Source organism: Paenibacillus sp. SAF-068 (assembly GCF_051967555.1).
Lineage (GTDB): Bacteria > Bacillota > Bacilli > Paenibacillales > Paenibacillaceae > Paenibacillus.
The window spans coordinates 536,804-652,146 of sequence record NZ_JBQCJX010000001.1; the positions used below are offsets into that span (position 1 = coordinate 536,804).

Genomic DNA, 115,343 nt, shown 5'->3' on the forward strand with positions numbered 1-115,343 from the left:
TAATACTACAGACTGTTGAGCCACCTGTTCCAGCTCGTTCAGAATCTGCAACCGCCCAGCGGGGGTCCAGCATAACCGTTGCCAATTCGAGATATCATGAACGTTACCATGCAATACGGCGGGGGATCGATTCCATGATGCTGTTTGCTTCATGCGTCGGAACACCTTTTCACTGGCAGGCTGAAGCGAAGCGCGATGGATCAACAGATAATCCGTGTCGAGCACGGGCACACTGTCTGCTACATATTCATTTCTGGAACTTTCGGGAGATACAAGCTGAGCAGGCTGGAGTCCCAATTCAGAATACAGGAAATGATTTAATGGATGCTCGCCAGTCCCCTGTAAACGGATGAACTGATTCGTAATCTCCATCAGAGCCAACCGTTTTTGTCCGAAATAAGGTTGTAGGTTTAGGCATGCTTCAAGCTGGCGGAACGCGAATTCTTTGAGATTCAGTAACGCTTGCTTCTCGCGTCCAACCAGTTCGGCTATGCGAATATGGTTTGCTTTCCAGTCAACAGTGGATTCCAATATGATAGTGGGTGCAATACCTTTCAGGCGATCATAATAGGGCTTATGGTATAAATCACCGATGATTAGGTCTGGTTTCGCCTGCCGAAGTTGATCCAATTGTCTGGTTAATCGACGCTCTTGTTCATATTCATCCATTTCCGGGTCAAGAACTCCTTCCAGCACAGCTACCGGGCGTAGTCCAAGCGAAGCCAGGTTGTCATGGAATCCCGTGATGGATGCCGTAGCTACGCGAAGTTGATCTCTTTTCATATATACGCTTGGAGCAATCCCCAAGGTTTGTTTGAATTTGCGGCTAAAATAATACTCGTTACCATACCCGACAGATATCGCGACGTCTTTAAGAACACAGTTTTCTTCTGTTAGCTGTTTTTTGGCTTCGGCTATGCGTAAGCGATTCAGGTAATCGGTTGGCGACATGCCTTTGGCCTTCTTAAAACTGCGTGAATAGGAGCTGGGTGTGAGTCCAGCGATCTTGGCAAGCTGATCCATGCTGATTCCTTCGCTCATGTAGCGACGCATGTACATGATGCTGCGTTCCAAGGCAGGGTCCACTTTCTCATGATTGGCTTCCAGCCGGTTCTCCGAGAGAAACTGCAGCAGTTCATGCAGCTGGCTATGTATGCTTATAAAGTGATCCGGTTGAAGACCGCGGTAGGTTTCATACAGCTGTTCCAATCGTGATGCAGCCTGTTGTTCGTGACGAACCAGTAATCTGCCTGTCTGCCAATCCAGCGGGAAGGCGGGTGAAGAAGTCATTTTCCATTCACCGCGCACTTGCTGTAAACGAACCGTATCCATGCTTAGCAATATACATTCGGTCACATTCGAGCGAGCAGCGGCCTCGATGGTTGTACCTGGCTTCAATACAAACAAGCTGCCAGCTTGTGCCGTATAGACTGTATCGTTCAGGACCAGAATACCGTCTCCTTGCAAAATAAGACAGAGCATGGGCCGGGATACCATCTTGCCGTGCACACGGAAATTCTCCCCACGACGCACACGGCACATGGAGGAGAGGAGCGGTAGAGATGAGGTTTCAGCAATGAAGGGAAACTGTTCAGTCATACGGACCATCCTTATGTCTTATTTTCTTAATGATAACAATTATCATTCTCATATGGAAGATGTTTTTGAAAATAGTTTTTGACAACCAAAAAAGACTACCAAGAGCCGTTATGGCTGCAAGGTAATCCTTTTGTTATGGACAAGTCCGCTTTAATGGGCCACATGCTTTGAATCAGCAAAATATGTTAGTAAGGTGTCACCAATAGAATATTGTCGAGGAAAACGTCACTCATTACTTTTTTCCCTGTTCCACCCGTCTGCACATGATACAAGCGATATTGATCTTTGGCATTGATATAGAACAGGCCAGCAACATCATCTCTGATATGGAATGCATCCCATTCGTCACTGGTAAGTTTGGTTACCTTGAGTGCTGTGTTGACTGAATAGAGACCGTTGTTGCCTGAGATATATGCAGCCGTAGGTGTACCATTGGTGAGTTGATTCGCAACATACGTTACATTGTTCAGGTTCAAGTTGGCGGACTTGGTTACTTTGTTGCCGGAGACCGTTTTGGCATAAGCCTTCTTGTCTGCATCAATAAGGACAACCTTGTCTGTACCTAGAGCACTTACTTCTCGAACGCTTTTGTTATGAAGCTGAAGCGTTTTGGCTGATGTTGTCAACGCAAACGCTTTGCCTTTGGCGTAATTGTAATCCTTGTTGCTGTCGAGCTCAATTCCTTTGTTATACACGTAAAGATTGTTACCCCAACCACCGGAATATACAGCATTCACGTCCAGTTTGGTTTTTGGATTAACCGCAGTTGCCTTGCCCGTGTTGTAATTCACCTTATACATAACAACAGCATTGGTGGAGTAGTACTGCTCGTATGGGTCTGTATTGACCATGAGTTGCAGTTCGTTTTTGGCTTGATTCGTAAAATAACGACTTTCCACTGCCCCTGCGGCAATCCGCTGCACAGCTCCAGAACCGTTGGATGTTTTGGACACGATCCAGGTGTTCCCATTAACCAGTGCGTTATAGTAAACCCGCCCTTTGGCTACCACGAGAAAAGGAAAATCAGTATCGGCCTTGTCCGCAATCTTGGTAACAGCTGAAGCATCACTGTTGCCATTAGCGCGATAAATGGTGCCTGTAGCATCCAGATAATAGATAAATCCGTTATCCGTATAATAGCTGAGTACATCTGTTGCAAATGTCTCTGCTTCATCGCTGGACCCGTCATTCGGAACCCGAAGTAACGTTGTGGAAGAAGCAGTCTGGGTGTAGTAGACATAAGAGCCTGCCGCGAGCAAGTCCACGCCTTGGAAATCAATTAATACTTCTGTTGTATTGCTGCCATCCGCGGATACTTTGTACAACACGCCGTCAGACTCATAATACACAGTGGATTGGCTTAGTGAAGCTGCCTGCACTGCGTTTCCGCCTCCGAACGTCACTGCTGCAATTAATGTAATGAGCAGTAATGTACAGATGGTGCGTTGTACGTATGTATACCCTGTTTTCATTCTTTCATCGTCCCCTTCGTTCGTGTATGTATGTCGTTATTTCCTTATGTTATATCGGTAAACTATGGAAGATATGTTAGGTCTCATACATGAAAAAAACCAGAGAATGAAATTGAATTTCATGCATATTCCAACCTGAAATCAAATTGCGCATGATGCTGCCAATCCCGTCTCATAGCATTCTCCGCCCGACATGATCGTGATAACATTACACTCAACCAGAGCAGAGGAGTGAGCGATCATGATATTGAATATGGCGATCATCGGATTTGGGAACGCAGTGGTGAATTATCATTTGCCGTATCTGGACAAGAAAGAAAACATCAAGGTGAAGACGATATACCGCCGGGAGGAAGATCGGGTTGGCGATACAGAGCGTGAATTACTCTATCCCGAGATTACCTTTTCGACGAATATCGAAGACCTATTGCAAGATGATGAGATTGAATTGATTGTTGTAGCCACCCATGTGGATAGCCATGTAGAGTACGCTATGCTGGCATTGGAACACGGGAAACATGTACTGGTGGAGAAACCTTTTGCCTCCACTTCTGCGGAGGCCAAAGAAATCTTTGAACTGGCCAAACGTAAAAATCTCATCGCCATGGCGAATCAAAATCGCAGATATGATGGGGACTTCCTGACCTTGAAAAAAGTGATCGAGAGCGGAAAACTGGGGAATATAGTTGAGATCCAGTCCCATTATGATTATTTTCATCCACAGTATGCCAGAAGCGGATTTGGATTGCTGCATGGTTTGGCCGTGCATACCATCGATCAATTAATCTCTATATATGGCATAGCTGATCGAATTGGTTACGATGTTCGGAGTTTGATCGCGCCCGGTGAATCCGATGATTATATCGATATTGATTTTCGTTATGGACGAATGAAGGCTACGATCAAGTGCAGCCTGCTTGTGAAGATTGAGCATCCAAAATTCATTATACACGGGGATCGGGGAAGCTTCGTTAAACATAGCAGCGGACATCAAACGAAAAATGAAGACGGACGAACCAGGGTATCCATTGAAGCTGAATCAGAGGATAACTGGGGTACGATTAGTTATGTGGACGATGAGGGAACATCACATACGGAGAAAATTCCTTCCGAAGCAACGGACTATGGCATTTTATATGATCGACTCCTACATGCCATACGGTATAACGATGATAAACCGGTCAAAGATGAAGAGGTTTTATATGTATTGGATATTTTACATGACGGAATAGAGGCGGCGAAAATAGCTGACTGATACACAACCAACGACAGGAGCGAAACCATATGATGAACATAGCAACGATTGGTACAGGGTCCATTGTAGATGCCATTTTAGCCGCGATCAATGAACTGGAAGATGTAACTTGTACAGCAATGTACTCCCGGAAGAGAGAAACAGCACAGGAGCTTGCAGGCAAATATGGAGTAAGTACAATCTATACGGATCTGGAATCCGTATTCTCAGATGAGAAAGTAGATCTTATATATATTGCTTCACCGAATAGCATGCATTACGAACAGGCCTATCAGGCACTTCAACATGGCAAACATGTCGTCTGTGAAAAACCGTTCACCTCCACACTTCAGGAAGCAGAAACGCTGATTGCACTTGCAAAAGAAAAAAATCTGTTGCTTTTCGAAGCCATTTCCAATATTCATTTGCCCAATACCAAAGTCATACAGGAGCAACTACCGAAGCTTGGTCCGATCAAACTCATCCAGTGTAACTACAGTCAATACTCGCGCAAATACAATGATCTGCTCGCAGGACAGACACCGAATGTATTCAATCCACAATTCTCTGGCGGAGCATTAATGGATATCAATATTTATAATCTTCATCTCGTCATGAATCTGTTCGGCAGTCCGGACACCGTATCATATACAGCGAACCAGCATGCTAACGGGATTGATACGTCAGGCGTTGTTGTTCTTCAATATCCGGAGTTTATTGCGGAATGTGTTGGTGCCAAAGACTCGAACAGCATGAACGTTGTGCTCATTCAGGGAGAGAACGGTTATCTTCAGGTCGTTGGGGGAGCCAACGGTTGCCGGGAGATCAAGCTTCAGATCGGGAATGAACCTGCTGAGGAGTATAACGCCCAGACTAAGTCTAATTGGCTGTACTATGAGTGGGAAGTGTTCAGGGACATCCATGCAAGTGGGGATTACAAACGATGTTACGAACTGCTCGAACACAGCCAGTCTGTGATGGGTGTACTCATGCGTGCGCGTAAGGATGCAGGGATTGTATTTGCAGCGGATCAGCGTTAATCCTTAATACGTGTCGCTAATACTCCCCATGTATAACATGTCAAAAATGTAGAGTACCGAGACCATCGAAGACATTTTGGATAGCCTTAGTTGCTCATTGTATCCGTATGCCAGTAAGGTTTCATCACAATGTCTGGACAGGGTTGAATGGTTGTTGCCTGTGACCGCGATGACCTTCATCTGTTTGTTGCTCAGCACTTTGGCGGCTTCAATCATCGATTGGTTCTCACCTGTGTGCGAGATAACAAAAGACAGTGTATTGCTATTGGGGTTCATCGTATTCATGTAATGCATGTTGGGACTATTGTGAGCAATCGCAGATATGCCGAGTTCATTCCATTTGGCACAAGCCTGTTGAGCCAGATAATAATTCATGTCACTGCCATAGATATCGATACGTCCGGATGCTTTGACCCAGTTCGCGATTCGGAGCAAAACAGGAGCCTTTAACATCCGGCGCGTATCCTCCAGCGCTTGCTGATAAAGATAAGGAACGGAGTCAATGGCAGCCAGCACATTGCCTTGTTCTGCGAATGGAGAATCCTGCTTCTGCATTGCGGAGGCGGAGGGTAGCTGTTGATATTCAAGAGCAAGCTTTAACTGAAAGTCTGGGTACCCCTTGGTACCCAGCTTTTTGCATAAGCGAACAATGGTGGAGGAGCTTGTATAAGTCTGCTGAGCCAGTTCATGGGCTGTAGAATCAAATACAACTTCGGGATTATTCAGGATATAGTCCACAATATGCTTCTCCTGTGCCGTTAATTGTGAAGCATATTTTAATTTTTGAAGTAGTTTGGATTCCATGCGGTTGTTCCATTCCTCTCTATAATCATCCCAGAGCATCAATCTCCAAATATCATAACCTGCGTTTTTATATTTCTCAATCTGCACATCTCAGATCTGACTTTCTGCCAGTTGTTGACGACTGTTCCACAGAGTAACCAGACGAAGAAGAACCAAGCTAATTAGCAAGAGCACAGCTCCTATCATGAGTAACATCCAGGGGCCGATCAGCAGCATGCCACTGGCTTGACCCGCGACCAAGGCGATCAGGGGAAGGACAATGAGTCCGCCCAATTGATAGGCTTCCTGGAACCCACGTACCTTGGCCGAGATCAGTACGTTTAACAAAATGACCATAAGACTGCAAACGGGAACGACCCACAGGACAAGTATGATCCAGTTCAGATTGGGAAACATCAACGTTCCAAACATGGGGTACATCAGAATGTTGGCTAGGATTCCGTAGATCAGGAATGTAGTCCAGGATAATAGAATGGACGGGATCAGGGCAGCCAATACTTTGCTTCTAAAAAGAGTGTCCATGCTGATCGGTGTGAACAACAAACCTTCCAGCGTCTTGCGTTCCTTCTCACCAGCGAAACTATTAGCCGTCAGAATACTGGAGGCCATCACCGGAATGATGAGGAACAGGGGCGCGAACATATACATAGCTAAATAATAGACAATCCGATGATTATCTGAAGGCATGGAAGCAAGCTGAGGAATCTGTCCGCCATGGGTTAACGTATCCAATGATTCGAGCAGAAAGCTGATGTTGCCCAGAGAACGAAGTTCTAATCTGGAGGCCGCCCACAGGAGGGCAGAAGGCATGATGATTCCGATAATCAGGGGAACGATTAACATGGGCAACCAGAGCTGAACGCTGTCTGTGACGGAACGAATATCTTTACGTACAAGTGCACGTATGGCTCGGCGGTTATTCATGGTGGTGTGCCTCCCTTATGGCAAAATAGATACTTTCCAGATCACTGCCCGTGATGCGGGCCTGATAGACTTGACCATGTTTCGTTAATTGTCTTAACAGCAGCGGAATTTCTTCACGAGATGTAAGCTGAAACGTCGCTTTATATGCCGAGATCGTCTCGGGCGTAAAGTCGGTAGCCGTGTGCCATCCATGGGGCATATCGGCTTCTACTTCGAGCTTCGGTGTGGACAGGTATCGGCTAACGATTTCTTGCTCCGTACCTTCCTCAACGATGTGACCTTTTTCCATGAAAATATAATGATCACAGACAGCTGAGAGTTGGGACAGCACGTGGGAAGAGACCAGAATCGTCATCTTTTCTTCCTGATTTAATTGACGGATCATACGCAGCACCATCTGAATTCCATCTGGATCCAGGCCATTGGTGGGCTCATCCAGAAACAGGATGGAAGGACGGTGCAGGAGTACTCGTGCAAGGCCCAGGCGTTTCTTCATGCCTGTGCTATAGGTACCGACTTTTCGATGCTGATAATCCTGCAACTCGAACAACGCTACAAGCTCGTCAATTCGTTTCTCGGCATGTTTCAGACCAAAAACATCTGCGAAGAAAGTCAGATTGTCGCGCCCACTCCTATTTTCATATAATCCACTTTGTTCGGTAAGGGTCCCACACATGGCCAGTACTTTTTCCGTCTCAAGAGCCGCATCCAATCCGTTAATGGTTACCTGTCCACCGGAAGCGCCCAAGACCCCATTCATAATGCGGATCAGTGTAGTTTTGCCCGAACCGTTGGGGCCAATTAACCCGGTGACGCTGCCTTGTTTAACTGTGAAGCTGACATCATGCAGTGCTTGATGCACCTTGAATTGCTTGGATATGTTGCGTGCTTCGATCATATATAATCACCGTCCGATCTGAGTTTGGAGATAATACGTGTCGTAGGATGATATCGTTCAAATGGACGACAAAAAAGTTCTATTCCTCCTTCAATAGTCCCGAATGCAGGGTGCATATTTACCCTGAAGTCTGTCTGAAATCGGGTCTCAGGTTTGTTTTCACTGTGGCTTGTAACATGTATCCTTATTTTAGGGTAGAACATCCGTTTCATTGCTATTCATAATGTGGTAATGAAAGATAAGGCCATACGTCTCATGAATGCCTGAAATATTCATCTAACGCCGGTCTTGGTAATACAGGGCCGGTTTGACGTGATGTTTTGGCGTACCTGCAGAGGAAACGTCTGTTTTTTATTGATTACATAATGAATTCGTCTAACACATCCATACGAATACATTGTATGGGGACATATTGTGTTTGGGCATAGAGGAAGGTGAGTGAGAAGTCATGACTGCATCCAATGAATATCGTTTTCAAGTGAACCTGAGCGGGATGATCCAGATTTTATCCAACCATCTATATAGTAGTCCTAAGGTGTTCTTGCGTGAACTCATGCAAAATGCAACAGATGCGATCACGGCACGCAAGGAAGTGGATCCGGGATATCAGGGAGAAGCACGAATCGAGCTGACAGGAACCGGTGATCAATTGACGATGATGGTGGAGGACAACGGAGTTGGTTTGACCGAAGCGGACATCCATGAGTTTCTGGCGATGATTGGACAATCCTCGAAACGGGGACAACAGGCACTGCTGGATGGCGAGACATCGTTTATTGGGCGTTTCGGTATTGGTCTGCTCAGCTGTTTCATGGTAAGTCATGAGATCGTTATGCTGACTCAATCGATTAAGGGTGGTCCCTCGATGGAGTGGAGAGGTAAGCCGGATGGTACATATACGATTAGACAGTTGGACACACAGTTGTCTCCCGGAACGAAAGTATATCTGCGTTGTACGCCGGATGCAGCACATTATTTTGAAGCGGAGTATGTAAAAGAAGCTTTATTTTACTACGGCGCTTTGCTTCCTTATCCGGTCACGTTGATACATGATGGGATGCAGTCTGTTGTCAATCAGGATTCTCCGATCTGGCTTACACGCCCGGAGCTTGCCCGTTCTTGCCGAGCGGAAGTGCTTGCTTTTGGTGAACGTCTGCTTGGGGAGAAGTTCCAGGATTTCATCACGCTGACAACGGCCTCCGGTCGTACGGGAGGCATTGCTTATGTGCTGCCACATGCGGTGAACCTGAATGCCAAGCGTTCTCACCGGGTGTACCTGAAGCGAATGCTGATCTCGGAGAAAGCCGAGAACATTTTGCCGGAGTGGGCTTTCTTCGTGAAGTGCCTGATCTGGACCGATGAGCTTCAACCGACGGCGTCAAGAGAACATTTCTATGAAAATGAAAAGCTGGAAGAGGTACGCTCCGAGCTCGGAGACGCTCTGCGTATGGGGCTGGCTGACATGGCTGAGAATCAGATCGAACGTCTGCAGAAGCTGATTCGCCTGCATGCCCTTTCGATGAAGGCGCTTGCCGTTCAGGATCAGGCGTTCTACGCGATGATTCACCGCTGGCTGCCTTTTGAGACGACGAGAGGACACCGGGAACTGGGTGAACTGATTGATGAAGGGGATACGCTGTATTACACCGGCTCCATTGATGAATACCGCCAGATTCACCATGTGGCTTCAGCACAGTCCATGCTGGTCGTAAACGCAGGTTATATCTACGATAAAGAACTGATGGCGATGCTGCCTGTCATATTGAACAATGTACAGACCGAGCGAATTGAGCCAGATGAAGTATCCATGACATTCACGGATGTTGCACCGGCTGAACGTAACCAGTACTATGATGCGCTGCGTTTGGCAGATTCGGCATTACAACGTTTCCGTTGCCGGGCAGAGGTCAAAGGATTCAAGCCATCGGATCTGCCGGTGTTGTTTACCCTTTCGCAGGAGTCATCCACGCTGCGTGCATTGGAAAAAGCCAGCGAAGAAAGTACAGACTTATTCTCCTCTGTCCTCGGTTCATTGTCGGCAGGCATTAATTCGGCAGGGTACTCGACGTTGTATCTGAATGTGAACAATCCCATCATTAAACGGGTGTTGACTTCGCCAGATAATCAGATGACACCAATTGCTATTGAAATGCTGTATGTTAACGCACTGATGATGGGGCATTACGCGATGAATAAACAGGAACTTGAAGTGTTGAACCAGGGAATTGTACGGTTTATTGATTGGGGTTTACGCGCAAATATGAATCATGAGGGAGATGCCTGATGAAGACAGAGATGGGTTTTGAAGATTTGATGGAAGAGGCCTATCAACTGCCTAATGGTCCTGCAAAGCTAGGTTTTTTGGAGGAAGCAGCACGGGTAGCTGATGTTAATGGTATGGTTGAGGAGGCATACGAAGCACGCTCAGAGATTGTGGATGTAGCCACCTTCTGTGGATATCCGATGAAAGCTTTGATCGCTTTTTCCTGGCAACTTGGCAAGTTCGATCAGCAGCCAGAGCTGTATGATGAAGAAACGTTATTGTGGTCTTATAAATGGATTCTTGGCAAAATGCCCGATTTCCCTGAAATCTCACGCGAGAAGATTATGGAGCTGTTGGAGGACTTCGGAGCACGGTTCAAGTCTTATGGTTACAGTGAGCGCTCTTACTGGTACTATCGTTTCCGTATCTTTATGGATTTCGGAGAGCTGGAGGAATCAGGACGCAGCTATGACAAGTTCAGAACATTAGACCGCGACTTCATGAGTGACTGCGAGGCGTGTGAGCAGGATGAGATTATGCGTTATTTTATGTTAAAAGGAGACGATGAGAAGGTACTGGAAGCTGCCAAGCCTATTCTCAAAGGACGCATGAGCTGTGCTGAGATTCCGCATCTAACATTGTCGGAAATTCTGATGCCGCTATATCGTCTGGGGCGGACGGAGGAAGCCGATAAATATCAGGTCAAGGGATACCGCTTGATCAAGGGTGAGAACGATTTTGTGCAGAGTTTTTCAGAGCAGATGGAGTATCTCACGCTTACGAATCCGGCCAAAGGCATTGATGTCCTCGAAGAAACACTGGTGCTCGCAGCCGATCATGAAGATGCATATGCCAAAATGTTGTATTATGCAAAGGCAGCCCCGTTATTGCGGCGCTGGGCGGAAGAGAAAGAGTCGGAAGGGTATCGCTTGCGTCTGCCAGCTTCCTTCCCGTATGAGGGAGAGCCGGGCGATTTGCTCAAGCTCGCAGATTACTTTGAGGAATATGCTCAGACTACCGCGGCGAAGTTTGATCAGCGTAACGGAAACACACATGTATCCTCGTTGATCGGATAGAGACGGCTATAATCCCGTAACATGTAACAGATAGCTATAATAACTTGATCAAAATAAAGAAAAAGGCTTGTTCGAGAAGGAGAGCGTACCCTTCCGAACAAGCCTGTTTTTCTTGCAATATGCATGATATGTCTAATCGGTATAAGAGTTTTTTATTGTGCTGATGCTGCAGAAGGGACCATCGCTGGTGATGGAACAGGTGCAGTTTCTGATGGCTCTTCTGCAGGCTCGGCTCCTTTAGCAGGTTCGGCTTGCTGCTGCTGAGCCGCCATCAATTCAGCGGCAATTTGATCTGTCGGCTGTGTAAGCAGCGCATACATGATCGCCGCCTCTTCCTGACGAATTAGAGGTTTGCGGGAAAGGAAATCAACGGATCCATCTTCCAATACCTTCACCTCAGGTCCATGAATACCCAGCGTATACATCATCTGAATGGCTGGCACAGCCCATTCATCTGTATGTCCCGCAAGTTTCACATCGGCGAACAGCTCATTGGGATATTGCAATTGCAGAATTCTCCACATCATGACCATGGCTTCCTGTCGGATAATGACTTGATCCGGCTTAAACTGCTGTTCGTCCGTGCCCGTAATCATACCCAATTCATATCCAAGTTGAATATATCCCGCTGACGCATGGTCTGCCCAGTCGGTGCCTGCAGGAGGTGTTGTTTTGCTAGGCTTTAAACCACTCAGCTTAAGGCTGTTCTCAATAAATTCAGCTCGTGTCACCGCCGTTTTCGGTTGGAAAGACGTGCTGGCATCATTCTCATAATATCCAAGAGATTGTATTGCGTAGATGGCTTCAGCATAAGGACTGTTCTCACGAACATCCCGGAAGCCCATAGGCTTTTGCCCTTTTTTCTCATAACCCATCGGGTTGAGGTAAGGTTCTTTCAAATATGTGGTGCCATCTGCATATTCTTTGAATGCTGTGAATTGACCGGTCAATTCATCTTTGAAGAGATTATCTTGCACTTGAATCAGATTGCGTTGGCCCAGGAACACATCGTTAATGCTCAGTTGACCTGGCTTATCGCCGCCACCTTTCAGGGAACTTACAATCGTGCTAAGTCGAAGGTCTGCGTACAATCCGGTAAAGCGTTGCAGCTCAGCTGCGGATTGCGGCGTGTATTCCTTGAACTGCACTGGCTCTGCATATTGCGGGAAGAAATTTTGAATGAATGCCGGGTAGAACAGATTACGAAGTGCTCCATTTTGATTATACGTCAGGAAGACGCCTGTATTTTGCTCGGGAATAAGGAAGAGATAAGAGCTGAATCCAGTCAGGTCGCCTGCTTTCGTAATGATTTTGGAACTACTTCCTGCACCGGGAAGCTGAAAGGCTGCTTCGAATCCATAGGTGGTGTCCGGCAACAATGGATGAATGGAAGAACGGTATTGTTCCATGCTTTTCACCGTGGATTCCTTGAGAACCCGCTCGTTGTCCTTCACACCGTCATTCAGGAAGGCAATCATGAACTTGCCGATGTCCTCTGCGGTAGACAACATGCCACCTTGAGGCATTGGTGTTGGAGAGAGGGTGTACAGATCAAGCGGTTTGTGTGCCGCATCATAGCCTATAGCGAGCTGCTGTTGGAACTTTTCGTCCAGCATGAAGCTGCTGTTGTCCATGCCAAGCGGTTTGAAGATATGTTGTTGCATATAGGATTCAAAGGGCTCGCCGCTTACATTCTCGACAATCATGCCAAGAAGCAAAAACGAGAAGTTATCGTACATATAGGCGCTACCAGGCTCTCGAACGACTGGAGGCATATGTTGCTGTGCGTAATCTTCCATCGCTATGTACTTATCAAAATCAGTATGAATATCTTCCTGCTGGGGATCACGGATCTCAAATCCGGTCGTGTGTGTGAGCAGGTTCTCTACAGTTACGGGTTTGTTAAAGGGATTATCGAATTCGAGCCCTTTCACATAGGTCTGAAAATCAGCTTGCAGATCAACCTTGCCTTGTTCGACCAGCTGCATTACAGCTGCTGACGTGAACGTTTTGGAGACAGAGGCTACACGGAAGGCCGTATTTTTCGGATCGATAGGCGTTTTGTTCTCCTGATCAGCATAGCCGTATCCTTTTTCCGCCAGAACTTTACCATCCTTCACCACAACAACGGAGGCTCCAACATAATGAGCTTTTGCCTCAGCGGAATCGAAGAATGAATCGAGAAATGTCGTAGCCGTTTCGGTTGTCAGCGCTTTCGTCTTTCCTTGTTCGGCAGCTACTGGAGTCGCAGTCTCCGCCTGAACTGCGGGTACCCACAGACTGAGAGACAGAACTACAGCCATGAAAGCTCCTGTTAGGGAGATGAACCTGAAGCGGGTCTTTCGTTTGGATAAATGCATGCAAACACTCCTTTTTATGAAAATATGTACACAATAGTTGCCTGAATCAATTTCATAACTCGCTAAAAGTGGATTTTTTGCACAAGCAGCTAAAGGTATTATGAAATTGATTCATTTACCCATGTATTACTGGTTACTCACACGATAGGTTTCACGATAATAGATTCCGATATTGGCAATCCAGATCACAGCGAGCAACACGATTGGAAATGGAGCGAAGGTGAATAGAACCGAATACAGCATCATGGAGACCATTCCAACACCAAGAAGTACATTCATCATCTGAAAAGAACGGTAGGCTGCGCGATACACGACCCATTTCTCACCTTCATCCAGTTTCTCGAAGTGATCCTTCTTCATGTTGCGTGAGTTCAGATCCAGTGCACGATCCGGGAAATAGCGGTTGTACCGCTTGACGGTCAGCGTTTGCAGCACAACGACAATGATAATTGAGATACATGCAGCAATGAGATTCACGAGGTTAAACAGTTCTGGAAAATTGGTCATATCGCTATGGGAAGCGTACAAGGACAAGGCCAGTGCTGCCCAGGTAAATGCAACAATAACACTGAAGCCGCTGAGTATCATCGCTTTTCCGAGAGAACGCTCCGCGGGTGAAATGAGTGAATCAGATTCTCCATACGTATCTTCTTCCATCGGAGGAAAAGATGGTGTACGTGAGAGGCTGAATATGTTCCACAACACCATAACCACCAACGAAGCAGCCAGCACACCAAATAAAAGATCATAGTCATAATACACGGATAGCGTCCAGTTTAGGTCAGAGGGGACTTTTGAGATCCCACTGGCTCCGATAAAACCGACTGCTGCGCCACCTGCGGCATACAGAGGAAGACGCAATCGCTTCTTAATGGATGAGGATGATGAATGTTTCAATCTAATCTCCACCTTTCAATTCAAAGATTTTTTCGACGGGTTCACGAAAGACATGGGCTATTTTTAATGCCAGGACGACCGATGGAGAATAATCTCCCCGTTCAATCAGGGCAATGGTTTGGCGGGATGCGCCGATGAGTTTGGCTAGTTCCGCTTGAGACAGTCGGTCTCTGGCTCGTAACTCCCGAACGTGATTGTGCAATTCTTCCACTTGCTCACCTCCATGAATCTAATGTACATGATATCTTACTTAATGTAAACTATAATATACAAAATGTTAATGATAATTTACTTGTATGCGATGAGGTTGGACATAAAAAGAGAGCCTGCCCAGGCTCCCTTGAATGATTGATTTGTTGCGGAAAAATAATATCAAGATGCCTCTGCACACGTCAGATGTTGATGCTGTTCCTCTGTCTTCCGAAGTACCATTCGGAAAAATATGAGCGCTCCAACCCCCATGAGTACATACAGACCAGCCATTGCATATGACGGCAGAAAGGCTCCCAGGATTAACCCGAGACTGCCGAGGAGTGCAGCCGCGTTATAACTCAACCCGTCAGCAGCCATGTAGGCAGCACGGTCCGAATCGGGAATCATACCCGCGAGCATGACCTGACGAACAGGAGCATACATCAATTCTCCAATGGTCAGTAGTACGGCGGAAGAGATGAGTAACCAGGCCCAGTTGCTAAAAGCGATTACGGTGAAACCTGCGGTATAGAGGAGCATACCGACAGTCATGATAGATCGGGAGGAAAAGCGACCTATCCATCGGGAGAATGGAATGGCAACCAGGGCAACCATTACGGTGTTGATGATCATGATGAGGCTGAACATATGCAGTCCTGAGATGTCTGAGCCGAACAATTGGGCGGAGAATTCACTTTTTAGACGAACCGCAATATATTTATCCAACTGAAATTCCAGGGAGACAGCAAGAACAGTAGCCGTGAAAAATACCATAAAACGTTTGTCTTGAAAGACCGACCAATACGTTTTCAGTATGTTCCTATGGATGGGAGCAAGGGCCTCCATTGGTCTGGTGGATCTACCCGGATCATCGGATGATTTGGCGTGAATTAGTGCACGTTTATCCATTGTTTCACGAATCATAAAGATTAAAATAAACAGGGTAGCTATACTTTCCAAGCAGACCAGACTGAACAATAGAAAACGAAATGAGTCGAAAAATAACCCGCCCATCAGTGCGCCGAAGGTTACAGCAACGTTTGTTGTCCAATATTGCAACCCATATACATAATGACGTTCATGTTCGCTGCTTACATCGACAATCATGGCATTAGCAATTGGCACTGTGATCCCTGAACTGAGACTGCTGAGCAGAAACATAAGACAAGTGACAATAATCGAATCCATCCACGGCGAGTTGGCGATGGCCAAACAAAGTAGAGCCACGACCTGTAGTGTTTGGGCAATCACCATTAATTTCTTCCGTCCAATTCGATCAGACCAGTATCCTGCCCACAATCCCACAATCATGGAAGCCACAAGATTGACCGTCAGTAATACCCCTGCCAAGCCTGCGCCAATCTGAATACTCAGATAGATCGCCATGAATGGAATGATGGATTTCTGGGTCAGATCGGTGAAAAAATCAGTAATGATACGTATTCGGATGTTAGGATGCAAATCAGCGTATTTCATAAGTCGTTCTTCTTCCTTCCCACTGGTCATGTTGATGTTACTGAGTATAATGGAGTAAAACCTGAAGAAAAACTGTAGAAACATCCCGATAGATTTCGTATTTTAACAATCTTGAGAAAGACGCCTAAAAGATAGAAATCAAAATCAACAGAAGCAGAAACAGAAACAGAAACAGAAGAGGGTAGGGCATATATGGATGTATCAGAACATTACATACAACTGAGGTTAAACTTCCCACATGTGCATGATGAACAAGAAGTACATACAACGGTAGGTGAACTCGCCGAATTTTTATGTTGTACCATGCGCAACATGAACCTCATAATGAACAAATTCAAAGAGAATGGATGGGTCGGTTGGAATCCTCAGCGTGGCAGAGGCAAAAAATCGATACTGGTATTTTACATCCCGTTGCTTAAAGTGGCCGGTGAGCGGTTCGATTATTTACTAAGTGGCAACAGGATGGAGGATGCCTATGAACTGGCCGCCGCCTTGCCCATTCCAATGGGTGAACTTCTGATACAGCGAATGCAGACTCAATTCGGCCTGCGTTCGAAAGAAGGGGACAAAGGCCGAGTGGATACCTTGCGAATTCCGCAGAATACGCCTTTTAAGACTCTCGACCCAACGCAGACTGGGATGTGGGGAGAAGTATTCATTATTGCAGAGGTCTTCGATCGTTTGGTTCGTTATAATGCTGAACGCCAAATCTGCGAGCCGAGTCTGGCTATGGCATGGGAGGGTGATGCGGATGGAAGGGAATGGACCTTTTATCTGCACAAAGGCATACCTTTTCATCATGGAAGGACACTGGATGCAGAGGACGTCAAGTTCACCTTCGATCGCATTATCTCTGACAAGAGTAACCCGTGCAGGCCGCTGTTTGGTTCGATTGAGAGCATAGAGGCGTACGACCAGTTGACTGTACGTTTTGTGTTGAATAAGCCAAACTTCATGTTCCCGGATCTAATGAGTAGTATGAGTGCATCGATCCTGCCCAGAGATGTGGAGATGAACCCGCTGCATCCAATTGGAACAGGACCTTATCGATTGACTCGACATGATTCGAAGCTGCTTGTGCTTGATGTGTTCGTTGCCTATTTCAGAGGGCGGGCTTACGTGGATCGCGTTGAAGTGTGGCAGCTCCCTCACTCGGCAAAGGCGGAGTCCATCATCAAGCATGATTTATTTCCGGATGCACAACCTCGTGCTGTACAGCATGAGATGCAGGGCGGTGTGTATATGACGTTTAATATGCAAAAGGAAGGGCCGCAGCATGATGTGAATTTTCGCCGGGCTGTTCAACAGCTCTTGAATGCGCATGAGCTTTCGGAAGCGCTCGGGAGCACGAATACGCAGGCTGCCTATAGTTTGATTCGAGGACGAGTACAGGAGCGGCAACAACCGGAGGATCCGGATCAAGGCGAGCCATGGAAACAACATCCGGAACAATCGGATGGTTCTGGCGTATCTGTACCTGTACTTTCCGTGGAGACCTCATTGGCGCAGGCCGCTGCATTATTACGTCGTAGCTCATACCAAGGGCAGAGTTTGAGTGTGTGGGTGGAAGAAGGAGAGCGGATGGAGGCAGATATGGTCTGGTTTGCAGAGAGATGTAGACAGATTGGCCTGCATATCAACATTATGCCAGGAGATCCGGTCCATGCAGTCTATCAAGACGAATTAGAGGACGGGTTCGGGGATTGTGATCTCATCTATACAGGAGAGGTCTTCAATGATCATGTCATGTTAAGTCTCGTGACGATGTATACCTTCCAGAACACGTTATTCCTTATCGCCATGAATGATTACTGGAGACATGAACTGGAGCAGGAATGCGGACGAGTAGTCATGATTCAGGAACCTGCGGAGCGGATGGATAGATTGATTCAGCTGGAAAATCGACTGATTCGGGAAGCGTTGCTCCTGCCAACCTACAGCTTCAAGGAAGAACATGCTCATCATGATTCATTGCGAGATTATCGTGTTGCGGGGTATGGTCTGCCTGATCTGCGAAGATTGTGGGTGAAGAAAAGGCCAGGTGCCGAGAACAAGGATGCAAGTTATCCGGTGTATATTCCGCTGTGGTAGGTAATGACGGCTACCACAGCAGGAAGGTATCAGACCTTCACCAGGTTCATTTACGAAATTCTGGTGAATTCAATAGGCTTCGTACCCGGCTCAAGGAGAAGAGGAATGGATATGGATTGGGAGTTATGTTCTTGGTCCACGGTGAATGTAAACGTGATTTGTAGTCCAAATGTAATTAATTCGACAGAGAACGTATCATTTCCAGTGTATGCCATAGGCATTTCGATGGCGTTAAATGTTGCTCGCAACCCGTCCGCTGTTTCCTGAATAGACATCTCGCCATAACCAGGATGCGTGTAAATACCCGCATAAGCGGTGTAAGGACGATCACAAGGCATGATGTGAGGTTCCTCCATTTTTTCCTCAACGGCAGTGTCTGGTTGAATGGATTCTTCCAAAGAATTCTCCGAATTAGCCTCCGTTTCTGCTGTTTCTTTCCCCATTAATTTTCTCAATTTGGAACTCCAATTGACGGGCTCCAATCCAAGAACTTGGTCCATGATATGAAAAGCAACCGTATATGGAATCATACTTCCGTTGGTATTGCTCAGAACCACGATTCCAATCTGCTCCTCTGGCAAAAAGGCAACTTGTGATGCAAAACCGTCGATAGCCCCGCCATGATGAATCATGGCATGTCCACGATAAGGCTCAATCATCCAACCCAGACCATATGTACTCACAGGCAGTTCTTGGCTTATGAAAGGGGAATCACTGGGCATCTGGGGACTGTGCATAATTTTCATCTGTTCCTTAGATATCAGCGATGTTCCTTTCCATTGACCTTGATGCAACTGGAATTGAAGCCAGGCAATCATATCGACCAGATTACTGTTGATGGAACCAGCAGGTCCTACGGCATCAATATCTCGGAAAGGTATTCTCGCATTCTGACCATCCTTCTCCATATAAGGGTAAGCATAGTCAGCCTGAAGTTGCATTTCTTCAACAGAGAACAGACTTGAGTTCATACCCAGTGGATTAAATAAGGAATTTTGAACCATCTGCTCCCATGAAGTTTTATTGAGTTGTCCAACAAGGTAACCGGCGGTCATGTACATCAGATTTTGATACTGCCATTTGTTACGAAAATCTTGATTTGGCTCCAGATATTGTAATGTACGAACAAGTTCTTCTCTTGTTCGGGGGGAGTTGTACCATACCAACTCATGTCTTGGAAGACCGGAACGATGACACAGCATGTCGCGAATAGTTAGACGATCTGTTGCTACCGGATCGAACATCTTGAAGTCTTTCATATACGACTTCACAGGGTTGTCCCAGTCCAGTATTCCCTGATCAACAAGCAGAGCAGCGGTTGCAGCGGTAAAGGCTTTGGTGCTTGAACCGATGGCAAACAATGTATTAGGGGTAACTTCAAGTTTGGATTCGAGGTCCCGATAACCGTAGCCTTTTTGCCAGATGACTTCATCCTTATGAATCACAGCGACCGCTGTGCCGACACCGTTCCATAGTTGAAGCTGCTCAGTGATGAATTCATCCAGTCCTTCCAGTGATGTACGAAGCTTGGTTGTTGTCATACCTTTCCCTCCCCATATTCAATAAACCGAATAATGTCCTACAATTCACTATGCCTTTTCTGGATAAAGTTAACATCCTTCCCGAGACTGATTTTGCGTTTCAATGCCTCGTATTAACGGATTTCACCGATTGCTTGTCAAACTAGTCCGCATATATCGAACAAGTCCCTCATAACATGTACTAATCAAGTAGGGGTTCTGCTGCAAGCACAATCCTGAAGTGAAAACATGTGCTAAAGGGGATGATGTCATGCGCCGAATATCATGGATGCTTGCCATGGTATTGGTCTTATCGGCCTTACTTGCCGCCTGCGGGAAGAAGGATGCGGCAGCTGTGGTCAAAGATCTGAACGAAGTCGTAGGAGAGATGGAAAGTTACCAGGGGGCAGGCGTGATGACGCTGCATACCGGAGATGCGCCGCAGCAGTACAAGGTCGAGGTATGGCATCAGAAGCCTTCCTATTATCGTATTGCGTTAACGAATGCCAAAAAGGATGTAACACAGATTGTCCTGCGTAACGATGAAGGCGTGTTTGTTTTGACACCGAGCCAGAACAAAAGCTTCCGTTTTCAGAGCAATTGGCCGGATAATCAAGGTCAGGTGTATCTCTATGAAACTTTGATTCGGAGCATTACGGGAGATACAACCCGTCAGTTTGCGGATGAGAAGGAGAGCTATGTATTTGATGTAGCTGCCAATTATAATACACATGCACTCGTCAGACAGAAGATCTGGCTGAACAAATCGGATTACGCACCTAAACAAGTTGAGGTATCCGACTCCAATGCCAATGTTGTGGTCGATGTGAAATTTGACTCCTTCAAATTCGGAACTGAATTTGAGAAAGATGCCTTTGACATGCAACGTAACATGACAGCAGCTTCAGAAGAAGGCGGCAAAACAGGAACGGACTCTGGTGTGACTCCTGTGGAGCAAGCGGGCAATGAGGGCGGTAAAGAACCTGCCAATCCTCAGACTGCGCCTGAACCTGATGGAGCTGTCACTGATGGACAGACAGGTGTAGGTAGTGACGCAGAGCAGCAAGGGGCAGAAGGTGCTGCCACAGGTCAGGAAGGCGAAGAGCCAACAATTGCAGAACCGGAAGGTCCAGACAGCTTTGGCGTAATTCAGCCGACTTATGCGCCGGAAGGCGTGCAGCTTAAGGATGATCAGATTCTGGAAGAGGCAGGAGACTACTCGGTTATGCTTCGTTATGAAGGAACCTATAATTACACGATCTTCGAAGCCAGACCGCAGGATCGAGCTGTATCGCTGGCTCCATCCAGTGTAGTGGATCTCGGATTCACACTGGGGATGATCAGCGGAGATGCATTGAAGACTCTGACATGGATGACAGATGGGATCGAATATCGAATCACCAGTGCAGACCTGCCTCAGAACGAAATGGTACGTATTGCAACATCGATGCAGGAAGAGTCAGGTAAATGATTTTTGAACCAATGAACGAATAGTCGCATAAACATAAGGAATGCTAAGAAGCATCGGAGACCCATTCTCCGGTGCTTTGTTTTGCTGAAAGACATGTGTTCATATGGAATGGATTTCTTACTCGATACACCCAATAATGCAAAACGCGCTTCTATGCAGGAGGAACCGGGTAAATAATCGATATAAGCAGATCGTTGCTGGGGTGAAAAGTAACATATGGCCCTGCTCATCTCGCTTATTGGTCTTCTTCTATGTTCGCATTAGTTCCTCAAACGGCGCACCTTACATCTGTTTTTGAATGCGGAACTTCGGTTCATTTGACAGTCACATGCTGGAGCATTACGATGGAGTCTGACGTGAGCCGGATTAAGATGACTAGAGAAGGTGACTTAACGTGCAAGGACAATATCGGCCGACCCAGGCGGACATCAATTTGGATCATTTATGTACTAACGTAGAAGCTTTCCGCGAGGCATTGCCTCAGGGGATGAAATTCCTCGCTTGTGTGAAGGCCAATGCCTATGGACATGGAGCGGTGGAGACGGCCAGAGAACTGGAACGAGTGGGTGTGGATTACTTAAGTGTTGCTTTTCTTGACGAAGCGCTGGAACTGCGACAACATGGAATTACGATTCCTATTCTGGTATTGGGTTATACCCCGCCTGAAGGGATTGCTGTTGCTTGGAAACATGATGTGACCGTCACGTTGTTCAGCAGGGAAGTGCTTGACGCCATTCGACATCTGGATGCGAGCACATTCGCTAACCAATTGAAGGTTCATATTAAAATCGACAGCGGCATGGGCCGATTAGGTCTGTTGCCTGGCGATGAGGCATTGGCTTTCATTCAGGAAGTCGCTTTGCTCAATCAGGTGATGCTTGAAGGCATGTTTACCCATTTTGCCAGAGCGGATGAAGAAGACAAAACCTATACACTGGAGCAGTATCGACGGTTCCAGGGCGTGGTTCAAGCGCTCAGGGATCAGGGATGTTCCATCCCGATTATACATACGGCGAACAGCGCCGCTGCCATTGATACACCGGAATTGTCCTATGATATGGTACGTGTGGGAATAAGCCTGTACGGACTGTATCCTTCGGCTGAGGTGAATCATCAGGTGGTGAAGCTGTCCCCGGTATTGACGCTGAAGACGAAAGCGGTTCTGGTCAAAACACTGCTACCCCATTGGGGGATCAGTTACGGAACCCGTTATTTTACGCAAGGGCATGAACGAATAGCGACCCTGCCGATTGGCTATGCAGACGGATTCTCCAGAATGCTGACAGGTAAAGCACAAGTGCTTGTACGCGGCCGCCGCGTTCCTGTCGTCGGTACAATCTGTATGGATCAGTGTATGGTGTCGTTACAATCTTTCGCAGAAGAAGCGGAAGAAATTCAAGTCGGCGAAGAGGTTGTCCTCATCGGTCATCAGTCTGGCGGCGTAATAACCGCAGACGAGGTGGCATCCCAGCTTGGTACGATTGCTTATGAAGTGATCTGCATGATGGCGCACCGCATTCCACGGGTATATACCCGCGGGGCAGCAGTAGTCGCCAGAATCAATCCACTTTTGACATCCTGAGAGGTAAACTGGACGTCATTACCATTAAACTTTTTTTCAGAACAGAAGGAAAACTGTCGGAGCATCTCGAATGTTGTATGACAGTAAGGATTTAATTCCTGAATTGAGATGTTTGGTCTGTACGAATATTGTTCCCCATGTTTATAATGGAGTACAGCATACTTGATATACTCGGGGCATATATATTCCTTTGTATAAAAGTTCTGGAAAAACGTAATACTGGTTCACAATGGCGAAAGGTTTGTGGGGGTGGAAGAAAGGTGGCCAACTTGCAGAACACCAAGCGGATCATGATCAGTTTACCTGATTATCTTTTGCAGGAAGTGGATGGCATCGTAGCGCTGGAGAATTCCAACCGCAGCGAATTGATTAGGCAGGCTATGAAGCTGTATTTAACGGAGCGTAAGAAACGTTACATCCGTGAAACGATGCAGCGAGGGTACATGGAGATGGCAAAAATAAATCTGACCATGGCATCCGAAGCCTTTCATGCGGAGGAAGATGCGGACAGCACTCTGGACCGCTTAGTTAGCGGGGTGTAGACATTGATCGTAAAACGTGGTGACGTTTTTTTTGCGGATCTTTCTCCCGTTGTCGGTTCCGAGCAAGGTGGAGTCAGGCCGGTTCTGGTGATCCAGAATGATATCGGCAACCGGTTCAGTCCAACTTGTATTGTGGCGGCGATCACCGCCCAGATCCAGAAGGCAAAGCTGCCAACGCATGTTGAAATTGATGCAGCGGCACACGGCTTTGACCGGGACTCGGTTATTTTGCTCGAACAAATACGGACGATTGATAAGCAGAGGCTGACTGACAAGATTACACATCTGGACGAGGAGACCATGAAATTGGTCAACGAAGCCTTGCAGATCAGCCTTGGTTTAATCGATTTTTAAGGCAGTTACCAGCGTCTTGTACGCTACCCTGCCGTCCGTTGGCAATGGATGTTTCCTGAAAGGGAACACACTGAATTCAGACTGTAACCAAAAGAGCGTATGACATCCTTCGGGCTGTTATGCGCTCTTTTGATTAAAGCTTGATGAAAGCGTAGAACATTGGCGATCTTTTCGCTATAATGAAACCTGAGAAACCGTTTACCCGAAAGACCTATATATAGAGGTGGAGGAGACATATGAGCATTTACATCAATCAAGAGAAACTTCAGTTTCATTTACAGACCCGTGAGGCCAGTTACGTATTTCAGGTACTGCCTTCAGGATATTTGGTGCATTTGTATTATGGCAAAAAATTACGCGACACCGATCTGAGCTGGTTGCATGTACGAACAGAACGAGCATCCTTTAGCCCTAACCCGGTGCCAGAGGATCGTACGATCTCATTCGATACGTTGCCAGTGGAATTGCCAGTGTACGGCACAAGTGATTTCCGTAATCCGGCAATCCAACTGGAACTTGAGAATGGCTCAACTGTTTCGGAGTTTACGTATACAGGCCATCGACTGGTCAAAGGAAAAGCGGCGCTTACCGGACTGCCAGCAACATACGTTGAGTCCGATGACGAAGCAGAGACGCTGGTTATTGAGCTGGAAGACCGTGTCGCTGGTATCAAAATCGAGCTTTCCTATACAGCCTTTACGGCATTTAATGCGATTACACGTTCCATGCGTATCGTCAATGAGAGCGCTACCGCTGTGAATGTGGTGCGTGCGCTCAGTTCTTCTGTTGATTTCCCGCATGCGGATTATGAATTGTTGCAATTGTCAGGAGCTTGGACACGGGAACGGGATATCGTTCGCAGACCGCTTGCTTCAGGCTTGCAAGGCATCGAGAGCCGTCGTGGTTCAAGCAGTCACCAGCAGAATCCATTTATTGCGCTGATGACACCAGGTACGGACGAAGATCAGGGTGAAGTCTACGGATTCAGTCTTGTCTATAGTGGCAGCTTCACCGCACAGGCTGAAGTGGATCAGTTCCATACCACTCGTGTATCACTCGGAATCAATCCGTTCGAGTTCGGCTGGAAGCTTGAGCCACAGGAAGCGTTCCAGACACCTGAGACCGTTATGGTGTATTCCGCTGCAGGTCTGGACGGCATGTCACAGTCCTACCACGAGTTGTATCGGGAGCGTCTGGCACGCGGCAAATTCCGCAATGCAGAGCGTCCGGTGTTGGTCAATAACTGGGAAGCAACTTACTTTGGTTTCAACGCAGACAAGATTGAACAGATCGCTCGCGCCGGACAGAAGCTGGGTATTGAGCTGTTTGTTCTGGATGATGGCTGGTTTGGACACCGGGACAGTGACAATTCCTCGTTGGGCGACTGGATTGTGGATAAGAACAAATTGCCACAGGGTCTGGATGATCTGGCTAACCGCGTAACAAGTCTGGACATGCAGTTCGGATTGTGGTTTGAGCCTGAGATGATCTCACCAGATAGTGAGTTATATCGTGCGCATCCGGACTGGTGTCTGCATGTACCTGACCGTCGCCGGACAGAAGGACGTCAACAATTGGTACTCGATTTCTCTCGTCAGGATGTACGCGATGAGATCGTGCGCATGTTAACAGACGTACTGGGTTCTGCACCAATTACTTATGTGAAATGGGATATGAACCGAAATATGACGGAAGTGGGTTCCGCATTGCTACCGGCAGACAGACAACGTGAGACTGCGCACCGTTACATGTTGGGGTTGTATGACGTAATGGAGCGAGTCACTTCGGCGTTCCCGAATATTCTGTTCGAGAGTTGTTCAGGTGGTGGTGGCCGCTTCGATCCAGGTATGCTGTATTACATGCCACAGACGTGGACAAGTGATAACACAGATGCGATATCCCGTCTGCGGATTCAGTATGGTACCAGTCTTGTGTACCCGGTGAGCTCCATGGGATCACATATCTCAGCGGTACCGAATCATCAGGTGAACCGGATCACTTCTCTTGAGATTCGGGGACATGTTGCAATGTCGGGAAACTTCGGGTATGAGCTGGATCTGACGAAATTCACGGAGGAAGAGAACGACATCGTGAAAGCTCAGGTTGAGCTGTACAAGGAGATTCGTGGAACGGTTCAATATGGAACATTCCGTCGCTTGCTTAGTCCGTTTGAAGGTAATGAGACAGCGTGGATGTTCATTGCACCAGACGGAAGCGAAGCTGTTGTATTCTACTTCCGTGTGCTCTCTGAGCCTAATGCGCCACTTCAGCGCCTGAAGCTGAAAGGATTGGACCCGAATGCGGATTATCGTCTGAAAGGCGGATCAGAGACCTTTACCGGCGATGCCCTCATGTATGGCGGTATCTCGGTAGGCAGCGCATCAGGAGACTATCTGAGCGAACTGTTCCGCTTTGAACGCGTCTAGACTGCAAGTGCATATAGAGTTTTCAAAAAAGGAGGACCGAGGAGCGTCGTGATGACGTTTTTCGGTCTTTTTTTGCCGTAATGGGGAAGGCTGGAGGATGACATCATTCTGTCAGAACTTGTATGGTTGCGGATTGATGGAAATCTAGGCGTGATTTTGTGATAATATAGGGTAGAGTGGAAAAAACAAATGGTTCAACTATACTGTAATTACAGCAGCAAAGCTGCCCTGAAATGATTGTAACGAACGATTCAGATTCAGGAAGGAAAGAGGGATTTATTTGTCTGAACAGGAAACGGTTCTGGAACCCAATGAAGAAACAATAAAGGCAGAACGCCATGAACGAATCATCAAACAGGTAGCCAAGGAACTGTCACTGTCCTTGAAGCAGGTCCGCACAACGTCGGAGCTTCTGGACGAAGGCAATACGATTCCGTTTATCGCCCGCTACCGTAAAGAAATGACTGGAGAGCTGGATGAGAACCAGCTGCGATCGATTGAAGAACGCATTGTTTATCTGCGCAATCTTGAGGATCGCAAATTGGAAGTCATCCGTATTATAGAGGAACAGGGCAAACTGACCGGAGAGCTAAAAAACTCCATTACCCAGGCTGTGAAGCTGCAGGAAGTCGAAGACTTGTACCGTCCATTCCGTCAGAAGCGGAAAACGCGTGCGAGCGTGGCTAAGGAAAAAGGTCTTGAACCCCTTGCTGTATGGATCTGGGGTCAACCGAAGCAAGGCGATGCATTCCAGGAAGCTGCGAAATATATCAATGCTGAACTGGGTGTAGAAGATGCGGAGTCGGCTCTTCAGGGAGCCAAAGACATTCTCGCTGAGAATATCGCAGATGATGCTGCCATTCGTGCCTGGATTCGTCGGTACACCTTGGATCACGGGATGTTGACTTCAGAAGCGAAGGATGCTCAAGAGGAGTCCGTGTACGAGAATTATTATGATTACCGCGAACTGGCCAAAAAGATGCCACCACACCGTATTCTCGCGATTAATCGCGGCGAACGGGAGAGTATTCTGAAAGTTGGCCTGGACGTACAGGCAGAACCGGCCCATCGTCATATGGAAGGACAGATCATTCGTGGTGCTTCTGCCGTGCAGGATATCCTGCGTGATGTGATTGAAGATGCATACAAGCGGCTTATTGCGCCTTCCATTGAGCGTGAAGTTCGTGGAGAACTCACGGAAAAAGGTGAGAACCAGGCCATATCGGTATTCTCTGCCAATCTGCGTAATCTGTTGCTGCAACCGCCGATTCATGGCAAACGTGTGCTGGGTGTCGATCCTGCCTATCGTACCGGTTGTAAACTGGCTGTTGTAGATGATACGGGCAAGCTATTGGAAGTGGCGGTGACCTACCCAACGCCACCTCACAACAAGAAGCGTGAAGCTGCTGAAGTATTCCACCGCATGATCAAGCAATATGATATCGGACTGATCGTTATCGGTAATGGTACCGGATCGCGTGAAACAGAGCAGTTTGTTGCCGAGATCATTCAGGAGAACGGTGATGAAAGTCTGGTGTATCTCATTGTAAATGAAGCAGGCGCAAGTGTATATTCTGCATCCAAACTGGCCCAGGAAGAGTTCCCGGATCTGGATGTTGCAGAGCGCAGCGCAGCTTCCATTGCACGCCGTGTACAAGACCCGCTTGCCGAGTTGGTTAAGATTGATCCAAAAGCCATTGGCGTAGGTCAATATCAGCATGACGTTTCCCAGAAAATTCTGGAGGAAAGCCTGAAGGCTGTCGTGGAATCCGCAGTTAACCATGTAGGTGTGGACGTGAATACGGCTTCACCTTCGTTGCTGTCATATGTTGCCGGAGTTAACGCTACGATTGCCAAAAACATTGTGAAGTACCGCGAAGAGAATGGCCGGTTTACGAACCGCCGTCAGCTTCAGAAGGTGCCACGTCTGGGTGCCAAAACCTATGAGCAGTGCGTAGGCTTTATGCGTATTGGTGAGGGTGAGAATCCATTGGATCGTACACCGATTCACCCGGAGTCCTACAAGGTTGTGGATCAACTCTTCAAGGAACTTCAGGTAGCAATGGACAAGCTGGGTAGCAAGGAACTGTCGGTGTTACTGTCCGAGCAACAGCCAGAGCAATTGGCTGTGAAACTGGACGTGGGTGTGCCTACTTTACGTGACATTCTGGACAGCTTGCAGCGTCCGGGGCGTGATCCACGTGAAGAGATGCCATTGCCAATCTTCCGTACGGATGTATTGAAAATTGAGGATCTGGTCGAAGGCATGGAGCTTCAAGGTACAGTTCGTAACGTTATCGATTTTGGTGCCTTTGTTGATATTGGAATTAAGAGTGATGGGCTTGTCCATATCTCACAGCTCAGCAACGGATATGTTAAACACCCGATGGATGTTGTATCTGTCGGGGATAATGTAACGGTCTGGGTTATGAATGTGGATACCAAAAAAGGCCGTGTCGGCCTTACGATGAAGAAACCTGCTTCTGCGCAACAGTCTTCTTAAATAGTAGGATTGGAGAACAGCCTTCCCTGACCAGGAAGGCTGTTTGTTGTCGACAGTAATAGTCCCGTTGTCCGTTCTAATTCCTCTAGTAAGTACGGTGGGCAATATGTGCATTTTCTTAAAGTACGTGTTCAAAAGGCCATCCTTCGTAATCCAATGCAGACTTCTACGAACAACCTCTTAAAGTTCGTTCTCCGCGCTGCGTGGTGTGCCATTTGCTGGTTTGTTGCGATAAAAGAACCAGCATTCATTCAGCAACTTGATTTGCCGGCTGTCCTTTTTGTGAAATGCACGCATCAGTTGATTGCAAAGCCATTGAGGCAAGGGTATCTCCTCCTCTTGCATAATTCATCTGTACGTTAGCATATGTGGCAATAGCCTGGACTGTGCGGGATAAGTGGAAGCCTCCGGCAAATCAATGTCTCGTTGACTCAAAAAAAGCACAAATCCCTATTCAGGGAGATGTGCTTTTCGTTCTCATCATATTAAAATAATACCTGTGGTGAATTAGAGAGTTTCCATTTCTTCTTCATACCATTGTTCCAATTGGGCCTGAAGAGCCCGGATTTCGGTAAGCAGAGAAATCAAAGGATACTGGCTTTCACGTAATGTCGCAAAAGATTCTTCAAGTGCATTGATATAATCAAGGCCGCCAATGATAGTAAGATTTTCGTTCAGGAGATCGAGGCTGTCACATTCGGCGATCGCCCAAGGCAGGACAGGGACATCTGCTGCCGTGAGTTTATCAATTTCCTTGTGCAGGCGCAAGTTAAGCGCACTGAGTTGATAGGCGTAATCCGCCGGCATTTCCACGAACTGCAATTGGTGTTCCTGCTGCAGGATGACATAGCGCATTGTAGGCATAACGAGTAATAATCTCCCCTCATACATTCTACTTGACAGTGTAGCCTACGAAACGGTTAGAATTCAAGTATTATGCCGGAAAAACAATGCTCCGAGGGGGTCTAAGGAGAGGATACCGATGGAAAATGAGGAATTGCAACAATGGATTGAACAGGTATCACTGGATCATTTCGGAGTACCGTTCACCCATGAAGCGTTGTTTAACAGTCGCCTGACCACTACGGGTGGGCGTTATATGCTCAAAAGTCACCGGATTGAAATCAATCCGCATCAACTCGAAGCCTATGGGCGAGATGAGGTCGAAAAGATCATCAAGCATGAGTTATGTCACTATCATCTGCATATTCGTGGGCGAGGCTATCAGCATCGTGACCCGGAATTCAAGGCTTTATTGCAGAAAGTGGGCGGCTCACGGTTCTGCCAATCGCTTCCTGACGGCAAAGGCAGAAAGCCGCTGCCGTATCGTTACAAGCTGGTGTGCAAGAGCTGTGGTACGGAATATTTGCGCAAGCGGAAAATAGATCCGAAGCGTTACCGCTGTGGTCGTTGTGCGGGAAAACTGGGTCTTCAGAATATCTGATGTACAGATTGTTCACTACGCGGAAGAAAGAGATGAAAGGCATGTTGACTTGGATTATTAATCATGATAAATTAATCTTATTCAAGTTAATTTTCCCTGATAGCTCAGTTGGTAGAGCACTCGACTGTTAATCGAGTTGTCACAGGTTCGAGCCCTGTTCGGGGAGCCATTTCTTGGAGAGATACCCAAGTGGCTATAAGGGGACCCTCTGCTAAGGGGTTAGACTGCGTAAGCGGTGCGAGGGTTCGAATCCCTCTCTCTCCGTTCTGAATTAAACTTCTCTGCAAAGGGATGAGAACCCTAAAGGTTCGTCGGAGCATAAGCTTCGTTAGCAATACTCCAGTCTCGAACGAAGTGAGAGTACCCCTCTTTCTCCGTTCCGATTGACAAAAAATCCTCTTCACATTTGACCGGTTAACGGTCAGTGTGAAGGGGATTTTTTGCGTTCTGATCTTTGGTTTATATATCGACTACATTTCGGCCTAAAGTGAAATGTTCAACACCTCGTATAGGCCTTTCTTGCCTGCTTCTGTTACTTCAACAGAGCGGCCCCCTGTCTTTTGACGAATCCAGTCCAGTTCCGATAGTCGATGTCTAAGTTGTTCCCCAAGCATGCCTGAGAGATGATGACGTCGCTCGCTCCAATCCAGACATTTACGAGCGATAGCCCGGCGTGATTCCCGCTTCACGTGAAGTTCAATCCCAAACGTGGTAAACCACTGCACTCCTTGCTCCGTAACTTGATAATCCTTATGATGTGCTTCTTCGGGCTCTGCAAGATAACCCTTCTGTACTAAGGCTTCACAGAGCGAGATTCCCAATTTCCCGGCCAGATGACCATAACAGGTCCGTGCATAACTCAGTTGTTGAAGCTGATCGGATTGTTTCAGAGAGCGGATCTGTACAGGCGGGGCGATACTGGCCATCGTTTCAATCAGATTAGCAATTTCTTTGTTTGCAAGACGGTAGTATCGGTGGCGGCCTTGCTGTTCAACTTCCAGTAATCCCCCCTCTACGAGTTTGGCTAGATGGCTGCTTGCCGTCTGGGGCGTGACGCCTGCCATATGAGCGAGCTCTCCTGCGGGCAACGCCCGGCCATCCAGTAAGGATGACAGAAAAATGGAGCGACTTGGATCGGCGATTAACGACGCAATAACAGTAATATTCGGATATACATTCATACTTCGATCATATCTGAACTATTACTGTATTACAATTCTGTTGTATCGTCCCATACGGGATTGATTGAGCTTATAAATGAATGGATTGGAACAGGAGAGATACAGGATGAAAAAGATAACGAAGCAGAATCTTACTACAGAGCGATCGTCCAAGGGGCCAGAAATGAATAAACATGAAACGATGAATCCGAGTATTTTATATTATGGTACGCCCGTATTGCTGCTAAGCACATTAAATGAGGATGGCTCAACCAACCTGTCACCATTATCCTCATCTTGGGCGCTGGGGGATTGTCTGGTTCTCGGTCTCGGCACACAGGGCAAAGCCTATGAAAATCTGAGTCGGCACCCGGAGTGTGTGATTAATTTACCAGATGCGACCATGTGGAGACAGGTTGAGGCATTAGGGCGTTATACGGGAGTCACCCCGGTTCCTGAGGAGAAAAGGCAGATGGGTTATGAATATTGTTATGATAAATTCACTGCAGCTGGACTGACATCCGAATGCTCGGTTCAGGTGGCACCAGATAAAATAGTTGAATGTCCGCTTCAGATTGAAGCGGCTGTTCAACAGATACGTATTCCGGAACACACACCGTTCATGGCGATTGTGGAAGTGAAAGCGTTGAAGGTGCACGCGCACACCAGACTAATAGCTGGACCGAACAAGATTAATCCAGAAGAATGGCATCCACTGATATATAATTTCAGACTTTATTACGGATTGGGAGAAAGACAGGGGAGCAATTTTCGGTCAGAGAATTGACCAGAGTGGAAGTTCAACTTATATAGTCAGGGAAAGATTGGGTAATAGTAAAGATACAAATGTAAGCATATACATAGTGAAAGAGGTGATGTGCATGGAAGTGGAATACTTGATGCGTGTCCTCATAGCTGGAATATGTGGTGTCCTGATCGGATATGAGCGCAAGAACCGAATGAAAGAAGCGGGCATCCGTACTCATTTTGTGGTTGCTGTCGGCGCTGCCCTGATGATGATTGTGTCGAAGTACGGATTCCAGGATCAGGCTGGCTGGGCCAATCTGTCTCTGGATCCGTCAAGGATCGCTGCACAAGTCGTTAGCGGTGTGGGTTTCATTGGAGCGGGCATGATCTTCACACAGCGGCACACGGTCAGGGGATTGACCACAGCGGCAGGCATATGGGCTACAGCAGGCATGGGGCTTGCTGTGGGTTCCGGTCTGTATTGGACAGGTGCAGGCGTGACACTGCTTATTGTCGTGGCACAGATGTTACTGCATAGACCCACACGCTGGCTGATATCCGCCCGAACAGAGACGTTAACCCTCCATCTGCAAAAGGAGGGAGAGGCCCTGAAGCGTGTTCTGGCACTGCTGGGACAGGAGAAGATATCGGTCATCGGATTTAAGACAGAACAGCAAACAAGCACAGACTACGTAGAAGAGACGGTGCTTGAGTTCACGTTGCAACTGCCGGGTTCATACCGGGGCGAGCAACTGATTATTTTGTTACAGGACGTGCCTCACGTTCGATCTGCTGAGTTAAAATGAAGAACACTAAACCTGCATGGATCCATAAGCGACCATGCAGGTTTAGTGTTTAATTCAATATGGGGTCGATTACTGACCTTCTCCGACAATCGTTTCTGGGCGGGACACTGGTTTGCCTTCAAGCAGGCACTCAATGGCATGGGCGACACCGTGCTCTACATTGGTCAGCGTTATGGCTTTGGCCAGTGCCTGGATTTCGGGTTCACCATTACCCATGGCAATGCCGAGTCCTGCCATTTGTAACATGGAGACATCGTTGAAGTTATCTCCGATCGCTACTGTATCTTCCATGGAGATGTTCAGGTGAGCCGCCAGTTTGGTGAGGGCATTTCCTTTGGATACGTCCGGGTGCTGCATTTCGAAGTTGTGCTCAAAGGATACTACCATTGCGACATCGGATCGGGAAGCGAAGTATTCTCGCCCCGTCTTTACTTTGTCCGGATTCATGGAGAAGGCCATAATATTATAGATATAGGCTTCTGCCGGAATTTCGAGGTGGCTGTTAACACGGTGGTAGTCTTTTTTGTCGTAGTGTTTCTTAATGCCCCGAATCATGCGTTCAATGTCCTCACCAGGGTTCGAACCAAGAACACGTTCCATCTCGGCGAGCAAGGTCTCATGACTGCTACGCGGGGCATAGATGCCTTGCTGCGTGGAAGCCTCATAATAGAAATCGTGCTCTTCCAGCCACTGCATGACAGAAGCTGCTGTGTCACGCTCAAGTGGAAGGTGGAATAGACGTTCACCGTCGGCATCATGAATCGTCGCTCCGTTGGAGCCGATAATCGGGGTTTTGATTCCGCCTTCGCGGCTGATGGTCACCACATCGGAATAGACGCGCCCTGTAGCAATGGTAACTTTCATTCCGGATTGTTGGGCCTTTTGGATGGCTGCGGCATTCTCCGGGCTAATCTGGCTGTCTCTATTCAACAAAGTTCCATCTAAATCTGTGGCAAATAATTTCATATATTTACAACTCCTTATCATCTGTAGGTTCAGGAATGAGAATCTCGACCTGTTGTTCGGCTAGAAAAGCAAGCCATTCTTTGGTTGGCCATTGATCCGTAATCAATACATCCACCAATGACCAGTCGGCAAAACGATAACCATAACGTCTATCAAACTTGGATTGATCTGCAAGAATAACAACTTTCTTGGCAGCTTTCATCATTTGGTGTTTTATTTTGCCTTCCTCTTCGGAAGCGCTGAAGCCGTCCATGGTGATACCGCCAATTCCGATAAAGGCTTTATCTACATAATAGTGGGAGAGGGTCTCGATCACAGAGGTACCGTAGACATAACGTTGTTCCTTATCGACTTTGCCCCCGAGTAAACGAATCTGGACTGCCGTGTGATTGGAGAGAAGATCAGCGGAATGAATCGAATTCGTAATGACGGTACAGGATTTGCCGTTTAAGTTCTCGGCACAGGCCTGCACAGTTGTGGAAGAGTCCAGAATAATAATCTCGCCTTGTCTTACAATGGCTGCAGCGAGCTTGCCGATGGCTCTTTTTTCCTCAGAAACATCGAGTAAACGGTCTTTGTAGGATCTGAATTCTTGCGGAGGAGGGGGGAGAATTGCGCCGCCACGTGTTCGAATAATGGCATCCTGTTCCTCAAGCTTGATCAGATCCCTGCGTGCAGTATCCCGTGATACATCAAACAAGGCGACAATATCATCTGCTGAGATGCGATTGTGTTTCCGTAGATGTTCAACAATGAGCTGCATTCGTTCTTCTTGAAACAAACATGTCACCTCCGGGTGTATGGATGACCGTACTTATACTGATACTTTAATTATAAGTATTCTTAATGTGATTTGCAATAATATAAGTGAACGTAAGTTTTTGTAAGTGTTTTAATGAATGGCTTACAATATTCCTGCACAGTGATGATATTGGTATGAATGGATGGAGTGAATGACGGGGCTCTGAGGAGTGATATGCAAGTAGTATGCAACGGACAAGAAAGGCTTGAAAAATAAATTTCAAAAAAAGTATTGCAAGTTCGAATTGTCCTGTGGTATACTCATTCTTGTCGCCAAGAAAGACAACTTGTTATTAAGGCCCGTTGGTCAAGGGGTTAAGACACCTCCCTTTCACGGAGGTAACAGGGGTTCGAATCCCCTACGGGTCATATCTTCACCACCTCATGAGATTTATATTTTCGATGAGAAATCCTCAAAGTCATTGCTCTTATGAACAAGAATGAAGCATGGCACATCCGGTGAAGTTTACAGCAAGAGCCATTAGCTCAGTTGGTAGAGCACCTGACTTTTAATCAGGGTGTCGAAGGTTCGAGCCCTTCATGGCTCACCATTTTTACAATTGAATATGCGGTCGTGGTGGAATGGCAGACACGCTATCTTGAGGGGGTAGTGGGTGTATACCCGTGGAGGTTCGAGTCCTCTCGACCGCATCACAGCAACAACGTTATAAGATAGACTTCCATGGTCATTCATGGGAGTCTATCTTTGTGTTATACGATATATCTCATCCTGCTCCAGGCATATAAAGGCTGAGCCTTCAGGAATAATGTGGTATAATTTAAGCAGATGAGTTGATTATTACGGTTGGAAGGCGGTTCTTGTATGCAGTCGATCTATGAGCGAATTGAACACCTGATTGCCGAACGAGGAATGACCAAGAAGGCTTTCTGCCAACAGCTGAAGATTAGCACAGGCAATCTGGGTGATTGGAAACGTGGCAAGTCTATTCCGAGTACGAATAAATTAATTGAGATTGCTTCGTTTTTTGATGTGAGCCTTGACTGGCTCATGATTGGTCGTCCATCGAAGGAAGCGATGGTTCGGGAAAAACGGGAGGATTATTTTTTTGACGTTTTGCGGCAATTGAATTGCCAGGAAAGTGAATTATCGACTGTGGAACAGTCTTTTATCAGCGAATATATTGAGTTCACCCGTTACCGCAAATCCAAGGAAAGCAAAGATGCAGGCGACTATCGTTATAAGTCTGAGAACAGATCAGAGAGTAACTCTGAAGAGAACGAAGCGTAAGTGATATGAGCAGCATCCATGGACTGAATGTACAAAACCTCTGGACTAATCCGAACATACTCGGAGACAGTTCAGAGGTTTTTTTGTTAGTTTATGCTCTATATCTTTATTTACGAAAAATAAGAGTTTCTTTGCCCAGCAGTTGGGGGCGGAGTGTGTTCCAAATCTGAAGGCACTGTTCTTGAAGTTCCCAAGCCGCCAGGCCAAGCAGTCGAACACCGATCCCCCCGGTTGCCAGCAAACTCGCACCTGCCAGCATTCGTCCATCGGGTGGCAGTGCGGATCTGACTACTTCCAACTCGGCAGTACCCAGACCCGGGGCAATCATCCACAACGCAGCGGTATGCGTATAGTGAAGGAGGGATGCTGAGTGTGTGGGATCATCGGTTTTTGGTTCAAGTCCGAATCGATCCCAGACAGCCAGTTGCTCACCTTGCCATATCTCCGTCAAGCTTCGGTAACGCTCGAATTGGAAAGCTTCTCCCCGATGAATCCGTCCGGCAGACCAGATGTCTGCATAGGCCAGAATCGCCTGGTCTTCCAGTTCAAAGGTTACAGCGAGTGAAGAAGAACTACCTTTGAAGGGAATGACGCATTCAGGAAAGTATTCCAGCGTGGCTCCTTTTCCCAACTGAAAATGATGATTGACGGATGAAGGAAGCGATGGTGTGGGATGAAGCCTTGTAGCTGACGTACTGCTTAGCATGACATGGGTTCCTTCGCCCAATACCCACTCGGAATGATAGTGATCCCCGTTAAGGACTCCGGGAGAGACGTCTGACGTGTAAATGCATAATTCGCTTCCGCCTCCGGGAGGTCGAAAGGATCGGCTGAACCGAAGCGGTGCGCTGTAATAACGATCGGTCATGACCGTCCGCTCTCCTTGAAAGGAGAAGGTGGCCCGAAGCTCGCTGCGGCGCGTGACGGGTTCACCTGGACTTTCGTTCCGAATGATCTCTGTTCCCATCGGGACAGAAGATGAATTAATGCGAGTGAGTGCCATGTTCATGGCTGTGTGAATGCAGATGTGCAGCGGAAGCGTCGTCATCCATATATTGATGTTCGAGCCAGTGGACAATCTCGGATACACCTTCACCGCTCATTAGATTAGACATGACATAAGGGCGGCCTTCGCGGACCCGCTCGGTATCATTTTTCATCACTTCCAGGCTTGCTCCAACATAAGGGGCGAGGTCGGTTTTGTTGATTAACAGCAGGTCTGAACGCGTGATGCCAGGACCGCCTTTACGCGGGAGTTTCTCTCCTTGGGCAACGTCGATAATGTAGATGAAGACGTCAGCGAGTTCCGGACTGAAGGCAGCAGAGAGATTGTCGCCGCCGCTCTCGATGAAGATCAGTTGAAGATCAGGGAAGCGTTCAATCAACTCGTCAACGGCTTCAAAATTCATGGAGGCATCCTCGCGAATAGCGGTATGCGGGCATCCGCCTGTCTCTACACCGATAATGCGCTCTGGTGCCAGGGCATTCTGGCGCAGCAAAATCTCGGCATCTTCCTTGGTATAAATGTCATTGGTGATGACAGCAAGGCTATAACGTGTACGCAGTGCCTTGGACAACTTCTCCACAAGGGCTGTTTTACCTGAACCTACCGGTCCGCCAATTCCAATTCGCATCGGACGACTCCGATCAAATGCCTTACGTTCCCACTCCGGATGATGCGTATGATTAGCTCCTCCACACATAACAATTCCTCCTAGTTAGATAAAAGTTGTAGTTAAGACATAAACAACCGCGCGGGTAAGGTTTCATGCCGCATGGCGTAGATTTCCTGGGCGATTCCGAAGCTGTGCATATCTACCGGGTCATTTTCCCGAATGAGTGCCCATTCCGCTTCAATATCATCGAGCAGCTTCTGAATCAGCATCTGCGCTTCGGTTTGTCCGATGGGCAACAGGCGAAGTGCGCTGTTCACATAAGCGTTAACCGAGGTATATAGATGCCCGGTAACGGCTTCATCCAATCCAATCTCCAATTGATAGTTGATATAACCGTGTATGGTCGTGATGCCGCAATACGCGCCGTATTCCCGTATAGCTTCATCGATCAGGGCAAAGTCCATCCACGGATAGAGTGACCGGGCGAGCTTGAGCAGTCGCTTTCCCATCTTGTGCCCGCTTTCCCTCATTTCCCGAGGGGAACGCTGGGCGTGGACACGTTTGTCATACAGGGCAAGTAGAGCGGCATCTTGTTGTTGTATCGCCTGGTAGACACCTTTGATGGCAAGGCCGTCTATTCGCACTAGACTGGAATGAAGCTGGCTGCGAATAAACTGTTTAAGCTGGGCGGTATTCCGCACGGTGCCATCATGCGTGTAAGCTTCCAGACCGAAGGAATGGGAGAAACCACCAATGGGCAGGGCTGAATCCAGCAGTTGAACGTAACGAAGCAGCTTTGTGCCACTATTCATCATGGGGTGCCCCCTTGTCAGCTAATCGGGATTCATATCAGAACATAAAGTACCGCTGTGCCATAGGCAACTCGTCTGCGGGTTCGCAGGTGAGAAGCTCGCCGTCAGCTCGTACCTCATAGGTTTCGGGATCGACTTCAATAACGGGGGTGACATCGTTATGAATCATGTCTTTTTTAGTAACCGAGCGGCAGCCTTTGACGGGTTCAACTCGTTTCTTCAGGCCCAATGTCTCTTTGATTCCTGCCTCTGCTGCGGCTTGGGAGACAAAGGTGATCGAACCGCTGGCAAGGGCACTGCCATAAGCTCCGAACATGGGTCTGCCGAATACGGGTTGAGGTGTCGGGATAGACGCATTGGGATCACCCATCTGGGCGAAAGTAATCATGCCACCCTTGATGACAATCTCCGGTTTGACACCGAAGTAGGCAGGGTTCCATATGATTAGATCGGCCAGCTTTCCGACTTCCACCGAACCGACAAGGTGTCCGATTCCGTGTGCGATAGCAGGGTTGATGGTGTATTTGGCGACATATCTTTTGATCCGATCATTATCGGAGGGAGAACCCGGGTTGAGTTCGAGTTTGCCGCGCTGTTTTTTCATTTTGTCGGCAGTTTGCCAGGTGCGGATGATGACTTCGCCCACTCGGCCCATGGCCTGTGAATCTGAACTGATAATGCTGAACACGCCAAGATCATGCAAAATGTCTTCGGCGGCAATCGTTTCGGGACGAATCCGCGAATCGGCAAAAGCGACGTCTTCCGGGATGGATGGGTCCAGGTGATGACACACCATCAACATATCAAGGTGCTCTTCTACGGTGTTGCGTGTGTACGGTCGTGTAGGGTTGGTGGATGACGGGATAACGTAGGACTCCCCAGCGGCCCGGATAATATCCGGTGCGTGTCCGCCGCCAGCGCCTTCCGTGTGGTACGTGTGGATTGTCCGTCCGTTGATTGCAGCCAGGGTATTTTCGAGAAAACCGGTTTCGTTCAGTGTATCGGTGTGGATAGCGACTTGAACATCATGTTCCCCGGCGGCAGTCAGGCAGGTATCGATAGCGCTTGGCGTAGTTCCCCAATCCTCATGCAGTTTCAGGCCGATTACACCCGCTTCAATCTGTTCGATTAAAGGTGCGGTGCTGGAGCTGTTGCCTTTACCGAGGTAACCGATGTTCATGGGAAAAGCCTCTGCGGACTCCAGCATTCGGTGGATATGCCAGGCTCCTGGTGTGCAGGTGGTGGCTTTGGTTCCTGTTGCTGGTCCTGTTCCACCGCCGATCATGGTCGTTACTCCAGAGGATAATGCGGTCTGAATCTGCTGTGGACAGATGAAATGAATATGGGTATCGATGCCGCCGGCGGTTACAATCATGCCTTCACCAGCGATGATTTCGGTGGAAGCACCGATGACCAGTGCGGGGTGAACACCATCCATTGTATCCGGGTTGCCGGATTTGCCAATGGCGCTGATATGCCCATCCCGAATGCCGATATCCGCTTTTACAATGCCCCAATGATCGATAATGATGGCGTTGGTGATAACAGTATCGGGAGTGCCGTCACTTCGCAGAGCGGAGGTGGATTGGCCCATTCCGTCGCGGATAACCTTGCCGCCCCCGAACTTGCTCTCATCGCCATAGACGGCATAATCATGTTCAATCTCTGCCCATAGTTCGGTATCCGCAAGTCTTACGGCATCACCAGTGGTGGGTCCGAACATTGACGCGTATTGTTCACGGCTCATTCGTTTCATGAAGGTTCACCTCCATCTTGTATGGGAGGGGAGAACGTCTTCAGGAATGCTTCCAGTTTTTGTGGATCAGGGGCCTGATCCGCAGAGCCTTCGGTTAATCCGTTGAACCCGTGTATCTGGCGTTTGCCGCCAAAGGTCGTAAGTTCGACCGGTTTCTCTTCACCGGGTTCGAAACGGACTGCGGTGCCTGCCGGGATATGCAGGCGATGTCCAAAAGCGGAAGCGCGATCGAAGTCCAGTGCTGCATTAACTTCATAAAAGTGAACGTGAGAGCCGATCTGGACGGGGCGGTCGCCGCGATTAAGGACAATCAGGCGCAAGGTTGGACGATCCGGATGACAGATGATATCGTCATCTGGTTTCAAGCGATATTCACCAGGAATCATGGCTTCTCCTGCCTTTCTCAGCGTATAGGTTCATGTACGGTAACCAGTTTGGTACCGTCAGGAAATGTGGCTTCTACCTGTACTTCAGGGATCATATCGGGAATACCATCCATACAGTCTTCGCGTGTCAGGATGGTGCCTCCGTATCTCATTAATTCGGCAACACTCATGCCATCCCGTGCCCGCTCCATGAGTTCGGAGGTCAACAGGGCTATGGCTTCGGGAACATTTAACTTGAGCCCGCGTGCTCTTCGTTCACGGGCGAGGTTAGCGGCCACGGTAATCAGGAGTTTTTCCTTTTCCTGCTCAGTCCAGTGCAAGGCAATCCGACCTTTCGCTTATAGAGTCTGATATATTCGTGGAACATATTGTATGTTAAATATACTCACACAGGGTGAACCCTTTGTCAATAAGCTTCAAAGCTTATTAGCAGCATGCATGAAACGAGTAGGCATAAAATAAAATTATGTAAGCTATATTGACATGAAGAGTGTAAGACTCCATAATTTGGATCAACGAACATTTCGGGTGTAAATGACCTTAATGTTCGGCAATAGACTAAAAAAAGGGAGTGTAGGCTATTGAAGAAGAGGACGGTCAAGTTATGGAGCATTTTGCTGGGTGCGGTCATGGTAATGACAGGATGTGTGGAGGGCACTGCTCCACCTGAAGTCTCAGGTTCGGGTGGTACAGGAGAGCCGGCTGCATCCGGTGATACGATTAAAGTGGGCATTCTTCACTCCCTCAGCGGAACGATGGCAATCAGTGAGGTATCTGTTAAAGATGCCGAGATGCTTGCTATTGAAGAGATTAACGCCGCGGGTGGAGTTTTGGGTAAGCAGATCGAGCCGGTAATTGAGGATGGTGCTTCGGATTGGCCTACTTTTGCGGAGAAGGCTGGAAAGCTGCTGCAACAAGATAAGGTCGCTGCTGTATTTGGCGGTTGGACCTCTGCAAGTCGGAAGGCTATGCTCCCGGTGTTCGAACAGAACAAAGGTCTATTGTTTTACCCGGTGCAATATGAAGGATTGGAATCGTCGCCAAATATTTTTTATACAGGAGCAACAACGAATCAGCAGATCGTTCCATCCGTAACCTGGTTACTGGAGAACAGGGGCAAGACGTTTTATCTGCTCGGTTCAGATTATGTTTTTCCAAAAACGGCCAATCAGGTCATTAAGGCACAACTCGCAGCAGAAGGCGGCGAAGTGGTGGGTGAGGAATATACACCGTTGGGACATACCGATTACAGTACCATCATTAGCAAAATCAAGGCTGCGAAGCCGGATATTGTATACAATACACTGAACGGAGACAGCAATGTGGCCTTCTTCAAACAATTGAAGGATGCCGGAATTTCTTCGGATCAGATGACAACCCTCTCGGTAAGTGTGGCGGAGGAAGAGATCCGTGGTATTGGCGCAGACGTATTGAAGGGGCATCTCGCTTCGTGGAATTATTATCAGACAACGGATACACCTGAAAATGCAACATTTGTAGCCAAGTACAAGGAAAAATACGGTGCTGATCGAGTGACAGCAGATCCGATTGAAGCGGGATATGTGGCGGTTTATCTCTGGAAGGCGGCGGTGGAAAAAGCAGGATCAACCGACGTAGAGAAGGTGAAGGCAGCTGCGAAGGGTCTGGAGTTTGATGCACCGGAAGGTAAAGTAACCGTGGATGGAGAGAATCAGCATATCTACAAAACCGTACGGATCGGTGAGGTACAGGAAGATGGGCAGTTCAAGGAATTGTGGAATTCTGGTGCGCCTGTCAAACCGGACCCTTATCTGAAAACGTATGAATGGGGAGCTTCTCTTAGCGCTAAATAACATAGAAACCTCGTAATAAATAAAGGTAACTTGCTTCAAAGCAGCCGATTCATAGACGAGGGTGTGACAACACATCCTCTCACCGTATCGCGGTAAAGCGTTACCGTTATGCAAAACGTGAGAGTGGTGCGAATTGAAGTGATGTGAACTATCGAGAGTCACGTATGGAGGAGGGGATAACGATGGATATGTTTATCCTGCAGATGTTCAATGGTCTGAGTATCAGTTCAATTTTGTTGTTGATTGCACTTGGTCTGGCGGTAACGTTTGGGCTGATGAATGTGATCAATATGGCTCACGGTGAACTGATTATGATCGGTGCATATGCAACGTATGTAACACAAAATCTGTTCATGTCCTATGCTCCAGCGGCGTGGTTTGGTGCCTACTTTGTTGTTGCTTTGCCGATTGCGTTCATCGTAGCTGCTCTGATTGGCTGGTTGCTCGAAGTGGTGCTGATCAGGCATCTATATGGCAGGCCGCTGGATAGTCTGCTCGCGACCTGGGGTGTAGGGATGATGCTGCAACAACTGGCCCGTACAATATTCGGTGCACCAAATGTGGGGGTATCCAGTCCGGCTTGGCTCAATGGAGGGTTGGCGATCTCGGAGGGCATTATATTTCCGTACAAGCGAATTTTCATTATCGCACTGGTTGCGGTTGTGCTGCTGTGTATGTATCTCTATATCTATCGAACATCTTCCGGAAGACGAATGAGGGCTGTGATGCAGAACCGAAGTATGGCGGGGTGTCTTGGGATTTCGACCCGACGGGTGGATGGCATGACCTTTGCCATTGGTTCGGGCATCGCCGGAATTGCTGGTTGTGCGTTAACACTTATCGGTCCAATTGGTCCTTCCCTTGGTACCTATTATATTGTGGATGCGTTCATGGTCGTTGTTCTGGGTGGGGTGGGGAAATTGGTTGGAACCGTGTGCGGTGCGCTGGGGATCGGCATGTTCAACACATTGTTCGAAACATATACCTCGGCCTCGATTGGCAAGGTGCTTGTGTTTGTATGTATCGTTGCTTTTCTGCAATGGAAACCACGCGGCTTGGTCGCGATGCGCACACGGAGTCTCGATTAACGTGAAGAAGGGGGTTAGTTCATGTCGGCATTACTCAAAACTGGCAGTCTGAAAATGAGGATTATCTGGGCGGTTGTACTGATCATGATGTGTCTTGCTCCGCTGATCTCCACGGAGTTTCGTCTGAGCCTGTTAGCCAAGTTTTTGGCACTGGCGATCCTGGCCATCGGTCTCGATCTGATCTGGGGGTATGGGGGTGTGTTGAGTCTTGGGCATGGGGTATTCTTTGGTCTGGGTGGGTACGCGATGGCGATGTATCTGAAGCTTCAGGCCAGTGGAGCAACACTTCCTGACTTCATGGGATGGAGTGGTCTCAGTGGTCTGCCGTGGTTCTGGGAACCATTTCGCTCTTTCCCCGTGGCGCTGATATTGGGGATAGCCCTTCCGGCATTACTCGCCTTTGCCCTGGGGTGGTTTACGTTCCGTAACCGGATCACCGGTGTTTATTTTACCATCCTGACTCAGGCTTTGGTTCTCATCACAGTGACGTTATTTGTTGGCAAACAGGAATGGACGGGTGGAACGAATGGCATTACCGGATATAATTCAATCTTTGGTTTTACACTTCATTCCGCTGGAACAACCATTGTTCTCTACTATATAACGCTTGCTGTTCTGGTGATCGCGTATGTGCTCTGTCGTCGAATGGTGAACAGTCGTTTCGGTCAGGTGCTCGAAGCGGCGCGTGATGGAGAGAATCGGGTGCGATTCCTCGGATATGATCCGGCAGGATACAAAACGCTGGCTTTTGCCTTTTCCGGTGCACTTGCAGGCATCGCGGGCATGCTGTTTGTTCTTCAGGTAGGCATTATCTCGCCATCCATGATGGGCATTGTTCCTTCCATTGAGATGGTCCTCTGGGTTGCACTGGGTGGTCGCGGTACGCTTATTGGAGCGGTTATCGGAGCGGTGGTGCTGAATGCAGCCAAAACAGGCATCAGCGAAGCTTACCCTGAAGGATGGCTGTTTGTCATTGGTGGGCTCTTTGTAACGGTCGTCTTGTTCATGCCTAACGGAATTGTGGGTGTGTATCGTCATGTTGTTCGCTTGCTGAAACGGAGAGGAGAAAGTGCACATGTCCAAGTCACTCGGGAAAAACCTGAAGTCTACTGAGGATTCAGCGGTTCTGATCGCCGAGGATATTACGGTGGCATTTGGCGGGTTCGTTGCGGTCAAAGGAATGAATCTGAAGCTGCATGAGCATGATCTGCATTTTCTGATTGGACCGAATGGTGCAGGGAAAACCACGATGCTGGATGTGATATGTGGTAAAACCAAACCCATGTCCGGCTCGGTGAAAATAGCGGATGGCACGGAATTGACGCGACTGAGAGAACACCAGATTGTTCGCAAAGGTGTAGGACGCAAATTCCAGGCGCCATCGATCTTCGCAGGTCTGACGGTGCAGGAGAATCTGACACTGGCGGCAGAGACTCGCCGTTCTCCTTTGCAAGCCATCGGTATTCGTCGATATGGGAAAATGAGTGCTGCCATGGAGCGTGTTACCCTCCAGATTGGTCTGCAAGATCGCGTCTATGCTCGTGCAGGGGCGTTATCACATGGGGAGAAGCAGTGGCTTGAGATTGGCATGTTGCTTCTGCAAGAGCCGCGTTTGTTGTTACTGGACGAACCAGCCGCAGGCATGACGGATGAAGAAACACACAAGACCGGGCGACTTCTGCAAGAGATTGCGTGTGAACGCTCGGTTGTGGTGGTGGAGCATGATATGGAGTTTGTACGAGAGTTCGCAGCCAAGGTAACAGTAATGCATGAAGGGAAACTGCTGAAGGAAGGTACGATGGCGGAGGTACAGGCAGACCCGAAAGTGGCTGAAGTGTATCTGGGTAAAAGGAGGGATGACCATGCTGTCGCTGCAACGAATTGAATCCGGCTACGGGGAAAGCAATGTGCTACGTGGAGTGAACCTGGACGTAAAGCCTGGACAGGTGGTGTGCCTAATGGGCCGTAACGGTGTAGGTAAAACAACATTGATGAAAACATTAATGGGCCTGCTCAAAACACGTAAAGGCAGTATTCAGTGGCAACATCAGGAGTTATCTACCTTGGACACAGCCAAGCGGGCAAGAGCAGGGATTGGTTATGTACCGCAGGGGCGGGAGATTTTTCCGCAGCTTACGGTGAAAGAAAACTTGTTGCTTGGCCTGGAGACAAGTGCGCCGGGGGTAAAGGTGTTCCCAGAGGATGTGCTGGCGATGTTTCCAGTGCTTGCTACGATGTATGGACGGCAGGGCGGGGATCTGAGTGGTGGGCAGCAGCAACAGTTGGCATTCGCTCGTGCGTTGGCTTCACGTCCCGGGTTGTTATTACTTGATGAGCCGACAGAAGGCATTCAGCCTTCTATCGTGGAGGATATTCGGCAGGTTATTTTGCAGCTCAAGGCAAAGGGAGACCTCTCGGTTCTGTTGGTAGAGCAAAGTATTGATTTCGTGCGAAGTGCCGCAGATTATATCTATATTATGGACAAAGGAACGATCACCTTGCATGGGACACCGCAAGAACTGGATATGTCGCAGTTTGAACATCATCTGTCTGTGTGATTCCTGTTAGCGTGTGGAGTATAAAGAAAGGTTTCAGGAACGCTTGTCCAGAATATTTGAGTATTTCGGGTATAACCGCCGGATGCATTCCGGGCAGATGTCATGGGTAAATTCGGCGTGGGTATGCTTCTCCAGATAACTCTCAACGGAGTTCCAATGTTCCTTTTCGTCCTTGATTTGTTTGCAGACAGCGCAAATAGGCAGGAGTCCGCGCAATGTGCGCACGTCAGACAGGGCCTTTTTTAATTGGCGTTCTGTCTTTTTCTGTTCGGTAATATCCATGTGTGCAATCAGAGCGAGATCGATATCCAAAATTGAATTCGCATGAGACAGAGGGGTGAGTTCCACGCGAAACCACCGCTCTTCGTTGCATGCCGCATGCACGCAGATGTCATATGTATGATTTCGATGAAAAGGTACTCCGCGTTCTTTCAAATTCTGTGCGACAAGTGCCGTGTGTGCGTTCTTGCTTCGTATTGCCCAGGCTTCCGTCAGATGCAGGTAATGTGTATGATTACTGCTCGCTTCCGGGTTGAGTAATGATTGGCCGAGTCCCTGTTGCCATGCGCGGTTACAACTGTGGATAACCCAATGGTGATCAACGATGATGAGTTGGTGACGAATGGACTGGAACGATAGCCTCTCCAGATCGGATGTAACATGTCTCATGGATGGGGCCCTCCTTGGCAGAAATTTTATCTCAGTTCATCTGGAATATCCAAAATGTCAGCAACCAGGTGTCTGAATCGGGTGGCTTTACGCGTGCCGTGAATGAGATTGGATAAACGGTAGGGTGGGATGCCATGCTGTTCGCAAAAGGTCTTCTGGTCCACTTGAAGTTCGGTTAGCCGTCGTTTGATGGCCCATCCGAACGGGGTCACTGGTTTTTTCTTGTTCTTGTTCAAAAGGGTTCACCCCTGGTTAGAATGTAGTATTCAGTCGCCATTTCTTCGTGTAAAATATATAGAGATGCGAGCTGTGTATTTTATTATATACGTAAATCCGTCATCTAACAATTAAAAAAGACGGAAAAAAGTGTATTTTGTGATGTTAAATGGCGTAAATACGTTAAATAAACAAATAAAACGACAAAAAACACGACGGCAAGGAGGTTGCCGCGTGTTTTTGTGTTTGTCTGAATGAAGGGGAGAAGGAAGAGGATTAGGCTCTGTAGGCATGAAGTCCAGCTCCAAGCATATGGAAACTGGGGAAAAATGATTTCATGGACATCGAGGTTGGTTGTACCAGTCCATCCGCAGCCGAGGCGCATACGGTATTCCATTCATTCTCCAGATCTGAGGCCAGGCGTACCATCAGATCTTTGGTTATATCGTTGTTCAGGGGAATGACTTTGGAGGCTTCGGTTATGCAGGCATTCATGGCTGAATGCAGGTAACCAAGGACCGCTTCCTCGACCGGGATGTCGAGGTGATGGTTAATCCAGGCGTGAACAGTGGAGAGGCAGCCAACCGAATCATATTTGGCGAAGATCTGTTCGAGCTGGCTGAAATCAATCCAGGGGTGCAGAGCGCGTGCCAGTCTGATCAATCGTTTTCCCATGGCGGCAGCTTGTTCTCTGAGATCTCCAGGAGTTCGCTGAACGTGGACCAGTTTATCGATCAGAGCTATCCGCCATGTATCCTTGTGATCTGCTGCGGTATAGATGCCTTTGATGGCCATGCCTTCAAGACGAACAATGCTGGGATGCAACTGACAACGCATGAATGATTCGAGATCTTCAGCATTACGAATGGTACCCTCCCTGATATGGATATCCATGCCGAAGGAATGGGTAAACCCTCCAACCTGAATAGAGGAATCAAGCAGTTTGACATAATCGAGCAGCTTATTCCCACGGTTCACAATCATTCGCCTCCTGTGTTCGTTAAATGTCATTTTAAATGACATTTATATTCCTTTTTGTTAACTTTATGTTTGAAAATCCGAATTATATGATAGTTATCATCCCATAAATGTCCGCTTTTTGTCAATAGTATCTGTTGAATTTAATGAATAGATTCTGATATTTAATATTTATGTCATTTTATATAACCTATTGTGTTATTTGTGTGGCGAAGTGCAGGGAGGACTATATATAAGGAAGGACTACATATTAATGAATCAACAAGATCGGCTCTAGCCGGAAAAGAGGGGATCAAATCTAAGGATATGCAGTTCATGGATAAACATGACGAGAATATGCGTTTTTTGAGGAAAATGCCTGGCTGAAAAAGAAGGTTTAAAAAATACTTTACTTTTATTTCTGAACCCGGTATAATCAATTCTGTTGCCGATTATTTACGACATGCGGTCGTGGTGGAATGGCAGACACGCTATCTTGAGGGGGTAGTGGGCGTATGCCCGTGGAGGTTCGAGTCCTCTCGACCGCATCATATGAACGATGAAGAAGAAGCTTTCCTTTAATGGAGAGCTTCTTTTTTTGTGTCTTTTCGAACAGTCGGGTATCCAGGGGTGAGAAAAAAGGCCATCCATTCCCGGGGGTAATGGTGCTCTACCTTCCGGCACGGGTGGCCAATGTACTATTTTTGCAGCAAATTCTTGATATCTTCTTCAATCTTGTCAGGTGTTGTTTTCGGAGCATAACGCTTAATTACCTGTCCGTTCTGATCCACAAGGAATTTGGTGAAATTCCATTTGATTGCTTTGGAGCCAAGCAGGCCTGGTGCTTCTTTGCTAAGGTGCTGGAAGAGAGGGTGAGCGCTTGAGCCATTCACATCAATTTTCTCAAACATCGGGAAGCTTACGCCATAATTCATCTGACAGAACTCGGCGATATCGTCGGAAGAACCTTTTTCCTGTGCAAATTGGTTGCTTGGAAAACCAAGGACTTCAAACGGGGCATCTTGGAACTTGTCTTGCAGTTCTTGCAGACCTTTGAACTGAGGGGTAAGTCCGCATGAGCTTGCGGTATTTACAATCAGTAACACTTTATCACGGTAGTCGGACATTTCAACTTCTTGGCCCCGAAGGGTATTGACTTTGTATTCGTAAACTGTCATCTAATCGCCTCCATGATATCATCTGATACCTCTTATTATATTGGATGCAATTAAATAATGCAAAACTAATATGGTGTTAAAAGAACCAAAACGGGCAAGTTGTGCAGAATACGTGAATGAAATGCGAAGTGACTTTCGTCAGAGTGAGAATTAGATAGCCTTGAAGAGATGGATAGAGTATAACCATGTTGTAAGCGTTATTATGGATCGGTATTGGCGAAAATCTGTCGATTCGGTGATCTGTACGGACTTTACACCGTCATGGTACGGGTGTATGATTCATAACGTAATTTCAATTTAAACTAAATTGTACCTGAAAAACGAAACAAACGATAATATCGCTCGATCTGATCTTAAGATATACGAACGATGTTTTAATCGCTGAGTTTCCATTCAGTCATGAGTGGGAAACGGGGGAACCAACAGAATGCGCTGTCCAGGACAGTAGGCATTCATGGGGTGAATTTTCCGGTGACAGCCGGAAATAGGGCGACTCTCGCGCCCGAATCCGTCAGCTAACCTCGTAAGCGTTAAAGGGAGAGGCAACAAGCCGTACGCTGGTTCATGGTGTTTTCGCCATGGATTCTTTAAGAAGCGTTCGGGAGGCCTTGGTCCCCCACGCTTCTTTTTTGTTGTCTTTTCACGCCAAGGGAGGAACGAATGATGGATACTGAGATGATCTTAGTGACTGCTCCAAATGAAGCAGGACGCAAATTTATCAAATTGCTGATGTACAAAAAAATGCCGTTTGCCGTTCTAACCAACAGTGCAGGGGAAGAGCGCAGACTCCGTAGAATCGGGGTAGAGCATGTCATTCGCATGAATACGGCTGCAGCTCAAAAATGGTTTTTGCCGCAGGGCAGCGTGGGCAACGTGTTTATTTTTGAGAACAGCCTGAACCTGACTTGCCGTTATTTACAGATCTGCCGTTCATGGACATCGAAATCCCTGTGCGTCATTACGGAACAGAGTCATCCAAAGGGCATCTATCGGGGCATGGGCGCAGACCGGATTGTATATTCACTCAATGGGGAAGTCGGCTTTCTCCTCAATGGTTAATGCCATAGCTTGTGATTGCTCAGGTGTAAGGTGCCTGTTATAATTGAATGTATCGATAAACGGAAATTTGAGGAGACTCATGCAAGATGGTGAGTCTTCTTTTTTATGCTTACAAGGAGGAATTGGCGTGCCGGATGTAGGTGGATTAAAGTGGTTGTTTTTTGATGTTGGAGATACGCTGGTGGATGAATGGGAGCCGGTTGATGATATTATCGGACAGTTCGTCCGCGAAGCCTGTGCTTTGGGGTATCCGGTAAAGATTGAGGCGGTACGCGAACTGTTCGCGAACTGTTACCAAAGTTATGAGCAATGGCCTATGAGAGTGGCGATTCGCACATTCGTTGACGACGAGGGACACCAGAAACAGATTCAGGACAAGCTGAAGTTTCAAAAAGATCTTGAACGTCCTTTTCCTTCAGCGGATTCCGTTCTCCAGCAGTTGTCACGGTATTATCGCATTGGCATTATTGCCAATCAGAGTCCCGGAACGGAAGAGAGACTGGAGAGTTACGGACTGCGGAAGTATGTTGATGTTCTGGCCTGCTCGGCTGAAGAAGGGGTGTCCAAGCCAGATCCGGAGTTATACGCGGTGGCCCTGAAACAGGCAGGATGTACGCCAGAGGAAGCCGTCATGGTCGGGGATCGGATCGATAACGATATTATACCTGCTCGGAAGCTGGGCATGCGTACGATTCGAATTATGCAAGGTTACGGAAGATTCCAGCCAGACCGATCGGAGGACGAACGTGCGGATTGGACTGTTGATTCATTGGATCAACTCCTGCCGTTACTGGTGCCGAATCAGGATTAGGTGATTATTAATAAAAGAAGGCTGATCAATCTGGTATCGAATACCGGAGTTGATCAGCCTTTTTAGTATTTTATCAATAAGAACGTGATTAGAATAACCGGATCGTTTGAATGATCAGATAGATATTCAGCACCACGATAATCGAGGCAATGACCCATGAAATGATGTTGAGCCACAATTTGTTGGCGAATGCCCCCATGCTTTTTTTGTCACTCGTGAACATCACCAGGGGAATTACCGCAAAAGGCAATTGAAGCGACAGCACAACCTGGCTCAAAATGAGCAGTTCTTCTGTGCCGTGTTCTCCTGCAATCGCTGTGACAATTACCGCCGGGATGATGGCGATCAGACGTGTGACCAGTCGGCGCAGCCAAGCTGGAATTCGAATGTTCAGGAAGCCTTCCATCACAATCTGTCCAGCGAGTGTCCCTGTAAGGGTAGAATTCTGACCTGATGCTAACAACGCCACACCGAACAGGATACTTGCAACCGTTGTACCCAATAGAGGTGTCAGCAGATGGTAGGCATCTGCGATCTCGGCAACCTGTGTCATGCCGGCACTATGGAATACAGCAGCGGATACAATCAGGATGGCCGCATTGATGAACAAGGCGAGTGTCAGCGCGATTGTAGAGTCCATGGTCGAATAACGAATCGCTTCTTTTTTGCCCTGTGGTGTCTGTTCGATCTGACGCGTCTGCACAATGGAAGAATGCAGATACAGATTATGCGGCATCACGGTTGCTCCTATAATACCAATGGCAATATAGAGCATGGCAGGGTTCTGCAGGATCTCCACATTTGGGACAAAACCATGGAGAACACCGCCCATATCCGGTTTTGCCAGGAACAGGTCAATCCCGAAGCAGAGGGCAATGGTCGCCATCAGCACAATAACGAGAGTTTCCAGGGCGCGGAAGCCTTTATTTTGCAGCACCAGAATCAGAAGTACATCAACTGCGGTGATGATAACACCGTACAACATGGGGATGTTGAATAACAGCTTTAACGCGATGGCAGAACCGATGACCTCAGCCAGATCGGTAGCTGCAATGGCAAGTTCGCACAGAATCCATAACATCATGACAACAGGCATGCTGAAGCGTTCACGACAGGCTTGAGCCAGATCCCGTCCAGTGACGATGCCGAGTTTTCCAGCCAACGATTGAAGTACAACGGCCATCAGGTTCGAGAGCAGGATGACGGATAACAAGGTATACCCGAACTGCGAGCCGCCTGCGATATCTGTTGCCCAGTTGCCAGGGTCCATGTAACCTACGGCAACGAGGTATCCTGGGCCAACGAAGGCGAGAAATTTTTTCCACCATGCAGCATTCTGCGGAACTTTCATGGAGCTATGCGCTTCTCCAAGGGAAGGGGCCATGCCTGCAGTAGACAATGATTCTCTTGAAGGAGCGTTGAACGGATTTTTTTTACTCATACGATAATCACCTGACTTTGGAATATTGATGCGGGACAAACCGCGCATGATATATCTAAATTTTTATGTTTATTGTTACATTGTACTCCTTCAATAATTTTTGTCTAGTGCAACTTTTATGTATTAACACAAAATTTCGGTTCTAATTCGTAAAAGCCCCTTCGTATATTACCCAACCTCAGGAAAAATACAGCCATGGTGTTAAAATGCATGAAAATAATAAAGTTGTAAAAGCTGATAAAGATACAACTTGCGTTTCAAAATGAGCCAGAAGTTTAAATTGAAAGCAAGGCAGTTAAAAACTATATGGATAAGGGAGAGATTCTAAATGGAAGCTTTATATACAGCAGTAGCGACAGTTAAAGGTGGACGTACAGGTTCGGTGACTTCTTCGGATGGCGTACTCAAACATGATCTGAAAATGCCCAAAGAGCTTGGTGGTTCCGGTGGTGAAGGTACCAACCCTGAACAGCTCTTCGCCGCTGGATATGGAGCATGTTATGAAAGTGCACTTGCCAATGTAGCACGTAAAGCAGGTGTAAAATTGGAGAATGTGGTCGTTACAAGTAACGTATCCATTGGTAAAGACCCTGCGGATGACGGTTTCCAATTATCTGTTCGCCTGGACGTGAGTATGCCTGGTGTCGATCACAGTCAAGCAGAAGATCTGGCGCGCAAGGCACATGATTTCTGTCCGTATTCCAAAGCGACACGTGGTAACATTGATGTTGTATTGAACGTAGTCTAAGATTCGACTCCCGCAAGTAAAGGGGAACATATAGAGCAGGGGTATTGCTAATACCTGATGTTCGATTACAAAGCCCTGCTGGCAATCGGCAGGGTTTTGTTGTTGATTATAATATAAGGACATGATGCAGGAGATTAGATGCCGGATCGCGTACTATTTTACATACTTGCACTCCCACTTCATGCTACACATTCCATAAAGGGGGAACGAAGATGAGTATTGAAGAGATGATCGAGCGCCGATTTGTATGTACGAAATGCAGGGGCACGGATTGTAACATTAAGGAAATTTCCATGTCAGGAGCTGGCCTGAGCAAGATGTTTGATATACAACATAACCACTACCTGTTCGTGACCTGTGCTTCCTGCGGCTATGTTGAAGTATTTGATCCGGATGTTTTGAAAGGTAAAAAACAAGGGCAGGTAGGGACAATTCTGGATATTCTGTTTGGCGGGTAGACATGCGCGAGTTGACATTGAACTGAATTTTCTTTAATATAACTTAGTACTGAGTAGTGTCATTGCATGAACCAAATTTGAATTAAACAGGTGATATCCATGTCTTATAGACCGCGTATTGCAGATTTAGAATTAGCTTATGGTAACAAGGAAGACGGATTGTACGAATTCAAAATGAATTTGGTAGACGGTACAAAATGCCGTGTATTCTACTCCCGTTCTCCCGAATGGAAGATGACCAATATCAGCCGTCTGCAGAAAACGCCTTGTCCAGTATGTCGCAAAGATTTCATTTGCAAATGTATGGACCAGTGGGCAAGTGACCTGCATCAACAAATGATCGATGACCAATGGATGGAAAAGGCAATTGCTGAGTAATTGTCGGACAAGATACGAGCGTAGGCACAATGCCTGCGCTCTTTTTCTTTTATTTCCCAGTAATCTGTGTTCAAAAAGAGCGATTTTCAGTTTTTTTTGAATGACCTCTAGAAAAAAAATAGAATTAGTGAACAAGATGGCCCAGATTGGGTAAGTTACTCTAACCGCAACAATAGGAGGCAGCCAATATGACAGCAAATCAAACGGATGTGCATCACGGACATCCCATCGTACTGGTGGATGGCGTCTGTCACTTCTGCCAGGGCTTAACCAAATGGATTATCAAGCGTGACCCGGAAGGAAAATATCATTTTGCCTCGCTCCAATCAGATGTAGCCAAGGAACTGCTGGCGAAGGGTAATTTATCGACAGACAGTATGGACACTTTTGTTCTGATTGAAAATGGAAAATACTATACACGTTCAACCGCCGCACTGCGATTGGCTAAAGGTCTGAAGTTTCCTTATCCATTATTATATGTGTTCATTGTTGTACCGAAATTTATTCGTAATGCAGTCTATAACTGGGTTGCTCGCAACCGTTATCGCTGGTTTGGCAAGGATGAAGCATGCATGTTGCCTACACCGGAGATCAAAGATCGATTTTTATGATTAATAACGGAAATAATTGGGTAATGACTACAGATCATATCTATTTTGGGAGGACAATAACTTGAAGAAGTGGACTACATTATTTATCGGGGCATTATTAGCAGTAAGCTTGGCAGCATGCGGTAACGACACAGATAACACGGCAACGCCGCCAGCGACGAACAACGAAACGACCAACGAGGGGAATACACCTGCAGAGCAGCAGACAAAAATCCCTACTCTGGACGAGCTGATTTCCAAAACCAATGCAGCAACGAAAGAAATGAAAAGCTTCACAACTGAAGCAAACATTGATCAGAATCTGAAACTGGATGCTGGTGAACAGTCTCAGGATCAACAGGTTAAAACATCGCTCAAGATGGATATTATCAAAGATCCAATGATGATCTATCAAGAGATGAATATGGAAATGTCGGGACAGGAAGCTCAGAACGTGAAGCAGTATATCACTTCGGATAAAATCTACTCCCAAGTTGGGGATCAATGGGTTGCGATTCCTGAAGCTCAAACTGCTGCATTGATTGAGCAGATGAAAGCAAGCATGAATCCTGAAGGTGAATTAGAGCAATTCAAAAAGATCGAAGAAGATACTGAAGTAACCGAAGAAGGCGACAATTATGTGATTAACGCTGATGTATCCGGTGATAATGTGAAAGAACTGGCCAAAGCCGTAATGGAGCAAAATGGATCGGATGCTCAGATGCAAGCCATGCTTGATCAGATGAATATCACGAGCATGAAGATGAAATACATGATCAACAAAGAAACCTACTTGCCTGCAAGTACAGATGTAGCCATGGTCATGGAGATGGAACAGAATGGACAGAAAATGACGATGGACATGAAGATGAACAGTACATTTTCTAACCACGATCAAGTGGAAGAGATCAAGATTCCACAAGAAGCATTGGATAGCGCTAAATAATCGGGTTATGCCAAGTGATATGTTGAAGATGAACTCAATGCTTTAAGGGAGCATCAGTGCATATCGTTTGCAGCACCTCTGAACTGGATCTGTGTGAGCCTCGAGGCTTAGGAGATCAGAGTCAGGGGTGTTTTCTTTTTTGCGGAGGTTATGGTTAATGTTCAAGATGTTATAGTATAGTCATGTTAATCAGAGAGGGGATACACAAGATGATTGAATACGCACACATCCACCATGTTAGTCTGGCTGTACGTGATCTGGAAATCGCAAAAAAATTCTATTCGGGGTTACTGGGAATGCAGGAGATTGAACGTCCGGCTTTCCGCTCCACAGGTACATGGTATGCCATCGGCAGCCAGCAGCTTCATCTGTTACAGCACCCAGAGGGTCACACGCTGCGTGAAGCTGGGATTGATACAACAGACGGCCACTTTGCAATCTGGGTGACCAGTTATTCTGGGACTATTGCTTGGTTGGAACAGCAGGGAATTGAGTACGAAGCAAGACCCGATAGTGTAGCGGGCTTCGCACAGATTTTTGTACTTGATCCTGACCGTAACATTATTGAGTTTGATTCACCCTATGAATCCTAAGGATGAAGGGTTAGAATAAATCCCTTGCTCCCCCAGAAATTGTATGCTATATTATCCATACATTCATAGCACGTGACGGAAGCACCGTCCATATACTGCATATTCATGCGGTTATTGGACGGTGCTTTTTTGTGCTTTTTGACAGGGAGGGAAGGAAAAATTGATTGTACTGAAGGTTGTTCTGGTGTCAAAGGATAGAGATTATATTAGCGCCTGGCTTGATTATGTACAAGGGAATTCTTCTGGTCTCCATGTGCGGTTCTCGGCTTTCTCCCAAGGGGATTCGTTCAGGGAGCATATGAATGAGCAAGAAGGTCAGGAATTACCGGATCTGGTTATTGCGGAGCCGGAGTTTCTGAATGACTGGCTTAATAACGGGGGAGCAGTATCAGGTATACCTTGGCTAATGCTTAGTGAAGGCATGGAAGAGGTGGAAGAGGCCAAGCGGCTGATGAAATACCAACCCTTGCCTGCTTTGCTGGATGCTGTGATGCATGCTTGCCGGCAGCCACGTCGCAAGAAGATACATCATTCGGGGCAAGAGACACTCTCCATAGGAGTCGTATCCGCTTCGGGTGGAAGTGGCAAAACGGCAGTAGCCCTGCATATGGCAAAGCAATTGGGACTTGCAGGTTATGCTGTTCTCTATCTGAATCTGGAGACGCTGGACAGTACGCTCCCTTTTCTGGAGAAGGGACTAACTAGAAGTGGGCAGCGCCACCCGGATGCGGAAACGGGATTGTCGCGCCTGTTATACGATCTGAAAGTGGGCAGAAAGGAATCCGGTAAGCAGTTACAAGTGCAATCGAAGGGCGTAGATGAATATGTAGTCCGGCATGAAGCCCTGAAATCCGATGTGTTCTGGCCATTATCGAATCGGAAAGAACTGTTGCAAATGACTCGTGAAGATACGTCCAATTTACTTCGTTATTTAATGGATTGCGGACAATATGACGTGCTGATTCTGGATGGGGATTCCGGTTGGGATGGGCGCAGTGAAGGGATGCTGGATGCAGCAGATTCATTTGTCTGGCTGGTTGAGGATGATATATCAGCCATGCATCGATGGGGACAATGGTTACAGCATGCCGAGCGTACGAAGCCAGATCTGTACGAGAGCATGTTGGACCGTTCACACTTTGTGGTTAACAAATATCGGGACAATGTTATCAATGCCCTCCCGCGCCCTGATCTGCATCTGGATGCAGTGTTGCCCTATATCCCTTCCTGGAAACAGCTTAGTCAGGAAGAAGTCATGCTTAGTTCTCCGATTTTCCAACGTGAAGTGAAGAGGTTATGTGCCATGTTGGTACAAGATGGCGAAGAAGAATTGAAGCAGACGGGACGAATTCAGAAGCATGATCGGTGGCCATTATGACGGATTCATCCAATAGAATACTGGATCGTGAAGAACAGTTTCAGATGATGCGCAGGGAAGTCAGGGCCGGGCTCGATTTAACCTCTTCAGCAGGAGATGATGAACTGTGGCAGGGGATAGAACGCAAAGTTCTCACAGACCCGAAGCTGGACGATCTGACCTCAGGAGAGCGTCATACGCTGGTACAGCGATTGTTTGACTCCTTTCGTGGATTGGATATTTTGCAGCCGCTCGTGGATCATCCCGATATTACGGAGATTATGATTAATAGTCACAAGGAGATATTTGTGGAGCAGGCAGGTGAAGTCAGCCGGATCACCCTTGAATTTGAATCCAGAGAACGGCTCGAAGATATAATTCAGATGATTGTGTCTGGTGTGAACCGGATTGTGAATGAGTCTTCTCCAATCGTAGATGCCCGTTTAAAGGATGGTTCACGCGTCAATATCGTGTTGCCTCCTATTGCCTTGAAAGGCCCCACGATGACGATTCGTAAATTCCCCAGTGAACCGATGAAGATGTCTGATCTGATTGAAAAGGGAGCCCTGCATGAAGAAGCGGCAGAATTATTGCAGCAGTTGGTACGGAGCAAATACAACATCTTCATTGGAGGGGGGACCGGATCGGGAAAAACGACCTTTTTAAACGCATTATCCCAGTTTATTCCTGCCGATGAGCGAATTATTACCATTGAGGATTCGGCTGAGTTACAGATTGTTACGGTACCGAATCTGGTATCACTGGAAACGCGAAATGCCAACACCGAAGGCAAGGGGCAGATATCCATTCGGGATCTGATCAAGTCTTCCTTACGGATGCGTCCGAACCGGATTGTGATTGGTGAGGTGAGGGGCGCAGAAGCTTTGGATATGTTGCAGGCCATGAATACAGGTCATGATGGATCTTTATCAACTGGGCATGCGAATACCATCTCGGACATGATTAGCAGATTGGAAACGATGGTACTCAGTGGTGCGGATCTTCCCATTGCGGTTGTAAGGCAGCAGATTAGTTCAGCAATCGATATTTTTGTACATCTGTCCCGGCTACGAGATCGCTCACGGCGGGTGACAGAGATTAGTGAAGTGATTGGCATGCAGAACGGTGAGGTTTTGCTGAATCCACTGTTTCGTTTCCAGGAACAAGAAGAGCGTGAAGGTAAAATTATTGGTGGACTATTACAGGTTGGAAAGTTGATTCAGGTGGATAAAATTTGGATGGCTGGGCTTGGGGAATGGCTGGATGGATACATAGAACAATATAGTGTTGAACCAGATTCATCAGATAACAACGTGAATTAAAGTCATTGGAAGGTGATTACTGTTGGGTGAAGCCAGACAGATGTTGACGGATTACACCGTATATACGCTTTCCCGAAGACAACGAATAGTCTGTATGCTGATTAGCGGTCTGCTGTTTTTTGGCATCGGAATTCTGTTCTACCATCACTGGTTGGCTGGAGCAATACTGGCTGTGGGTTGTATATGGGTACCAAAACATTGGACTAAAGTGCTGCTGGAAAGAAAAAGAATGACACTCAGTTTACATTTTAAGCAAGCGTTATATGCATTATCTTCGGCACTTGCCGCAGGCAAATCGGTGGAAAATGGATTCAAGGAGTCCGTGGAGGATCTACGGATGTTGAACCCGGAAGCGGATACCGATCTGATTCGTGAGTTCACGATATTGCGGACACGGATGGAGTATGGACAACCGATTGAAGAAGCACTACAGGATTTCTCGGATCGGGCGCAGATTGAGGATATTACGAATTTTGCAGATGTGTTCATTACGTGCAAACGAACTGGCGGGGATCTGGTTGAAGTCGTGCGCCGCACCTCGGCTGTTATAGGGGAAAAGCTGGATATTCAGCAGGATATTATGGTCGCAGTGGCACAGAAAAAATTTGAATCCAAAGTCATGTTTGCCGCTCCTTTTATTTTTCTGATTTTTCTGAATTTGACCGCCAAGGACTTTATGGAGCCGTTATATAGCGGGATGGGTTACTTCATCTCTACCGGTGCCTTGGCAGTACTCGCCTGCTGTTATCTGTGGATTAATCGCATTATGGATATCAAAGTATAAGGAGCTGAAACGATGCTGCTTCCCGTTATAGTCGCAGGGATGCTCGGAGCGGGATGGCTGGTGCTGGATCGAACCCGGGGACAGACCTACCGGCATCTGCGCAAGCTGGATATGGAAGGATTGCGACTGAAGAAGTTGCATGGTCCCTTCCTGTTTATATTGGATAAGTTCGAGATTGGACGCAGATTGCCTGTGCTCATGTTTCGGATGCAACATGCCATTCAGAAAATGTATGGCATACAGCACAGTGGGGAGAAAACGATGCTCTATTGCGCTGAAATGTTAACCTACACGTGGCTTATGTTACTGGCAGGTTGTCTGTTAACACTTGTTGGAGATATGGGCATCGGAGGTATGGTGGGTGGACTCGCGTTAGGGATAGCTTTACCTTTTGCACTCTATAAAGACCTCAATACCAAGGTTCAGCGGAGAGATCAGGACATCCTTATGGAGCTGCCTGAGCTATTGAACCGAATCGTTCTATTAGTGGGCGCTGGGGAGACCGTTCAGCGTGCCATCGTTCACTGTGTCACAAGCCAGGGGGGACGAGATCATCCGCTGTACAACGAACTCAGAAAGACTGTGGGAGATTGGAATAATGGGTACTCGTTTCAACAATCATTTGAACAGTTCAGTCGCCGCTGCGGTGTACAGGAAGTCACGATTTTTACAACAACGGTGCTGCTGAATTTCCGGCGTGGGGGAGGTGACTTTGTATTGGCGCTGCGGGATCTGTCACATGTGTTGTGGGAGAAACGCAAAGCTGTCAGTCGGGCGAAGGGAGAACAGGCTTCTTCCAAACTGGTGTTTCCGATGGTACTTATCTTTTTTACGATTGTGGTTATGATCGGTGCACCTGCTTTTATGATGATGAATATGTAGGAGGAATTGGGATGATGGAAGTATTGAAGAACAAGGTCAACGCATTTTGGAAGGAAGAGGACGGACTCGGCACGTTGGAGCTGATTCTGATCATCGGGGTTATTATCATTATTGCTTTGATTTTTAAAGACCAAATTAAAAAATTGGTAGAAAGACTGTTAACTAATGTGAGTAATAAAAGTAATGAATTCTTCGAATAACAAGTTCAAAAAGGAAGAGGGGAGCTTCACCGTTGAAGCCTCCCTGGTCTTCCCTGTTGTGCTGTTTATTCTTGTGTTATTGCTCTTTTTCACCATGTACATGTATCAAAAAACATTCCTGAATCAACATGCCTATGCAGCTTCTGAGCGTGCAGCTTATAGCTGGGACAACAGTCACAAACAGGCGATGACAGGTGAGTTTGTCGCTGGAGAACATGACAATCTGTACTGGAGACTGACGGATGATCGGATGCTTGGAGCGCTGTTTGGCTGGGCGGGGGCGGACAATCAGGTTAGCGCATCAATACCTGCTGGTGAAGGCGGAAGTCTCTCGGAACAGAAATTAGCACAAGCAGTTCAACATATGCCTTCAGCCATGAAAGGAACAATTGAGTATCAGAATTCTCTGATTCAGCGGAAAGTAACAACCAAGCTGGACCAGGTAATTTCTTTACCTCTTCCTTCTTTTTTGTTCGATTCAGGTAACCGTGTTCTCACTCAAGGATCATCCGCAGTTGTTGAACCGGTGGAATTCATTCGAACGGTAGACTTGGTCCGTTATTACGCAGCCAAGTTTAAAGGCAAGGGTGGTGCGGCGACCAGTACAGCGGCAGAGGCTGGACAGGTTGTGCAGCACTTTGGCAAAAGCAAAAAGTGAGAAAAGGAGGAGGGCGGAGCTGTTTAGAAAAAAAGACGGTGAGTTGGGAGCCGTAACCCTTTTTTTAATATTAATATTGGCCGGAGTTTATATGTTTGTCGCTATATTCATTGATTATGCTCGTATTGCTGCCTTTAAGGTGCAGACCGAACGAATGACTCATGCTGCGATGCGATCGGTCATGTCAGCCTATGACACCTCACTACGGGAGTATGGTTTATTCGGGTATGGTGACAGCAGTGGGGATGCGATTATGGCGAAAGTACTGAATGATAGTGTGAAGCCTTCATCCGTAAGAGATGGATTCCCCATTCTGGATATCCAGTGGGATACAACTTCGCTGAGCATGGAGCGTGAACTGGGCAGATACGATATATTTAATCGCCAGATTCAGGAGGATATGAAGTATCGGGCTCCGGTTGATTTTACCCTTGAAGTGATCAATCGGTTCAAACCGATGTCGGATGAGATGAAGGAAGCTGCCCACACAGTAGACTTGCTGAAGAAATTACAAAAGTTATATGACAAACGTGAAGAGTTGTTGGATGAGGCCATTGCCAATCAGACGGAATCTGCGGAGAAGCTGAAGAGTTTACCGAAGTTAATCATGGATCCGCCTTCACAGGCCATCTACGATGAGATGCTGGAAGATACACCGGAGACAGCTGCGGAAGTGGCGGCACGTTATACAGATTATCTGAACAAGCAAAGGGCAGATGAGGGACTGCCGTTCAGAGAGCAACAATACATATTGGAACTGGCTCGTTATCGGACGGGTGTTGGGAATGTGGTGACAGGCATCAGCATGATCATACAGCCCGCTTTACAGGCCCATCAAACGAAGCTGGAGGAAGCACAGTCCAAGATCGAGGAAGCACGCATGATCAATGAGGAAATGAAACGTGTGATCGCGGAGGGGGAGAACCGTTCGGAGAATGCCAGTTACGACAACGTGAGCAACTCGAATTTGCCTGGAACAAGTCCTGCATCAACAGGATCAGGAACTGAAGCCAAAAGTACACGTTCTCTTGCTTCGGAGCTTGTGAGGGCAGATAGCCTGTTTGACCAGTTGAAGGCACGAGTGCTTTCCCAGAATTCAGACTTCTCTAACGTTAGAAGAGACAACATGGAATTGAATACACTGCTTCGCAGCGTCACGGGTATGAGTAGTGTTCCGATTAAACCTGCGATCAGACAGGCAAGTCAGGTAACGGAACGATATATGGACATCTATGTGCGCAGCGGTCCTGCCAACCTCATCCAACAGAGTAAGCAACAGCTGGAGAGTGGTCGCGGTTCGGATGCCCAGCGCAAAGCAAATGACAAAGAATCCAAAGGAAAACTAAAAGAAGTTAAACGAATCTTGTCGCAGATTGAGAATGGAAGTTCAGGTGCCATGGACGCTTTCAAACAGCTGGAGGAGTATTACAACGCTAACATTGCGTTTAACGAGGCTAGTCGTGAGGAAGCCAAAAAAGCAGAAATCGCTGGTGATCCCTATGATTCTGGTGGCGAAGCCATGAAGGGAATGGACAGTTTGTTTGGCGGGATGTCAGGTCTGCTGGATAGCCTAGGTGACGAATTGTTCCAGAATGAATACGCTCTAGCCTATTTCAATTCCATGGATTTTGGTCAGCTATTAACCTGGACTGAAGGTGGTGGAGATGCTGGTGATGTTTTCAAACTGGAGAATCAGGAACTGGAGTATATCGTTTACGGGTTTCATAATCCTTCGGGTAACATCGCTGCGGCATATGCGGAAATCTTCGGGATGCGCCTAGCTATTCGAACCGCAGAAGGATTAATTGAGCATAGCAAGCTGGGGAATCCTCTTTTGGTTTTATCAGCAGCCATCTTATACGGGATTACAAACGCCATTGCGGATATGGTGAAACTGGCAAAAGAGGGCAGTGTGGAACTGTCCAAATATATCAAAGTCAAATTGACGTACAGGGACCATCTTCGATTGTTCCTCTTGATGCACAGCAATAATGAACGCAAAATGTCCAGAATGCTGGCGTTAATTCGATTGAATACGGGTGTGAACCCAGATGAGAAACAGACGTACGCTTCGGGTAACATGCGCAGCAGCATCAAGCTGTGGTTTTTGCCAGGGGTGGTTAGAAGCATCGGTGCAGTTATGGGGAGTGCGGACCAGGTTGAAGATGGGCGATATTTCATTGAGCGGAAGGCGGATTATTCCTATTAAATGATCAGGATCGTTTCGGTGGAGGGATTATGGATAAGCAGCAACAATATGAAAAAGAAAGCGCACAATTACAGATTCGTTTAACCAGAATAATCAGATTGCAACGTCTGAAGTCTCTGAATAAGCGGATATGTTCTCCGAAAAAGGAACAGGGCAGCATGGTTCTGGAAGCATCACTGGTCTTACCTGTTTTTCTGTTCTTTATCATGTTTCTCATCTTCATTGTGCAAATGACTCTAATCTCCACAGCGCTACAGAGCACGGCAGGGGAAGCGGTGAAGCAATTATCAACGAAAATATATCCCGTTTCCCTTGCTTTCACACCTTCTGATTCTGCCGGAGGTGAAGGCTCTGGAGGAGGGTGGAAGATACCGGAGTTGTCTCTGACGGAATGGGTAGAAGGTTATGCTTCTTCTCTGCCCGAGCCATTAAGTGATTGGGTACGTTCAGCAGCGGCCAGTGGTGAACAACCACTACAGGAGATCAAGACATCCGTCTTGGAAACCGCGCTTGATCCCACGGTAAAACCGCTGATTCAACCATTTATCGAGCCAACTCTGCTGAATATGGAGCGTGTTCATGTAAATGGTATATCAATACCTGATCTCAAGAACAAAACAAATCCATATTTCCGACTTGAACTTAGTTATGAATTGCCGGTAAAAGTTCCATTTCTCAGTAAACCGCTTCGGATACAGGCTGCTGCGGCAGAGCGGGTATGGATTGGAGATACCGGAGAAGGATCAGACGGCAGCGCAGGAGACGGGGGGACTGCGGGTTCTGCAACGGTACTGTCGAAGCCCGACCCGGCTTACATAGGCAACAATGCAACGATCAAGGTCAAGGTAGAGCCAGGAGCCACCGCCAACTTAACGATATTTTACAAGTCAGGTGAAAGTTCTGCGAAGCATATCGGATGGGCCACCGCAGATGAGAATGGAATAATTGAATGGACCTGGTTTGTTGGCACTCGGACAACAGAAGGGACATGGAGTTTTGTAGTCGAGACAGGGGACGGTACCAAGACAGAGACTACGTTTAACGTGGCTTCCAGAAAATAAGGAAGGGGATGATAGAGTGGAGTGGTTCTACATTGCCTGTGGCATATACATTATTGCAGCTTTTATTACTGACATTCGATCCATGAAAATTCCAAATCGATTGACTTTACCCGTGACTATTGCTGGTGTACTGGCCCATATCATATGGGGAGGTTGGGATGGTTTCTTGTTCTCGGCCGCTGGATTTGCAGCAGGTTTTGGTATTTTGTTTCTGATGTATGCGATTGGCGCAGTAGGGGCAGGAGATGTGAAATTATTTGGTGGGATTGGCGCATGGACGGGATTTGCTTTTGGCATTCATGTGATTATTTACTCCGTTTTGTATGCAGGAGCTATCGGTTTATTGATACTTCTATTTCGCAAGGACTCAGCGAAACGGATTCGAGGCATAGCAGGAAATCTTGCGGGATTCTTCATGTTGGGTTCCCTCAAGTTGCTGAACACAGATAAGACATTGAAGTTTCCATTTATGCTGGCCGTATTGCCCGGGTACATCACAGTGCTTATTTCAGGACTTTTCCACTAAGTGAAGGAGTAAGGAAATCTGGGGATAACAGCGATCGGAAGGTTGTTCCGTCATCGTAGTGCCCAGTGTAACTTTCTTTAGTTGACCTATATAACATGGAAAGAGAGGATTGGCATGTATGGATTAACGAGAGATTTTATTCGTAACGGCGGAGCGTTTATGGTTTTGGAGAAAGAGGACGGCTTGCGAATGGAAGAATTGAGCCGTGTACAAATGGGGATGTTGTCCTCCAATCAGATTCCGCGACTCCTTCCTGTTCATATTCGGGAGGTAGATCGAAATGTGACTTTGCAGTACGACATATCAGGGTACAAGATGTTATCCCAGGTGTTAAAGTCATGCAAAATCAAGTTGCGTGTTCTGTATGATCTGTTGTTCCAGCTAGCCGATGCCTTCACGGAATGCCGACAATATATGCTGGAGCCTCGTAAATTATTGATCCAGGAGGAGTACTTGTTCATCAACGGTTCATTCGAACAAGGTGAGCTTGGGATGGTCTATGTACCGATCATGGATACGGTTGAAGTTGATCCAACGCCTCAGCAATTCCGTGAGCTGGTAATTAGGCTGATGGCCCATGTACAGGAACTGCAGGGAGAAGGCATTCAGCGTGTTCTACAGTTGTGTGACAACGAACACTGGGATATCAGACAGTTGCGAGAACTCCTGCTGGAATTATACGCAGACGAACAAGACAGTGGAGGTGGCGCAGCATTTCTCTCGTCCAGAACTTCGGAAACACGCGATGAGTCAAGAGGTAATCTGCATTCGTCGATTGCTGAGCCGGATAGCAGACAAGCTACTCGTAATTCTCGGCCATATCAACCGAGAGTTCTTGTTCCAAACGCTGCTGCGGAGCCTGGGCTAAATTTTCGTCAGACGCAGAAAACAAGTGAATCCGTAGTAGAAGACATTCCAGTGAGGTCTCGCTTTTCAGGCAAGCATTCACCTGAGCAATCTTCATTAGAAAGCTCAAACAGCATGGATAAGAGACGAAGTACCCCGTATGATTCTGATTCGATAGAGCCTGTTGATATGGAAGTAGAGGAAAAGCCCGGAACTTCCAAAGTAACCTATATCATACTGGGCTGCATGGTTGCCATGGCATTGGTATGGAGATTTATTTACATGGAGCAACCGGGACAGACGCAGATGATTCTGTGCATGGTACTAAGCCTTGGCCTTCTTGGTATAGCAGGATGGACGTGGAAGCGAAGGGGAAATCCTCAGGATGAACCAGAGAACAAGCGGTCTTTTTCATTTAATTTCGTTAAGAATAAAGGGAAGCAAACGGAAGATGAAGAGGAACAATTTCAGGAAAGCTGGCGCTGGAATATTGCTGATAGGAAAGAGGAACGTGTAAAACAAGCGACGGAATCAGTTTTAGAAGGAAGTGCTCATTCCCATTATCAACCTATGCATATGACTCCTGAACCTTTTGAACCACCGTTCGCACAGCACCATGTGGAAACGAAAGCTTCAACTTCAGAGCTAATCCCACATGATACAGTTCCGGAAGCAACCGTGAACTTGCAGAACCTGGCTAAAAGTAACTTTACAGGGGAAGGCCCAGGAATGGCGTTTTATTATCTTGAACGAAAATCTGGCAGTGGTGGCCAAAATGAACGGATGGATGTGCAAGGAGCATCTTTTGTCATCGGAAGATCAGCAGACATGGTTCAGTGGGTGGACACAGCAACCGGGGTGTCCCGTGCTCATGTGGAATTGAGCCGGAACAAATCGGGCTATGTCATTAAGGATCTGGGTTCCGTCAATGGAACCATTCTTCAGGGCAATATTCTTGCTCCGTATAAGGAGTATCCATTGGCCGATGGAGACACATTTACACTTGCGGAATCAGTCTATACTTATCGGTCGATTGGATAAGCCATGGCACATTCTCGTGATTCAATTAGTCAGATAAGCCGCGGTGCTTCAGATCCTCCAGGGCCTGGGTTAAGGTAGGGAAGGTGAATTGGAATCCGTGGTCGAGAGCTTTTTGCGGAATGACTCTTTGTCCTTGCAGCAGAACAACGGATAGTTCACCAACCAAGGTTTTAATTAAGAAACCGGGTACGGGGAACCAGTGAGGGCGATGATACACTTTGCCGACGGTACGGCCGAATTCATCATTGGTGACAGGGTTCGGTGAGGACGCATTGACCGGACCTGATACTTGTTTATTTTGGATGCTAAAATCAATAAGTCTTACAATATCCATAATGTGAATCCAGCTAGTCCATTGCTTGCCACTGCCAATTTTGCCGCCAACACCCAACATATAAGGGAGTTTCATCAATGGAAAAGCCCCTCTTTTATGTCCAAGAACCAAACTCACCCGGACTTTAACGAGTCGTACATTTTTGATTGCGTCTGCAGCAACCTCCCATTGCTCCGAGACCCGGGACGGAAAATTCATTGATTTTTGCGGACTGCTCTCGTCAAAGGTTTCGTTAGGGGAGGTTCCATAGATGGCCATTGCAGAAGCCTGAACAACCACTTCCGGCTTTTGTTCCAGGGATTCTACCAATCGGGCTACCCGTGCTACGGTCGTTACTCTGGATTCAACAATCTCCAGTTTCGCCTTGGTTGTCCAACGTTGATTCAGCGTTTCTCCGGCAAGGTTAACGAGAGCATCCATACCTTCCAGCAAGTGAGGTTGGTCTTCGACTTGTTCCCACGATATATATGTAAGATTTTTACTTGGATTATGCAAGTCAGGCAGTTTTCGTGTAATGACTTTCACATGGTGCCCGGCTTGCAGCCAGTAATCTACAAGTGCTCCTCCCACAAATCCGGTACCTCCGCAAATGGCAATTCTCATATCCAACATCCTCTCTGTTTTTTCACTGCCTGATATACACCCGTGAATCGACAAACAGCCCCGGACGGTAAGCAATGCCTGCTGGGAACGACTTACCTGACGGAGCCTATGTGTAAATTAACCAAATCTATATAGGGCTTAACTCATCTTTGCATTTTATTTAATCAAATGTTGATAAGGGGAATAATCGATTTTGTTTTTCTCCAAGAATTTTACCAAAAACTTATTATCTCGCTTCGGTGTGGCAATAATGTATCCTTTAATGCAATGATCTCTCGATACTTCCGTGGCGTTGTCTTCAACTGCAATTTTACCGATCTCTGCAGCAATGGAATGTTTGGCGATGTCACGAAATGGCCCAGGTACAGGTTCTACAAGTTGATCCAAAAAAGCTTTGGCTTCATCCGTCCACAAGTGACGGCTGGCTTCTACCCAATAATTCTGCCAATCCAGTTTGGACTTACCGTCTGCTTTGGGGAGCACTTTCAAAAACTTGCGCATCATAAAAAATCCACCAATACACATGCTGCCAAGCAATACAAAAGTCCAGAATGCGATCGTATTCATAAACCAATTGCTGGGGGAACTGCTGGTTAGTATCATCGCGTAGGAGTCGAAAATCATTGCGGAGTCACCTCGGTTCATTGATTTTCACGGAAAGACGGATTCCGCCTACCCATGTACCACATCATTAGCTGTCAAAAATAGCCTCTATCCCGAATTATAGCGCATTTCTAGATTTATTTCGATAATCGCGTTAGAATAAGGGATAATTCAGATTAAGGGGGATCAATAATGCTGAAAATCGGCTCCCACGTGTCCTTTTCGGACAAGGGATTATTGAGTGCAACGAAGGAAGCGTCCTCGTACGGTTCCAGTTCGTTTATGATATATACGGGTGCACCGCAGAATACACGTCGCAAGCCAATTGAATCCATGTATATTGAAGAAGGCAAGCTTGCCATGCAAGAGGGTGGGATGGAAGATATCGTTGTCCATGCACCGTACATCATCAATCTTGGCTCATACAAAGACAACACGTATAGACTTGCTGTAGATTTCCTACAGGAAGAGATCCGTCGTACACATGCGATTGGTGTCAAAAACATCGTATTACATCCTGGTGCATTTACAGACAAAGATGCCCACTATGGGATCGGACGGATCGCAGAAGGACTGAATGAAGTGCTGGAAGGTGTGAAAGAGACAGATGTGAACATCGCTCTGGAGACCATGGCTGGCAAAGGTACGGAAATGGGTCGCAGTTTCGAAGAGATCGCCCAGATTATTGAGAAAGTAACGTATAACGAGCGCCTGACTGTGTGTATGGATACGTGCCACATTCATGATGCCGGATACGATATCGTTAATGATTTTGACGGTGTACTGGAACAATTCGATCGCACGGTGGGACTTGACCGCATTGCCGTAATGCATATTAATGATAGTAAGAATGCTGTGGGTGCGCACAAGGACCGTCATACACCAATTGGTTCTGGCTGGATTGGGTTTGAGGCGATTAACCGAATCGTTAACCATGAGAAGCTTCAAGGACGTCCATTTATTCTGGAGACACCTTGGATTGGCAAAGAGGCCAAGACACAGCGTCCAATGTATGAGGTGGAGATTGCCCTGCTTCGTGGGGATGTTGCGGGTCGATTTGGCCAGGAATTCCTGACAGAAGTGGAGCAGCTGCAACACTTTTTCAAAGGTAAAGAGATTGAGTCCCGTTCATACATTCTGGATGTGTGGACATTGCTCAAAAATGATGCCAAAGCCAAAAAGGCAGATCCGCGCGAACCGCTGGAACGCCTCTATGACATGGTGACTGAAGCGGCTTTGTTCCCGCATTTGAATGAAGAACAACTGAATCATCGCTTGATTGCATGGCTTGCGGGTTAACCCCGCAGGTCATGGCTTATATTGAAGGAGGAAGAATAACCCGATGGAGATCCACGCTAAACAAGTACGTCCTGATTCTAAAAACCGCGCCGATCGTGCGCGCATGCTCATTTCCTGTCCGGATGGTCCAGGAATTGTAGCTGCAGTATCTCATTTCCTGCACCAGCATGGTGCAAATATTGTTCAGTCGGACCAGTACACCATGGACCCTGCTGGCGGTATGTTCTTTATGCGGATTGAGTTTGATCTTCCGCAATTGCTTCACAACCTGCCGAAACTGGAAGCAGACTTTGCAGAAGTGGCAAGCCGTTTTCAAATGGAATGGACGCTATCTGCGGTTAGCCGCAAGAAGAAACTGGCTATCTTTGTATCCAAAGAAGATCACTGTCTGGTTGAATTGTTGTGGCAATGGCAGGCAGGCGACCTCGATGCTGATATTGCGCTAGTCGTCAGCAACCACTTAGACATGAAGGACTATGTAGAATCATTTGGCATTCCATATCATCATATTCCGGTTACAGCAGATACCAAAAAAGAAGCAGAACAGCGTCAACTGGACGTCATCGGCAACGATGTGGATGTGATCATTCTGGCTCGTTACATGCAGATCATCTCTCCAATGTTCATTGAGCACTATCGCAATCGAATCATTAATATCCATCATTCATTCCTGCCAGCCTTTGTGGGTGGTAAACCGTATGCACAAGCGTATAACCGTGGTGTCAAAATCATCGGTGCGACAGCGCACTATGTTACGGAAGAACTGGATGGCGGCCCGATTATTGAACAGGATGTGCAGCGTGTAAGCCATGGGGACGATGTAACGGAGCTGAAGCGTATTGGACGTACCATTGAGCGCGTTGTGCTTGCACGTGCCGTGAAATGGCATGTCGAAGATCGTGTTCTCGTTCATGAGAATAAAACCGTTGTATTTTAAGCTCATGCTTTAATACTGCGCAAGGTTGATTCGGAACCACGCAATAGACTCTGGCCTAATAAAAAAGCGACTCCCTCTTCGTTCACGAAAAGGGAGTCGCTTTTTTGGTGTTGATATATTTTCCGCATAAGCCAAGCACGATTCCAAACAGCAGATGACCAACAATCCAGTAGAGGATGGCGGCTACATCGTAGAGGTCTGGCACACGTGATGACAATGGAGAGAGTGGAATGTAGAGCAGGGATGAGGCGGCACCGAGCAAAACTCCTTTGAACATGGGATGCCCTTTACGCTGTACCCACCACACATAGAAGATCCCGATGACAACGGACACAACTAGATGCAGAGAAAATTCAATGAATTCAGGCAAGGTGGGTGGAAGACCAGGTACGAAATCGATATTTAGCAGCAGGGTATATACTTGTTCACCCGTGTAGCCCTGAATCACTTTAAGGAAAAATCCCAGGACAACTCCCGAGAGAAGCCCCGTTAAAATACCCGATATCCAGGGTAATGAGTGTTTTACAAGTGGGGACGGGTGAGCAGCAGGATCTGGCATGATCGCGACCTCCTATGATTGACGCGTCTACATCTGAAAATAAACCACAGCCACATTTTCGAATCCATATTAAGGAACATTATAAGTGAATTGAGGATCAATATCTAAAAAATGCATGGTTTTCAGGTTAAAGGTTATACTTCATGCGATGGATCAGCGAGGCTTATTAAGGCTGCTTTTGGAATTTAGTACCTTGTATAGCACGATTTTTGCTTGATAGGTCAAGGGTTATTCATCACAAACCACCTATTTTTCATGAACTTCTCAAAGAAGGTTATGGAAAAGCTTCACGCCAAGTGATACAATACAAAAGTGAATAAGTCAAAATGAAACACTCAAGCGGATTCACTTATTGTGAAATTCGATTTGCTTGTATTGATGAGAGGGATTCGCTTGCGCACCCGACTTATCTAAAGACATGAGGAGGACAAACCATGACTGACAAGAACGAAGCGATTCAAAAAGACGAGAACACTACAATCGACAACCTGTCGATCACTACCGTACGTACTTTGGCGATTGATGCAATTGAGAAGGCAAATTCCGGACATCCGGGTATGCCTATGGGCTCCGCTCCAATGGGGTACCAACTTTTTGCAAAAACGATGACTCATAACCCGGACCACCCAACTTGGGTTAACCGGGACCGTTTTGTCCTGTCTGCAGGACATGGCTCCATGTTGCTGTACAGCTTGCTGCACCTGAGCGGATATGATCTTCCAATGGAAGAACTGAAACAGTTCCGTCAATGGGGAAGCAAAACACCGGGTCACCCGGAATTCGGACATACTGCAGGTGTTGATGCAACTACAGGCCCACTGGGTCAAGGTATTGCAATGGCTGTAGGTATGGCGATGGCTGAAGCTCAACTGGGCGCAACATACAATAAAGACAAATTCAACGTCGTTGATCACTACACATACGCAATCTGTGGTGATGGTGACTTGATGGAAGGCGTATCTCATGAATCAGCTTCCCTGGCTGGACGTTTGCACCTGGGCAAACTGATCATGTTGTTCGACTCCAATGACATCACACTCGATGGTAAATTGGATCTGTCTTCTTCCGAAAGCATCGCGAAGCGTTTTGAAGCTTATGGCTGGCAAGTGCTGCGCGTTGAAGATGGTAACGATCTGCCTGCAATCGAAAAAGCAATTCAGGAAGGTCAAGCAGATACACTGCGTCCTACACTGATCGAAGTTAAAACGGTTATCGGTTATGGTAGCCCGAACAAACAAGGTAAAGGCGGCCACGGCGGTACTCACGGATCTCCACTGGGTGCAGACGAAGCCAAATTGACTAAAGAGTATTACAAATGGGTTTACGAAGAAAACTTCCACGTACCAGCTGAAGTTCGCGATCACTTTGCACAAGTAAAAGATCGTGGTATCTCTGCTAACAAAGCTTGGGACGAGAAATTTGCCGAGTACAAAAAAGCATACCCTGAGCTGGCAGCTCAATTCGAAACAGCGATTAACGGCGACCTTCCAGAAGGTTGGGACCGTGATCTTCCTAAATATGCAGCAACAGACAAAGCACTCTCTACTCGTGTAGCGTCCGGTAACGCGCTGAACGGTCTGGCACACAACGTGCCACAACTGACAGGTGGATCTGCTGACTTGGAAAGCTCCACAATGACTCACTTGAACAACCTGGAGAACTTCACACCTGAAGATTACTCCGGCCGTAACATATACTTCGGTATCCGTGAATTCGGTATGGCTGGAGCGATGAACGGTATGGCACTGCACAGCGGTGTGAAAGTGTTCGGAGGTACGTTCTTCGTATTTACCGATTATCTGCGTCCGGCTGTTCGTCTTGCTGCCCTGATGGGATTGCCTGTAACGTATGTTCTGACTCACGACAGTATCGCTGTTGGTGAAGATGGTCCTACGCACGAACCGATCGAGCAATTGGCATCCCTGCGTATCATTCCTAACCTGACGGTTATTCGTCCGGCTGATGGTAACGAAACTTCGGCTGCTTGGGCTTACGCGCTTGAGAACAAGAGCAACCCGGTTGCACTCGTACTCACTCGTCAAAACTTGCCGATCCTCGAAGGTACCGTTGAAGGTTCACGTGAGAACGTGAAACGTGGTGCTTATGTTGTCTCTGATGCAAAAGATGGCAAAGCAGTAGCACAAATCATCGCTACAGGTTCTGAAGTGCAATTGGCTGTTAAAGCTCAAGCAGCACTTGCAGAACAAGGCATCCAAGTTCGCGTAATCAGCATGCCAAGCTGGGATCTGTTCGAGAAACAAGACAAAGCTTACAGAGAGTCCGTTCTTCTTCCGGATGTTAAAGCTCGTCTTGCCATTGAAATGGCTTATCCAATGGGCTGGGAGAAATATGTTGGCGATCAAGGTGACATTCTCGGAATCAGCACATTCGGTGCTTCCGCGCCTGGCGACCGTGTTATCCAAGAGTATGGCTTTACAGTGGACAACGTGGTTAGCCGCGTAAAAGCATTGCTGTAATAGAGGTTGTTCAAAAAGTCTGCTTTTGATTACGAAGGATGCCTCCCGGCATCATCAGCGTCGAATATGGGATTCAGCCGAAAGTACTGAAAACCTGACTCCTTGAACACGCACTTATGGCTTCATAAGCGCTGCTATGGTCGGGAGGGCATCATGCCGTCCTGATCCATGGCAGCAAGTTATTTCCGCAGAACATGGGCGGTGACTCGTTATCGCCCTGATCTGTTTTGCCTTTTGTTTTCATTAACTTCAGGGGAGCGGGTACGCATGTCACAATTCGATCAAGTCAGTGTAGTGAAAGAGGCCAACATTTATTATGATGGTCAGGTAACCAGCAGAACGGTTATTTTGGGGGATGGCAGCAAAGTGACTCTGGGCATCATGCTTCCAGGCAGTTATGAGTTCGGTACGGATTCCCGTGAAATTATGGAGATTCTGTCCGGCGATCTGAAAGTATTGCTTCCCGGAGAAGAAGAGTGGCAAGAGATTCAAGGTCAAGCTACGTTCCACGTGCCTGCCGAATCCAAATTTAAACTGGAGATACGCAGCGTTACTGACTACGTCTGCTCGTACCCGGCGGAATAACATAAGAAGGGTAAGCAGAACCGCAACCCGCGGATTCGGTTTACCCTTTTTGCTTCTTGAATTCTAACGACAAAGTTCGGGCTGCAAGCTTGTCAGCCCCGTGGATTTGAAGTATCCTTAAGGCAAGTTGTTTAGAATGAAATACGGACTATAACCGAAATCAGGAGGTTTTTGAGATCATGGCAAAAAAAGTGACATTTGACTATAGCACGGCTTTGCAATTTGTAAATCAGCACGAAGTGGACTACTTCGCAGAACCGATTCGTCTGGCTCACGAACAGCTTCATAACGGAACAGGAACAGGCTCCGATTATCTGGGCTGGATTGACCTGCCAACGGCTTATGACAAAGAAGAGTTTGCACGCATTCAAAAAGCGGCTGCCAAAATCCAAAGCGATTCCGAAGTACTGATCGTTATCGGTATCGGTGGATCATACCTGGGTGCACGTGCAGCGATTGAAATGTTGACACACTCCTTCTATAACAATCTGCCAAAAGACAAACGCAAAACCCCTGAAATCTATTTTGCAGGAAACAATATCAGTTCCACATATGTAACTCATTTGCTGGATCTGGTTGAAGGCAAAGATTTCTCCGTAAATGTCATCTCCAAATCCGGTACAACAACAGAACCTGCCATTGCTTTCCGTATCTTCCGTGCAGCACTGGAAGAGAAATATGGTAAGGAAGAAGCACGCAAACGTATCTATGCTACAACAGACAAAGCGCGCGGTGCATTGAAAGAACTGGCGAATGCAGAAGGATATGAATCTTTCATTATCCCGGATGATGTAGGTGGACGTTACTCCGTTCTGACGGCTGTAGGTTTGCTGCCAATCGCAGCAGCTGGTATCAGCATCGAAGAAATGATGCAAGGTGCAGCTGACGCATCCAAGGAATACAGCAACCCGAACGTAGCTGAGAATGAGGCATATCAATATGCAGCTGTTCGTAACGCATTGTATCGCAAAGGCAAAGGCACCGAGATTCTTGTAAACTATGAGCCATCCCTGCACTTTGTGTCCGAGTGGTGGAAACAACTGTTCGGAGAGAGTGAAGGTAAAGATTACAAAGGAATCTATCCAGCGTCTGTTGATTTCTCTACAGACTTGCACTCCATGGGGCAATTCATTCAGGAAGGTAGCCGGAATATCTTCGAAACGGTTATTCAGGTTACTGAAGTTGCAGAGCATATCTCCATCAAATCCGATCCGGACGATCTGGATGGATTGAACTTCCTTGAAGGCAAAACGATGGACTTTGTTAACAAAAAAGCGTTCCAGGGAACTCTGCTTGCACATACAGATGGTCAAGTACCGAATCTGATTGTGAACATTCCAGATATGACTCCATATTCTTTCGGATATCTGGTATACTTCTTTGAAAAAGCATGCGGTATCAGTGGCTACTTGCTGGGCGTCAATCCATTTGACCAACCAGGCGTGGAAGCTTACAAGAAAAATATGTTCGCATTGCTGGGCAAACCAGGCTTTGAAGAAGAGAAAGCAGCGCTCGAAGCGAGACTTTCCGAATAATTCATCGGTCTGCTCATATAGTTGAATAAGATAATGTTAATCGATCCGGGAATCACTGTTTATGTAAGATGCATGGCTCCCGGATGTAGATAACCAGAGCAGTTCGTCCGCGTTCGCGCGGTGAACTGCTTTCTTGTAAAATGGGGTAATGGAATATTGAACTTGGAAAAAGACAAAAGTTGGACTCAGGAAACGATTAGAAAGTTGGATTCAGGATGATTGAACGTTATCGCACGGTTCGAGGACCGGGCAATCTGGAAATTGTAATCAAGAAGTCACGATTTATCGGTCATATTATGCCGGTCACGACAGAGGAAGAGGCTGTTGCCTTCATCGATGAGATCAAGAAAAAACATTGGAATGCGACTCATAACTGCTCTGCGTACATGATTGGAGAGCGGGACGAGATCCAGAAGCAATCCGATGACGGGGAACCCAGCGGAACAGCAGGGAAACCCATTCTTGAAGTGATTAAGAATCAGAAATTAAAAAATGTGGCAATTGTGGTTACGCGATACTTTGGGGGAATCATGCTTGGAGCCGGTGGGTTAATTCGGGCTTATACGGATGGGGCTGTAGCGGCCATTGAAGCCGGAGAAGCCATTACCAACGTGCTGCATCGTGAAGTGTTTGTTGAACTGGATTATACGTGGCTAGGTAAAGTGGAAAATGAGTTAAGAAGCCGGGAAGTCCGTACAGGTGAAACTGGATTCACCGATAAGGTTACGTTGACTTGTCTTCCGCCGGATAGTGAAACCGAGGCTTTTATAGCCTGGATCACGGATTTGACGCAAGGGCAATCCCGGATCACGGAGGGACAGCGGCTTTATTTTATTGAAGGGGAATAAAATATATGGCTAGAAGAGCAGTCGAACAGGAGTTGTCGAGGGAGCGGATACTGGAGGCGGCGAGGCACCTTTTTATTACCAAAGGATACCGCGCCATTTCGATGCGAAGCATCGGCCAGCATCTAGGCTATAGTCATGGGTCGCTGTATTATCACTTTAAGGAAAAGGCAGAGCTGTTCTATGCCATCGTGGTTGAAGATTTCAATCATCTGGGGCATTTGCTGCTGCAGGCCATGGTCAGGCCGGTTCGTGATGATGTGAGCAAGGTAGAGCACATTATGATGGAGTTTATTCGCTTTGGTCTGGAGAACCCATATCAATACGAAATTATGTTTATGATCAGGGACGAAGAACTGTTGTCTTATTGTCGTACCGAACAGGGACGCTGCTTCGAATTGTTTGCATCGATTATAAGGCAGTATATGAATGAAGCGAACTGTACGGAAGAGGATATTCAAAGGGTACCGCGTACGCTATTTTTGGCTATGCACGGATTCATTTCTTATTACATTCAGGACCGTTTAACGTTTGTGGAGATTGAATCGTCTGCGCTGTCTCATGTCAAAGTGCTGTGCCGCAATTTGGGTCAGCAGCCTGAGTCTGGCGTCCAATAATGGCGTAATTGTTGCACTCCTACACTTCAGGGCGGTGATTTGTCATAACTTTAATTCTTTATAACGTTATCTCGCGAAAGTTAGTACGCGCCAAAGACCAAGTCAGGCGGCTCCGACCCGAAATGAGGGTGGACCGCCTGTTTGTGTTTGCAAAACTTGAATGAGTAGGTCGGCCTCTAGTGGGACTGACGCTAGCCTTCCATGATTTTGAGAAAGTATTCCCGTTCACGAGGTCCGTCAAATTCGCAAAAGTAAATGTCTTGCCAGCGGCCAAGCAGCAGCCTGCCCTCGTGAATAATCACCGTCTGTGATGGCCCTGTTGTGATTGATTTGAGGTGAGAGGCTGTGTTGCCTTCGGCATGTCGATACTCGGGATGCTCCCAAGGGTACACTTCGTCCAGACGCAACAAGACATCGTGTTTCACATCGGGGTCTGCATTTTCGTTGATGGCAATACCTGCTGTCGTATGTGGACAGTAGATGAGAACCGTCCCATTCTGGACCCCGCTACTCTGGACAACCTGCTTCACGTCCCGTGTGATATCCTTCATTTCATCTCGTGTGGAAGTGGATATATTCTTCGTATATAACATGTTCAATCACTCCTTATCATCTCTGTTCTTACCCTCGATTGTACCTTAACCACTACATACCAAACAAACCACATATGACTCTGATCATAGAAAATGCATGATAACGGAGAGGACAGAAATATCCTGAAGAAGCGAAAGAGTTCACCTTTATCACAGGATTTCCCCTTTAATAAAGGGGAATAAAGAAATCTGGGGATAACAGTGATCGAAAGGTTGTTCTGGCCGCGCAGTGTACAGTGCAATTTTTATTAATTAATCTCATATGTGGCCCAATTATATTCAATAAAAGCATTGACGATTAGCACTGCAAACTGGTAAAGTATCAGAAAAGCAAAACCAAGTAGACTAATGGGAATAATGTTAAAGTAATATCATCCAACTTAGGAAAAATGTCGTATTGAAGCCAGGAAGACTGCCGTCCGGAACTTAAGCCGGAGGCTGGGAGGGAACGCAGCAATGAATACCGTTCTTCGTCATAAGGGATGGACTTGGGGATTCCGCAGTACTGTATTATTATATTTTATCGTACTTATTGTACTTCCAATCATCGGTGTGTACGTCAACTCCTTCTCTGAGGGATGGAGCAACTTCGCCCAGAGCATCATGGATCCAATCGCATGGAAAGCCGTGCTGCTGACGATTCGGCTGGCCGTGATAGCCACACTGATTAATGTGGTGCTGGGCACGATGATCGCCTGGGTGTTGACAAGGTATCGATTCGTGGGCCGATCGTTTCTTAACAGTCTGGTTGATCTCCCGTTTGCACTGCCAACAGCGGTGGGCGGCTTGATGATTATGCTGCTTTTGGGTCCGGTCAGTGCCATCGGGAAACTGGCAGAATCCATGGGATTTGAGATTGTATTTCATCAGCCCGCCATTGTTATCGCGATGACCTTTGTCACGTTTCCGTTTGTGATCCGTGCAGTGCAGCCTTTGCTGGAAGAAATCGATCCTTCCGAGGAAGAGGCCTCGTACACGATGGGGGCATCCAAGGCTCGCACGTTCATGCAGGTTATTCTGCCGTCCATGGCACCTGGCATGATCAGTGGGGGAATGTTGGCTTTCTCCAGAGGACTGGCTGAATTCGGGGCAGTCGTGTTGGTGGCTGGTAACATTCCGGGAAGAACACTGACTGCTTCCGTATTTATCTACGGGGAGATTGAAAGTGATAATCCAACGGGAGCCGCTGCTGTATCCGTGTTGCTCCTGACGCTCTCCTTCCTGATCCTCTGGCTGATCAATCTGGTGCAGATGCGGGGGAGAAGACGATGAGACGACTCTTAATCGGATTGACGTTTGCGGTATTTATTGTACTGTTGATCATCCCGCTTGGACGCATTTTTATTGGCGCATTTGAAGACGGGGCAGGTGGATTCCTGAAAGGGCTGATGCGTCCTGAGGCGTTACACGCTTTGATGATGACCGGACTGGTGGTCCTGGTAGTCACCCTGTTAAATACATTGTTTGGCATCATGATGGCTCTGTATCTGGTTCGTGCCGGATGGCTGAGTGAACGGATAAAAGGACTGCTGAACAGCATTGTAGACCTGCCTTATGCCGTATCTCCTGTCATTGGCGGTTTGATGATTGTATTGATGTTGGGACCCAACAGCATTATGGGCGCGTTCTTTGAAGGGATTGGATTCAATGTGGTCTACGCCTTCCCGGGTATGGTGATCGCAACGTTATTTGTTACTTTTCCACTGATGGTCAGAGAGGTTATGCCTGTCCTGCAGGAACTCGGTTCACAGCAAGAGGAGGCCGCATCGACACTGGGTGCCTACGGCTGGAGAACATTCTGGAGTGTGACATGGCCTTCGATCCGCTGGGCAGTGGTGTATGGTCTTGTCTTGACAGTTGCGCGCTCGCTTGGGGAATTCGGTGCAGTGCTGGTTGTATCCGGTAATATCATGAACAAAACGCAGACAGCAACAACGCTGGTGTATCAGGATGTTGAGAATTTTAATGTTGCTGCTGCAAATGGTGTGGCATTGGTGCTGGTCACCTTCTCCGTCGGGCTGCTGCTCATGATGGAATGGGCCAAGAAGCGAAAGGAAGTGCATTGATATGCATGTAGAAGTCCGTGATCTGAACAAACATTTCGGTGATTTTCATGCGGTAAAAGATGTCTCATTCGATATTGCCAAAGGCCATCTAATCGGTCTGCTTGGACCCAGCGGAGGTGGGAAGACGTCCATTCTGCGGATGCTTGCGGGACTGGAGAATCCGGGTTCCGGAGAGATTCGCTTTCACGGAAAAGTGGTCAATCATCTGCCTCCACAGGAGCGTGGAATCGGATTTGTATTCCAGAACTATGCTCTGTTCAAACATATGACGGTATTTGAGAATATTGCTTTTGGACTCAAGGTCAAGAAGACGCCAAAAGCCCAGATCCGTGATCGGGTTATGGAATTGGTTGAACTGACCGGGTTAAAAGGTTTCGAACAGCGCTATCCACATCAGTTGTCTGGTGGGCAGCGTCAGCGTGTGGCATTTGCCAGAGCACTCGCCCCGGAGCCGCAACTGTTATTGCTGGATGAACCGTTCGCGGCTATTGATGCCAAGATCCGTCAGGAACTGCGTTCATGGTTGCGGGAGCTCATCGAGCGAGTGGGAATCACTTCGATCTTTGTGACGCATGACCAGGATGAAGCGATTGAAGTGGCGGACGAGATTATGATTATCAGCCAGGGTCGTCTGGAACAGAAGGGGACACCTTGGGATATCTACAAAAACCCGCAGACACCATTTGTTGCTACATTTATCGGGGAATCTACAGTTGTGGAGGATGCTTCCCAGTTGAAAGGATTCGAACATGCCGTTGAGGGTGAACACACCAAAGCGCTTATTCGACCAGAGTATATTGAGATCGGCTTAAAGAACGAATTCACGATGCTGTCTGCAACAGAAAAAGGGACAGTCAAACATCTTCATTTCCGCGGCAGTCAATGGATGGTAGAGGTGGACGTACAGGGGCACAAGTTAATCACATATCGTTCCCTGGAGAAAACGACCTTGGAGATCGGTCAACAAATTCGCGTTCTTGTACACCGTGCATACCTGTTCAATGACTCCAACAGTTGGGTGGTTGAGAACCGACTGAAGGAAGATCCGATGCCGGTGATGATTTAGATCAAGTAGAAGAAAGGGGCTGCCCATGCAGACGAGGAAGAAGAAAATCAACCTTTTATATGTTGCCCTCATGCTTCTGCTCGTCTGCATGACCGCTGGATGCAGCAAGCAGGAGGAGTCAAGCGAACAGAACGGGCCCGCTGGTAACGATTCATCCAATACGCTGGTGATTGGTGCTTATAGTGTAGCGAAAGACGCTGTAGGCGAATTGCTGCCCAAGTTCCAGGAGGAGTGGAAGGCGAAGACCGGACAGACGATCAACTTCCAGGAGTCCTATGAAGCTTCGGGTACACAGGCAAGAGCCATCGTTGGTGGATTCGAGGCTGATGTAGCCTTGCTCGCGATGGAGAGTGATATCGACAAGCTGGTCAAAGCCGATCTGGTTAGCTCCGATTGGAAACAGACCCCTAATGAAGGCATGATTACTCGTTCGATTGTTGTTCTGGGAACAAGAGCAGGCAACCCGCTGGGGATTCGTGATTTTCAGGATTTAACGAAGCCTGGTGTGAAGGTATTGTACCCCAATCCAAAGACATCCGGGGGCGCACAATGGGACATTAATGCCATTTACGGTGCTGGATTGAAACTGTCGGAGGAGCAAGAGGGGAAGAAAGATCCTGCCGCAGCCAAGGCTTTTCTCGAACAGGTACATCGTAACGTTGAATCATTGGACAAGAGTGGTCGTTCTTCGATGGCGGCATTCGAATATGGTGTCGGTGATGTAATCGTCACGTATGAAAATGAATTGCTTGCCCGGATCGCGAAAGGTGTAGATTATGACATTGTCATTCCGAAAAATACGATCCTGATTGAGAACCCGGCAGTTGTAGTGAATAAATATGCCGACAAACATGGGAATCGCGAACTGGCAGAAGCCTTTGTCGCATATCTGCGTACACCAGAAGCGCAGCGTATTTTTGCCAAGCATGGTTTTCGTTCAGTAGATCCGGATGTATTTGCACAGACGGAGTCCACATTCCCAACGCCAGAAGGGCTATTTGATATTAACTATCTAGGGGGATGGGACGAGGTACGCAGTACGTTGTATTCCAAACGCGGCGTGTGGTATCAAGTGCTTGCGGGAATATGATATGCGTATTTGATGCAATCGAATAAGTAACGGAATTTGGTGATACTAAACCTTCATTTCAATGGAAGTAGAGATGGAGGTTTTTTACTGCCAAAAGGATATAATAGAGGTATACTCAATCATGATGGTTACATAGTATCTGCAGGAAGGTGTGAGTTGAATGAGTTCAGAGATCAAATTATCCCAAAGTACAGCAATTCGACTGGAGCAGGCCCGCGGTAAGGGGATGCCTGAGGAAGAAATATTAAAAGCCATTCAAGCCAAAGACGTTTCCGCTTTTGACGCCGTGTCTGAAGAGGAATACCGATATAACGAATTTTTCTCGTATGCGGATGAGCATGGTGAAAATCTGGAGGCAGCAGTAAAAGATGGATACCGGATTACCTTTAACACGCGTGGTGGACTCGGAATCTGGTTGGAAAAGGCCTTTAAGGTACAGCAAGAGAGAGACTTCACAGTGGGTGAAGGAATCGTCACCGGATTACAGTTGAAACCGGAGCAGGCAGAGGTACTGGCGAAGCGGCTTGCGTCGAACTGGGTGATTACGTGTTCGAAGGATGTACCTGCGGGTAAGGAATTGACACTAAAGCTGCGGGCACTGGTGTAGTTCCAGCGCCGAGTATGACTCGAATTAATCGGTCGTGGCCTGATTAAAAGGTAAGGCCTGATCTTCATGCGGATGACCGGCTTATAAGGTTGCACCACATGCTGACGAAGCGTACGCTCCCGAATGGAGCGAAGCATGGAATTAAAGTCTGACGGTGAACGGTCAGACCATGGGCTGTCCCGAATTGCAGTGAGAACTGCAGCGGGATGGTCTTATTTTTGCAAAAACAGGGGTGGACGATTACAATTTACATATCATTAATTCAGGGGGAATGCGGATTGAATCAGCTAACATTTCTGGGCACTGGCGATGCGATGGGCGTTCCACGTGTGTATTGTGATTGCGAAGTATGTACAGAGGCAAGGCTTACGGGAGAGAATAAACGGAAACGTTCCTCTGTTCTGATTGACTGTGGTGGCGATGGTGCGAGTGAACAGTTCATGATCGATTGCGGACCGGACTGGAGATCACAGATGGAGGATCAGGGATTGCGTATGGTGCATACGCTGCTCATCACTCATGCTCATTTTGACCATATTGGCGGATTACCGGAATGGGCGGATGCATGCCGCTGGTTGGGGGTAAAGGGACGTTTGTATGCACCGCGTGAAGTGATTGCTACCATTCAGGGACAGTTTCCATGGTTGGGGCGTCATATGGACTTTCTTGAAACGGATGATGGTATTGAACTTAGTGGGTGGAAGGTGCGTTCCTGGAAAGTATGTCATGGACATAACGGGTATTCGTACGCATATCGATTGGATCGGGAAGGCTATCGTTGGGCGTATTGTTCAGATGCCATTGACCTGAAAACATCCGAGAAAGAGCCGTTACATGGATTGGATCTGTTGGTGCTCGGAACAAGCTTTGTGCATGAACTTGCGGAATTCTCAACACGTTCCGTGTATGATATGCGCGAGGCGCAGGAGCTGCTGCGGGAACTGAAACCGGGTCATACCTATTTTACACATATGTCTCATGATGTTGATGTAAGGCAGAATTATAATCTGGATCAAGGCATTACGATTGCCCTTACCGGGATGAAGGTGCCGCTTGGAACCTTATAGTTTGAAACGAATGCGTAACTCGACTTGAGGCATTGTAATAAAAATAAATGGAGAAGAGCGTATCCTTTGGAGGAGGTTCTTCGTTTACATAGTGTAAGTCAAAATCAATCAGGAACCAGCAAAGGGGGGCCCCCAAGATGGCCTTTGTGAAGTCCGTGGATTGCAGGATCAACAGACCACATGATGATGGTAAACCAGATAAATCCCATATTGAATCCGGTGGTACCGCTGGAACAAACCAATTGAACCAAAGCATTCATACGCGATTACCCGATCTGATGGGTTCGTTGTATGCGTATTGTTTATCGCTGACGAAATCAGTTCAAGAGACGGAGGATCTGGTTCAGGAGACCTGTCTCAAAGTATTGTCGTCGAGTGAGGTTGGATCTTCCGGGATGAATAAAGACATGAATTGGGAAGCTTATCTGATCCGTATTGCACGCAACAGCTGGATTGATATCTTACGTCAGCGTGAGAGATTGGTCTGTAAACTGGATAGCTTGAAGCCGCTCCTGCACGAAATGGAGGAAGAAAGCCGATTCGAGGAATTGGAGTCTGCCGTTCAACTCCTAATAGATAAGCTACCACCGTGGCAGCGAGTGATATATGTATTACGTGAATTAATGGGTTACAAGGCGGCAGAGACTGCAGAAATGTTGGATACGACAGAAGGCGCTGTGAAAGCAGCGTTAAGTCGAGCCCGCTCTTCCATAGCTGAAGTGAGGCACGGGTTGGAACAATCGGACACAGAATCACAGTATGAGGAAGGCGCAGTGGAAAATCATCGGGAGGAATTGCGCAGTTATCTGCTGGCATTCCGCACGGGAGATACCGCTCGCATCATTGATCTATGCCTGAATCGGACGGATGATCCGATGGCTGTGGCGGGTAGCATTTTGCAGCAGACTCTGCCGTCTTCATCCATGCAGCCAGTGATGTACGGGTACGCCGCTTCCGGAACGAATGCGATGTCGTATGGAGGTGGGTACACGGTCAACATGGTTGCCTAAACCAAGGAGGCGACACACATGAATGTAGTACCCTATGTAGTGGAACAGACCGCTCGCGGTGAGCGGAGTTATGATATTTATTCACGTTTGCTTAAAGACCGGATCATTATGGTATCCGGGGAGATTGAGGATCAGATGGCGAATGCCATTGTGGCCCAGTTATTATTTTTGACTGCAGAGGACCCGGAGAAGGATATTCAGATGTACATCAATTGTCCCGGCGGATCGGTGACAGCAGGTTTCTCCATCTATGATACCATGCAGTTCGTGAAACCGGATGTTTCGACGATCTGTACGGGTATGGCAGCAAGCTTTGGTGCAATATTGCTGGTGGGTGGTGCCAAAGGGAAACGCATGGCACTGCCGAACAGTGAGATCATGATCCATCAACCGCTCGGTGGTACTCGGGGTCAGGCAGCGGATATGTTGATTCATGCTAACCGCATCATTGAGCATCGCCATCGCCTTAACCAACTGCTCGCCAACCATACAGGACAGTCGATTGAGCGGATTGAGAAGGACTCGGATCGAGACTATTTCCTGACCGCTGCTGAAGCAGTCGAATATGGATTGGTGGATAAAGTCATATCCAATTCATAACAATAGCCCGGAAGGTCATGTGACCTTTCGGGCTTTTTCGATTGCTAACCAACCTTACATTTCTTTGGCCAGCGTAATGAGTCTGCCCATGCCTTCCCGAATCTGCTGCTCATGCGCATAAGAGAAGGACAGACGCAGTTTGCGACTGGCTGAATTATCCGAAGAATCGAATACGGTTCCGGGTACAAAAGCAACGGATTGTTCCATGCATCGGTGAAGCAGTCTTCCGGTATCCACACCCCTCGGAAGCTCCACCCAAAAGTTAAGTCCGCCCTCGGGGCGGGTCCACGTCCAGTCTGTTTCCAGCAGACACTGTTCCATCACTTCCATTCGAAGCTGGATGGCGGTCCGTAGCTTGGACAGATGCTGATGCATACGTTCTGACTGAAAATAACGGAGAAAAAGCTTCTGGTTCAGGAGAGGTGATCCGTTATCTGTCAGTGATTTTACTGCCTGTAATCCTGGCATGAAACGCTGACGGCATAGGATGGCTGCAATCCGCAGCCCGGGTGCAACATACTTGCTATAACTGCGAATGTACAGGGTGTGCCCAGTGGTGTCGTAGGTGAAAATGGGTGCCGGAGGTTTCTCCTTAAAATAGATATCATAGGTGCTGTCGTCTTCAAGCAGGAAACATCCATACTGTTCTGCAAGTTCGGGTAACTGCTTGCGTTGTTCTACTGGAACATTCATGCCAGTTGGATTCTGAAAGGTCGGTGTCATGTAAAAGAGGCGTGGCTTCTCACTCTTCATCAGATGTTCGATCTGCTCCAGATCATAACCCCCAGGATGAATGTCCGTGAAGACGAGCCGGGCACCTTGTTTGCGGAAAATCTCCATTGCCGGTCCATATGTAGGCCGTTCCATCAAGACCCGATCCCCGGGTTTGACCAACGTCCGCGAGATGACATCGATCGCTTGCTGGGCACCCGATGTAATTAACACCTCGTCTGCGGAGAGGTAGAAGCGTTCCTTGGTTGTCAGATGGCTTGCCAGGGCACTGCGTAATTCCAGATCTCCCTGAATCGTGGAGTACGTTCCGAGCAGACGTGGATATTGATCCAGCAGATCGCGCATCAGTTCCCCCCAATATCGATTGGGAAGCAGGGCGGGATCAATCAATGATTTGGAAAACTGGAATTCGGCTTCAAGCGATTGTACATGTGCGAGGGAGTCCCAATGCAACCAGGCAGACACGGCGGGGTCATCCGCCTGATCTGTTACTGAGAATGGAGTTGCTGGACTGACATAATAGCCGGACTTGTCCTTCACATAGACATTCCCACGTTCCTTTAACTCCTGATAGGCTTTGAAAACGGTCAGACGATGTACGCCGAGTAGCTCGGACAGGCTTCGTACAGATGGCAGTTTTTCATGTTCGGCCCACTCTCCCGCTTCTATACGCACAACGAGATAATGGATGACTTGCTCATATAATTTCAGGCTGTTATCTGTCATCATCAAGGTTTTGCCCATCCGGCTCACACTCCTTTTGAACTCTATTGTAACAGCTAATAGGCGACAACTGTTCTGTTTTATTCATTCTGTTCTATAGACCATGAGATATGATGAAGAACAGATAAAGGAGTGGTTATCATGGTGGGGATTGCATTTACGGTCATGTGTCTTATTTTCGGTACAACGTTTTTGGCTATTAAAATTGGAGTGGAGGCAGGCATGCCGCCTTTTCTGTCTGCCGGACTGCGATTTGTAATCGCGGGAGCGCTAATGTTTGCATGGATGTGGATGAAGGGCAAAGTGAGTTGGTCCCTCCTGTTCCGCAAGGAGATGTTGCTGACGGGAGCAGGTCTGACCTTCGGCACCTTTGCCACATTATATTGGGCTGAACAGCATGTGAGCTCGGGGGTTGGTGCCATTCTGTCAGCGACAGGGCCGCTTATGATTATGTTGATGCAGACGGCGCTGTTACGGCAAAAAACATCTGCGCGCATGATTACAGGCTGCCTGATCGGTTTCACCGGTGTGGTTCTGGTTGTGCTGCCTGGTGTATCGCTTGGTGCGGGTTCCCTGTTCATGTGGGGCTGTATTGCCGTACTGGTGGGGGAAGTCTGTTATTCAGCAGGTGCATTGTACTCCAAAAAGGTTATTAATCAGTTCAAAGAAGCGAACCCTGTCGCGATCAACGCAGTACAGATGATGTATGGGGGACTGTTGTTAAGCTTGCTCTCAGCGGTGACGGAATCCTGGAACATGTCCGCTTTGGATTGGGTTCCTGCTGTATCTTCCGTGATATATTTGACTGTAATTGGCTCGATGGTTGGGCATAGTCTGTTCTACTGGATCATGTCTCGCACGAATCCGTTGTTCCCGGCAACCTGGCTGTATATCTCCCCGCCCATTGCCGTAGGGCTTGGCGCTGTAGTCTATGGTGAACATGTCAGCTGGATTACGTGGATCGGTGTGGCCCTGGTCGTCTCAGGTCTGCTGGCAATGAATGAGAAGGTGATGGGTTGGTTAAAACGTGGTGGACGTACAAATTTGTTGGTTCCAAATTCCAAAAATGTGGTAAAATAGGTTTCATGTAATTTTGTTCAGGCATGAAGGAATGAGGAAAGAATTATGGGTAAAAGACAAAAACTTGGAGCTATATTGTTATTTGCAGGTATCATATTGTATAGTGCGATTCATATTGCGACCGTTATACACATCCCAAGCGTGATGGTTTGGTCCGATACGTGGGGGCAGTATTTTGCAGCTATGTCTGAAACACATGGCTGGGTTGGATTTATACTGGCCATCCTGTTATTTCTGGTGGGGGCTTTACTGTTACTGACTGTTTTCGTTTCTGAACTTCCGAAGAGTACGATGATGCAGGAGATCAGGGAACGAGATCATGAATTCGAAGAGAAGTACAGGTATGGAAAACACTAAGCAAGAGTGACTGCAACATCTATAAAGTGCAAGTTATTTCTGACCATTAAAACAGCCCTGCACAAGCGAGTTATCGCTGTGGAGGGCTGTTTGTTTTGTTTTCGGACCAGACACATTATGCAAAATGCGCTTTTCTGAGATTCTTACTCTGCGTTCAATACAAACTTCTCGATAACCTCTTTTACGCCGTCTTCGTTATTACTTGCCGTAATGTAGTCTGCCAGCTCTTTCAACGCAGGGATGGCATTCCCCATCGCTACACCAAGACCAGCAACTTCAAGCATCTCATGGTCATTCCAGGAGTCGCCGATAGCAATGCACTCGCTTAGTTGGTGACCAAAGTGGTCTGCCAGGAAAGTAAGGGCGTGGCCTTTAGTTCCTTCATTGTGCATAATCTCGAGGAAGTAAGGTTTGGACTTGGTGATATGCACTTGAGGTCCGAGCAATTCACGCAAGTCAACGGCAACCTTATCCAAGTAGTCTGGCTCATCGATAATAAGCAGTTTCGGTGTTTTTTGTTCGATGACTTTGATGAAATCAGATTCGATATAATATTGGGTGCCGTTTAATTTGGCATAATCACGCAGCTTGTCGTTTTCCTCACGGGCATACAGCTTGTCATCAATGTATGTTTGAAGGTGGAGATTATTCTCCAGGCAGTAATCATACAATTTGCGGGAAGCTTCCTGTGGAACGTAACGCTCATAAAGTACTTTTTCGTCCAGCAGGTTTTTCACCAAAGCGCCTTGATACGTAATGATTGGCACGTTAAGTCCGGTTTGACGAGCAAGCGCTTGTGCGGAAGCATAAGCACGTCCAGTCGCCAGCGTTACAGTTACACCATGGGCAACCGCTTGTTCCAGTGCAGTCTGTGTAGCAGGGGTAACTTCCTTGTTGTCGTTGATCAGGGTGTCATCAATGTCGATTGCGATTAATTTGTAGGTCATCTGTGTGTTTCTCTCCTTTTTTTCTGTATCTATACCCAACTTTGTCTATATCAGTTCAATATGAACGTTTTACACGAGAACGGAGAGGACAGAAAAAACCTGAAGAAGCAGAGCGTTCGCCTTTATCATCGTATTTTCCCTTTCGAATAAGGGAATCAAAAAAATCTGGGGATAACAGCGATCGGAAGGTTATTCTGTCATCGGAGTGGCAGGTGTAAACATTCTTGGGTTGAACTTATATACCTACTCTTCCAGGAAAACAAGGCCAATAAAGTCTTCCAGCTCAAGGTTGCCGAAGTAATGTTTTACATCCAGCCCCTCAAGTGCAGTACGCACCTCGGTTTCTTCATACCGCTTGCCGCGCAGCATATTTTCGATATCCGCTACATCGCCTACACCGAAGAAGTCGCCGAAGATTTTGATATCTTCGATGCGTCCATCCTTGATGTTCATGCGCAGATCGATGATGCCGACAGGGAATTTGCGAGTGTGCTTCACATTGCTTTCCGGAGACAAGCCATAGTTCCAGTCCCAGTTGTTATAACGCTCAGCGGAGATTTCCTTGATTTTGTCCCAGTCTTTGTCAGTCAGCTTGTATTGAGGGACGTCTTGTGGCTCCATTCTGAAAATGTGACGCAAAAGCTCATCACGGAACTGCTCAATCGTCAGGTTGGTGTCAATCAGATCCCGTATGTTGGCGACGCGGCTGCGCACGGATTTGGTGCTCTTGGATTTGAATTTCTCGGGATTGACGTTCAGGGAAGCCTGAACATGCTCCAGATTCAGATCAAACATCAATGTACCATGACTGAACATACGCCCACGTGTGGAAAACTGGGCATTACCCGAGATTTTCTTTTCGCCCACTTGCAGATCATTACGCCCGGTCAACTCGGCATTTACACCAAGCTCTTGCAAAGCTTCAACTACAGGCTGGGTAAACTTGCGGAAATTGTGGAAGGACTGACCGTCATCGGCTGTAATAAAACTGAAATTCAGGTTGCCCAGATCGTGATATACCGCTCCGCCTCCCGAAAGACGACGAACCACCTGCACACCGTTATCCTGAACGTACTCGATATTAATTTCTTCAATCGTATTTTGATGCTTTCCGATGATGATCGACGGACGGTTGATGTAGAACAGCAGATAGCTGTCATCCTCCATCGGCAGATGTTTCAGAATGTACTCCTCAATCGCAAGGTTTACAGAAGGATCTGTAATGCCCTGGTTGTCTACAAACAGCATGGTCATTCCTCCATTAATGTATGTGAGGGATTGCTAGTCCCTTATGTAGTGAACCTTGTATATCAAAAGGAACCGAAATTCCTCTTCTATTGTAAACGAATTATGGTTGGGACACAAAGAAAACAGGATTGACCCACACCTCCCGTGCCATCCATAATAAAAAGGACATACAGAAAGGATGACGGAAGAATGACCGGTTATATCGAAGTGTTCGGACATGGCGGGGACGTGGAGACGGCTGCGTCGCGATTTGGAAGGGAAGCCGCTGATTTTCTGGATTTCAGCGCCAACATTAATCCACTCGGTCCGCCCATAGGGGTGCTGGAGGCTGTACAGCAAGGATTGCAGTCGGTGATTCGGTATCCTGATCCGGCGCATCGGGGATTCAAGGCACTGTTGAGCGAGCGTCTTGGTGTGATGCAGGAGCAGATTTCCGTGGGCAACGGTGCAGCCGAAAGTATGGCACTCATTTTGCTGGGGCTTGCCCCGCGCAAGGTTGGTACGGTGGAACCGGGATTCTCGGAGTACCGTGCGTTGGCACGACAATTCGGTGCCGAGGTTGTGCATACAGAAGGCAGAGAAGAGCTGGCGTGGCGGGCGGAACCGGAGGACATCGAGCAACTCATGGAAGAGGTAGACTTGCTCTTCCTCGGTCAGCCGAACAATCCGAACGGTGTACAATATCCGCTTGAGGTATTGCAAAGGCTTGCCCGCAAAGCGGAAAGAACAGGAACTGTACTCGTCATTGACGAGGCATTTATCGATTTTATTCCGGTAGCCCGGCGCCAGTCCCTGGCAGCACATCTGAATGACTATCCCAATGTGATCATCATTCGGTCGATGACGAAGTTTTATGCCATTCCGGGCTTGCGACTTGGATATGCTTTGGGCCGTGCGGAATACATCCAGGCGATGACGAATAAGCAGGTGACGTGGAGTGTCAACGGTCTGGCACTCATGGCAGGTGAAGCTTGTCTGCGCAGTGGAGAACAGTACGAACAGGAGACCATTGCACAGATCACGCGGGAACGGGAGCATCTCATCGCAGGACTGCAGGCGCATGGATGTGCGGTGACACCGGGAGAGGCGAACTTTATTTTGGCACGTGTGCCAGTCCCTTGGACAGCAGCATCAATACAGGAGGAGCTGGGCCAGAGGGGTATCCTGATTCGCAGCTGTGCCATGTATCCGGGGCTTGACGAAGGGTATGTACGTTTCGCGGTCAAGGATGCAGACGCCAATGCCACATTACTCGAAGTGCTGGGCAGCGCGCTGGAAACCAAGGGATATCAGAATGTCGATCAGTCTTCGATTCATGAATCAAGTCAGCAGGAGAAGGCGAAAGATTCGGAACAGGAACAGGGAGGGATGCGGAAGTGACACTCCCGTTTTATAGCTACTTTGCGAATGGAGAAACAGGCGAGAATGAATATGTGGCCTCTTCCTGGCCGGGACTGAACATATCTGCACATGAACGACATATTAAAGCGCAGAGCCCAAGGGCTGCCCAAGCGTTGTCGAGTGCGGTTTACGGCGGCGGGATGCTTGAACTGGATCGCATATTTAATATCTATGTGGACAGGCATTACCGCTGTGATGATCCGCCTCGTGATATCGAACAAGGACTGAACGAATGGCATGAGCCGCGGGATCTGTGTGCAGGATTATTGACAGCCGTAAGGCTGGAGCATACCTCCATTCAGGAATATACAAGTGATGAATTTGGTCTTCTGTGCTGCACCACTGCGGGTATATCGAATGCAGCACGCGCGGGTTCGGAGAGAACGGTATTTGATACAGCAGGAAATAAGATCATGCCTTCCGACATGGAGTTTTCTGCCCCTTCAGCACGGAATCTAACGATTCCTCCTTATGTCCCGGGTACAATCAACATCATGCTCTGGTTGAATGGATGCATGACCACCGGGGCGATGGTGAATGCAATACAGACAGCGGTGGAAGCCAAAGCGGCCGCGCTGGCGGATGCGGGTATTCCGGATTCGGAGAACGGCTTGCCCGCCACTGGCACCACAACTGATGCCATTGTGATTGCGGTAAGCCAGGAGGTTGAAAAACCTCGGCCGATGATTACTTATGCCGGGACAGCGACTACGGCAGGGGAGGCGATTGGCAGATTGGTATACGACACGGTGACGGAGAGCCTTCGGGCCGGACTGTTATGGAAAGAGAGGATCAGGCACAAATGACTTTTGAGGTGGAGCATCTATGGACCTGGTCGTTCTGGACAGGCATGGCGGGAGCCTGGATTATTATACTAGCATACCTGCTGGACCGATGTATCGGAGATCCACGCTGGATTCCCCACCCGGTAATTGGCATGGGAAAAGGCATCTCGGCGTTGGAGCGTGTCATTCGTTCGCGTGTGAACACAGATTCGGGGCTGAAGAGAGCAGGGCTGTTGTTTCCGATTGTGATTGCGGGGGGTTCTTTTGCCATCACGTGGGGACTCGTATATGTGCTTGGGCTGATTCATCCTGTCATTGCAGCGGCAGCTGAAGTGGTGCTCATTGCAACGACCATTGCTTCAAAAGGGCTGAAGGATGCAGGTATGGAAGTGTATCGTCATCTGAAGCAGCAGGATTGGCCGGCGGCCAGACGTTCACTGGGCATGATTGTAGGACGTGATACGGCGCATCTGGATGAACCGGAGGTTGTGCGGGGAACGGTAGAGACGGTTGCCGAAAATATCGTGGATGCCATTGTATCACCGTTATTCTATGCGCTCATTGGAGGCGCTCCGCTAGCCATGACTTATCGTGCAGTCAACACGCTGGATTCCATGGTCGGATATAAAAATGACAAGTATCTGCATCTTGGATGGGCCTCGGCCCGTCTGGATGATGTGGCGAACTGGATACCTGCCCGGTTGACCGCGATTCTGTTAATTGTGGGTGCCTGGTTCATGAAGATGAATGCCAGAGGAGCAGCACGCATGGTCGCACGGGATGCGAGACTGCATCCAAGCCCGAATAGCGGTTTTCCCGAATCAGCGGTGGCTGGAGCATTGGGCATCCGGCTTGGCGGACATAACGTGTATCACGGAGTTGCTTCGTTTCGTGCCTACATGGGTGAGGCCACACGGCCAATGGAAGCCGAGGATATTGTGCGAACATCACGCCTGATGTTCTGGTCCGCAGGGGCTTTTGTGGTACTGTGTGTGTTCATAACGCTGGGTGTGTGGCTGGCAGGAGGGACGCTATTATGGCCGTAAATGAAGGGAATACAGGGAATGCAGACAAGGATGTACATACGGACCAACCCGGCTCAGTGAAACGAAACATTCTGTGGGTCCGTCACGGGACAACGCTGTGGAATGTGGAAAAAAGATACCTGGGGCATACCGACATTGGTCTGCTGCCAGATGCCAAAGAAGAACTGGCTAATCTTCATGAACAATTGAGCGTTGTTTCGTGGCACGAGGTATATTGCAGTGATCTGCTGCGCTGCCGGCAGACGTTGGAACAGATTCTTCCTGATGCCATCGGGCAGGTGAAGTTCGACTCGCGCCTGCGCGAGAATGATTTTGGACAGTGGGAAGGTCTGACGTATGATCAGCTCAAGGATAACCCTGTGTACCGAAACTGGATTGATGCGCCGCAGGAGGTCACTCCGCCCGGGGGTGAATCGTGGCAGAATTTTACCGGACGGTTGGATTCATTTCTCCAAGAGATGTTATTGGAGGGGCGGCCTGCAATTCATGTTGATGAGGGACAAGTGCCAACCATAGTTGTGGTTACGCATGGCGGTGTCATTCGCTATGCCTTGTCCCGTCTGATTGCCGGGCTTGAATTCTGGGATACGCATATCGTACCGGGACAGGCGATTCAGGTTCAGCTTGATCGACAGGGGAATCAATGGACTGGCAGCAGAGTGACTTTTCCACCGATCGGGTTGTAAGGATGTACAATATACCCTATAATCACAACAGAAGTGTGACGTCAGCATGGATACAGATAGCTTGCAGGCGATGAAGCCTGAACGAGTACGTAACATGCAAAAATTACACCGCAATGATTTACCATATCAGCGACCAAGGGTCCCGCGTGTGAAGGCTGTTTTTCATGGCAGATTAGTACGAGTTGTGAAACACACAAGGGTGAAATGGGGAAGCCGGTGCAAATCCGGCACGGTCCCGCCACTGTAAAACAGGATGATTCCTGTAAGTCAGGTTACCTGCCCTGGACGTACAAACCGGTGTTCCTTCGAGGAAAGGACAGCGTTTCGGGCTATTCTATGCGCATGGACAACCCTTGGTTGAACATGTACAGATCGCCATATGCGAGACGTCATCCCTGATCCTGGACGTAAGGATTGGGGATTTTTTATTGTTCATGTAAGGAAAACCGAACTTTTACACGTTAACGAAGAATGCAGAACCGATCTGAAGAAACGGAGTGTTCGCCTTTATCCCCGGATTTTCCCTTTCGAAAAAGGAATCAAAAAAATCTGGGGATAACAGCGATCGGAAGATGGTACTGCAATCGGAGTGGATTTGTGTAAAATTGATGGGTTTAACTTGTAAAGGAACACCAAGGCATGGGAAGTAAAAGTTTGGCACAATGCAAGAAAATAGTACAGATAGAGAAGGGGAGAATAACAGAATGAATTTCAAAAATTGGAAAAGCGTAGCGTCCCTGCTTAGTGCAGCGGCACTCGCACTGGCTTTGGCCGGATGTGGCAATGCAACAACGAATGAGGACACAGGTTCTTCACAGCAACCAGCACAGGAGCAGTCCCAAGGTCAGGCGCAGACGGACCTCAAAACACAATATCCACTGACCGTTACGGATGCAACGGGTGAATCGTTTACCTTTGAAAAGGCACCGGTCAAAATCGTATCCGTGTCTCCGGCTGAGACGGAATCCCTGTTTGCTCTTGGATTGGACGATCAAATCGTTGGAGTATCCGACTATGACGATTATCCGGAAGCAGCAACAACGAAAGCTAAAATGGGCGGGATCACCAAGCCCAATGAAGAGTCGATCATTGCCGCAGAGGCCGACATTGTCTTCACAGGTATCTCGATGAGCGAGGATGCGGTGAAGAAGTTGCGCGAACTGGGTATTACCATTTTCAAAACGGATCCTAAATCCATTGACGATGTAATGAACAATATCGAAACCTTCGGTAAAATTACCGATCATCAGGAAAAAGCACAAGAAATCATCACTCAGATGAAACAGGACGTGACGGATGTAACCGAAGCGGTGAAGGCCGTTAAACCGGAAGAGAAGAAAAACGTATACGTTGAATTCTCCCCAGGCTGGACTGTAGGTAAAGGTGAATTTATGGATGAACTCATTACGGTAGCCGGCGGTACCAATATTGCTTCGGACAAAGAGGGTTGGTACGAAATTAATGAGGAAAATGTCATTGCCTCCAACCCTGATGTGATCCTGTACGCCAACGATGTGATTGACGAGAACTCCAAAACACTGGATCAGATCATCAAGGCGCGCAGCGGCTGGGATCAAATTACGGCTGTGAAAAATGACGCGGTTATTGGCCTGGATGCCAACCTGCTGAGCCGTCCGGGTCCACGGGTAACTCAAGGGTTGAAAGAAGTAGCCAAAGCGATCTACCCTGACTTGTTCCAATGAGTAAAAAGCTGATCCTGTTCGGAACGACGGGCATGGTGCTGCTGGTGCTCACCGTGCTCATCTGCACGGGCATTGGTTCAGTAGCTTTGCCGATTCGGGATATTGCAGGCATCCTGATTCACAAAATTCCCTGGGTGGGCGACTGGATTACACCGGATTGGAATAAGGCGGCCGAACAGATTATCTGGAAAGTCCGTTTTCCGCGCGTACTGCTTGCTGTGCTCGTGGGTGCTTCACTGGCTATTGCGGGTGCGGGCTTCCAGGGTGTACTGCGTAATCCGCTGGCCGATCCGTTTACACTCGGTGTATCATCCGGTGCGTCGGTGGGGGCTGCTTTCCTGATTTTCTTCGGATTGCAGTATGCATTGATTGGAATCTGGACGTTACCTTTGATTGCATTTTTGACGGGTGTAATCACGTTATGGTTTGTGATGGCACTGGCTCGTGAAGGGCGTAAAATACCAACACACAGCCTTATTCTGGCTGGTGTGGTCATGCAAAGTTTCCTGGGCGCAGTTGTTTCCTTCCTGTCGACCATGTCGAAACAGACGATTAATGAAATTATATACTGGACGATGGGAAGTCTGGCATTACGCGGGTGGTCGTATACGGCCATCCTTTTCCCATATTTTCTGCTGGGATTAATCTTTCTCTGGAGCCGCGCGCGCTCGTTGAATGTGCTTGCACTGGGAGAACGTCAAGCGGCACATATCGGGATCGGAGTGGACCGGCTTAAGTTGTCCGTGCTGGCTGTCGGTACACTGCTGACCGCTGGGGCTGTCTCGGTATCAGGTGTCATCGGATTCGTTGGATTGGTGATCCCGCATATGTTGCGGCTGCTGGTGGGGCCGGATTACCGACTGCTGGTACCTTTATCAGCCATTGGTGGAGCGATCTTCATGGTGTGGGCCGATACCATCGCAAGGTCGTTGCTGGCTCCAACTGAAATTCCGCTCGGGGTGGTCACCGCCTTTGTTGGTGCACCGTTCTTTGCTTACCTGCTGCACCGGAACAAAAAGTTGCAGAGGGGGATGATGCCATGAGTGAAGAGAAGGAGCGCAGGACGAATCGACTTCTTCGGGGCAAGGTTGCGGCTTCCAGTACAGGTCCCAACTCCAGTCCCAACTCTAACTCGTCTTCCCTTATTTCGATTAAGGGAGCAGGAAAGTCATATGGTAATCACCAGGCATTGCGTAGTGTAGACTGGCATGTTGGCGAGGGTGACTGGTGGGGAGTTGTCGGTCCAAACGGCAGCGGCAAGTCCACTCTGATCCAGCTTATTGCCGGAACGGAACAGTTAAGCGAAGGTCAGATCCATATCGATGGTCGAGAGATCGGCTCATATAGCCGTAAGGACCTGTCGCGCATGATCGCTGTACTGCAGCAGGACGGCTTGCCAGCCATCTCCTATCCCGTACGAGACGTAGTGGAGATGGGACGATATCCATACCAGAACTGGCTGGGGCGGGAAACGGGTGACGGGGCACTTGTGGTAGACAGGGTGCTTGAAGACCTGGGATTGACAGAGCTGGCGGACAGACCGCTGGATGCACTCAGCGGCGGGCAACGGCAGCGGGTCGCACTAGCCAAAGTTATGGCTCAGGAGCCACGGTTGTTGCTGCTGGACGAGCCGACCACGTTTCTCGATATTAAATATCAATTGCAATTCATGGAATTGTTATCGGCCTGGCGACAGAGAACGAACATTACGATTGTGGCTGTACTGCATGATCTGAATCTGGCCGCATTATTTTGCGATCACATTCTGGCGCTGCGTGAGGGCATGGCGGTTGGAAAGGGCACGCCTCATACGTTGATCAATGAGGAGAATATCCAGGATATCTTTCGCGTCAAACCCGCGATTGTCTCTCACCCCGACCATGCCATACCTCAACTGTTGCTGCGACGGGACATTGATTAAAGGAAGGCGGGGCAACCCATATTTTGATGAAGGAAGTGCTGGTTGTATGAATAATGAACAGGTGTTGGAGCAATTAACGAAAAAGATTACCGCTCCTGACCAGGAAGTGGCGGCAGAAACTTCTGCGCACGTGGATTCGTTAACGAAGCCGCCCGGGAGTCTGGGCAAATTGGAAGAGCTGGTGATCCGCCTGGCAGGTATGACGGGCAATGCACGTCCGCGTTTTGATCACAGGGCGGTCATTGTCATGGCGGCAGATCACGGCGTAGTGGAAGAAGGCATCAGTGCTTTTCCCGCTGAAGTGACCCCGCAGATGGTCCTGAATTTCCTGGCTGGAGGTGCAGCCGTGAATGTGCTTGCACGTCACGCAGGTGCTGATGTGATCTGTGTGGATATCGGTGTGAATGCCGATCTTGAACATCCGGACCTGCTTTCCCGTAAAATTCGCAAAGGCACGGCCAACATGGCCCGAAGCGCAGCGATGACCCGGGATGAGGCCGTTCGGGCTATCCTTGCAGGAGCCGAAGTTGTATCGGCAGAGGTGGGGAAGGGAACACAGCTATTTGTCACCGGGGAGATGGGAATCGGCAACACCACCGCAAGTGCTGCGGTAATGAGCGCGTTAACCGGAGTTGCACCAGCTGCGGCCGTAGGAAGAGGAACCGGCATTGATGATGCAGGCTTGCAGCGCAAGGCTGCTGTAGTCAGCCGGGCGCTTAGCGTAAACGCTCCGAACCCGGAAGATGCACTGGATGTTCTGTGCAAGGTGGGGGGACTGGAGATTGCTGGCCTCACTGGGGTTATCCTCGCAGCTGCTGCTCATCGTTGCCCGGTCGTTGTAGACGGGTTCATCTCTACCGCGGCAGCGCTGGTTGCAAGACAACTTGCACCTCTAAGTACAGCCTATATGATCGCTTCTCATACTTCACATGAAAATGGACATGGAGCGCTGCTGCGTGAACTGGACCTGAAATCGATGCTGGATCTGGACATGCGCCTGGGTGAAGGCACAGGTGGCGTGCTTAGCCTTCATCTGATTGACGCAGCATGCCTTATTCTGAACGAAATGGCGACCTTTGCAAGCGCGGGTGTCACGGATGGGACAAGCCACGCTCCAGATTCCGCTGCGTCGGTTGATTCATCCCTGCAAGGAGAGAGTTCCCGATGAGTGTACTGGTGACGGGCGGCGCACGCAGTGGCAAAAGCTCCTTTGCTGAACGTCTCTGCATGCAGCGTTCCTCGGAGGCCTGGTATGTGGCGACAGCTCAGGCGTACGATGACGAGATGCGTGAGCGTATCGCCATGCATCAGCATCAGCGCGAGGCATCGGGATATCTGTGGCATACGATGGAAGAGCCGATACATCTGCCTGCTTTGATAAGCCGCATGGGTGAAGGGCATACAGGTACTTCTGCACCCACCATTCTGGTGGATTGCCTGACGTTGTGGCTGACGAATGTTTTGTTAGCACATGAGCATGACGAGAAGCAGGTGTTACAGGGACATTTGGACGCGCTGGTTGAAGCGATCCGAGCCTATCCCGGTTTATTGGTTCTGGTTACAAATGAAGTGGGGGACGGAATCGTACCGGAGTATGCCCTTGGCAGGAAATATCGGGATTTGGCCGGTGTACTGAATCAGCGCATTGCGGCGATATGCGGTGAAGTGTTTCTGGTGACCGTAGGCATTGCGACTGAACTGAAAAGCAAGGAGTATCGCTTATGACGGATGGCACGCCTGCTCCTCAGCGCAAACATGCGGCGGTAGCCGCTTTTCAATTCTTGTCCCGTTTTCCTGTCAAAATGCAAATCGATTTTGTCCCGCCGCTGCTGCGGGAAAGTGTTGTCTTTTATCCGCTGGTCGGTGCTGCAATCGGTCTGTGTGTCTGGCTCTTGGGAGCCTTAAGCGGTGCAGTGCTTCCTGCCTTTCCGGCTGCCGTCCTGACCCTGACGATATGGGTATGGCTCACCGGAGGGCTCCATCTTGACGGATGGATGGATACGGCAGATGGCTTGCTCAGTTATCGTACCCGTGAACGGATGTTGGAGATTATGAAAGACAGCCGAGTGGGCGCCATGGGAGTCATTGCCTGTGTGTTGCTGCTCATGATGAAGGCTGCGCTGATCGCCGATTTTATTGCCCGGGGCAACTGGACGTACGGTGCGCTGCTGATCCTGCCCATGATCTGGAGTCGCTGGTTCATGGTGTATGCCATGTCGGCCTGGCCGAATGCGCGTGGAGATGATGGACTTGCCGTATTGTTCAAAGGTCTCGGTGAGCGGAAGGAAGTCCAGCGAGCACGCAGCTCAGCCGTGGGGCTTACCTTGATCGCAGGGGCAGTTACGTTTGCCGCGGTGTGGCTTTTCAAGCCGGATATGGGGATTGCAGATGCGATGGTGAGTGGTCTGGGAACCCTGCCATGGTGGCTATACCCGATGTCGGCGGTTATTATACTGCCTGTGGCGTGTTATTATATCGGCCGATTCGTGGCTGTCCGGATCAGTGAACGGCTGGGCGGTCTAACCGGGGACACGTATGGTGCCATGAATGAGTTGCTGGAGGCGGCTTTGTTGACCGTGCTGAGCGTGCTTCAAGGATTGTTCTGGCTTTAAATTTTTGAAGAAGTATGAAGCAGTATGGAAAGCGTTACGCATGAGGTAGGGAGCAAAGTGTTCTGGATATAACACGGAGACAGGGGGAGAGCGTGTGGAAGATAGGTCATCACAACCAGCGGCTGTACTTATGCTGCAAGGAACGGCTTCCGATGTAGGGAAAAGTGTGATTACGACGGCATTGTGCCGAATTTTTAAACAGGATGGCTTCAGGCCTGCTCCGTTCAAGTCACAGAATATGGCACTGAATTCCTATGTGACGGAAGACGGCAAGGAGATTGGTCGGGCCCAGGGGGCACAGGCCGAAGCCTGCGGTATTGAGGCGACTACCGACATGAACCCCATCTTGATCAAGCCGGTGCGGGACATGCATTCGCAGATCGTGGTGCATGGGGTACCTTTTGCCCAGATGAGTGCTTCGGACTACCGTCAGCATTTCCTGCCAGAAGCAAAGCAGACAGTTATGGATGCGTTGAACCGGTTGCGGGATACCTATGATATTGTCCTGATGGAAGGAGCGGGCAGTCCTGCCGAGATCAATCTGAAGGATCGGGATATCGTCAACATGAATCTGGCAGGTTGGGCCGATGCGCCGGTGATTCTGATCTCCGACATTGATCGCGGCGGGGTGTTTGCATCCATTGTAGGTACGCTGGAGCTGCTGGAACCGCATGAAGTGGCTCGTGTCAAAGGGTTCATTATCAACAAGTTCCGCGGCGATCTGTCCTTGTTGCAGCCGGGACTCGACTGGCTCGAAGAACGGACAGGCATTCCAGTATTAGGGGTATTGCCTTACATAAGAGATATTCAGATTGAAGCAGAAGATTCAGTGGTGCTGGACTCCATGCGTCATGGGAAATTCGGCAAAACCGAGCTGGATCTGGCAGTGATTCGATATCCGCGAATTTCCAACTTTACAGACTTTGATGCACTTTCCCGTGAACCGGATGTGAATGTGCGTTACGTGACCTCTCCAGAGGAATTGGGCAGTCCGGATGCCATTCTTCTCCCCGGTACGAAGGATACCATAGGTGATCTGGCATTTCTGCGTGAGTCTGGGCTGGAGCAGGCGATTGCCAGCCAGACTGAACGTGAGCATGTTCAACTCGTAGGCATATGCGGCGGATATCAGATGCTGGGATGTCATCTGAAGGACCCGTTTGCTGTGGAGGCGAATCAGATCCAGGAAGCGAAGGGACTTGGCTGGCTCCCGCTATCGACAACATTTCTTCAGAACAAGCAGACCGTCAGAGCTTCCGGACGGGTGCAACCTAATCATCCGGTTCGTTTGTATAGTGAGCAAGATGTAGCTGAAGCTTCATTACCTGTTAACGGATATGAGATTCATATGGGGGTTACGGAGTGCCACGAGCCTGAACGGGTAACTGCACTATTTGAGATCACCCATCCAGGTGGTGAAGCATTCCATGAAGGCTGGGGCACAACAGATGGCAGGGTATGGGGAACTTATCTGCATGGGTTGTTTGAAAGTGATCAATTCCGACGTTCATGGCTGAATGGTTTGCGTGAAGGTAAAGGACTAGCTCCGCTTCAGGAGACATACAGTGCGCATGAACGTAAAGAGATGGAATTCGATCGGGTAGCCGAATCATTGCGTTCGGCATTGGATATGCAGCGTATGTACGAGATTATGGGTGTTCAGGCACCGGATATGAGCGTGAAAACATCAGGTGATATCAGTAATTGAACATGATTAGCATAGCTCAGGCAATGATTAATATCTGTTATACAAAATACCCCCATGTCCAACAACCCGGTTTCTAGAAACGGAATGTTAGCGGCATGGGGGTATTGTATATCCTATGATTAAATGAGGTTTAAACCCGGTGATGATGGGTTAATGGTTTACCTGTTAGTTTATTTTGAATTTCTTCATGGCAGATTGCAGCTCTACAGCTTGTTCATGCAGATGACGAACCGTATTCGAATGTGAATCCATCTCGCTGAGCTGGAGATCTGCTGTTGAAGCAATCTGTAACATGCTCTCACGGGATTTGGACGTAATCTGTGCTGTTTCTTCCACGGACGCACTCACTTCTTCTGCACCAGCGGATACTTGTTGTGTCGAAGCAGAGACGGTCTGAATGGTCAGGTTGACGTTCTGGATCAATTCATTCAGTTGCTTGAAGGCTGAGCCGGCTTGTTGAACAACAGTTGTACCTGAACCAATCTCTTGGGTAACACGGTTCATGGCATCAACGGAACGTTCAGCATCTTCACGAATGGTGCCCAGATAATCCGAGATTTCCTCTGTGGCTGTCTTGGATTGCTCGGCAAGTTTGCGAACTTCTCCGGCAACGACAGCGAATCCGCGGCCATGCTCTCCGGCACGTGCTGCTTCGATGGAGGCGTTAAGTGACAGCATGTTAATCTGTTTGGTGATTTCAAAAATGGAAGCAACAATGGTGCCGATGGCTACCGAACGTTCATTCATGGTTTCCACATAGCGCAGCGATTCACTTGCTGTCTGGCCTACACGTTCCATCTGTTCAACGGCATTCTGAGCCAGCCGGTTACCATTAACGGCTTCGTTGGCAGCTTCACCAATCTGCTCGGATACTTCGGCAGAAGAGGAGGCAATATGCATAATGCCCTGTGTAATTTCTTCCATAGCTCTGGCGTTCTCGGATGCGCTTGACGCAATGCTGATACTTCCTTTTTCTGCATCTTCTGCGGAACGGCTGGAGTTTCGAACCATACCGGACATTGATTCAACCCGCTGAAGCAAGTCATCGGAGCCTGACACAACCTCATTGGACGTGGACAAGGCACGGCTGATCATTTCTTTCAGGTTATGCGTCATCGTCTGGAAGCTTGCGGCAAGTTGGGCAATTTCATCTTTGCCTTTGATCTGGAGTTCAGCGGTCAGGTCACCTTGAGATATTTGCTTACTATGTTGGACAAGCTTGATGATCGGTTTGGTTACTCTTTTGATCATACTAGTGGAGATAAGCCAGCCGAGCACGAAGACCAATGCTGTAATCCCAAGACATAGCCAGAAAATCTGGGTAATCTTATCCTGAATAAATTGGGCATCCATGCTTACAGCCATAATCATGTTACTTCCTGCAATTGGAATGAATGCTGCTTTATGTACACCGAAGGAATCGGAATAGACTTCGCTGATTACCATCTCTTTGCTCTCGATAGCTGCATTCATGGCTGGTTCTACATTAATCTCGTCTTGGGCTTTCATACTTGAGGAAGAGTTGGCCACAACAACTTGGGCTGAACCGTCCTGTATAGCAACAACGTATGCGGCGTCGAGATTGTGTTCTTTTGCTTTATCTGCCAGATACGATTCCACGGTCATGGCAGCACCTTCAGAACCGGCTCCGCCACTCTGTACCTGCAGGATTTTGGATGCCGAAGTATTCTTGTATATATCCTGAATAGACGTGTTTAGGACTTTGTCAAACTGCGGAAGCACGTAACTTTGAATAATATTCATCGATACGGCGTAAAAACTAATACTGAACAACAGGGAAGCAACCAGCAGAACGAGGAACAATGTGCCTCTGATTTTACCGGCAACGGTGCGATTACGAAACATATGATCATCCTTTCACGTCATGTTCATTAACATTGTCGCTTTTCCGTAATCATAAGACCTATCTACCAATGAAGAAAGACCTAAATTATGCGTTGAGAAAACTTGGGAATAAGCGGATATACCTATATTACAAAATTAACCGGAGGTTGAATAGAACAATTTTCACGATTTGGTGTATTTTTTTCAGAAATAGATGAATCTGTTACATGCATATTACATAATATCAATTAATACCTACCAGAATAGTTTGTTATATGGTATATTGTAAAATGTCTTGTTGGAAGTATAAAAATAGAAGCGAGAATCGGATATATTCCGATTACACACATGTCTGAGGAGGATTTAAAGAAATGGATACGTTTCTAGTCATATTGAATGTAGTGGTTATGCTTGCTTTACTTGGTATCCTCTATTGGATGCAGAAAAAGCATGTCTCCTTTACAAAACGCGTATTTGCGGGTCTGGGACTGGGGGTTGTGTATGGGGTTATTCTTCAATTGGTGTACACATCAGGTTCTGATGTCGTTACAAAATCAGTCGATTGGTTCAATCTGGTCGGTTCAGGATATGTTCGTTTGTTGCAAATGGTCGTGATTCCATTGATCATGGTATCGATCATCTCAGCCATTATGAATCTGAAGGGCAAGCAAAATCTCGGCAAGATGAGTGTTTCCATTATTGCCATTCTGTTGATCACCACAGCGATTGCCGCAGGGGTCAGCATTGTAACAAGCCTTGGCTTTAACCTGACTTCCATTGAAATTGAAGGTGGAGATCGTGAGATCGCCCAGGGGCAGAAGATGGAGGAGCGGCTTGTTGACGTGCAGGATCAGACAATCCCGCAGCAAGTGCTGGAATTCATTCCTTCGAATCCATTTGCAGATATGACAGGAGAACGTCGTACATCCACACTGGCGGTCGTTATCTTCTCCGCGTTCATCGGTGTAGCTGTACTTGGACTGGATCGCAAAAAACCACAACAGGCGGAAACATTCCGAGGTATGGTTAATGCGGTATATGCGGTGGTTATGCGGATTGTAACGTTGGTGCTCAGGCTTACGCCATACGGGATTCTGGCCCTCATTACCAAGGTGACGGCGACAACGAATCCGGATGAGATTCTGAAGTTGATCAAATTCGTCATTGCGTCCTACGTGGCCCTCATCGTGATGTTTATCATTCACCTGATCATCATCTCGCTGTCCGGGTTCAACCCGATTACGTATGTGAAAAAGGTTCTGCCAACACTGGTATTTGCCTTTACATCCCGCTCAAGTGCAGCGGCGATCCCGCTGAATGTGGAGACACAGACGAAAAAACTGGGCGTATCCGACGGTATTGCGAACCTGTCTGCAAGCTTTGGTGCTACAATTGGGCAAAACGGCTGCGCCGGGATCTATCCGGCCATGCTGGCGGTGATGATTGCTCCGACGGTCGGAATCGACCCGCTGAGCTGGGACTTCATCGTGACGTTGATCCTTGTTGTTATGATCAGTTCGTTTGGTGTGGCTGGCGTTGGCGGCGGGGCAACCTTCGCTTCCCTGATCGTATTGTCCACCATGAACTTGCCTGTAGCCTTGGCAGGATTGCTGATCTCTGTTGAACCGCTGATCGACATGGGTCGTACAGCCTTGAACGTGAACGGGTCCATGACTTCTGGACTTGTAACCAGCAAAATCCTGAAAGAAAATGATCATGACACATTCAATGATCAGAGCCGTGAGCTGGATTCAGCTGTTCAGGCTTAATACAGACTGGATTAGATAGGGCTCGGAGCAAGATAGCTAGAGCCCTCTGCAAGCCAGATCATTAAAAGTCGTCCTTCGGAGGAATCCGGAGGGCGTTTTTTTTACTGTGCATGGTGGTGAAAAAGTCTACTTTTTCGATACATGGTGTAACGCAAGGAGCTATAACAACAGTCGTATGGTCAAGCGGGACACGGGAGGAATATAGGAGGAATCCTAGTACTCAGGCACACTTGCAGTAATTTAGTTCTGTTCATGGGACGAGAAATGTGATAGAGTATTCATGTTTTGGCCCTGAGCCAAACCGCGGTTCGTAACCATCCCGCGTAATCAAAACTAGGAAGGCAGTGTATGTATTTATGTTTAACTTAGGGTGGGGAGCAGTTTTTGTTCTCGTAACTTATGGTTTTTTCCTGTTGTGTTACCGCTTGTTCGGTAAAAAAGGTCTCTATGCCTGGATTGGTGTGGCTACGGTTATAGCCAACATTCAGGTGACCAAAACGATAGATATCATGGGTATTGTACTGACGCTTGGCAATACGATGTATGTCAGCATGTATCTGACCAGTGATCTGCTCAATGAGAAATATGGACCAGGTGAGGCACGCAAAGCCGTATGGTTCGGATTCTTCACGCTCATTATGACGACAGTTCTGATGCAGATGGTGTTGTTCTTTGACCCGGCACCGACGGACTTTGCACAGGATTCGATGAAAACATTGTTCGGTCTGCTGCCACGTCTGGCACTCGGAAGTCTGACCGCCTATTTCATCAGCCAGTTCCTGGATGTACGATTGTACTCCTGGTTACGCAAGGTGGCACCAGGTCGTAATCAGTTGTGGATACGCACCAACGGGAGTTCGATCATCAGTTCATTCGTGGATACGCTGGTGTTCTGCACGATCGCATTTGCGTTCATCTATCCTTGGGATGTTTGGCTGGAAATCTTCCTGACCACGTATATTATCAAATTTGTATTAACTGCAGTCGGAACGCCGTTTCTGTATGCTGCACGCAGCTTTAAGTTTAAGGATGAAGCTTAGATAATATTCAAAGAGGATCACTTTAAATCCCCCTTTGCACAGTCCATTGTGATTCGGACTCTGCAAGGGGATTTTTTATAGAAAACACATGTCCCCGAAACAAGAAAAAACCTTTTTACATTATTATGAAAAAGTTATAATATAAACGACCTGTCGTTATGAGCATGTATCATTAGCCAACGATGATTTCAACCAAAGGGGAATCGCACATGTACTCTACACTGCGTTATAGACTGGAAAGCAATGGCACAACCTACGAGAATGACAGCATTAATGCCTCATTATTGGTGGAGTTGATCACCAATCTGGAATTGCAGGAATACGTAGTACTTGCACCTTCGGAGCAGGTGGAGGGAAGTATGTATATGCAGGCTGCTGCGCTTGAGGAACCAGGGCAAATGGTGGCGGAGATTCGTTTGCAGGAAGGTGAGGACGGTTTCCGGCATTACAGCTACAGCACAACAGATCCGACTGCGATTATTCAATGGTTTCTGGATTATTGGGGGAAGCAACAGCTGCCACAGCTGGAATCCTGGCAGGATATCACGCATGAGTTTGACTAATGGCAAATGAGTGAACAGGAATAAGACACGTAGGATGCAGACGGAGAGTAATTCAGGATATGCTCCGTATGAATTAAAATCCCGCAACCCATGATATCATGGATTTGCGGGATTTTTGCGTTCACCATTGGACTAGTCGGTAAGGATTCGCAGTTCTTTTGGATATGTTGTCAGAACTTCGACACCTGTCTCGGTCACGATGACATCATCCTCGATACGGACGCCGCCTGCTGCGGTATATATGCCCGGTTCAATTGTGAACACGGTACCTTCATTCAGAATGTCCATATTCTCTCCATGGAGAGAAGGATACTCATGTACGTCAATACCCAGTCCATGGCCTACTCTATGCATAAAGCGCTCTCCGTATCCGGCTTCTTCCGTGACCTGGCGTGCTGCACGATCCACTTCTGCGCAGGTGATACCTGGTTTTACGATTTGGATAGCAGCTTCGTTCGCTGCGAGCACCGTGTTATAGATGGTTTTGAGTTCAGGTGAGATGTCACCAAAGGCGAATGTACGCGTGATATCCGAGGCATATCCTCCAGCATACACACCCATATCAAACATCAACAAGTCACCATGTTGCAGTTTCCGTTCACCCGGTGTACCGTGTGGCAGACCTGTTTTGGGTCCCGTGAGCACCATGGTATCAAAGGAAGGACCATCAGCGCCCAGCTTTTTCATCTGATACTCCATCTCGGCGACAAGTTCAATCTCGGTTACGCCTGTGCGAACATGAGAGAGGCCTTGACGCAGTGTTTCTTCGATCAGGTGGATGGCGTGGCGAATGCGGGCTACCTCATCTGGTGTTTTTTTTACACGTAATGTGCGAAGCAATGGGCCCACATCTTCAAAGCTGGCAGCACCAAGAGCGGCAGTAAGCTGCTCATAACGTGCGACCGTCACGTATTCTTTTTCGAGACCGACTCGGCCCAAGCGCCCCTGATAACGATCAAACAAAGCATACGGATTATCCGTATCCGTGTGGGTCGCAATGTTGGATACCGAAGAAGCGGCTGCGGCTGCTTCAGCGTCCAGTGCGGGTACAATCAACAGGGGCTCTTCGCCGCGTGCGAGAACCAGACCAAGGAAGCGTTCATGTGGATTGCTCGCAAATCCAGTTAAATAGTAGATATGCTTCGGATCTGTGATCAGCATGGCGTCCAATCCTTGCCCGGACAGATCGGCTTCAAGACGAGATAAAGGGTTTTGATTCATAAGTGTAGTTGTCCACCTTTCCATTCAGACTATCTTTCTATTATAAAAGAATATGATGGAATTCCAAACTGCGGTGATTTCATGTCCTCGGAATGCCTTGCATTCTCGGTTTGAGCAGATGGTGTGAAGGGTAATACAGGGCGAAACCGCTATACATGTGATAGCGTCACAACTATAGAGAACAACACATTAACCATACGTTGAAGCTTGGCTTAGTTATTTTATACAAAAGAATGATATGCGAAGGGAGATGTCATCATGAATAATCGGGTAACCGTTCCGCTCTATGCTTCATTATTAAGTGTCGCACTGTTAACAGCGTCATGTTCTTCAGGCGAACCCTCCACGGGAGGAACAGAGCAATCGTCTCAAGGGCAGGGAACGGGTCAGGGACAGACTGCCAACGGAGGCAATACCGGTGCAAGTGAAAACAACAGTGGAGCGCAGGGAGAGGTGGTTATTCCGTATCAGGCTTCCGTTCTGGTTGAAGGATTGAATGCGCCATGGGAGATTGTAAGTGTGCCTGATGGTCGGATGTTTGTAACGGAACGCCCTGGTGCAATTCGAATTATTGAGGATGGAAAACTGGCCCCTGACCCATTGATAGAATTCTCAGCTCCGTTTAATGAAGAAGGTGAAGGAGGGCTGTTGGGTCTTGCAGCTGATCCGGACTTTGAGGATAACGGTTACTTGTATGCATACCACTCCTATCTGGAAGGTGACGACATTGCCAATCGAGTGTTACGCCTAAAGGTGAATGACGGGAAAGCGGTCATAGACAAAGAACTGCTCGGTAACATTCCTGGCGGAACGAATCATAACGGTGGGCGGATCAAGATTGGCCCGGACAAGTTGCTCTATATCACGACAGGTGAGCGGTATGAACCGGAACTGTCCCAGAATGAAGATAGCCTTGGGGGTAAAATATTGCGGATTGGTCTCGACGGGTCGATCCCGGCAGATAACCCATGGCCGAATTCACCTGTATACAGTATGGGACACCGTAACGCACAGGGACTGGCCTGGAACCCGGACAACGGTTACCTCTATTCTACTGAGCATGGTCAGCGTAATCATGATGAGATTAATCGGATTGTAGCTGGTGAGAATTATGGCTGGCCTGAGGTGGAGGGTGACGACGATGACAATGGCGCATATCAGGCTCCGCTCGCACATAGTGGAAACGATACATGGGCGCCGTCCGGTGTGGCTTTTGTGGAGGAAGGACCTTGGACCGGCTCCCTGATTGCTGCAAATCTGCGTGGAGAGCAGTTACTGAAGGTCACTCTTTCAGAAGATGGCACAAAGGTCGAGCAGGTGGAACCCATCTTTGAAGATGAATGGGGCCGAATTCGCAATGTGAGTACTGGCGAGGACGGAAAGTTGTATGTGCTTACGAACAATCGGGATGGACGAGGATCGCCACGTGATGGGGATGACAAGCTGATTGTACTTACTCCGGAGAGTTAATTTATTCTAACGAATCTGACAGTGCAATAGTAGATGATCATGGTGAATTAATCAGAAGGAGCTGTCCCGTCAAATTCATGACTTATGGGACAGCTCCGTGTTCTTTACTTATTCTGCGCTCTCTGCAAGTGTAGCAATATGCTGAGCTGGATCATTTGTATATTCTCCACCGTGATAACAGAGAATCTTTTTGAGCGTAAGGGCTGTCAGCTTCTTCAGGCTCCGTAGTGCTTCGGGCATGTCCGGTGTCGCAGGTGGCGCAGGGCCAACCAGTTCGTCATCAACCACACGAAGTTCATCGGCAGCGAGCAGGAACTGCTGCTCTCCGAAATACAAGCAGATATGACCTGGCGTATGTCCTGGTGTATGAATGACTTGTGTGCCTCCTTGCAGAGGTAACAGGTCTCCGTCTGCCAGCGTTCTGCTGATGTTCACTTCGGGCAGCTGCAAGAGCAGTTGGTCTGCCAGTGCCAAAACGGGCGCCGGCAGCAGAGCACGACGTTCAGGAGTGAACTTGATCAAAGGTTTCTCACCTGTCAGATACGGAATCTCATCGGCATGTGCCCAGATTTCCAAATCGGGAATAGCATCCAGAAGAGCGCCGAGATTACCGATATGATCGATGTCCTGATGGGTAATAATCACACGTTTGACGTCCGAGAGTTCTACGCCCTCGTGTTCCAATGCGGACTGAAGTTCAGCAAATTGGCCAATCATGCCCGTATCCACCAAGGTAACGCCATCTTCATCACGAAGCATGACGGGAAATATGGGGCTGTTCCCGGAAGGTGTGGGAATCTGGAGATTTAGCACAGTAATCGAATTAGTTGGTTGGCTCATGATGATCCGGACCGTAGTCCGGTACACCTCCTTTTCTTTTTTAGCGATCGTCGTTGTTATTCAGGGCGATTATATTTCAAGTGTTTTCTATATTTTTTTACTGTATGGAGCAGTGATTCGAACGTTTCTTCTTCATTACTGCCATCCTTAACGATGGAGACAAACGAGAAGTTATCATGAACAAGTTTGTTTCTCATCTGAAACACCAGGCTAAGGGCTTCAGCGAAGTGTTCTTTCTCGGATTTCAGAGCAATGAACTCTTTACTTAGTTCGGCTTGGATTATCTCCATGTTGGAGCGTGATCGGTAGGCAGGAGTTTTCATCAGCTGGGTCGAATTAAACTTTTTCTGATATACGTGTCTGTACAGTTGATGTAACATTTGTTCAATGATGGTGCATAGTTCGATGACCAGTGAAGCATATCTTCGGTTTTTGCGTTTTCGGGTGAGCTCAAGCGTTTTTTCTTTGTCCAAAAAACCGTATTTTTCATACAGCGTCGAATCAACGTTCTGCGAGATTTCCTGATATTCCTGTTCGAGTCGTGCGATTTCAAGTTTGGCTTGTTTTTTAACGTTTTTAAAGTCATCTTTGGTCAGCATACTTGTCCTCCCATGGAAACCGAGATGTGATCCTCTCATTATCTCATATTGCCCGTCGTTGCGCCTCTAATTTCGGAACCTCTGGTTCAGAAGGGAAGTACTCATGTCCATTCAGACAGCAATTGTAACAGGGGCCAACTCAGGGATGGGGTTGGCAACCACGATTGAACTTGCAAGGCAAGGATATCGCGTAATTATGGCATGCCGCAGTGAAAAGCGTGGAGAGAAGGCTCTTCAGGAAGCTGTGCGCCAGTCCGGCTCTTCTGCAATTGAATTAATGCTGTGTGACCTGGGTTCACTTGAAAGTATACGCCAGTTTGCCCGCTCATTCCACGAGCATCATGATCACCTTGATGTTCTGGTGAATAATGCGGGGGTGGTGATGGTCAAACGAAAGGAAACCTCAGATGGATTTGAACAGAGTATCGGTATTAACCATCTGGGGCATTTCCTGCTCACCTTACTTTTGATTGAACCTCTGAAAGCTGCAACGCAGGGACGGGTTGTTAACGTTTCGTCAGGTGCATACAAGGCTGGCAAGATTCACTTCGAAGATCCACATCTGCACAAAGGTTATAATCCGATCAAAAGCTACGCCCAGTCCAAATTGGCTAACGTGCTGTTCACTCGTGCACTGGCCCGCAAACTTTCAGGGACGTCTGTCACGGTGAACTGCCTACACCCAGGTGCGGTGGGAACAAGCATTGGCGTAGATCGCAATACCGGATTTGGCACACGCATTATGGCGTTTGTGGGCAAGCTTCCATTCTTTTTGTCCCCTGAAGAAGGAGCGCGAACAGCTGTTTATCTGGCGACAAGCCCTGAAGTTGTCGGTATCACCGGGCGTTACTTCTATCAACAGAAAGAGCAGCAGCTGAAGGCACATGCTGTTGATGATGCTTCAGCTGAGCGTTTCTGGACGTGGAGCGAAGACCAAGTTGGGCTGAAACCTGACGAGAAGTTGTAATTCAGTACTAGCTGATTAATGACCAATGAGTAGAGTCAGTACTTCTTTTATACTTTTGCTTTCACAGCCTGTTGGATCATTTCAATAACATCTTCAATACGTTGGATGCCTTGATCTCCCTGACCGTATGCACGGACAGAGGCGGATGAGGCGTTTTTCTCATTTTCACCAAGCACGAGTGAATAAGGCACTTTTTCCATTTGGGCTTCACGGATTTTGTATCCAAGCTTCTCACTTCGCAGATCTGTTTCGACCCGAATGCCCGCAGCGCGGAGCTGGCTCTGTACTTGGAGCGCATAATCTGCGTAATGATCCGATACAGGCAGCAGCTTCACTTGCACCGGTGCGAGCCAAAGTGGGAATGCTCCTGCATAATGCTCTGTCAGGATGCCGATAAAACGATCAATGGAACCGTAGATGGCACGATGGATCACGACTGGGCGGTGTTTCAGGCTGTCCTCGCCAATGTAAGTGAGGTCGAATTTCTCCGGCATTTGAAAATCAAGCTGGATTGTTCCGCACTGCCAGCTGCGCTTCAACGCATCGAGAATATGAAAGTCAATTTTCGGGCCATAAAAGGCACCGTCCCCTTCGTTGATGCGATACTCCACGCCACGATGATCCAGTACATTTTGCAAAGCACGTTCCGCCTGATCCCACAGTTCTTCCGATCCCATGGAATCTTCCGGACGAGTGGACAACTCAATCTTATATTCGAATCCAAAGATATCGTACATGCGTCCGATCAGTGAGATCGCTTGATTAATCTCGTCCTCAATCTGCTCAGGCATGACGTAGAGATGCGCATCATCCTGACAGAATGTCCGCACACGCATCATGCCGTTCAGGGCACCGGAGAATTCATGACGGTGAACCTGACCGAATTCCATCATGCGAATTGGCAATTCGCGGTAGGAATGGAGTGTATTTTTGAAAATCAGCATGTGCCCGGGACAGTTCATTGGTTTCAAAGCAAAAGTGGAATCGTCCACTTCCGAAAAATACATATTGTCCTTGTAGTGCTCCCAATGGCCGGATTGCTCCCACAGCCGGTTGTTCATCATGAGAGGAGTCCGAACTTCCTGATAGCCTTCCTGTAATTGCAACTCACGCGAGAATTGTTCCAGTTCAGTGCGAACAGTCATGCCTTTAGGCAGATAGAAGGGCATGCCGGGTGCTTCTTCGGAGAACATGAACAGTTCAAGCTCTTTGCCAAGTTTACGGTGATCCCGTTTCTTCGCTTCTTCGAGCATGTGCAGGTGTTCATCCAGTTGGGCTTTGTTCGGGAAAGCAGTGCCGTAGATGCGTTGCAGCATCTTGTTATCCGAGTTGCCCCGCCAGTACGCACCAGCCACATTCAGCAGCTTGAACGCTTTGATCCGACCAGTGGATGGAAGATGGGGACCGCGACACAGATCGAAGAACTCTCCCTGATCATAGATTGAAAGTTCCGCATCCTCTGGCAAATCCTGAATGAGTTCAAGCTTGTAGGGGTCCTGGATTTCTCCGAAGATACGGAGGGCTTCCTGTCGGTTAACGACCCGGCGACTGATCTTATGATTCTCCTGAATGATCTTGTTCATTTCCCGCTCGATGGCAGCCAAATCACTGATGGACAGGGCATGCTCCAGATCAACATCGTAATAAAAACCATCTTCAATGACGGGGCCAATACCCAGTTTCACTTGTTCTGCACCGTAGATGCGTTTGAGTGCCTGTGCGAGCACATGTGCTGCGCTGTGACGATAACGATACAGACCTTCCGTACTTTCTAAAGTAACGATAACAAGTTCGCAGTCTTGCTTGAGCACCCAATCGAGATCGACATTCTGACCATCTACAACACCGCCAATGGCCTGTTTTCCCAGGCTTGTGCTGATGGATGAGGCGACTGCTCCCACAGTGATGCCTGCTTCGTAAGAACGCACGGCTCCACCTTGCAGACGGACCTCGATGGAACGACTGGATGGTTGTAAATCAACATCTTGGTTGTTTCCTTCGTTACCTGATATGTTGCTAGCTGAGTTACTGTTTTCCTGTTTGTTCATGTGAACCACTCTCCATTTCATCAAATGAAAGCGCAAAAAACACCCGTCCCGGAAAAGGGACGAGTGCGCTTGGCTCGTGGTTCCACCCTAATTTTGGTTATGGAGCACCCTGCTCTCGGCCAGCCGCCGGAACAGGAAACATCATAACCCTCATTGGAATCCGCTATCGGGGATCAGGCGGTGAACTCTACTGGCAACAAGCCGAACATCCGAAGGAAGTTCGAAATGCTGAGGTTCGAGGTCACGGCTGCAGAGGGGTAATTTCGGTCCGTTCGCTGAAGAAGGTTTCACCAATCCCCTCTCTCTCTGGGCAGCACGCAAACGAAATCATGTCTCTGGTCATCGCCAAATATGTTAGATCAACTCATCAGATGATCCTGAAATGTGTCGTATTCAATATTAATATATGGGAACAGGTGTTATTGAGTGTCGATTATATAGACTGAAAATGGAAAGGTCAAGTGGAACATTTAATTGGTTTCGGACGGTCCATCCCATATTAAACGAATGATCGTTCCTTCACCAGGGGTGGACTGTACCTCAATACGACCATTCATGGCTTCGATCAAACCTTTGGTTACCGCCATGCCCAGCCCTGAACCAACGTCTGAAGTACCTGTATCTGTACCGCGATAGTATCGTTCAAATAACTTCCATACCGTCT

110 protein-coding genes, 6 tRNA genes and 2 riboswitches (2 of these 118 running past the window's edge) are annotated in these 115,343 nt (G+C 47.9%); of the genes, 77 read left to right on the top strand and 39 right to left on the bottom strand.

The genetic code is table 11. The annotated features are described in order from the left end of the window. Nucleotides 1–1,599, bottom strand: partial view of an AraC family transcriptional regulator gene (locus ACTHPG_RS02185; RefSeq protein ID WP_440387446.1) — the 5' portion only. It extends 27 nt beyond the left edge of the window; only the first 1,599 of its 1,626 coding nucleotides appear in the window; its start codon is at nt 1,597–1,599; its stop codon lies beyond the left edge, outside the window. Nucleotides 1,600–1,784: 185 nt separating this feature from the next. Beyond that, entirely contained in the window at nt 1,785–3,071 is a 1,287-nt protein-coding gene (locus ACTHPG_RS02190) for a DUF5050 domain-containing protein (RefSeq protein ID WP_440387448.1), read from the bottom strand. A 241-nt stretch (nt 3,072–3,312) separates the two neighbouring features. On the opposite strand from ACTHPG_RS02190, the gene ACTHPG_RS02195 reads away from it, so the two are divergent. Together ACTHPG_RS02195 and ACTHPG_RS02200 are read left to right on the top strand one after the other, a co-directional pair. Further along, entirely contained in the window at nt 3,313–4,326 is a 1,014-nt protein-coding gene (locus tag ACTHPG_RS02195) for a Gfo/Idh/MocA family oxidoreductase (RefSeq protein ID WP_440387449.1), read from the top strand. 32 nt (nt 4,327–4,358) lie between these two features. After that, complete coding sequence (locus ACTHPG_RS02200) at nt 4,359–5,345, top strand: Gfo/Idh/MocA family protein (protein ID WP_440390090.1); 987 nt, start codon at nt 4,359–4,361, stop codon at nt 5,343–5,345. A gap of 3 nt (nt 5,346–5,348) precedes the next feature. Here ACTHPG_RS02200 and ACTHPG_RS02205 read toward each other — a convergent pair whose 3' ends face one another. The 3 genes from ACTHPG_RS02205 to ACTHPG_RS02215 all read right to left on the bottom strand — a co-directional run bounded on the left by ACTHPG_RS02205 (nt 5,349) and on the right by ACTHPG_RS02215 (nt 7,971). Continuing rightward, nucleotides 5,349–6,149 (bottom strand): MurR/RpiR family transcriptional regulator, encoded by an 801-nt coding sequence (locus ACTHPG_RS02205; RefSeq protein ID WP_440387451.1) that lies wholly within the window; start codon nt 6,147–6,149, stop codon nt 5,349–5,351. 90 nt (nt 6,150–6,239) lie between these two features. Then, nucleotides 6,240–7,073, bottom strand: coding sequence for an ABC transporter permease subunit (locus tag ACTHPG_RS02210; RefSeq protein ID WP_440387452.1), 834 nt, complete (start codon nt 7,071–7,073; stop codon nt 6,240–6,242). Beyond that, the gene (locus tag ACTHPG_RS02215; RefSeq protein ID WP_440387453.1) at nt 7,066–7,971 is read right to left on the bottom strand and encodes an ABC transporter ATP-binding protein; all 906 of its coding nucleotides are present in this window, start codon (nt 7,969–7,971) and stop codon (nt 7,066–7,068) included. The genes ACTHPG_RS02210 and ACTHPG_RS02215 overlap by 8 nt, the downstream gene beginning before the upstream one ends. Before the next feature lie 448 nt (nt 7,972–8,419). Here ACTHPG_RS02215 and ACTHPG_RS02220 point away from each other — a divergent pair, with 448 nt between their 5' ends. Then, a complete protein-coding gene (locus ACTHPG_RS02220; RefSeq protein WP_440387454.1) occupies nt 8,420–10,255 on the top strand; it encodes an HSP90 family protein in 1,836 nt (611 codons plus the stop codon). Next, nucleotides 10,255–11,310, top strand: coding sequence for a hypothetical protein (locus ACTHPG_RS02225; protein WP_440387455.1), 1,056 nt, complete (start codon nt 10,255–10,257; stop codon nt 11,308–11,310). The genes ACTHPG_RS02220 and ACTHPG_RS02225 overlap by 1 nt, the downstream gene beginning before the upstream one ends. A 152-nt stretch (nt 11,311–11,462) precedes the next feature. Here ACTHPG_RS02225 and ACTHPG_RS02230 read toward each other — a convergent pair whose 3' ends face one another. The 4 genes from ACTHPG_RS02230 to ACTHPG_RS02245 form a co-directional block, all read right to left on the bottom strand. After that, entirely contained in the window at nt 11,463–13,670 is a 2,208-nt protein-coding gene (locus ACTHPG_RS02230; protein ID WP_440387456.1) for a serine hydrolase, read from the bottom strand. Between the two features lie 126 nt (nt 13,671–13,796). Next, a complete protein-coding gene (locus ACTHPG_RS02235) occupies nt 13,797–14,567 on the bottom strand; it encodes a DUF3169 family protein (protein WP_440387457.1) in 771 nt (256 codons plus the stop codon). A gap of 1 nt (nt 14,568) precedes the next feature. Continuing rightward, complete coding sequence (locus tag ACTHPG_RS02240; protein ID WP_017690042.1) at nt 14,569–14,778, bottom strand: helix-turn-helix transcriptional regulator; 210 nt, start codon at nt 14,776–14,778, stop codon at nt 14,569–14,571. Between the two features lie 161 nt (nt 14,779–14,939). Continuing rightward, nucleotides 14,940–16,235, bottom strand: coding sequence for an MFS transporter (locus tag ACTHPG_RS02245; RefSeq protein WP_440387459.1), 1,296 nt, complete (start codon nt 16,233–16,235; stop codon nt 14,940–14,942). 192 nt (nt 16,236–16,427) lie between these two features. Between ACTHPG_RS02245 and ACTHPG_RS02250 the strand changes: the two genes are divergently transcribed. Next, a complete protein-coding gene (locus ACTHPG_RS02250; protein ID WP_440387460.1) occupies nt 16,428–18,326 on the top strand; it encodes an ABC transporter substrate-binding protein in 1,899 nt (632 codons plus the stop codon). Nucleotides 18,327–18,376: 50 nt separating this feature from the next. Here ACTHPG_RS02250 and ACTHPG_RS02255 read toward each other — a convergent pair whose 3' ends face one another. After that, nucleotides 18,377–19,867, bottom strand: a complete 1,491-nt coding sequence (locus ACTHPG_RS02255) for a serine hydrolase (RefSeq protein WP_440387462.1) — start codon at nt 19,865–19,867, stop codon at nt 18,377–18,379. A gap of 250 nt (nt 19,868–20,117) precedes the next feature. Between ACTHPG_RS02255 and ACTHPG_RS02260 the strand changes: the two genes are divergently transcribed. From ACTHPG_RS02260 to ACTHPG_RS02285, 6 genes are all read left to right on the top strand, one after another. Beyond that, nucleotides 20,118–21,317 (top strand): DUF4367 domain-containing protein, encoded by a 1,200-nt coding sequence (locus ACTHPG_RS02260; protein ID WP_440387463.1) that lies wholly within the window; start codon nt 20,118–20,120, stop codon nt 21,315–21,317. Between the two features lie 394 nt (nt 21,318–21,711). Next, nucleotides 21,712–22,899 (top strand): alanine racemase, encoded by a 1,188-nt coding sequence (gene alr / locus ACTHPG_RS02265; protein ID WP_440387464.1) that lies wholly within the window; start codon nt 21,712–21,714, stop codon nt 22,897–22,899. 260 nt (nt 22,900–23,159) lie between these two features. Continuing rightward, nucleotides 23,160–23,441 (top strand): CopG family ribbon-helix-helix protein, encoded by a 282-nt coding sequence (locus ACTHPG_RS02270; RefSeq protein WP_017690037.1) that lies wholly within the window; start codon nt 23,160–23,162, stop codon nt 23,439–23,441. A gap of 3 nt (nt 23,442–23,444) precedes the next feature. After that, nucleotides 23,445–23,795, top strand: coding sequence for a type II toxin-antitoxin system PemK/MazF family toxin (locus ACTHPG_RS02275; protein ID WP_024630714.1), 351 nt, complete (start codon nt 23,445–23,447; stop codon nt 23,793–23,795). Nucleotides 23,796–24,031: 236 nt separating this feature from the next. After that, complete coding sequence (locus tag ACTHPG_RS02280; protein ID WP_440387466.1) at nt 24,032–26,221, top strand: alpha-galactosidase; 2,190 nt, start codon at nt 24,032–24,034, stop codon at nt 26,219–26,221. Nucleotides 26,222–26,501: 280 nt separating this feature from the next. Further along, nucleotides 26,502–28,724 (top strand): Tex family protein, encoded by a 2,223-nt coding sequence (locus ACTHPG_RS02285; protein ID WP_440387467.1) that lies wholly within the window; start codon nt 26,502–26,504, stop codon nt 28,722–28,724. A gap of 180 nt (nt 28,725–28,904) precedes the next feature. Here the strand turns inward: ACTHPG_RS02285 and cmpA are convergent, their stop codons facing one another. Beyond that, nucleotides 28,905–29,048 carry a cortex morphogenetic protein CmpA gene (gene cmpA, locus ACTHPG_RS02290; RefSeq protein WP_017690033.1) on the bottom strand — a complete coding sequence of 48 codons (144 nt, stop codon included), beginning with the start codon at nt 29,046–29,048 and terminating at the stop codon, nt 28,905–28,907. 183 nt (nt 29,049–29,231) lie between these two features. Continuing rightward, nucleotides 29,232–29,588: a hydrolase/acyltransferase gene (locus ACTHPG_RS02295; protein WP_440387468.1), complete on the bottom strand. Its 357-nt coding sequence runs from the start codon at nt 29,586–29,588 to the stop codon at nt 29,232–29,234. Between the two features lie 118 nt (nt 29,589–29,706). On the opposite strand from ACTHPG_RS02295, the gene ACTHPG_RS02300 reads away from it, so the two are divergent. The 3 genes from ACTHPG_RS02300 (at nt 29,707) to ACTHPG_RS02310 (ending at nt 30,432) form a co-directional block, all read left to right on the top strand. After that, nucleotides 29,707–30,168, top strand: coding sequence for a SprT family protein (locus tag ACTHPG_RS02300; protein ID WP_440387470.1), 462 nt, complete (start codon nt 29,707–29,709; stop codon nt 30,166–30,168). 93 nt (nt 30,169–30,261) lie between these two features. Continuing rightward, nucleotides 30,262–30,337: transfer RNA gene (locus ACTHPG_RS02305), tRNA-Asn, on the top strand. Between the two features lie 6 nt (nt 30,338–30,343). Then, a tRNA-Ser gene (locus ACTHPG_RS02310) sits at nt 30,344–30,432 on the top strand. Nucleotides 30,433–30,650: 218 nt separating this feature from the next. Here the strand turns inward: ACTHPG_RS02310 and ACTHPG_RS02315 are convergent. Beyond that, entirely contained in the window at nt 30,651–31,349 is a 699-nt protein-coding gene (locus ACTHPG_RS02315) for an ArsR/SmtB family transcription factor (RefSeq protein WP_440387472.1), read from the bottom strand. Between the two features lie 163 nt (nt 31,350–31,512). On the opposite strand from ACTHPG_RS02315, the gene ACTHPG_RS02320 reads away from it, so the two are divergent. Together ACTHPG_RS02320 and ACTHPG_RS02325 are read left to right on the top strand one after the other, a co-directional pair. Then, the gene (locus ACTHPG_RS02320; RefSeq protein ID WP_440390092.1) at nt 31,513–32,115 is read left to right on the top strand and encodes a flavin reductase family protein; all 603 of its coding nucleotides are present in this window, start codon (nt 31,513–31,515) and stop codon (nt 32,113–32,115) included. A 94-nt stretch (nt 32,116–32,209) separates the two neighbouring features. Beyond that, entirely contained in the window at nt 32,210–32,881 is a 672-nt protein-coding gene (locus tag ACTHPG_RS02325; protein WP_440387473.1) for an MgtC/SapB family protein, read from the top strand. Between the two features lie 69 nt (nt 32,882–32,950). On the opposite strand, the gene ACTHPG_RS02330 is transcribed toward ACTHPG_RS02325, so the two are convergent. Next, nucleotides 32,951–33,847 carry a Cof-type HAD-IIB family hydrolase gene (locus tag ACTHPG_RS02330; RefSeq protein ID WP_440387475.1) on the bottom strand — a complete coding sequence of 299 codons (897 nt, stop codon included), beginning with the start codon at nt 33,845–33,847 and terminating at the stop codon, nt 32,951–32,953. A 4-nt stretch (nt 33,848–33,851) separates the two neighbouring features. Continuing rightward, the gene (locus ACTHPG_RS02335) at nt 33,852–34,628 is read right to left on the bottom strand and encodes a DeoR/GlpR family DNA-binding transcription regulator (RefSeq protein ID WP_440387476.1); all 777 of its coding nucleotides are present in this window, start codon (nt 34,626–34,628) and stop codon (nt 33,852–33,854) included. Nucleotides 34,629–34,945: 317 nt separating this feature from the next. On the opposite strand from ACTHPG_RS02335, the gene ACTHPG_RS02340 reads away from it, so the two are divergent. From ACTHPG_RS02340 to ACTHPG_RS02355, 4 genes are all read left to right on the top strand, one after another. Further along, a tRNA-Glu gene (locus tag ACTHPG_RS02340) sits at nt 34,946–35,017 on the top strand. Between the two features lie 106 nt (nt 35,018–35,123). Further along, nucleotides 35,124–35,199: transfer RNA gene (locus ACTHPG_RS02345), tRNA-Lys, on the top strand. Nucleotides 35,200–35,216: 17 nt separating this feature from the next. Continuing rightward, nucleotides 35,217–35,299, top strand: a tRNA-Leu gene (locus ACTHPG_RS02350). 172 nt (nt 35,300–35,471) lie between these two features. Continuing rightward, on the top strand, nt 35,472–35,897 hold the full coding sequence (locus ACTHPG_RS02355) for a helix-turn-helix domain-containing protein (protein ID WP_440387477.1): 426 nt from the start codon (nt 35,472–35,474) through the stop codon (nt 35,895–35,897). A 106-nt stretch (nt 35,898–36,003) separates the two neighbouring features. Here ACTHPG_RS02355 and ACTHPG_RS02360 read toward each other — a convergent pair whose 3' ends face one another. The 6 genes from ACTHPG_RS02360 to ACTHPG_RS02385 are packed head-to-tail and all read right to left on the bottom strand — an operon-like array spanning nt 36,004 to nt 40,787. Beyond that, nucleotides 36,004–36,975, bottom strand: coding sequence for an urease accessory protein UreD (locus ACTHPG_RS02360; protein WP_440387478.1), 972 nt, complete (start codon nt 36,973–36,975; stop codon nt 36,004–36,006). Beyond that, nucleotides 36,881–37,600: an urease accessory protein UreG gene (ureG, locus tag ACTHPG_RS02365; RefSeq protein ID WP_017690021.1), complete on the bottom strand. Its 720-nt coding sequence runs from the start codon at nt 37,598–37,600 to the stop codon at nt 36,881–36,883. The genes ACTHPG_RS02360 and ureG overlap by 95 nt, the downstream gene beginning before the upstream one ends. 32 nt (nt 37,601–37,632) lie before the next feature. Next, nucleotides 37,633–38,328: an urease accessory protein UreF gene (locus ACTHPG_RS02370; protein WP_440387479.1), complete on the bottom strand. Its 696-nt coding sequence runs from the start codon at nt 38,326–38,328 to the stop codon at nt 37,633–37,635. Nucleotides 38,329–38,362: 34 nt separating this feature from the next. Continuing rightward, nucleotides 38,363–40,081 carry an urease subunit alpha gene (gene ureC, locus ACTHPG_RS02375; RefSeq protein ID WP_440387481.1) on the bottom strand — a complete coding sequence of 573 codons (1,719 nt, stop codon included), beginning with the start codon at nt 40,079–40,081 and terminating at the stop codon, nt 38,363–38,365. Beyond that, nucleotides 40,078–40,467, bottom strand: a complete 390-nt coding sequence (locus ACTHPG_RS02380) for an urease subunit beta (protein ID WP_440387482.1) — start codon at nt 40,465–40,467, stop codon at nt 40,078–40,080. The genes ureC and ACTHPG_RS02380 overlap by 4 nt, the downstream gene beginning before the upstream one ends. A gap of 17 nt (nt 40,468–40,484) precedes the next feature. Continuing rightward, nucleotides 40,485–40,787 (bottom strand): urease subunit gamma, encoded by a 303-nt coding sequence (locus ACTHPG_RS02385; protein ID WP_440387483.1) that lies wholly within the window; start codon nt 40,785–40,787, stop codon nt 40,485–40,487. 315 nt (nt 40,788–41,102) lie between these two features. Here ACTHPG_RS02385 and urtA point away from each other — a divergent pair, with 315 nt between their 5' ends. The 5 genes from urtA (at nt 41,103) to urtE (ending at nt 45,945) form a co-directional block, all read left to right on the top strand. Further along, nucleotides 41,103–42,299, top strand: a complete 1,197-nt coding sequence (gene urtA, locus ACTHPG_RS02390; RefSeq protein WP_440390094.1) for an urea ABC transporter substrate-binding protein — start codon at nt 41,103–41,105, stop codon at nt 42,297–42,299. Nucleotides 42,300–42,481: 182 nt separating this feature from the next. Next, nucleotides 42,482–43,387, top strand: coding sequence for an urea ABC transporter permease subunit UrtB (urtB, locus tag ACTHPG_RS02395; RefSeq protein WP_440387485.1), 906 nt, complete (start codon nt 42,482–42,484; stop codon nt 43,385–43,387). 21 nt (nt 43,388–43,408) lie between these two features. Then, complete coding sequence (urtC, locus tag ACTHPG_RS02400) at nt 43,409–44,500, top strand: urea ABC transporter permease subunit UrtC (RefSeq protein ID WP_440387486.1); 1,092 nt, start codon at nt 43,409–43,411, stop codon at nt 44,498–44,500. After that, nucleotides 44,463–45,272, top strand: coding sequence for an urea ABC transporter ATP-binding protein UrtD (urtD, locus tag ACTHPG_RS02405; RefSeq protein WP_440387487.1), 810 nt, complete (start codon nt 44,463–44,465; stop codon nt 45,270–45,272). Before urtC ends, urtD begins: the two co-directional genes overlap by 38 nt. Further along, nucleotides 45,250–45,945 (top strand): urea ABC transporter ATP-binding subunit UrtE, encoded by a 696-nt coding sequence (gene urtE / locus ACTHPG_RS02410; RefSeq protein ID WP_440387488.1) that lies wholly within the window; start codon nt 45,250–45,252, stop codon nt 45,943–45,945. The genes urtD and urtE overlap by 23 nt, the downstream gene beginning before the upstream one ends. A gap of 33 nt (nt 45,946–45,978) precedes the next feature. Here urtE and ACTHPG_RS02415 read toward each other — a convergent pair whose 3' ends face one another. From ACTHPG_RS02415 to ACTHPG_RS02425, 3 genes are all read right to left on the bottom strand, one after another. After that, nucleotides 45,979–46,614, bottom strand: a complete 636-nt coding sequence (locus ACTHPG_RS02415) for a hypothetical protein (RefSeq protein ID WP_440387490.1) — start codon at nt 46,612–46,614, stop codon at nt 45,979–45,981. A 26-nt stretch (nt 46,615–46,640) separates the two neighbouring features. Beyond that, the gene (locus ACTHPG_RS02420; RefSeq protein WP_440387492.1) at nt 46,641–46,850 is read right to left on the bottom strand and encodes an XRE family transcriptional regulator; all 210 of its coding nucleotides are present in this window, start codon (nt 46,848–46,850) and stop codon (nt 46,641–46,643) included. A 256-nt stretch (nt 46,851–47,106) separates the two neighbouring features. After that, nucleotides 47,107–47,808, bottom strand: a complete 702-nt coding sequence (locus ACTHPG_RS02425; protein ID WP_440387493.1) for an urease accessory protein UreF — start codon at nt 47,806–47,808, stop codon at nt 47,107–47,109. A 444-nt stretch (nt 47,809–48,252) separates the two neighbouring features. Here ACTHPG_RS02425 and ACTHPG_RS02430 point away from each other — a divergent pair. After that, a tRNA-Leu gene (locus tag ACTHPG_RS02430) sits at nt 48,253–48,335 on the top strand. A gap of 150 nt (nt 48,336–48,485) precedes the next feature. Here the strand turns inward: ACTHPG_RS02430 and ACTHPG_RS02435 are convergent. Beyond that, nucleotides 48,486–48,965: a glutathione peroxidase gene (locus ACTHPG_RS02435; protein ID WP_440387495.1), complete on the bottom strand. Its 480-nt coding sequence runs from the start codon at nt 48,963–48,965 to the stop codon at nt 48,486–48,488. Nucleotides 48,966–49,334: 369 nt separating this feature from the next. Continuing rightward, nucleotides 49,335–49,510: riboswitch (cyclic di-AMP (ydaO/yuaA leader) on the top strand. Nucleotides 49,511–49,625: 115 nt separating this feature from the next. On the opposite strand from ACTHPG_RS02435, the gene ACTHPG_RS02440 reads away from it, so the two are divergent. After that, nucleotides 49,626–50,024 carry a hypothetical protein gene (locus ACTHPG_RS02440; protein ID WP_235193755.1) on the top strand — a complete coding sequence of 133 codons (399 nt, stop codon included), beginning with the start codon at nt 49,626–49,628 and terminating at the stop codon, nt 50,022–50,024. Nucleotides 50,025–50,151: 127 nt separating this feature from the next. Beyond that, on the top strand, nt 50,152–50,835 hold the full coding sequence (locus ACTHPG_RS02445; RefSeq protein ID WP_440387497.1) for an HAD family hydrolase: 684 nt from the start codon (nt 50,152–50,154) through the stop codon (nt 50,833–50,835). Between the two features lie 88 nt (nt 50,836–50,923). Here ACTHPG_RS02445 and ACTHPG_RS02450 read toward each other — a convergent pair whose 3' ends face one another. Continuing rightward, complete coding sequence (locus ACTHPG_RS02450) at nt 50,924–52,219, bottom strand: Nramp family divalent metal transporter (RefSeq protein ID WP_440390096.1); 1,296 nt, start codon at nt 52,217–52,219, stop codon at nt 50,924–50,926. Nucleotides 52,220–52,604: 385 nt separating this feature from the next. Between ACTHPG_RS02450 and ACTHPG_RS02455 the strand changes: the two genes are divergently transcribed. From ACTHPG_RS02455 to ACTHPG_RS02530, 16 genes are all read left to right on the top strand, one after another. After that, nucleotides 52,605–53,024 carry an organic hydroperoxide resistance protein gene (locus tag ACTHPG_RS02455; RefSeq protein ID WP_017690005.1) on the top strand — a complete coding sequence of 140 codons (420 nt, stop codon included), beginning with the start codon at nt 52,605–52,607 and terminating at the stop codon, nt 53,022–53,024. 212 nt (nt 53,025–53,236) lie between these two features. Continuing rightward, nucleotides 53,237–53,482 (top strand): zinc ribbon domain-containing protein, encoded by a 246-nt coding sequence (locus ACTHPG_RS02460; RefSeq protein ID WP_440387498.1) that lies wholly within the window; start codon nt 53,237–53,239, stop codon nt 53,480–53,482. Nucleotides 53,483–53,581: 99 nt separating this feature from the next. Beyond that, nucleotides 53,582–53,860 (top strand): hypothetical protein, encoded by a 279-nt coding sequence (locus ACTHPG_RS02465; RefSeq protein WP_253431871.1) that lies wholly within the window; start codon nt 53,582–53,584, stop codon nt 53,858–53,860. Between the two features lie 188 nt (nt 53,861–54,048). Continuing rightward, a complete protein-coding gene (locus ACTHPG_RS02470) occupies nt 54,049–54,471 on the top strand; it encodes a thiol-disulfide oxidoreductase DCC family protein (RefSeq protein WP_440387500.1) in 423 nt (140 codons plus the stop codon). Between the two features lie 61 nt (nt 54,472–54,532). Then, nucleotides 54,533–55,396, top strand: coding sequence for a DUF6612 family protein (locus tag ACTHPG_RS02475; RefSeq protein ID WP_440387502.1), 864 nt, complete (start codon nt 54,533–54,535; stop codon nt 55,394–55,396). A gap of 209 nt (nt 55,397–55,605) precedes the next feature. Then, entirely contained in the window at nt 55,606–55,989 is a 384-nt protein-coding gene (locus tag ACTHPG_RS02480) for a VOC family protein (protein ID WP_440387504.1), read from the top strand. Between the two features lie 160 nt (nt 55,990–56,149). Next, complete coding sequence (locus tag ACTHPG_RS02485; RefSeq protein ID WP_440387506.1) at nt 56,150–57,367, top strand: nucleotide-binding protein; 1,218 nt, start codon at nt 56,150–56,152, stop codon at nt 57,365–57,367. Continuing rightward, nucleotides 57,364–58,668, top strand: a complete 1,305-nt coding sequence (locus tag ACTHPG_RS02490; protein ID WP_440390098.1) for a CpaF family protein — start codon at nt 57,364–57,366, stop codon at nt 58,666–58,668. The genes ACTHPG_RS02485 and ACTHPG_RS02490 overlap by 4 nt, the downstream gene beginning before the upstream one ends. A 40-nt stretch (nt 58,669–58,708) precedes the next feature. After that, nucleotides 58,709–59,452, top strand: a complete 744-nt coding sequence (locus tag ACTHPG_RS02495; RefSeq protein ID WP_440390100.1) for a type II secretion system F family protein — start codon at nt 58,709–58,711, stop codon at nt 59,450–59,452. A gap of 12 nt (nt 59,453–59,464) precedes the next feature. Next, nucleotides 59,465–60,334, top strand: coding sequence for a type II secretion system F family protein (locus ACTHPG_RS02500; protein ID WP_440387508.1), 870 nt, complete (start codon nt 59,465–59,467; stop codon nt 60,332–60,334). An 11-nt stretch (nt 60,335–60,345) separates the two neighbouring features. Next, nucleotides 60,346–60,534, top strand: coding sequence for a Flp1 family type IVb pilin (locus ACTHPG_RS02505; protein WP_047842034.1), 189 nt, complete (start codon nt 60,346–60,348; stop codon nt 60,532–60,534). Further along, on the top strand, nt 60,518–61,192 hold the full coding sequence (locus ACTHPG_RS02510; protein WP_440387510.1) for a TadE/TadG family type IV pilus assembly protein: 675 nt from the start codon (nt 60,518–60,520) through the stop codon (nt 61,190–61,192). The genes ACTHPG_RS02505 and ACTHPG_RS02510 overlap by 17 nt, the downstream gene beginning before the upstream one ends. Nucleotides 61,193–61,283: 91 nt before the next feature. Next, nucleotides 61,284–63,401: a hypothetical protein gene (locus ACTHPG_RS02515; RefSeq protein WP_440387512.1), complete on the top strand. Its 2,118-nt coding sequence runs from the start codon at nt 61,284–61,286 to the stop codon at nt 63,399–63,401. 29 nt (nt 63,402–63,430) lie between these two features. Further along, the gene (locus ACTHPG_RS02520) at nt 63,431–64,462 is read left to right on the top strand and encodes a pilus assembly protein (protein ID WP_440387514.1); all 1,032 of its coding nucleotides are present in this window, start codon (nt 63,431–63,433) and stop codon (nt 64,460–64,462) included. A 16-nt stretch (nt 64,463–64,478) separates the two neighbouring features. Then, nucleotides 64,479–64,988 (top strand): A24 family peptidase, encoded by a 510-nt coding sequence (locus ACTHPG_RS02525; RefSeq protein ID WP_440387516.1) that lies wholly within the window; start codon nt 64,479–64,481, stop codon nt 64,986–64,988. Nucleotides 64,989–65,102: 114 nt separating this feature from the next. Next, nucleotides 65,103–66,875 (top strand): DUF6382 domain-containing protein, encoded by a 1,773-nt coding sequence (locus ACTHPG_RS02530; RefSeq protein ID WP_440387518.1) that lies wholly within the window; start codon nt 65,103–65,105, stop codon nt 66,873–66,875. A 25-nt stretch (nt 66,876–66,900) separates the two neighbouring features. Here the strand turns inward: ACTHPG_RS02530 and ACTHPG_RS02535 are convergent, their stop codons facing one another. Beyond that, complete coding sequence (locus tag ACTHPG_RS02535) at nt 66,901–67,812, bottom strand: TIGR01777 family oxidoreductase (RefSeq protein WP_440387520.1); 912 nt, start codon at nt 67,810–67,812, stop codon at nt 66,901–66,903. 156 nt (nt 67,813–67,968) lie between these two features. After that, nucleotides 67,969–68,436: a DUF2621 domain-containing protein gene (locus tag ACTHPG_RS02540; RefSeq protein ID WP_339785490.1), complete on the bottom strand. Its 468-nt coding sequence runs from the start codon at nt 68,434–68,436 to the stop codon at nt 67,969–67,971. A gap of 171 nt (nt 68,437–68,607) precedes the next feature. Here ACTHPG_RS02540 and ACTHPG_RS02545 point away from each other — a divergent pair, with 171 nt between their 5' ends. Together ACTHPG_RS02545 and purU are read left to right on the top strand one after the other, a co-directional pair. Beyond that, entirely contained in the window at nt 68,608–69,714 is a 1,107-nt protein-coding gene (locus ACTHPG_RS02545) for a deoxyribonuclease IV (RefSeq protein WP_149846393.1), read from the top strand. Between the two features lie 43 nt (nt 69,715–69,757). Continuing rightward, nucleotides 69,758–70,651, top strand: a complete 894-nt coding sequence (gene purU, locus ACTHPG_RS02550; protein ID WP_339303542.1) for a formyltetrahydrofolate deformylase — start codon at nt 69,758–69,760, stop codon at nt 70,649–70,651. An 82-nt stretch (nt 70,652–70,733) separates the two neighbouring features. Here purU and ACTHPG_RS02555 read toward each other — a convergent pair whose 3' ends face one another. Further along, on the bottom strand, nt 70,734–71,210 hold the full coding sequence (locus tag ACTHPG_RS02555) for a hypothetical protein (RefSeq protein WP_440387522.1): 477 nt from the start codon (nt 71,208–71,210) through the stop codon (nt 70,734–70,736). A gap of 434 nt (nt 71,211–71,644) precedes the next feature. Between ACTHPG_RS02555 and tkt the strand changes: the two genes are divergently transcribed. From tkt to ACTHPG_RS02580, 5 genes are all read left to right on the top strand, one after another. After that, nucleotides 71,645–73,687, top strand: coding sequence for a transketolase (tkt, locus tag ACTHPG_RS02560; protein WP_133386785.1), 2,043 nt, complete (start codon nt 71,645–71,647; stop codon nt 73,685–73,687). Between the two features lie 267 nt (nt 73,688–73,954). Next, on the top strand, nt 73,955–74,272 hold the full coding sequence (locus ACTHPG_RS02565; protein ID WP_017689983.1) for a pyrimidine/purine nucleoside phosphorylase: 318 nt from the start codon (nt 73,955–73,957) through the stop codon (nt 74,270–74,272). Nucleotides 74,273–74,451: 179 nt separating this feature from the next. After that, nucleotides 74,452–75,807, top strand: coding sequence for a glucose-6-phosphate isomerase (locus tag ACTHPG_RS02570; protein WP_017689982.1), 1,356 nt, complete (start codon nt 74,452–74,454; stop codon nt 75,805–75,807). 215 nt (nt 75,808–76,022) lie between these two features. Further along, complete coding sequence (locus ACTHPG_RS02575) at nt 76,023–76,655, top strand: YigZ family protein (protein ID WP_036669098.1); 633 nt, start codon at nt 76,023–76,025, stop codon at nt 76,653–76,655. Nucleotides 76,656–76,660: 5 nt separating this feature from the next. After that, a complete protein-coding gene (locus tag ACTHPG_RS02580) occupies nt 76,661–77,269 on the top strand; it encodes a TetR/AcrR family transcriptional regulator (protein WP_440387525.1) in 609 nt (202 codons plus the stop codon). A gap of 191 nt (nt 77,270–77,460) precedes the next feature. Here ACTHPG_RS02580 and ACTHPG_RS02585 read toward each other — a convergent pair whose 3' ends face one another. Continuing rightward, complete coding sequence (locus ACTHPG_RS02585) at nt 77,461–77,862, bottom strand: secondary thiamine-phosphate synthase enzyme YjbQ (RefSeq protein WP_440387527.1); 402 nt, start codon at nt 77,860–77,862, stop codon at nt 77,461–77,463. Nucleotides 77,863–78,318: 456 nt separating this feature from the next. Between ACTHPG_RS02585 and cysT the strand changes: the two genes are divergently transcribed. From cysT to clpP, 8 genes are all read left to right on the top strand, one after another. Further along, on the top strand, nt 78,319–79,134 hold the full coding sequence (gene cysT / locus ACTHPG_RS02590; RefSeq protein WP_145146488.1) for a sulfate ABC transporter permease subunit CysT: 816 nt from the start codon (nt 78,319–78,321) through the stop codon (nt 79,132–79,134). Then, nucleotides 79,131–79,928, top strand: a complete 798-nt coding sequence (locus tag ACTHPG_RS02595; RefSeq protein ID WP_017689977.1) for a sulfate ABC transporter permease subunit — start codon at nt 79,131–79,133, stop codon at nt 79,926–79,928. Before cysT ends, ACTHPG_RS02595 begins: the two co-directional genes overlap by 4 nt. A gap of 1 nt (nt 79,929) precedes the next feature. Beyond that, nucleotides 79,930–80,994 carry a sulfate/molybdate ABC transporter ATP-binding protein gene (locus ACTHPG_RS02600; protein ID WP_091015266.1) on the top strand — a complete coding sequence of 355 codons (1,065 nt, stop codon included), beginning with the start codon at nt 79,930–79,932 and terminating at the stop codon, nt 80,992–80,994. A 25-nt stretch (nt 80,995–81,019) separates the two neighbouring features. Beyond that, nucleotides 81,020–82,084, top strand: coding sequence for a sulfate ABC transporter substrate-binding protein (locus tag ACTHPG_RS02605; RefSeq protein ID WP_440387529.1), 1,065 nt, complete (start codon nt 81,020–81,022; stop codon nt 82,082–82,084). Between the two features lie 160 nt (nt 82,085–82,244). Continuing rightward, nucleotides 82,245–82,691 carry a hypothetical protein gene (locus tag ACTHPG_RS02610; RefSeq protein ID WP_440387531.1) on the top strand — a complete coding sequence of 149 codons (447 nt, stop codon included), beginning with the start codon at nt 82,245–82,247 and terminating at the stop codon, nt 82,689–82,691. A gap of 278 nt (nt 82,692–82,969) precedes the next feature. After that, on the top strand, nt 82,970–83,758 hold the full coding sequence (locus ACTHPG_RS02615; RefSeq protein ID WP_440387533.1) for an MBL fold metallo-hydrolase: 789 nt from the start codon (nt 82,970–82,972) through the stop codon (nt 83,756–83,758). Nucleotides 83,759–83,895: 137 nt separating this feature from the next. Beyond that, a complete protein-coding gene (locus tag ACTHPG_RS02620) occupies nt 83,896–84,768 on the top strand; it encodes an RNA polymerase sigma factor (protein ID WP_440387535.1) in 873 nt (290 codons plus the stop codon). 18 nt (nt 84,769–84,786) lie between these two features. After that, nucleotides 84,787–85,368, top strand: coding sequence for an ATP-dependent Clp endopeptidase proteolytic subunit ClpP (clpP, locus tag ACTHPG_RS02625; RefSeq protein WP_440387537.1), 582 nt, complete (start codon nt 84,787–84,789; stop codon nt 85,366–85,368). A gap of 54 nt (nt 85,369–85,422) precedes the next feature. Here the strand turns inward: clpP and ACTHPG_RS02630 are convergent, their stop codons facing one another. Continuing rightward, nucleotides 85,423–86,844: a PLP-dependent aminotransferase family protein gene (locus ACTHPG_RS02630; RefSeq protein WP_440387539.1), complete on the bottom strand. Its 1,422-nt coding sequence runs from the start codon at nt 86,842–86,844 to the stop codon at nt 85,423–85,425. A gap of 120 nt (nt 86,845–86,964) precedes the next feature. Here ACTHPG_RS02630 and ACTHPG_RS02635 point away from each other — a divergent pair, with 120 nt between their 5' ends. Beyond that, complete coding sequence (locus ACTHPG_RS02635; protein WP_440387540.1) at nt 86,965–87,903, top strand: DMT family transporter; 939 nt, start codon at nt 86,965–86,967, stop codon at nt 87,901–87,903. Nucleotides 87,904–87,948: 45 nt separating this feature from the next. Then, nucleotides 87,949–88,260 carry a hypothetical protein gene (locus ACTHPG_RS02640; RefSeq protein ID WP_440387542.1) on the top strand — a complete coding sequence of 104 codons (312 nt, stop codon included), beginning with the start codon at nt 87,949–87,951 and terminating at the stop codon, nt 88,258–88,260. Between the two features lie 143 nt (nt 88,261–88,403). Here ACTHPG_RS02640 and ACTHPG_RS02645 read toward each other — a convergent pair whose 3' ends face one another. Beyond that, nucleotides 88,404–89,207 (bottom strand): Cof-type HAD-IIB family hydrolase, encoded by an 804-nt coding sequence (locus tag ACTHPG_RS02645; RefSeq protein ID WP_062833159.1) that lies wholly within the window; start codon nt 89,205–89,207, stop codon nt 88,404–88,406. A 243-nt stretch (nt 89,208–89,450) separates the two neighbouring features. Further along, nucleotides 89,451–90,455, bottom strand: coding sequence for a lipoate--protein ligase (locus tag ACTHPG_RS02650; protein WP_440387545.1), 1,005 nt, complete (start codon nt 90,453–90,455; stop codon nt 89,451–89,453). Nucleotides 90,456–90,644: 189 nt separating this feature from the next. Between ACTHPG_RS02650 and cobD the strand changes: the two genes are divergently transcribed. The 11 genes from cobD to ACTHPG_RS02705 all read left to right on the top strand — a co-directional run bounded on the left by cobD (nt 90,645) and on the right by ACTHPG_RS02705 (nt 102,317). Beyond that, nucleotides 90,645–91,835: a threonine-phosphate decarboxylase CobD gene (cobD, locus tag ACTHPG_RS02655; protein WP_440387547.1), complete on the top strand. Its 1,191-nt coding sequence runs from the start codon at nt 90,645–90,647 to the stop codon at nt 91,833–91,835. Beyond that, nucleotides 91,832–92,662, top strand: a complete 831-nt coding sequence (locus ACTHPG_RS02660; RefSeq protein WP_440387549.1) for an adenosylcobinamide amidohydrolase — start codon at nt 91,832–91,834, stop codon at nt 92,660–92,662. Before cobD ends, ACTHPG_RS02660 begins: the two co-directional genes overlap by 4 nt. Before the next feature lie 44 nt (nt 92,663–92,706). Then, entirely contained in the window at nt 92,707–93,687 is a 981-nt protein-coding gene (cbiB, locus tag ACTHPG_RS02665) for an adenosylcobinamide-phosphate synthase CbiB (RefSeq protein WP_440390101.1), read from the top strand. Then, nucleotides 93,678–94,373 (top strand): histidine phosphatase family protein, encoded by a 696-nt coding sequence (locus ACTHPG_RS02670; RefSeq protein WP_440387551.1) that lies wholly within the window; start codon nt 93,678–93,680, stop codon nt 94,371–94,373. The genes cbiB and ACTHPG_RS02670 overlap by 10 nt, the downstream gene beginning before the upstream one ends. Nucleotides 94,374–94,553: 180 nt before the next feature. After that, nucleotides 94,554–94,671, top strand: a riboswitch (cobalamin riboswitch). Between the two features lie 406 nt (nt 94,672–95,077). Further along, a complete protein-coding gene (locus ACTHPG_RS02675) occupies nt 95,078–96,076 on the top strand; it encodes an ABC transporter substrate-binding protein (protein ID WP_440387553.1) in 999 nt (332 codons plus the stop codon). After that, a complete protein-coding gene (locus ACTHPG_RS02680) occupies nt 96,073–97,119 on the top strand; it encodes a FecCD family ABC transporter permease (protein WP_339303523.1) in 1,047 nt (348 codons plus the stop codon). The genes ACTHPG_RS02675 and ACTHPG_RS02680 overlap by 4 nt, the downstream gene beginning before the upstream one ends. Further along, nucleotides 97,116–97,997 (top strand): ABC transporter ATP-binding protein, encoded by an 882-nt coding sequence (locus ACTHPG_RS02685; RefSeq protein ID WP_440387556.1) that lies wholly within the window; start codon nt 97,116–97,118, stop codon nt 97,995–97,997. The genes ACTHPG_RS02680 and ACTHPG_RS02685 overlap by 4 nt, the downstream gene beginning before the upstream one ends. A 46-nt stretch (nt 97,998–98,043) precedes the next feature. Further along, nucleotides 98,044–99,165, top strand: a complete 1,122-nt coding sequence (cobT, locus tag ACTHPG_RS02690) for a nicotinate-nucleotide--dimethylbenzimidazole phosphoribosyltransferase (RefSeq protein WP_440387558.1) — start codon at nt 98,044–98,046, stop codon at nt 99,163–99,165. After that, on the top strand, nt 99,162–99,722 hold the full coding sequence (cobU, locus tag ACTHPG_RS02695; protein WP_440387560.1) for a bifunctional adenosylcobinamide kinase/adenosylcobinamide-phosphate guanylyltransferase: 561 nt from the start codon (nt 99,162–99,164) through the stop codon (nt 99,720–99,722). The genes cobT and cobU overlap by 4 nt, the downstream gene beginning before the upstream one ends. Next, nucleotides 99,719–100,609, top strand: a complete 891-nt coding sequence (cobS, locus tag ACTHPG_RS02700) for an adenosylcobinamide-GDP ribazoletransferase (RefSeq protein WP_440387561.1) — start codon at nt 99,719–99,721, stop codon at nt 100,607–100,609. Before cobU ends, cobS begins: the two co-directional genes overlap by 4 nt. Nucleotides 100,610–100,739: 130 nt before the next feature. Then, a complete protein-coding gene (locus ACTHPG_RS02705; protein ID WP_440390103.1) occupies nt 100,740–102,317 on the top strand; it encodes a cobyric acid synthase in 1,578 nt (525 codons plus the stop codon). A 165-nt stretch (nt 102,318–102,482) separates the two neighbouring features. On the opposite strand, the gene ACTHPG_RS02710 is transcribed toward ACTHPG_RS02705, so the two are convergent. Next, nucleotides 102,483–104,183, bottom strand: a complete 1,701-nt coding sequence (locus tag ACTHPG_RS02710) for a methyl-accepting chemotaxis protein (RefSeq protein ID WP_440387563.1) — start codon at nt 104,181–104,183, stop codon at nt 102,483–102,485. 350 nt (nt 104,184–104,533) lie between these two features. On the opposite strand from ACTHPG_RS02710, the gene ACTHPG_RS02715 reads away from it, so the two are divergent. From ACTHPG_RS02715 to ACTHPG_RS02725, 3 genes are all read left to right on the top strand, one after another. Next, nucleotides 104,534–105,931: an L-cystine transporter gene (locus ACTHPG_RS02715; protein ID WP_440387564.1), complete on the top strand. Its 1,398-nt coding sequence runs from the start codon at nt 104,534–104,536 to the stop codon at nt 105,929–105,931. Nucleotides 105,932–106,287: 356 nt separating this feature from the next. Continuing rightward, the gene (locus tag ACTHPG_RS02720; RefSeq protein ID WP_076209430.1) at nt 106,288–106,971 is read left to right on the top strand and encodes a queuosine precursor transporter; all 684 of its coding nucleotides are present in this window, start codon (nt 106,288–106,290) and stop codon (nt 106,969–106,971) included. A gap of 209 nt (nt 106,972–107,180) precedes the next feature. After that, nucleotides 107,181–107,534: a hypothetical protein gene (locus ACTHPG_RS02725; protein ID WP_440387566.1), complete on the top strand. Its 354-nt coding sequence runs from the start codon at nt 107,181–107,183 to the stop codon at nt 107,532–107,534. A 132-nt stretch (nt 107,535–107,666) separates the two neighbouring features. Here ACTHPG_RS02725 and ACTHPG_RS02730 read toward each other — a convergent pair whose 3' ends face one another. Next, nucleotides 107,667–108,755: a M24 family metallopeptidase gene (locus tag ACTHPG_RS02730; protein ID WP_253432002.1), complete on the bottom strand. Its 1,089-nt coding sequence runs from the start codon at nt 108,753–108,755 to the stop codon at nt 107,667–107,669. A gap of 258 nt (nt 108,756–109,013) precedes the next feature. On the opposite strand from ACTHPG_RS02730, the gene ACTHPG_RS02735 reads away from it, so the two are divergent. Next, on the top strand, nt 109,014–110,225 hold the full coding sequence (locus tag ACTHPG_RS02735) for a PQQ-dependent sugar dehydrogenase (RefSeq protein WP_440387567.1): 1,212 nt from the start codon (nt 109,014–109,016) through the stop codon (nt 110,223–110,225). A 108-nt stretch (nt 110,226–110,333) separates the two neighbouring features. Here the strand turns inward: ACTHPG_RS02735 and ACTHPG_RS02740 are convergent, their stop codons facing one another. Next, the gene (locus tag ACTHPG_RS02740; protein WP_440387569.1) at nt 110,334–111,065 is read right to left on the bottom strand and encodes an MBL fold metallo-hydrolase; all 732 of its coding nucleotides are present in this window, start codon (nt 111,063–111,065) and stop codon (nt 110,334–110,336) included. 56 nt (nt 111,066–111,121) lie between these two features. After that, nucleotides 111,122–111,664 (bottom strand): hypothetical protein, encoded by a 543-nt coding sequence (locus tag ACTHPG_RS02745; protein ID WP_440387570.1) that lies wholly within the window; start codon nt 111,662–111,664, stop codon nt 111,122–111,124. A 103-nt stretch (nt 111,665–111,767) separates the two neighbouring features. Between ACTHPG_RS02745 and ACTHPG_RS02750 the strand changes: the two genes are divergently transcribed. After that, the gene (locus ACTHPG_RS02750; RefSeq protein ID WP_440387571.1) at nt 111,768–112,631 is read left to right on the top strand and encodes an SDR family oxidoreductase; all 864 of its coding nucleotides are present in this window, start codon (nt 111,768–111,770) and stop codon (nt 112,629–112,631) included. Between the two features lie 47 nt (nt 112,632–112,678). Here ACTHPG_RS02750 and thrS read toward each other — a convergent pair whose 3' ends face one another. Next, nucleotides 112,679–114,679, bottom strand: a complete 2,001-nt coding sequence (thrS, locus tag ACTHPG_RS02755; protein ID WP_440387573.1) for a threonine--tRNA ligase — start codon at nt 114,677–114,679, stop codon at nt 112,679–112,681. A gap of 470 nt (nt 114,680–115,149) precedes the next feature. Beyond that, nucleotides 115,150–115,343: the 3' end of a sensor histidine kinase gene (locus ACTHPG_RS02760; protein ID WP_440387575.1), read on the bottom strand. Its footprint extends 1,567 nt past the window's final position; the window shows 194 of its 1,761 coding nt (coding positions 1,568–1,761); the start codon falls outside the window, past its right edge; the stop codon is at nt 115,150–115,152.

What these genes read in the sequence shown, in the direction of transcription:
- ACTHPG_RS02225 (WP_440387455.1), top strand. Translation starts at nt 10,255, where the DNA reads ATGAAGACAGAGATGGGTTTTGAAGATTTGATGGAAGAGGCCTATCAA.
- ACTHPG_RS02605 (WP_440387529.1), top strand. Translation starts at nt 81,020, where the DNA reads ATGCAGACGAGGAAGAAGAAAATCAACCTTTTATATGTTGCCCTCATG.
- urtE (WP_440387488.1), top strand. Translation starts at nt 45,250, where the DNA reads ATGCTGTCGCTGCAACGAATTGAATCCGGCTACGGGGAAAGCAATGTG.
- ACTHPG_RS02745 (WP_440387570.1), bottom strand. Translation starts at nt 111,664, where the DNA reads ATGCTGACCAAAGATGACTTTAAAAACGTTAAAAAACAAGCCAAACTT.
- ACTHPG_RS02535 (WP_440387520.1), bottom strand. Translation starts at nt 67,812, where the DNA reads ATGAGAATTGCCATTTGCGGAGGTACCGGATTTGTGGGAGGAGCACTT.
- ACTHPG_RS02380 (WP_440387482.1), bottom strand. Translation starts at nt 40,467, where the DNA reads ATGATTCCTGGTGAATATCGCTTGAAACCAGATGACGATATCATCTGT.
- ACTHPG_RS02495 (WP_440390100.1), top strand. Translation starts at nt 58,709, where the DNA reads ATGTTGACGGATTACACCGTATATACGCTTTCCCGAAGACAACGAATA.
- ACTHPG_RS02730 (WP_253432002.1), bottom strand. Translation starts at nt 108,755, where the DNA reads ATGAATCAAAACCCTTTATCTCGTCTTGAAGCCGATCTGTCCGGGCAA.
- ACTHPG_RS02455 (WP_017690005.1), top strand. Translation starts at nt 52,605, where the DNA reads ATGGAAGCTTTATATACAGCAGTAGCGACAGTTAAAGGTGGACGTACA.
- ACTHPG_RS02650 (WP_440387545.1), bottom strand. Translation starts at nt 90,455, where the DNA reads ATGCTGTTTGTAGACAACCAGGGCATTACAGATCCTTCTGTAAACCTT.
- ACTHPG_RS02190 (WP_440387448.1), bottom strand. Translation starts at nt 3,071, where the DNA reads ATGAAAACAGGGTATACATACGTACAACGCACCATCTGTACATTACTG.
- ACTHPG_RS02500 (WP_440387508.1), top strand. Translation starts at nt 59,465, where the DNA reads ATGCTGCTTCCCGTTATAGTCGCAGGGATGCTCGGAGCGGGATGGCTG.
- ACTHPG_RS02575 (WP_036669098.1), top strand. Translation starts at nt 76,023, where the DNA reads ATGATTGAACGTTATCGCACGGTTCGAGGACCGGGCAATCTGGAAATT.
- ACTHPG_RS02530 (WP_440387518.1), top strand. Translation starts at nt 65,103, where the DNA reads ATGTATGGATTAACGAGAGATTTTATTCGTAACGGCGGAGCGTTTATG.
- ACTHPG_RS02705 (WP_440390103.1), top strand. Translation starts at nt 100,740, where the DNA reads ATGCTGCAAGGAACGGCTTCCGATGTAGGGAAAAGTGTGATTACGACG.
- ACTHPG_RS02295 (WP_440387468.1), bottom strand. Translation starts at nt 29,588, where the DNA reads ATGCCTACAATGCGCTATGTCATCCTGCAGCAGGAACACCAATTGCAG.
- ACTHPG_RS02250 (WP_440387460.1), top strand. Translation starts at nt 16,428, where the DNA reads ATGGATGTATCAGAACATTACATACAACTGAGGTTAAACTTCCCACAT.
- cobS (WP_440387561.1), top strand. Translation starts at nt 99,719, where the DNA reads ATGACGGATGGCACGCCTGCTCCTCAGCGCAAACATGCGGCGGTAGCC.
- ACTHPG_RS02460 (WP_440387498.1), top strand. Translation starts at nt 53,237, where the DNA reads ATGAGTATTGAAGAGATGATCGAGCGCCGATTTGTATGTACGAAATGC.
- ACTHPG_RS02300 (WP_440387470.1), top strand. Translation starts at nt 29,707, where the DNA reads ATGGAAAATGAGGAATTGCAACAATGGATTGAACAGGTATCACTGGAT.
- ACTHPG_RS02740 (WP_440387569.1), bottom strand. Translation starts at nt 111,065, where the DNA reads ATGAGCCAACCAACTAATTCGATTACTGTGCTAAATCTCCAGATTCCC.
- ACTHPG_RS02505 (WP_047842034.1), top strand. Translation starts at nt 60,346, where the DNA reads ATGATGGAAGTATTGAAGAACAAGGTCAACGCATTTTGGAAGGAAGAG.
- ACTHPG_RS02260 (WP_440387463.1), top strand. Translation starts at nt 20,118, where the DNA reads ATGCGCCGAATATCATGGATGCTTGCCATGGTATTGGTCTTATCGGCC.
- ACTHPG_RS02470 (WP_440387500.1), top strand. Translation starts at nt 54,049, where the DNA reads ATGACAGCAAATCAAACGGATGTGCATCACGGACATCCCATCGTACTG.
- ACTHPG_RS02580 (WP_440387525.1), top strand. Translation starts at nt 76,661, where the DNA reads ATGGCTAGAAGAGCAGTCGAACAGGAGTTGTCGAGGGAGCGGATACTG.
- ACTHPG_RS02355 (WP_440387477.1), top strand. Translation starts at nt 35,472, where the DNA reads ATGCAGTCGATCTATGAGCGAATTGAACACCTGATTGCCGAACGAGGA.
- ACTHPG_RS02205 (WP_440387451.1), bottom strand. Translation starts at nt 6,149, where the DNA reads ATGGAATCCAAACTACTTCAAAAATTAAAATATGCTTCACAATTAACG.
- ACTHPG_RS02435 (WP_440387495.1), bottom strand. Translation starts at nt 48,965, where the DNA reads ATGACAGTTTACGAATACAAAGTCAATACCCTTCGGGGCCAAGAAGTT.
- ACTHPG_RS02315 (WP_440387472.1), bottom strand. Translation starts at nt 31,349, where the DNA reads ATGAATGTATATCCGAATATTACTGTTATTGCGTCGTTAATCGCCGAT.
- ACTHPG_RS02255 (WP_440387462.1), bottom strand. Translation starts at nt 19,867, where the DNA reads ATGACAACAACCAAGCTTCGTACATCACTGGAAGGACTGGATGAATTC.
- cobU (WP_440387560.1), top strand. Translation starts at nt 99,162, where the DNA reads ATGAGTGTACTGGTGACGGGCGGCGCACGCAGTGGCAAAAGCTCCTTT.
- ACTHPG_RS02440 (WP_235193755.1), top strand. Translation starts at nt 49,626, where the DNA reads ATGATGGATACTGAGATGATCTTAGTGACTGCTCCAAATGAAGCAGGA.
- cysT (WP_145146488.1), top strand. Translation starts at nt 78,319, where the DNA reads ATGAATACCGTTCTTCGTCATAAGGGATGGACTTGGGGATTCCGCAGT.
- ACTHPG_RS02585 (WP_440387527.1), bottom strand. Translation starts at nt 77,862, where the DNA reads ATGTTATATACGAAGAATATATCCACTTCCACACGAGATGAAATGAAG.
- ACTHPG_RS02215 (WP_440387453.1), bottom strand. Translation starts at nt 7,971, where the DNA reads ATGATCGAAGCACGCAACATATCCAAGCAATTCAAGGTGCATCAAGCA.
- cobD (WP_440387547.1), top strand. Translation starts at nt 90,645, where the DNA reads ATGACCGGTTATATCGAAGTGTTCGGACATGGCGGGGACGTGGAGACG.
- ACTHPG_RS02450 (WP_440390096.1), bottom strand. Translation starts at nt 52,219, where the DNA reads ATGGCCCCTTCCCTTGGAGAAGCGCATAGCTCCATGAAAGTTCCGCAG.
- urtD (WP_440387487.1), top strand. Translation starts at nt 44,463, where the DNA reads ATGTCCAAGTCACTCGGGAAAAACCTGAAGTCTACTGAGGATTCAGCG.
- ACTHPG_RS02415 (WP_440387490.1), bottom strand. Translation starts at nt 46,614, where the DNA reads ATGAGACATGTTACATCCGATCTGGAGAGGCTATCGTTCCAGTCCATT.
- ACTHPG_RS02245 (WP_440387459.1), bottom strand. Translation starts at nt 16,235, where the DNA reads ATGAAATACGCTGATTTGCATCCTAACATCCGAATACGTATCATTACT.
- ACTHPG_RS02720 (WP_076209430.1), top strand. Translation starts at nt 106,288, where the DNA reads ATGTTTAACTTAGGGTGGGGAGCAGTTTTTGTTCTCGTAACTTATGGT.
- ACTHPG_RS02230 (WP_440387456.1), bottom strand. Translation starts at nt 13,670, where the DNA reads ATGCATTTATCCAAACGAAAGACCCGCTTCAGGTTCATCTCCCTAACA.
- ACTHPG_RS02570 (WP_017689982.1), top strand. Translation starts at nt 74,452, where the DNA reads ATGGCAAAAAAAGTGACATTTGACTATAGCACGGCTTTGCAATTTGTA.
- ACTHPG_RS02465 (WP_253431871.1), top strand. Translation starts at nt 53,582, where the DNA reads ATGTCTTATAGACCGCGTATTGCAGATTTAGAATTAGCTTATGGTAAC.
- ACTHPG_RS02640 (WP_440387542.1), top strand. Translation starts at nt 87,949, where the DNA reads ATGGGTAAAAGACAAAAACTTGGAGCTATATTGTTATTTGCAGGTATC.
- cobT (WP_440387558.1), top strand. Translation starts at nt 98,044, where the DNA reads ATGAATAATGAACAGGTGTTGGAGCAATTAACGAAAAAGATTACCGCT.
- ACTHPG_RS02200 (WP_440390090.1), top strand. Translation starts at nt 4,359, where the DNA reads ATGAACATAGCAACGATTGGTACAGGGTCCATTGTAGATGCCATTTTA.
- ACTHPG_RS02670 (WP_440387551.1), top strand. Translation starts at nt 93,678, where the DNA reads ATGGCCGTAAATGAAGGGAATACAGGGAATGCAGACAAGGATGTACAT.
- ACTHPG_RS02600 (WP_091015266.1), top strand. Translation starts at nt 79,930, where the DNA reads ATGCATGTAGAAGTCCGTGATCTGAACAAACATTTCGGTGATTTTCAT.
- tkt (WP_133386785.1), top strand. Translation starts at nt 71,645, where the DNA reads ATGACTGACAAGAACGAAGCGATTCAAAAAGACGAGAACACTACAATC.
- ACTHPG_RS02545 (WP_149846393.1), top strand. Translation starts at nt 68,608, where the DNA reads ATGCTGAAAATCGGCTCCCACGTGTCCTTTTCGGACAAGGGATTATTG.
- ACTHPG_RS02680 (WP_339303523.1), top strand. Translation starts at nt 96,073, where the DNA reads ATGAGTAAAAAGCTGATCCTGTTCGGAACGACGGGCATGGTGCTGCTG.
- urtC (WP_440387486.1), top strand. Translation starts at nt 43,409, where the DNA reads ATGTCGGCATTACTCAAAACTGGCAGTCTGAAAATGAGGATTATCTGG.
- ACTHPG_RS02555 (WP_440387522.1), bottom strand. Translation starts at nt 71,210, where the DNA reads ATGCCAGATCCTGCTGCTCACCCGTCCCCACTTGTAAAACACTCATTA.
- ACTHPG_RS02370 (WP_440387479.1), bottom strand. Translation starts at nt 38,328, where the DNA reads ATGATGAATAGTGGCACAAAGCTGCTTCGTTACGTTCAACTGCTGGAT.
- ACTHPG_RS02565 (WP_017689983.1), top strand. Translation starts at nt 73,955, where the DNA reads ATGTCACAATTCGATCAAGTCAGTGTAGTGAAAGAGGCCAACATTTAT.
- ACTHPG_RS02675 (WP_440387553.1), top strand. Translation starts at nt 95,078, where the DNA reads ATGAATTTCAAAAATTGGAAAAGCGTAGCGTCCCTGCTTAGTGCAGCG.
- ACTHPG_RS02735 (WP_440387567.1), top strand. Translation starts at nt 109,014, where the DNA reads ATGAATAATCGGGTAACCGTTCCGCTCTATGCTTCATTATTAAGTGTC.
- ACTHPG_RS02515 (WP_440387512.1), top strand. Translation starts at nt 61,284, where the DNA reads ATGTTTGTCGCTATATTCATTGATTATGCTCGTATTGCTGCCTTTAAG.
- ACTHPG_RS02520 (WP_440387514.1), top strand. Translation starts at nt 63,431, where the DNA reads ATGGATAAGCAGCAACAATATGAAAAAGAAAGCGCACAATTACAGATT.
- purU (WP_339303542.1), top strand. Translation starts at nt 69,758, where the DNA reads ATGGAGATCCACGCTAAACAAGTACGTCCTGATTCTAAAAACCGCGCC.
- ACTHPG_RS02620 (WP_440387535.1), top strand. Translation starts at nt 83,896, where the DNA reads ATGGCCTTTGTGAAGTCCGTGGATTGCAGGATCAACAGACCACATGAT.
- ureG (WP_017690021.1), bottom strand. Translation starts at nt 37,600, where the DNA reads ATGTGTGGAGGAGCTAATCATACGCATCATCCGGAGTGGGAACGTAAG.
- ACTHPG_RS02325 (WP_440387473.1), top strand. Translation starts at nt 32,210, where the DNA reads ATGGAAGTGGAATACTTGATGCGTGTCCTCATAGCTGGAATATGTGGT.
- urtB (WP_440387485.1), top strand. Translation starts at nt 42,482, where the DNA reads ATGGATATGTTTATCCTGCAGATGTTCAATGGTCTGAGTATCAGTTCA.
- ACTHPG_RS02220 (WP_440387454.1), top strand. Translation starts at nt 8,420, where the DNA reads ATGACTGCATCCAATGAATATCGTTTTCAAGTGAACCTGAGCGGGATG.
- ACTHPG_RS02685 (WP_440387556.1), top strand. Translation starts at nt 97,116, where the DNA reads ATGAGTGAAGAGAAGGAGCGCAGGACGAATCGACTTCTTCGGGGCAAG.
- ACTHPG_RS02330 (WP_440387475.1), bottom strand. Translation starts at nt 33,847, where the DNA reads ATGAAATTATTTGCCACAGATTTAGATGGAACTTTGTTGAATAGAGAC.
- ACTHPG_RS02210 (WP_440387452.1), bottom strand. Translation starts at nt 7,073, where the DNA reads ATGAATAACCGCCGAGCCATACGTGCACTTGTACGTAAAGATATTCGT.
- ACTHPG_RS02645 (WP_062833159.1), bottom strand. Translation starts at nt 89,207, where the DNA reads ATGACCTACAAATTAATCGCAATCGACATTGATGACACCCTGATCAAC.
- ACTHPG_RS02540 (WP_339785490.1), bottom strand. Translation starts at nt 68,436, where the DNA reads ATGATTTTCGACTCCTACGCGATGATACTAACCAGCAGTTCCCCCAGC.
- ACTHPG_RS02635 (WP_440387540.1), top strand. Translation starts at nt 86,965, where the DNA reads ATGGTGGGGATTGCATTTACGGTCATGTGTCTTATTTTCGGTACAACG.
- ACTHPG_RS02480 (WP_440387504.1), top strand. Translation starts at nt 55,606, where the DNA reads ATGATTGAATACGCACACATCCACCATGTTAGTCTGGCTGTACGTGAT.
- urtA (WP_440390094.1), top strand. Translation starts at nt 41,103, where the DNA reads ATGACAGGATGTGTGGAGGGCACTGCTCCACCTGAAGTCTCAGGTTCG.
- ACTHPG_RS02725 (WP_440387566.1), top strand. Translation starts at nt 107,181, where the DNA reads ATGTACTCTACACTGCGTTATAGACTGGAAAGCAATGGCACAACCTAC.
- ACTHPG_RS02320 (WP_440390092.1), top strand. Translation starts at nt 31,513, where the DNA reads ATGAATAAACATGAAACGATGAATCCGAGTATTTTATATTATGGTACG.
- ACTHPG_RS02595 (WP_017689977.1), top strand. Translation starts at nt 79,131, where the DNA reads ATGAGACGACTCTTAATCGGATTGACGTTTGCGGTATTTATTGTACTG.
- ACTHPG_RS02710 (WP_440387563.1), bottom strand. Translation starts at nt 104,183, where the DNA reads ATGTTTCGTAATCGCACCGTTGCCGGTAAAATCAGAGGCACATTGTTC.
- ACTHPG_RS02750 (WP_440387571.1), top strand. Translation starts at nt 111,768, where the DNA reads ATGTCCATTCAGACAGCAATTGTAACAGGGGCCAACTCAGGGATGGGG.
- ACTHPG_RS02610 (WP_440387531.1), top strand. Translation starts at nt 82,245, where the DNA reads ATGAGTTCAGAGATCAAATTATCCCAAAGTACAGCAATTCGACTGGAG.
- clpP (WP_440387537.1), top strand. Translation starts at nt 84,787, where the DNA reads ATGAATGTAGTACCCTATGTAGTGGAACAGACCGCTCGCGGTGAGCGG.
- ACTHPG_RS02630 (WP_440387539.1), bottom strand. Translation starts at nt 86,844, where the DNA reads ATGGGCAAAACCTTGATGATGACAGATAACAGCCTGAAATTATATGAG.
- ACTHPG_RS02510 (WP_440387510.1), top strand. Translation starts at nt 60,518, where the DNA reads ATGAATTCTTCGAATAACAAGTTCAAAAAGGAAGAGGGGAGCTTCACC.
- ACTHPG_RS02490 (WP_440390098.1), top strand. Translation starts at nt 57,364, where the DNA reads ATGACGGATTCATCCAATAGAATACTGGATCGTGAAGAACAGTTTCAG.
- ACTHPG_RS02280 (WP_440387466.1), top strand. Translation starts at nt 24,032, where the DNA reads ATGAGCATTTACATCAATCAAGAGAAACTTCAGTTTCATTTACAGACC.
- ACTHPG_RS02195 (WP_440387449.1), top strand. Translation starts at nt 3,313, where the DNA reads ATGATATTGAATATGGCGATCATCGGATTTGGGAACGCAGTGGTGAAT.
- ureC (WP_440387481.1), bottom strand. Translation starts at nt 40,081, where the DNA reads ATGAAACGAATGAGCCGTGAACAATACGCGTCAATGTTCGGACCCACC.
- ACTHPG_RS02715 (WP_440387564.1), top strand. Translation starts at nt 104,534, where the DNA reads ATGGATACGTTTCTAGTCATATTGAATGTAGTGGTTATGCTTGCTTTA.
- thrS (WP_440387573.1), bottom strand. Translation starts at nt 114,679, where the DNA reads ATGAACAAACAGGAAAACAGTAACTCAGCTAGCAACATATCAGGTAAC.
- cbiB (WP_440390101.1), top strand. Translation starts at nt 92,707, where the DNA reads ATGGCGGGAGCCTGGATTATTATACTAGCATACCTGCTGGACCGATGT.